Here is a 112,656-nt window from a genome sequence, read left to right as displayed (position 1 = left end):
CGCGCGGGGGCAGGTCGGCGAGCCACAGCCGCTGCAGCATGTGCCAGTCCTCGGGGTGGGCGGCGATGCCCTCGGCGAAGGCGTCGGCGAGGTCCTGGGTCATCACGGCGGCCCGCTCCTTGCGCGTGCCGCTCTCCGGCACCCTGATCGCGGGGTGCACCCGGCAGCGCAGCACGGGGGTGTCGTCGAACCACAGGCTGACCGGCAGCAGGAGCGCGCCCGTCTGCTGGGCGAGCAGGGCCGGCCCGGCGGGCATCCGGGTCCGCTCGCCGAAGAACGTCACCTCGACACCGGACGCGGACAGGTCGCGGTCGGCGACGAGGGCGACGACGCCGCCCGCCCGCAGCCGCCGGGCGAGGACGCCGAAGGGCGTGCCGCCGTCGTGCGGCAGCACCTCCATGCCGAGGGACTCGCGGTAGGCGACGAACCGGTCGTAGAGGGACTCGGGCTTCAGCCGCTCGGCGACGGTCGTCAGCCGCATCCCGAGGTGGGTGGTGGCGTAGGCGCCGGCGAGGTCCCAGTTGCCCAGGTGCGGCAGGGCGAGCACGACGCCCTGGCCGCGCTCCTGGGGCTCCGTCAGCCGGTGCACGTCCTCGATCGTCACCCCGGCGGCGATGCGCTCCCGGCTCCACGCCGGCAGCCGGAAGGACTCCATCCAGTAGCGCAGGTAGGAGCGCATACCGGCCCGGGACAGCTCGGCCAGCCGCTCCGGGGAGGCGTCCGGCACCACGCGCGCCAGGTTCGCCTCCAGCTGCCGCACGCCCTGCCCGCGCCGCTTCCAGGCGGTGTCCGCGACGCGGCGCCCGAGCCGGACGGCGACGCCCTCCGGAAGTCGTTTGACGGCCGTCCAGCCGAGTCCGTAGAGCCCGTCGGCGAGTCGTTCCCTCATGCGGGGTTCCCCCTCCCCCGGTCGGTGCCGTTCGCCGGGGCCGCGGCGTCGGCGGCGTCGGCCTCCGCGGCCTCGCGGCGCACGGTCACCACGCGCTGCACCAGCGTGACGAGGCTGCCCACGGCGACGATCCACAGGGCGGCGGGCAGCAGGACGTCGATGTGCGGCACCCCGAACCCGGCCAGCCCCGCGAGGCCGGTGAGGACGAGGGTGATGACGAGGCGTTCGGCCCGCTCGACGAGACCGTTGACGTTCACCGGAAGGCCGATGCTCTCGCCGCGTGCCTTGGTGTAGGAGACGACCTGGCCGCTGGCGAGGCAGAAGATCGCCAGCGCGCACAGCAGGACGCTGTCCCCCTTCCCGGCGAACCACAGCGCCAGGCCGCCGAAGACGGCGGCGTCGGCCACCCGGTCGAGGGTGGAGTCCAGGAAGGCCCCCCAGCGGCTGCTGCGGCCGAGCTGCCGGGCCATGTTGCCGTCGACGAGGTCGGAGAAGACGAACAACGTGATGGTGACGACGCCCCAGAAGAACTCCCCGAGCGGGAAGAAGACCAGCGCACCGGCCACGACGCCGCCCGTGCCGACGAGGGTGACGGTGTCCGGACTCACCCCCCAGCGCAGCAGGAGCGCGGCGAACGGGGTGAGGACACGCGTGAAGAACGCACGCGCGTACTTGTTCAGCATGGTCGTCCCGGAGGTCGATGCGGTCCGGCGGCCTCTCCTGCCACCGGCCGCCCCATCGTAGCCAGCGCCCGGGCCCCGGCCGCGCACGGATCACCCCTCGGTACCCGGCGGTAGGCCGACGGGCGGGCCGGTGCCGTATGGACGGGCCCGGGCGCCGGTGCGAAGCTCGAAACGGCACGCTGCCGACCTTCGAGCGCAAGAGGCGGGACGTCATGGGCGACAAGGCGCACACACCCCCGGGGTCCGCCGGCAGGGCGACGGCTCCCGAGCACCCCGGTGCCCTGCGCAACGTGGTGCTCGTCGGGCCGAGCGGAGCCGGGAAGACGACCCTGGTCGAGGCGCTGGCCCTGGCCACGGGTGCCGTGCAGCGCGCCGGCCGGGTGGAGGACGGCGCCGCCCTGTCCGACCACGACGCGATCGAGCAGCGCCGGCACCGCTCGGTGCAGCTCTCCCTGGTGCCCCTGGAGTGGGACGGCGTCCGGATCAACCTGCTCGACACGCCCGGATACGCCGACTTCGTCGGGGAGCTGCGGGCCGGGCTGCGGGCGGCGGACGCGGCGCTCTTCGTGGTGTCGGCCGCCGACGGGGTGGACGTCCCCACGCGGGCGATCTGGGCGGAGTGCGCGGCGGTGGGGATGCCCCGGGCCATCGTCGTCACCCATCTGGACGCGTCCCGGTCCGACTTCGGTGACATGACGCGGCAGTGCCGGGAGGCGTTCGGCGGCGACGACCCCGACGCCGTCCTGCCGCTGTACCTGCCGGTGCACGGCACGCCCGGGGCGGACGGGCACGCCCCGGTGACCGGGCTGATCGGGCTGCTGTCGCAACGGGTGTACGCGTACGGTGACGGTCGGCGCGACGAGCGGGGGCCGACGGACGCGGAGCGCCCCCGGATCGAGGAGGCACGCGGCCAGCTGATCGAGGGCATCATCGCCGAGAGCGAGGACGAGACCCTCATGGACCGCTACCTCGGCGGCGAGGAGGTGGACCTCGGGACGCTCGTGCGCGATCTGGAGAAGGCCGTGGCGCGCGGCGTCTTCCACCCGGTCCTGGCCGCCGCTCCCGCACCGCCCGGCGCCCGGCACGGGCTCGGCACACTGGAACTGCTGGAGCTGGTCACCGGGGGCTTCCCCACCCCCGCCGAGCACCCACCGCCGGAGGTGACCGGCCCGGACGGGGCCGCGCGCCCGCCGCTGTCCTGCGACCCGGACGGTCCGCTGGCCGCCGAGGTCGTGAAGACCTCCTCCGACCCGTACGTCGGGAAGATCTCCCTGGTGCGCGTCTTCTCCGGCACGCTGCGGCCGGACACGACGGTGCACGTCTCCGGGCACGGCCTCGCCGACCGGGGCCACGAGGACCACGACGTCGAGGAACGGGTGGGCGCCCTGACGTCCCCCTTCGGCAAGCAGCAGCGGCCGCTGAGCCACGCCGTCGCCGGGGACCTGGCCTGCGTGGCGAAGCTGTCCCGGGCCGAGACCGGGGACACGCTCTCCGGCCGCCGGGACCCGCTCCTCATGCGGCCGTGGGAGCTGCCCGACCCGCTGCTGCCCGTCGCCGTCCGGGCCCACGGCAGGGCGGACGAGGACAAGCTGTCCCAGGGGCTCGCCCGGCTCGTCGCGGAGGACCCGACGATGCGGCTGGAGCACAACGCCGCCACGCGCCAGGTGGTGCTGTGGTGCCTGGGCGAGGCGCACCGGGACGTGGCGCTGGAGCGGCTGCGCACCCGCTACGGGGTGCGGGTGGACACCGAGCCGCACCGCGTCGCGCTGCGGGAGACCTTCGCGGCGCCGGCGACGGGGCGCGGGCGGCACGTCAAGCAGTCGGGCGGGCACGGACAGTTCGCGATCTGCGAGCTCCGCGTCGAGCCGCTGCCGGCCGGCTCGGGCCTGGAGTTCGCCGACGAGGTGGTGGGGGGCGCGGTGCCGCGCCAGTTCGTCCCGTCGGTGGAGAAGGGCGTCCGGAGCCAGGCGGCGCGCGGGGTGGTGACCGGGAACCCGCTGGTGGACGTGCGGGTCACGTTGCTGGACGGCAAGGCGCACTCGGTCGACTCCTCCGACGCCGCGTTCCAGACGGCCGGGGCCCTCGCGCTGCGGGAGGCCGCCGCGGCGGCCTCCGTCCTCCTGCTGGAGCCCTTCGCGGAGCTGACGATCGAGGTGCCGGACGACCATGTGGGCGCCGTGCTGAGCGACCTGGCGGGACGGCGCGGCCGGGTCCTCGGCACCGAGCAGAGCGCCGGCACCATGACGCGCGTCCGGGCGGAGGTGCCCGAACTGGAGCTCAGCCGCTACGCCGTCGACCTGCGGTCCCTCTCGCACGGCGGCGGGCGGTTCACCCGCGCCCATGTCCGCCACGAGCCGATGCCGCCGCCGGTGGCGACCCGGTTCCGGGAAGGCGCGGCGAACGCGGCCTGATCACCGATACGCTGACACTCCGACAGATGTTTCGCGGCCCGCCTCGGTGGGGATCGGGCCCAGTGGCCCGACGCGCGGACAGGAGTGGGGGCAGGTGTGGCAGGCTTCGACGACCGCAAGCTGGGCGTGGAGGTGGACTTCAGCCTGGGGGCGCAGGTCCCGCTGAGCGGTGACACCGGTCAGACGGCGGCCACCTACGCGCTCGCCTCGGCGGCCTACCGCGACGGCCCGGTGAAGCCGCTCGTCGAGGCCAACGAGGCGACCAGCGTGAAGGCGCCCAAGCTCTCGCTGTTCGAGCCGAACCTGGGTGAGGCGTTCTCGCGCGCGGTGCGGGTGCGGATGCTCGGCGGCGGTCGCAAGCCGCTCGTGCAGTCCTTCGGGACGGACGCGCGCGTCGTCGTCGACCACTGCCTGGCCGCGACCCGCATCCGCAGGGCCCGCGACGCGAAGCTGACGCTCGTGATGGCCCTGTTCGGGCTGCTGTTCCTGCCGGGCGTCCTGCTGTGGCTGGCCGGGTTCCAGCTCCGCCGGACCATGGCGGGCGCGCAGAACCGGCGCGCCGGGGCCCTCGGCGTGGTGGCGCTGCTGGCGCTGGCCGCCCTCGTGCTGGTGGTGGCCGTGGCGCTGCCGGTCGGCGGCATCCTGGGGCTGTACCTGCTGGCCATGCTCGTCGCCCCGGTGGTCGGCTGGCTGTGGGCGAAACGGATCTGCGAGAACTACGCGAAGGACCTGCGCGGCTTCTGGTCGTCGCTCCTGGGCGGCGGGGTCGGGGCCCGTATCCCCGAAGCGGTCCCGCAGGACCCGAACGACAAGGAGGCGGAGAAGCTGCGGCAGGCGCTGACGAAGGTCGCGGCCGAGCAGAGCAGCAACGTCGTCTTCTACGCCGGGCCCAAGGGCATACTCGGCATGGGCACGCGCTGGGGCAGCTGGCAGCTGGCCGAGGACCTCCGGCCCGCCGAGGGCGTGGACGACATCAACCCGTTCCGCAGCTGGGACGTCGTGCGGGCCATCGAGGACCGGCTGCGGATGCTGGAGCGGACGCCGCTGCACACCGGCGGCTTCCCCAAGCCGTCGATACGGCACTGGGTCGTCGCCCCCGTCGGCGAGGGCGCGAAGGAGGTGGCCCGGCCGGACGGCCAGGAGGTGGAGTCCTTCCAGGTGAAGGACTTCGAGATCCAGCGGATCTGCAACGAGCAGCAGTTCGGCAGCGGGAACCGCCACTACCTGGGCGTGCAGTTCGTGCTGTGGGACGGCCAGCTCGTCCTGACGATGATGATCAGCGTGACCGTGCTCCACCACACGCTGCGGATCGAGGTCACCGGCCACGCGCTCGGCCCGGTGCACCCGCTGTTCACCACGAAGCCGTCGCCGAAGGAGAAGGAGGTGGCCAAGCACGTCAGGTTCTGGGAGACGAAGACGGTGCCGCTGCCCCTGGTGGAGACGGCGGAGGTGGTGCGGCTGACCGCCCGGGCACCGCTGACCTGGTTCCCGCCCGTGCTCGACTTCCTGGGCGGCAAGCTGGCCCTGCCCGAGCCGTTCGGACTGCGGCACACCTGGGCCAACCAGCCCTGGCGGCACCGCTTCATGGCGGACGACGCCCTGCGCGCCGCCACACCCGTCCTGCGGGTGGTGCACGCGGCGGCGATCAAGGTCCTGGAGGACAACGGCGTGGACACCGAGAAGTTCGGCAGCCGCTCCACGTTCCTGAGCGGCGCGGTCCAGGCACACACGCCGACGAACGCCGACGAGTACGGCCTCTGAGCCCCGGGCGGCGGCCCGGGTGCCGGGCCGCCGGGGGCGGGGGCGTCAAGAGGTCGGCCACGCCTCGGCGATCATGTTCCGCGTGTCGGCGAGCAGTTGCGGCAGCACCCTCGTGTGCCCCACGACGGGCATGAAGTTCGTGTCGCCGCCCCAGCGCGGGACGACGTGCTGGTGCAGGTGGGCGGCGATCCCCGCCCCGGCCACGGCGCCCTGGTTCAGGCCGATGTTGAACCCCTGGGCCCCGGACGCCACACGCAGCGCGGTCATCGCCCGCTTGGTGAACTCCGCGAGCTCCAGGGTCTCGGCGGCCGTCAGGTCCGTGTAGTCCGCGACGTGCCGGTAGGGGACGGACATGCAGTGGCCGCCGGTGTACGGGTAGAGGTTGAGCACCGCGTAGACGTGCTCGCCACGGGCGAGGACGAGTCCGTCCTCGTCGCTCTTCTCCGGAATGTGGCAGAACGGGCAGCCGTCGGCGGGTCCCGGCCCGGACGGCTTGTTCTCGCCCTGGATGTACGCCATGCGGTGCGGCGTCCACAGACGCTGGAACGCGTCCGGCGCCCCGACCCCGATCTGCTGTTCCGGCTCGCTGCTCATGCGGGCCAGCATATGGCGTGCTCCCCCGGCGGCGTGTGGTCGGGGGAGCGCCGAGGAGCCGGGCCTCCGCACCGCGCGGGTGCGGGGCCCGGGCGCGGGCGTGCGGCGGGTCAGACCTGCGCGCGTTCGGCGACGGCGAGGGCGATCTCCGCGAGGGCCTCGTCCTGCGGGATGCCGTTCTTCTGCGAGCCGTCCCGGTAGCGGAAGCTCACGGCACCGTTCGCGACGTCCTCGTCACCGGCGATGACCATGAAGGGGATCTTGGCCTTCTGGGCGTTGCGGATCTTCTTCTGCATCCGGTCCGAGGAGGAGTCGACCTCCATCCGCAGCCCGCGCTTCTTCGCCTGGGCGGCGAACTCCTCCAGGTAGGGCACGTGGCCGTCGCCGATCGGGATGCCGACGGCCTGCACGGGGGCGAGCCAGGCGGGGAACGCCCCGGCGTAGTGCTCCAGCAGCACCGCGAAGAACCGTTCGATGGAACCGAACAGCGCGCGGTGGATCATCACCGGCCGCTGCCGGGAGCCGTCCGCCGCCGTGTACTCCAGCTCGAAGCGCTTGGGCTGCTGGAAGTCCACCTGGATCGTGGACATCTGCCAGCTGCGGCCGAGGGCGTCCCGGGCCTGGACGGAGATCTTCGGCCCGTAGTACGCGGCGCCGCCCGGGTCCATGACGAGGGCGAGGCCCTGCTTGTCGGCCGCCGCGCGCAGGGCGGCGGTGGCCTCCTCCCACTCCTCGGGCTCGCCGATGAACTTCTCGGAGTCGTCGCGGGTGGACAGCTCCAGCTCGAAGTCGCCGAGGCCGTAGTCGCGGAGCAGGTCCAGGACGAAGGTGAGGAGGCCGTCCAGCTCGCCCGGCATCTGCTCGGTGGTGCAGTAGATGTGCGAGTCGTCCTGGGTGAAGCCGCGCGCCCGGGTCAGGCCGTGCACGACGCCGGACTTCTCGTAGCGGTACACGGTGCCGAACTCGAACAGCCGGAGCGGCAGCTCCCGGTAGGACCGCCCGCGCGCCTTGAAGATCAGGTTGTGCATGGGGCAGTTCATCGCCTTGAGGCGGTAGTTCTGCCCCTCGAACTCCACGGGCGGGAACATCGACTCGGCGTAGTTGGGCAGGTGCCCGGAGGTCTCGAAGAGGCCCTCCTTGCTGATGTGCGGCGTGTTGACGAACTCGTAGTCCGACTCCTCGTGCCGCTTGCGCGAGTAGTCCTCCATGACGCGGCGCACGATGCCGCCCTTGGGGTGGAAGACCGCGAGCCCGGAGCCCAGCTCCTCCGGCACCGAGAAGAGGTCCAGCTCGGCGCCGAGCTTGCGGTGGTCGCGCTTCTCGGCCTCCGCGAGGAACTCCAGGTACGCCTTCAGCTCGTCCTTGGACGGCCAGGCGGTGCCGTAGATGCGCTGGAGCTGCTTGTTCTTCTCACTCCCCCGCCAGTACGCGGCGGCCGAGCGCATGAGCTTGAAGGCCGGGACGAGGCGGGTGGTGGGCAGGTGCGGGCCCCGGCAGAGGTCCTTCCAGCACAGCTCGCCCGTCTTGGCGTCCAGGTTGTCGTAGATGGTGAGCTCACCGGCGCCGACCTCGGCGGAGGCCCCCTCGGCGGCCTCGGCGGCCGCGCCCTTGAGCCCGATCAGCTCAAGTTTGTAGGGCTCCCCGGCCAGCTCCGCACGGGCGTCCTCGTCGGTGGTGACGCGCCGGGAGAAGCGCTGACCGCGCTTGATGATCTCCTGCATCTTCTTCTCGACGCGCTTGAGGTCCTCGGGCTGGAAGGGGTGCTCGACGTCGAAGTCGTAGTAGAAGCCGTCCTTGATGGGCGGGCCGATGCCGAGCTTGGCCTCCGGGAAGAGCTCCTGAACGGCCTGCGCCATGACGTGCGCGGTGGAGTGCCGCAGGATGTCCAGGCCGTCGGGGCTGGAGAGCTCCACGGGCTCGACGACGTCGCCGTCCGCCGGCACGTGGGCGAGGTCCTTCAGCTGTCCGCCGACGCGCACGGCGACGACGGAGCGCTGCCCCTCGAAGAGTGCGGCGGCCGTCGTGCCCGTGGTCACCACGCGCTCTTCCCGCTCGGAATCGCGTTGGACGGTCACGCGGACATCGGACACCGGATCTCTCCTTTGGCTCTGCGGGGCCTGCCCGGGCGGACGCCGGGGGCAGGCCCGAATCGTACCGAGCCGCCGGGTGGGGACGCGAAGTGGTTCCGGGGCCGGCGGGGGCCCGGACGCACGAAAGCCGGTCCGTCTCGGACGGACCGGCTTGCCGGAGTGGGCGATACTGGGCTCGAACCAGTGACCTCTTCGGTGTGAACGAAGCGCTCTTCCGCTGAGCTAATCGCCCCCGGTGCTCTGCGGCACGGAGAGAACCATACAGGCGCCGCGAGACTTCCACCAAACCGTACGGCGCCGTACGGGCCGACACCACGGGCCCGGAAGCGTGGTGCTCCCGGGCCCGGGCAGGCGGTGGGCGATACTGGGTTCGAACCAGTGACCTCTTCGGTGTGAACGAAGCGCTCTTCCGCTGAGCTAATCGCCCGCGCTGCGGCGCCAACATTACCCCATGTCAGTGGCCCGGATGACCATGGACGACCACGGGCCGGGACCGGTCTGGCGAACCCCCGGGACCGCCCCCTCCACTCACTGGGATGGACGAATGGCGCGAACCACCAATCCGCTGTACGAATGACATGAAGCGGCACAAAACGGTCAGAGGGGTTTACAACCGGCCGGTAGGTGGCATGTCGATTGCGCCGACGTGCGAACCCCCGAGCGCACACTGAGCGAAAGGCCCTGGCGCTTATGAACACCACGGTCAGCTGCGAGCTGCACCTGCGCCTCGTTGTATCGAGCGAGTCCTCCCTGCCTGTTCCCGCGGGCCTGCGGTATGACACGGCCGACCCCTACGCCGTGCATGCGACCTTCCACACCGGCGCCGAGGAGACCGTCGAGTGGGTTTTCGCCCGCGATCTCCTCGCCGAGGGCCTGCACCGGCCCACCGGTACGGGAGACGTCCGTGTCTGGCCCTCCCGAAGCCACGGGCAGGGCGTCGTCTGCATCGCCCTCAGTTCCCCGGAGGGCGAAGCCCTGCTGGAAGCGCCCGCGCGGGCGCTGGAGTCGTTCCTGAAGCGGACCGACGCCGCCGTCCCTCCCGGCACCGAACACCGTCACTTCGACCTCGACACGGAGCTCTCCCAGATCCTCGCGGAGAGCTGAGGCCCCCGACTCCGTGCCGTCCGACTCGGGGCGACGGCGCGGACCGCTCCACCGCGCGGAACACCGATGCCGCCGCCGCAGCTGCCTGTGGCGGCGGCATCGGCGTGTCCACGACCAGCTAGAGTCTCCGGTCAATGACGCTCAGGAACCGTCGCGAGGCGGTCCGGCGATGACGGACGATGGGTACAGACGTGTACACCGGCCTGGGGAGCGACCGACCGTGCTGATCAACCACGACACCCGGCACGCGCTCGACGTGGTCGTCGACCTGCTCAACACCGCGCCGGACTCCGGCTCGCCCGACACGCTGCGTGACGTGGAGGAACTGCGTGCCTACGTGCGGCGCAACCATTTCAGCGGCGTGGAGGCGCTGACCGGCGAGGACGTGGCGGCGGTGCGCCGCGTACGGGACCAGCTCGGCCGGATCTTCGCCGCCGACGACGTGCGGACCGCCTCCGAACTGGTCAACGCACTGGTCGCCGAGGCGGGCACCACCCCGCAGCTCACCGACCACGACGGCCACGACTGGCACGTGCACTACTTCGCGCCGGGCGCCTCCGTCGCCGACCACCTCGCGGCGGACGGCGGGATGGCGCTGGGCTTCCTGCTCGTCGCCGGTGAGCGCGAGCGGCTGCGCCGGTGCGCCGCCCCCGACTGCGGACGCGCCTTCATCGACCTCTCGCGCAACCGCTCCCGGCGCTACTGCGACAGCCGCACCTGCGGCAACCGGCTCCACGTGGCCGCCTACCGGGCCCGGCAGCGGGAGGCCGCCGGAAGCTGAGCCGGGCCGGTCCCACCGGGCCGGGGCGGGCGTCAGAGGACGAAGAGGTCGTGCACGGCGGTGATCAGCAGCAGGGCTCCGATCACGGCCAGGAAGAGCATGAGCGGCGGTTGGGAGAGGGCGAACAGGCAGCCGCGCGGCTCGGGGTCCGGGGGCGGGGCGGCCGGCTCGGAAGGGTTCGGCGGGGCAGGCGGTGCGGAGTGGGGCGGGAAGTACGGCATCTCGCCGCGATGATCGCCCAGGGTCGCCCCCGCGGGGCCTCAACACGCCCGAGAGGACCGACAGTTCGTCAGATCCCGTGTTTCTTGAGGATCTCCTCGATGTCCGAGAAGTCGTCGCCGCCTCCCTGCGACGGGGTCCGCCCGCCCGGCTTGCGGCCCTCGACCGGAGCCGCCGCACGGCCGGACCCGGCGGCCGGGGCCCCACCGGCGGCCTCGGGGGCCCGGCCCCGGCGCGCGGAACGGCCGCCGGCGACGTGGGCCACCACGTACAGCACCACCGACACGGCCAGGACACCGAAGCCGATCCACACACCCGGATCCAGGACGAGGTCCGCCGCCCACGAGCCGATGGACCGGGCGACGTCCCCGAACATGCCGAGCAGCCCGGACAGGGCCAGCCCGATCGGCAGGAGGGAGATCGCCGCGATCCGGGTGGCGGCGACGAAGCGGCGGCGCCAGGCGGTCAGGAACGACACGGCCAGCCCGGCTGCGGAGAGTGCGGCGCACACGGTGACGGTCAGCATGTCTCCATCCTGCACCCGACCCCGCCCTCCGCGGGACCTCGGGCCCGGCCCGGCTGACAGACTGTCCGCATGACAGACACCCCGGCCGCCGTCGCCGTCCTCGACGCCTGGATCGATCTCCAGTGCCCCGACTGCCACACCGCCCTCGGCGACGTCGACCGGCTGCGGGAGCGCTACGGGCAGCGGCTGGACATCCGGTTCCGGCACTTCCCCCTCGCGAAGAACCGGCACGCGTACGCGGCGGCGCAGGCGGCCGAGGAGGCCTACGCGCAGGGGCGCGGGGAGGAGTACGTCCGGGCGCTGCTGGCCCGGACGGCCGAGCTGCGCGGGCGCGGGGAGCCGGTGCTGCTGGAGGTGGCCAAGGAGACCGGCGTCGACGCCGAGGAGATCGACACGGCGCTCATCGACGGCCGCCACCTGCTCACGGTCGACGCCGACCAGGCCGAGGGCAAGGCACTGGGCGTGACCGGCACGCCCACCTACGTCATCGACGGGCGGCGGCTCGACGGCGGCCGAAGCCAGGAGGGCCTGCGCGAGCGGATCGAGGAGACCGCCGACCGGCTGCTGGGGCGCGGCTGAGGCACGGCTGCCGCGGCCAGGCAGCCGGGCGGGCTAGAGGAGCTGCTTCGCGTAGTGGTGGTGCGTCGCGCGGTAGCCGAGTGAGGTGTAGAGGCCGAGGGCGGTGGTGTTGGCCGTGAAGACGTTCAGGGTCAGCACGGGGACGCCCGCGGCCAGGCACTCCCGTTCCGCGACGCGCAGCAGCGTACGGCCGTGGCCCTTCCCCCGGTGCCCCGGCTCCACCCGGACCGTGTACAGGTAGGCGCCCGCGCCGGTGGGTCCGTCCGGGGCGAGCCACAGCGTGCCCACGTCGACCCCGTCGTGCGCGAGGACGCGCAGGACGGAGCCCGGCGTGCGCGGGCCGTCGGGCAGGTACGCCGCGTGGTCGTGGTCGGCCTTGGCGGCCGCCTCGGCCGCGTCGAGTCCCTCCCGGGCCCAGGTGCGGGCGTAGCGGGCCTTCTCCGCGCTCTGCCAGGCCGCGAAATCCTCCTCCGACATGCGGCGGTCGACGCTGCCCGGGGGCAGGGCCGGCGGGGGGGCGGTCAGCTCCTTGGCCAGATGCCGGTTGCTCTCGTGGTACCCGAGCGACGCGGCGAGCCGCCGTGCGGGCTCGGCGTCGGCGGGCAGCTCGGTGCGGACGCGGCGGCAGCCCTGGCCGCGCAGGATCTCCTCGGCGGCCAGGACGGCGACGGTGGCCCGGCCCCGGCGCCGCTCGGCGGGGTCGACGGTGAGCTCGCGGACGAAGCCGGTGGCGAGCGGCGGCGGGGCGGTGGCGAGCCGGACGCCGCCGACCGGGCGGCCGTTCACGCAGACGGCATAGGTGCGGGATCGGCCGCCGTCGGCCGCCTGCGTCTCGGCCCCGGTCGGGCGCAGCGTGGTGGTCATCGCAGATTTCTACCCGGTGCCGGGCCCGGGCGCACCCTCAGGGGTCGAGGTCGGCGCCGGAGCGCTCGTCGAAGGCCCGCATGGCCTTGGTGGTGACGGGGCCGGGCGCCTCCGGGAGCTCACGGCCGTCGACGCGGCGGACGGCCTGCACGTCCCGCAGCGACGAGGTCAGGAAGACCTCCTGCGCGCGCTCCAGGACGTCCATGGGGAGTTCGGCCTCCCGGGCCCCGCTCCACTCGATGACCAGCTCGCGGGTGATGCCGGCCAGGCAGCCCGAGGCCAGGGGCGGCGTGTACAGCTCGCCGTCGAGCACGACGAACACGTTGGAACCGGTGCCCTCGCACAGCGCGCCCTTGCCGTTGGCGAACAGCGCCTCGGAGGCGGCGGCCCGGTGCGCGTGGGCGAGCGCGACGACGTTCTCGGCGTAGGAGGTCGTCTTCAGGCCGGTGAGGGCGCCGCGCTCGTTGCGCGTCCAGGGCACGGTGACGACGGCCGTGGTGTCGGGCCTGCGGCGGGCCTCGCCGAGGGCCACGACGAGGGTGGGCCCGGCATCGCCCCGGTCGGAGCCGAGCGGGGAGACGCCGCCGGTGTAGGTGATGCGCAGCCGCCCGAGCGGCACGGAGGAGGCGTCGAGGACGGCGGCGCAGGCGCGGCGCACCTCGTCCGGGTCCGGTTCCGGCAGGCCCAGCCCCCGGGCGGACCGGGCCAGGCGGTGCAGGTGCCGGGTGAGGGCGAAGGGGCGTCCGTGGACGGTCTTGACGGTCTCGAAGACGCCGTCGCCCACGGTGAGCCCGTGGTCGAAGACCGACACCCGCGCGCTGTCCGCGTCCTGCAGCCTGCCGTCCAGCCAGATCAGCGTCACGGCCTACCTCCCGTTGCGATGTGCTCGTGTGCCCCCGACGCTACCGCCAGGAGGCGCTCGGCCTTGAGTTCCGTCTCCGCCCACTCGCCCTGCGGGTCGGAACCCCAGGTGATGCCGGCGCCGGTGCCGAAGCGCAGGACGGCGCCCCCGGGGGCGGTGCGGTCGATCCAGAAGGTGCGGATGCCCACGGCCAGCTCGCCCGTGCCACGGTCGGCGTCGACCCAGCCGACCCCTCCGCAGTACGGGCCGCGTGGCACCGGCTCCAGGGAGCGGATGATCCGCAGGGCGCTGGACTTGGGGGCGCCGGTGACGGAACCGGGCGGGAAGGTGTGGGCGAGGAGCTCCGGCCAGCCGGCGCCGCCGGCCAGCTCCCCCCGCACGGTGGAGACCAGATGCACGAGCCCGGGATGCTGTTCGACGGCGCACAGGGCGGGAACGGTGACGCTGCCGGAGGCGCACACCCGGCCCAGGTCGTTGCGGACGAGGTCGACGATCATGACGTTCTCGGCGTGGTCCTTCTCCAGCAGTCCGTCCTCGGTGCGGGCCGTCCCCTTGATGGGCCCGGACAGGACCGTCCGCCCGGTGCGGCGCAGGTACAGCTCGGGTGAGGCCGTCGCCACCTCGACGCCGTGGGCGGGGAGCCGGACGGTCCCGGCGTGCGGCGCCGGGTTGCCGAGGGCGAGCCGGCCGCCGAGCGCGTCGATGTCGGCGGCGTCCGGGTCGGGCAGCGGCGCGCCGAGGACGCGGCAGAGGTTCGCCTGGTAGACGTCCCCGGCGGCGATGTGCTCCCGGATGCGGGCGACGGCGCCGGTGTAGGCGACGCGGTCCAGGGACGACGTCCAGCTCCCCCGGCGCGGACCCCGCCAGGGGGCCGGCGGCACGGCGGCGGGCGCGCGCCGCACGTCGCCGAAGCGGGCGCACAGCAGGCGTCCCTCGAAGTCGGCGACGACGGCCCACCAGCCGCTGGACTCCAGCGCCTGCGGGTCGTCGGTGACATCCCGCAGGTCGGAGGCCACGAGGGCGCCGAAGCGGGCGAGGGGTACGGATTCGAGCACGCCTTCGAGTCTAGGGCGGGCACGCTGGGTGAACGGAATTTGAGCTGGCCCGGGAATCCGCTAGAGTTCAACACGTCGCCGGGCCGCCACAACGGCCCCGGAGGCACCTGCGGACGTGGCTCAGTTGGTAGAGCATCACCTTGCCAAGGTGAGGGTCGCGAGTTCGAATCTCGTCGTCCGCTCGGACAGTGGGGGCTGCACTCATCGGCCCCCGCGCTCCTGGTGGAGTGGCCGAGAGGCGAGGCAACGGCCTGCAAAGCCGTCTACACGGGTTCAAATCCCGTCTCCACCTCCATGGACGATTAGCTCAGCGGGAGAGCGCTTCCCTGACACGGAAGAGGTCACTGGTTCAATCCCAGTATCGTCCACTGGTCCGGCAACGGACCGCCCGCGCGATTAGCTCAGCGGGAGAGCGCTTCCCTGACACGGAAGAGGTCACTGGTTCAATCCCAGTATCGCGCACCGGTCCGGCAACGGACCGCCCGGACGATTAGCTCAGCGGGAGAGCGCTTCCCTGACACGGAAGAGGTCACTGGTTCAATCCCAGTATCGTCCACCGCCCGAACGCCCCCGGCCCTCTCGTGGTCCGGGGGCGTTCGTCGTCAGCCGCATGGTGCCGCAGGTGCGCCCGCGCGTTTCCTACCGCGCCCGCGCGGTGAAACGGCCGTCGACGTCGCGGGGCCCGGGCGGTCGATGACCGCCCGGGCCCGCGTGCCGTCCGCCGCACCCCCGTCCCCACGGGGTCGGTCAGGAAATCCCCAACCCGGGCCGCTCTCCCGGGTCCGGAGCGCCTGTTCAGCGCCCCAGCATTCCTGCCACGGACGACGCCTGGGTGATCACGGCCTCCACGCCGCCGAAGAGCACGGCGAGGCACAGGGCGAGGGGGATGACCATGGCCGCGGCCACCAGAGGATGCCGCGTCCCCGAGGGCCGGGTCCGCACACCGGCCGCACCGGCCGCGCGCCGGAGGTAGGCCTCCGGCCGTCGTCCCGGTGCCCGGAGGACCGCGCGTCCCGCCGTGCTCGCCATACTCAGCTCCCGTCGTGATCGAGGGCGGCGGGTGGGTGACCTCGGGGGACGAGTGCAGCACCCGCCGCTTGCCTCCAAACTAGGCGCCACGGCGGGCCGGGGCGTCATGCCGGCGTACCGAACGGAGGGCATCCCGCAGGAGGAGCCCACGGACCGCGTCCTACTCCCCAGGGTGGAGACGCGCCCCGCCCGTACCGGGGGTGTCCCCCAGGGGTCCGGTGCCGTCCGTCCGTCCCGGTGGTGACCTCGGTCACCCCGGCCGTCCGGCGCCGAAGAGGGGCGACGACCCCGCGCACGGCGGCCGTTCACCGTCACGGAGTCGGCCGACGCTCGGGACGTTGACTGGTGCCACGTCAGATGCCCTCCTCGCGCGTGAAGTTGACCGGATCCCGGTGCGGCGGCGCCGTCAGCTCCCCCGCCACGCAACCGAATTGCCACCTCGGCGGCGCCGGCAACGTGTCCACGCCGAGTGCGCGGCCTTGCGGCGTGCGGAGGCGCCAGTCCGTAAGCTGTGGACCGTCAACGGATCGGCATGTGGGGCCTCCCCACCGGAGGTAGGGGAAGGGACATGGCGATGATGCGGCTCCGACGTGAGGACCCGCGAGTCGTCGGCTCGTACAAGCTCCACCGGCGGCTGGGCGCGGGCGGCATGGGCGTCGTCTACCTCGGTTCGGACCGGCGCGGCCAGCGGGTCGCGCTGAAGGTGATCCGGCCGGACCTCGCCGAGGACCAGGAGTTCCGCTCCCGCTTCGCCCGGGAGGTCTCGGCGGCGCGTCGCATCCGCGGGGGCTGCACGGCCCGCCTCGTCGCCGCCGATCTGGAGGCGGACCGCCCGTGGTTCGCCACCCAGTACGTACCCGGGCCGTCGCTTCACGACAAGGTGAACGAGGGCGGGCCGCTGCCCCCGGCGCAAGTCGCCGCGATCGGGGCCGCGCTGGCGGAGGGCCTGGTCGCGGTGCACGAGGCCGGCGTCGTCCACCGGGACCTCAAGCCGTCCAACATCCTCCTCTCGCCCAAGGGTCCGCGCATCATCGACTTCGGCATCGCCTGGTCCACGGGCGCGAGCACCCTCACCCACGTGGGCACCGCCGTGGGCTCCCCCGGCTTCCTCGCCCCGGAGCAGGTGCGCGGGGCGGGCGTGACCCCGGCGACCGACGTCTTCTCCCTCGGCGCGACGCTGGCCTACGCCGCCACCGGCGACTCCCCCTTCGGGCACGGCAGTTCCGAGGTGATGCTCTACCGCGTCGTGCACGAGGAGGCGCAGCTCCAGACGGTGCCGCCGGCGCTGGCCCCGATCGTGTACGCCTGTCTGGCCAAGACCGCCCCGGAACGGCCGACGACGGCCCAGCTCTCGCTCCGGCTCAAGGAGATCGCCGCCCGCGAGGCCCGGGGGCTGCCGGAGGGCATGACACCGGTTCCGCGCCCGGCGGTCCGGCGGGCCGCGGACCCCGTGCCCGCGCGTGGCGACCGGGGCGTCGGGCCCACGCCCCGCCCCACGCCGCGCCCCACGCCCCGACCGACCCCGCGCGGCGGTGGCCCGGCGGAGGACGGCGGCCGGGCGGGGGAACGCCGCACTCCTCCGCCGCGCGCCGTGCCCGGGGCCGGACACGGACACGGGCACGGGCACGACGGGGCACCGCGGGCCGGTGCGGAGGGTGGCCGGCCGGGTCCGCCGGGGCCCCGTCGGAGGACGCCCCCGGGCGACGGCCCGGGCCGTCGGCCCGCGTCGGAGCGGCGCACGGCCGGCGACCGTCCCGCGCGGCGGCCCCGCCGCGCCCAGCGTCGCCCGCCGCGCCCGCCCGCGCGCGGCGGTGGCCCGGACCGCAGACTCATGCGGCAGCGCCTGGTCGTCTTCGTGACGGTCACGCTGCTCGTGGCGCTCGGTATCGCGGTGGTGCAGGGCTGCCAGGGGCGGGGCGGGCACGCGCCGAGCTCGGCCCCCGAGCCCGTCCCGACGGCCGTCGCGCCCTCGGGGGCGGCGGCGCCGGGGTGATCAGCGGGACGAGCGGGTGGCGTAGAACGCGACGGCCGAGGCCGCGGCGACGTTGAGGGAGTCCACCCCGGCGTCCATGGGGATGCGCACGTGCGCGTCGGTGGCGGCGAGCGCCTCCGGTGTCAGTCCCTCGCCCTCGGTCCCCAGGACCAGGGCGAGCCTCGGATGGCGCCGGGCGGCCAGCTCGTCCAGGGTGACCGACCGCTCGCTGAGGCAGAGGGCGGCGGTGACGAAGCCCGCGCGGCGCAGCAGGGCCAGGTCGTCCGGCCAGGTCGTCAGGCGCGTCCAGGGCACGTGGAAGACGGCGCCCATGGAGACCTTCACGGCACGGCGGTACAGCGGGTCGGCGCAGCGCGGACTGAGGAGGACGGCCCCCACGCCGAGGGCCGCCGCGTTACGGAAGGCCGCCCCCAGGTTGGCGTGGTCGACGATGTCCTCGAAGACGGCGACCCGGTCGGTGCCGCCGAGCAGGGCGTCCGCGGGCGGCAGGGCGTTGCGTTCCATCGAGGCCAGCGCGCCCCGGTGCACGTGGTAGCCGGTCACCCGCTCGGCGACCTCGGGGCTGACCAGGTACACCGGCGCGGTGGCGGTCTCGATGACGTCGCCCATCGGCCCGGCCCACTTGGCGGACAGCAGCATCGAACGCATGGGGTGCCCGGCGGCCAGGGCGCGCCGGACGACCTTCTCGCCCTCGGCGATGAACAGCCCTTCGGCCGGCTCGCGGCGCCGCCGCAGCGCGACGTCGGTGAGGGAGGTGTAGTCGTGCAGCCGGGGGTCGTCCGGGTCCTCGACGGTGACCGGTTCAGCCACGTGCGCCGCCCCCGGCGCCCGGCGTCCCCGGGCCCGGTGCCGGGTCCGGTGTGTCCGGACCGACGGCGACGACGTCCCCGATGACGATGACGGCGGGCGGGCGGACCTCCTCGGCGCGCACCCGCTCGCCGACGGTGGCCAGGGTGGCGTCCACCCGGCGCTGCGTGGCCATGGTGCCCTCCTGGACGACGGCCACCGGGGTGTCCGCGTCCCGGCCGTGGGAGATCAGCGCCTCGGCGATCGCGCCGATCCGCTCGACGGCCATGAGCAGGACGAGCGTGCCGCGCAGGGCGGCGAGCGCGCGCCAGTCCACGAGCGAGCGGGCGTCGTCCGGAGCGACGTGGCCGCTGACGACGGTGAACTCGTGCGCCACCCCCCGGTGCGTCACGGGGATGCCGACGGCGCCCGGCACGCTGATGGAGCTGGAGATGCCCGGGACGACGGTGACGGGCACACCGGCCCGCGTCAGCTCCTGCATCTCCTCCATCCCCCGGCCGAAGACGAACGGATCGCCGCCCTTGAGCCGGACGACGGACTTGCCCGCCTTGGCGTACGCCACCAGGGCCTGGTTGATGGCCTCCTGCGCCATGAACCGGCCGTAGGGGATCTTGGCGGCGTCGACGACCTCGACGTGCGGGGGCAGTTCGTCCAGCAGGTCGCGCGGCCCGAGCCGGTCGGCGACGACGACGTCGGCCTCGGCGAGCAGCCGCCGTCCCCGCACGGTGATGAGGTCCGGGTCGCCCGGGCCGCCGCCGACCAGGGCCACCCCGGCCGTCCGGGTCCGGTACTGGGGGGCGGCGAGCGTACCGTCGCGCAGTCCCTCGACCACGGCGTCGCGCACGGCCGCCGAGCGGCGCGGGTCGCTGCCGGTCAGCACGGCCACGGTGACGCCCTCGCTGCGGCCGGTCGCGGGCGTCCACGCGGTCGCGGCGTCGGCGTCGTCGCTGCGCACCGCCCACACCCGGTGGGCCTCCGCCTCGGCGGAGGCGGCGGTGTTGGCGGCCGGGTCGCTGGTGGCGATGAGCGCGTACCACGCCTCCGCCAGGTCGCCCGGACGGTAGGTGCGCCGCTCCCAGGTCAGCTCACCCGCCTCCGCCATGGCCTCCACGGAGGGCGTCGCGGAGGGCGAGACCAGCAGGACGTCCGCCCCCGAGGCGACGAGGGCGGGCAGCCGCCGCTGGGCGACGCCACCCCCGCCGAGGACGACCACGCGGCGGCCGGTCAGCCGCAGTCCGACGGGATAGGCGGGCGTGTCGGGCATGGCGGTGCGGCTCCTCGGGCGGTGGTGCTGAGCCGCTGCGGCGGTGAAGCGGCGTCGTCGGTCGGTCACGACGGTGCGGTCGGCGTATCTGCAGCATCGTAGACGGCGGGTGTTACGGGAGTGTGGCATCGGCCCTGGTCGGCCGGTCAGCCCTTCTCGGTCACACCCGCCGCGTCGAACGTCGCCACCTCGTGCATCGCGCGCGCGGCGGACTGCACGACCGGCAGCGCGAGGAGGGCGCCGGTGCCCTCGCCGAGCCGGAGGTCCAGGTCCACCAGCGGGCGCAGGCCCAGCTTGGTGAGGGCGACCACGTGACCGGGCTCCGCACCGCGGTGGCCCGCGACGCAGGCGGCCAGCGCCTCCGGTGCGATGGCGCGGGCCACCAGGGCGGCGGCCCCGGCGCTGACGCCGTCGAGGATCACCGGGGTGCGCAGGCTCGCACCGCCGAGGATGAGGCCGACGAGTGCGGCGTGCTCCAGCCCGCCGAGCGCGGCGAGGACGCCGATCGGGTCACCCGGGTCGGGCCGGTGCAGCTCCAGGGCGCGGCGGACGACGTCGATCTTGTGGCTGTGCATCTCGTCGTTGATGCCGGTGCCCCGGCCCGTCACCTCGGCCGGGTCCGTACCGGTGAAGGCCGAGATCAGGGCGGCGGAGACGGTGGTGTTGGCGATGCCCATCTCACCGGTGAGCAGTGCCCGGTTGCCCGCCGTGACGAGGTCGCGGGCGGTCTCGATACCGACCTCGATCGCCCGCACGGCCTCGGCGCGCTCCATGGCGGGGCCGACGCTGATGTCGGCCGTGCCCGGGCGCACCTTGCGCGGCAGCAGCCCCGGGGTGGCGGGCAGCTCGGCGGCCACGCCGACGTCCACCACGCACACCTCGGCCCCCACCTGGTTCGCGAAGGCGTTGCAGACGGCGCCGCCGCCGAGGAAGTTGGCCACCATCTGGGCGGTGACCTCCTGCGGCCAGGCGGTGACCCCCTGGGCGTGCACCCCGTGGTCACCGGCGAAGACGGCCACGGCGGCGGGCTCCGGGACCGGCGGCGGGCACTTGCGCGCCAGGCCGCTGAGCTGCGCGGAGATGATCTCCAACATGCCGAGCGCGCCGGACGGCTTGGTCATGCGCTTCTGCCGTTCCCACGCCTCGCCGAGGGCCTTGGCGTCCAGCGGACGGATGCCCGCGAGCGTCTCGGCCAGCAGGTCGCTGGGCGCGCCGCCGGGCAGCACCCGGCGTCCGTAGGCCTCCTCGTGCACCACCCAGGACAGCGGGCGCCGCTTGGACCAGCCCGCCTGGGCGAGTTCGGGCTCGTCGGGGAAGGCGTCGACGTACCCGATGCACAGGTAGGCCACGACCTCCAGGTGCTCCGGCAGGCCGAGCGCCGTCACCATCTCGCGCTCGTCGAAGAAGCTCACCCAGCCGACGCCGAGCCCTTCGGCCCGTGCGGCGAGCCACAGGTTCTCCACCGCCAGCGCTGAGGAGTAGGGCGCCATCTGCGGCTGGGTGTGGCGGCCGAGGGTGTGCCGCCCGCCGCGCGTCGGATCGGCGGTGACGACGATGTTGACGGGCGTGTCGAGGATGGCCTCGATCTTCAGTTCCTTGAACTGCTTGGCCCGGGCGCGGGGCAGCGACTTGGCGTACGCCTCACGCTGCCGCACGGCCAGCTCGTGCATCGCCCGGCGGGTCTCCTCCGAGCGGATGATGACGAAGTCCCACGGCTGGGAGTGGCCGACGCTCGGCGCGGTGTGGGCCGCCTCCAACACGCGCAGCAGCACCTCGTGCGGGATCGGGTCGGAGCGGAAGCCGTTGCGGATGTCGCGGCGCTCGCGCATGACCTTGTGCAGGGCCTCGCGTTCGGCGTCCGGGTAGCCGGGGGCCGGCGGGGTCCGGGGCGGCTCGGGCTGCGGCGGCGCGGCGGCGGGGGCGGCCTCGGGGGCGGCCTCGGCCCCGGTGTCCGGGAGCACGGCCGCCTCGGCGTCGGGGACGGGCGCGGCCGCCTCGGCCCCGTCCGCCGGGACGTCGCCGGGCGCGGGGGGCACGGCGTCGGGGGCCTCGGGGGCTTCCGGAGCCTCGTGGGCGGTCTCCGCCACGATCGGTTCCGGCTGCGCGGCGGGCTCGGGCTGCGGGGCGGTGGGACCGCCGGGGGTGTCGGCGGGCGCCGCCTCGGTCCCGGGCGTGGGCACGCCTTCCGGCGCAACGACGGCTTCGGGCGCGGCGGGCTGCTCCTGCGGCACGTCGGCGAGGGGGGCCTCCACCGCCTCCTGGACCTCGGCCGTCGCGTCCGGGTGGCCCGGTCCCTGCGGGTGCTCGGCCGGGGCGGGCTCGACGGCGGCCGGCTCGGCGGCCGGCTCCTCCGCAGACACGGCCTGCTCCTGCGGCTGTTCCACGATCGGGGCGGGCTCAGGGCCGGCGGCTTCCGTAAGAACCTCCGGGGCCTCGACCGACGCGACGGGCTGTGCCACGGGCTCGGGCTCGGCGGACGGCTCCGGGGCCGGCGCTTCGGCCTGCGGCTCGGGCTGCGCCACCTGCTCGGGCGGCTGCGGACCGTGCTCGGCCTGCGGACCGACGTACGCCTCGCCGCCGGGGTGTGCCTCGGCGGCCGGGTCGAGGCCCGGCGGGGGGGCCTGCGGGTAGGGGCCCACCGCTTCCGCGTCCGGCTGCGGCTGCGGCTGACCGCCGGGTGCCTGGTCCGCCGGGACGGACCACGCCCCCGGCTGCACGGGCGTGGCGACGTGCTGCTGCTCGAAGCCGGGCGCCGGCTGCTCCACCGCCGGGGCGTACCCGCCCTCGGCGGGGGCCCCGGCGACCTGGCCCGCGTCGGGGTGTCCCGGGGCGTCGTACTCGGGCGCGGGCGGTGCGGCGTACTCGGCGGCCGGGGCCGGGCCGGGGGCCGCGGCCGAGGGGGTGGGGCCGCGGTCGGCCAGCGACCGGACGGCACCGGACTGCTCGGGCACCGGCGGGCCGAGGTGCAGCGGACGGCGTGGGACACCGCCGACGGGGCCGCCGGTGTGGCCGGGGCCCTGGGCGTACTCGGGCGGCGGGGCGTACTCCGGCCCGTGGGCGTACTCGGGGGCCGGGGCGTACTCCTGGTAGCCCGTGCCGCCGCCCGCCGTGTCGTGCGGGCCGGGGAGGTGCGCGGCGGACGGGACGGGCTGGGCGGGGGTGGAGTGCACGGACTCGTTCCACGCGCCCACCGCGCCGGGCATGAGCAGCTGGTCGTCCTCGTCGCCCACCGCGCCGCCGGCGGCCGGGTCCGCGAAGGTGTACGTGCCGGAGGCGGGCGTGTGGGCCTGCTCCGGCTGTGCGCCTGCGTTCTCCGGCAGTCCCTCGGCCGGGACCTGGCCGGTGTCAGTCATGCGTACCCCTCGCCATCGGTAGTGCTCCTTCGAGTCCCCGTGGGACTCCCCCGCTGGGAGAACGAGCATGCGCCGCGCGCGGCACGTCTCCCGCCGTCGTCACCCGTACATTGCCGAACAAAGCGTCAACTCAGGGTGACGGCACAACAGGCGGTCAGCCTACCGGTCGTGCCCGGGCCGACCGGCCGGGGGTGGGCGACTGACCCCGGTTGGTCACGGTTGTCCGCGACAGATCACATCCGGGTGCCGGCGAGCAGGAAGACGACGGTGCGGTCCCGCTCCGACCAGCGGGTCGTGTCCAGTTCGAGGGTCTGGAGCAGCACGCACTCGACGGCGTAACCGGCCTCGGCCAGGACCCGGCCGAGTGCCTCGGCCTCGTCGCGGTTGCCGGCGTGGGTGACGAGGCGCTCGGGCCGCCGGTCGGCGCAGGCGGTGACCGTCCGCAGGCCCCCGCCCCCGACGCGGACGACGTCGGGCTCGGGCAGGTCTTCGAGTACCTGCGGGGCACCGCCGTGCACGACCTGGAGCTGGACGCCCCGGTCGCGGGCGGCGGCGGTGGCGAGCGCGCAGGCCTCGGCGTTGCGGTCGACGGCGATGACGGCGGCGCCGAATCCGGCGGCCTCCACCGCGAGGGTGCCGCCGCCCGCCCCGATGTCCCACACCAGGTCTCCGGCGCGCGGCCCGAGGCGGGCCAGCTGGGCGGCCCGGAGCTGGGCGGACTCGCCGGTGGTGAGGCGGGCGGCCGGGGCGCCGGGGACCGGACGCGGCAGCGCCCAGCCGCGGTGCTCGCGCGGATAGCCCGGCTCCCGGCCGGCGATCCACCCGCTGCCCTGTCCGGTGCCGGTGCTCGCTCCCGCGCCGTGTCCGCCGACGACGATGACGACGCTGGGGTCGCGCCAGACGTGGTCGGCGACCTTGTCGGAGGTCAGCACCGTCATGCGCTCGCGGGAGGTGCCCAGTTCCTCGCAGATGACGAACGTGCGGTGCACGTCGCCGAGGAGCAGGGCCAGTTCGGCCGGCCCCGCGCCGGGCGAGGTGAGGACGGCCACCTTGGGGTGGGCGCGGCACACGTTGACGGCGCGGCGCAGGGTCCGGCTGCCCGCGACGACGACCTGGGCGTCGTCCCACGGCATGCCGGCGCGGGCGAAGGCCGCGGCCACGGCGGAGACGGCGGGGACGACCTCGACCTCCAGCCCGTGCTCGGGGGCGCGCAGGGCGCGGACGACGCCGAAGAAGCCGGGGTCGCCGTCGGCGAGCACGACGGCGGTGCCCCGGTGCCGGGCGACGCGGCGGGCGGCGAGCGTGATGCTGCCGAGCCGGACGCGCTCGGCGGCGGCCGGGACGTCGGGCAGGTCGAGGTGGTGGGCGGCACCCGCCACGAGGGTGGCGGCGCCGAGCGCGGCGCGGGCCGGGGCGCCCAGCGGAGAGCCGTCCCAGCCGATCACGGTGACACGGTCGGCCATCGGCTTCGGGTCTCCTGCGGGGGTGAGGGGCGATGGGCGGGCGCGATGAGATTACCCGAGGCTCCCGCGTGGCTCGGCGGGGGTGCGCTCGACGACGGCGGGCGGCTCCTCGCCCGTCTCGTCGACGTCCTCGGGGAGGAGGCTCCAGACGATGAGGTCGGTGCGGGCGTCGGTCCACTCACCCGTCGCCTCCGGGTCTCCGGCACCGCGGTCGTCGGTGCGCACCCGCGTCGTCCCGGCGTTGCGCAGGACGCCCTCGCTGATGCAGCCGATCTTCTGGGCCACCTGCTGGGCGGCGGTGTTGCCTGCGGCGGTGCGCAGTTCCAGGCGCGCGAAACCCTGGTGGCCGAAGAGCCAGCCGGAGACCGCCAGCAGCGTCTCCGCGGCGTACCCCTCGCCACGGGCCCACTGGGCGACGACGTAGCGCACCTCGGTGGCCGCGGTGCGCCAGTCGGTGTTGCGCAACTCCAGGCTGCCCACGAGCCGTCCGGTGAGGAACTCGCTGACGGCGAGGACGATGCCGCTCCCGCAGGAACGCTTCAGCGGGGCACGCCGGGTGACCCAGTCCCGGGCGTGGCTCTCGGTGAAGGGGTGCGGGACGTCCGTCCACGCGGTGACGAGGTCGTCGTTCATCATGTCGGTGAGCGCGGGGATGTCCGCTTCCTCGAACGGTCGCAGCACGAGCCGGTCCGTACTGATGGAGATGTCCGGGAAACTGGAAGTCATGCGCCTCTCCGTGCCGACGGGGTCATCTGCACAGCATGCAGCATGGCCGCGGACGTGCGCCGGGCCGGTCCCTCGACGGGTGAGAGACCGGCCCGGTGGGCGGTTCCGGGCGGCGGGCCGCGCCGCTCAGTCCCGCGCGGAGCCGAAGGCGGGCACCACGGAGCCCGCGTACTCGTCCTCGATGAACGCCCGCACCTCCTCGGAGTTGAGGAGCCCCGCGAGCGTGCGCACCTGCGGGTCGTCCTCGTTGCCCTCCTTCACCGCGAGGAAGTTGGCGTACGGGTTGCCCTCGGCGGTCTCCAGCGCGAGGGCGTCCTCGGCCGGTGCCAGCCCGGCCTCGATGGCGTAGTTGCCGTTGATGACGGCGGCGTCCACCTCGCCGAGGGCGCGGGGCAGCGTGGCGGCCTCCAGTTCCTTGAACCGCAGGCCCCCGGCGTCGGCGATGTCGGCGACGGTGGCGTCCTGGCCCGCGCCGTCGGCCAGTTCGATCAGCCCGTGCGCCGCGAGCAGGTGCAGGGCCCGGCCGCCGTTGGTGGTGTCGTTGGGCAGTGCGATCGTCGCCCCGGCCCCGAGGGCGTCGAGGGCGTCGGCGTCCTTCGAGTACAGGCCGAGCGGCTCCAGGTGGACGTCGGCGACGGGGGTGATGTGCGTGTCGTTCTTGGCGTTGAAGTCGTCGAGGTAGGGCCGGTGCTGGAAGTAGTTGGCGTCGACGTCGCCACTCTCCGTCGCGGTGTTGGGCAGGACGTAGTCGTTGACCACCCGGACCTCGAGGTCCAGGCCCGCGTCCTTCGCCAGGTGGTCCCGGACGTACTCCAGGATCTCGGCGTGCGGGGTCGCGGAGGCGGCGACGGTGAGCGTCGCGCCGTCACCCGAGGCGTCGTTGCCGGGGTCCGAGGCGGTGCCGCAGGCGGTGAGGCCGAGGGTGAGCGCGGCGGTGGCCGCGACGGCGGTGACGATGGTGGTGGTACGCACGAGGAGTGCTCCCTTTCGGATGGCGCCTGCCCGACGAAGAGTTCGGGCCTGTGGCGGTTCTCTGCGGTGGTTCTGCGGTGGCTCTGCGGGGGGCGGGTGGGGGCGTGGGCTCAGCCGGCGCGTTCGCGGCGGCCGAGGAACCGCACGGCGGCGTCGCCGAGCAGTTGGACGAGGGTGACCAGGGCGATGAGCACGGCGACGGTGACGAGCATCAGCGTCGTCTCGAAACGCTGGTAGCCGTAGGTGTGGGCGAGATCGCCCAGGCCGCCGGCGCCGACGACGCCGGCCATCGCCGAGTAGCCGATCAGCACGATGACGGTGGTGGTCAGCCCGGCCACGAGCGAGGGCAGCGCCTGCGGCAGGAGGACCTTGAGGACGACGGTGCCGGTGCCGCCGCCCATGGCCTGCGCGGCCTCGACCAGGCCCCGGTCGACCTCGCGGACGGCCGTCTCCACGAGCCGGGCGAAGAACGGGACGGCGCCGACCGCCAGCGGCACGATGGCCGCCGTCGGCCCGATGAAGGTGCCGACGACCGCGCTGGTGAACGGGATCAGGGCGACGAGCAGGATGACGAACGGCAGCGAGCGCCCCACGTTGACGACGGCCCCGACGACCCGGTTCACCGCGAGGTTGCGCAGCATGCCGCCGCGGTCGGTCAGGACGAGCAGGACCCCGAGCGGGACGCCGCCGAGCGCGGCGATCAGCGTGGACCAGCCGACCATGTAGAGGGTGTCGACGCACGCCTGGGTCAGCAGGGGCTGCATCTGGGTCCAGGTCATCGGGAGGCCTCCTTGGTCAGCGCGGCGGCCGCGTGGGGATCGTCCGGTGCGGCCCCGGCGTCCGTGACGACCTCGACCGCGAGGCCCTGTTCGCGCAGGAAGCCGATGGGCACGACGTTGTCGCCGAAGGGGCCGGGCAGTTCGATCCGCATGCGGCCGATCTGTGCTCCTCCGACGGTGTCCATCGCGGCGCCCAGGATGGAGACGTCGACGTGATAGGTGCGGGCGAGCTGGGAGATCAGTGGCCGCCCGGTGGCCGCGCCGTGGAAGGTGACGTCCACGACGGTGCGGTCGCCGGCCTCGGGCAGCGGACCGCCCACGGGGAACAGCGCGGCGGCCAGGGCCGAGCCGGGGGTGGCGAGCAGCTCGCGGACGGTGCCGGACTCCACGATCCGCCCGTCCCGCATGAGGGAGGCCGAGTCGCACACGGTCTTGACGACGTCCATCTCGTGGGTGATGAGCAGGACGGTCAGGCCCAGTTGCCGGTTCAGATCGCGCAGGAGGGCGAGGACGGAGGCGGTGGTCTCGGGGTCGAGCGCGGAGGTGGCCTCGTCGGACAGCAGCACCTTGGGGTCCCCGGCCAGCGCACGGGCGATGCCCACGCGCTGCTTCTGACCACCGGAGAGCTGGGCGGGATGGGCCCGCGCGTGCCCGGCGAGCCCGACCAGGTCGAGGAGGTCGAGCGCCTTGCGGCGGCGCTCGGCGCGCCCGAGGCCGAGGATCTCCAGGGGGAGCTCGACGTTGCCCCGGACCGTGCGCGAGGAGAGCAGGTTGAAGTGCTGGAAGACCATGCCGATGCGGCTGCGGGCCTGCCGCAGGGCTGCGGAGGGGCGGGCACCCCGTCCGGCGAGGGCGGTGAGGTCGCGGCCGTCGACCGTCACCGTGCCGGAGGTAGGCGTCTCCAGCAGGTTGACGCAGCGGATCAGGGAGGACTTCCCGGCCCCGCTCTGGCCGATGACGCCGTGTACCTCGCCCTCCTTGACGTGCAGGTTCACCCCGTCCAGGGCGGTGACCTCACGGTCGGGCGTGCGGTAGACCTTCGTCAGGTCCGTGGTGGTGATCACTGGGATTCCGTGACTGTCGGGCACGCCGGACCCGTGCGGGGCGGGCGTGCGGGGGTGTGTCGGTGGCTGAAGGCGGCGCGCGCGGAGGCGCGCCGGGCTGCGTGCGGACCGGGTGCCCGGCGGGTCGGGCGGGCTGGTCAGACGGCGGTGCGCACGGGCTCGCTTCGGGGCGCGAGGCTGCTTCGGCAGGGGCCCTCAGCGGTCACACATTCGACGCATGCAGCAGCCACCGGGCAGGGAGATCGCCTCGGTGACGTGAAGGTGGCTGCGCGTCGTGCTCATGGGGCAAGTCAAACAGACAGCCGCCCGATCGTCCCACCAGCAGAGACAACCGTCCGGATAATGGACGTCTCCGTGCGCGGTCGTGACCGGTGCGGGACGTGCGGAGCACTGTGTCCGCACCGGCTCTGACCTGCGGCGCAGCCGGTTCCGCAGGGCGGCACCGGCAGGGCGGGCCGGGTCTCGGGCGCGGCGCGTCCTGTGGTCAAGACCACGTCGGCCATCGAACGCTGCCGGCCGTCGTGACCGTCGGGGCGCGGCGGACCACCCGGAATCGGCCGAAGCGGGGCAGCGCAGTAAAGTCGCTGCCATGTTCACCCCGCTGACGGTCGCGGTCGCCGTGGCCGCGCTCGCGCTGGCCGCCTGGTGCGGCTTGGCGGCCTACCGGAACGAGCCCACCAAGGACTGGCACTTCGCCGGCATGGCGGTCGTCACGCTGCTCGCGCTGGCGCAGCTGGTCGTCGGCGTCGTCCGGCTCGCGGGCGGTGCCGAGGCGGACGACGGCACGGTGGTCTTCGTCTCCTACCTCGTCGGCTGCGCCTGTGCGATCCCGGCCGTCGCGTTCCTCTCCCTGTCGGAACGGACCCGCTGGGGTTCGGCGACGGTGGCCGCGGGGGCCGTGGTCCTGGCCGTCCTGCAGGTGCGGCTCTACGACATCTGGGGAGGCGGAGGTGCCTGAGGTGACACGCGCCCGGCGTTCGGGAGGGCCCGGAGTCGACCCGGCCACCGAGGGCGGGCGGATCGGCTCCGGCCCCGGACGGCTGCTCGTCACGCTCTACGCGGTGTTCGCCGTGGGCGCCACCTCGCGCTCGGCCTACCAGATCGCGACCCGCTTCGACGAGGCCCCGCTGCCCTACGCGCTCTCGGCCGTGGCCGCCGTCGTGTACTGCGCCATCACCGTCGCCCTGGTGCGCGGCGGGGAGACGGCGCGCAGGACGGCACTGGCCGGGTGCGTGGCGGAGCTGGCCGGGGTGCTCGTGGTCGGGACGTGGTCCGTGTTCGACCCGGAGGCGTTCCCCGACACCACCGTGTGGTCGGCCTACGGCATGGGGTACCTGTTCATCCCCCTGGTGCTGCCCGTCGTCGGGCTGTGGTGGCTGCGGCGGTCCCCGGCGTCCTGAGCGGAGCGGGGACGGCCGCGGCCGGCGTCAGGCGCTGGTGGTGTACGCCTCGGCCACGGCGGCCTTCTCCAGGGTGATGAGGCTCAGCCGGGACGAGACCCGCTCGGTGCCCGAGGCGACGTAGCCGCAGCGCCGGTACAGCCGCAGGTTGCCCTCGCTGCGGTGGCCGGTGAAGAGGCGGAACCGACGGGCGCCCTGCTCCCCCGCGAGGCGGTCCTCGAGGGCGGCCAGCAGCCGGCCGCCGAGGCCGTGGCGCTGCAGCCGGGGGTGGACGACGAGCTTGTTGATGTGCGCGGTGCCCTCCGCGTCGACGGTGCCGCGCACCGAACCGACGACCTCCCCGCCGAGCCGGGCCACCAGGACGACCCCGCCGGCCAACTCGTCGCGCAGCGCCTCCAGCGTCTGGGTCAGCGGCTCGATACTCCAGTCCCGGTAGAGCTCCGCCTCGCTCTGGTAGCACAGGTACTGGAGCTTGAGGATCTGCTCGGTGTCCTGGCCGGTCGCCGCAGAGATGGTCACGCTCATGCCCATGTGCGCACGCCTCTTTCTGGTGTCTCGAGCCCGCCGCGCCGGGGAGTGAGGGTCGCGCGGACGGGCGGGGCTGCCCTGGTGACGCCGGTTGTCTCTCGCACCCTTCCCCCCTGACCGGGTTCTCCAACCTCCGTCAGGAGCATTCTGCGCAGACATCCCAGGCAGCGGGAACGCCGCAGTACGCAAGTCGCCTGTGAGATTCCCGACCCGCCTGCGATTCACCGGAACGGCCCGGCGTTCCGGTGCGGTCCGCGCCCGCACCGGAACGGGCCGGTCAGCCGCGCGCGCGACGGAAGTCGGCGGCCGCCAGCAGCGCGGTGTCGGGGTGGTCGGTGAAGAGGCCGTCGATCCCGGTCCCGAAGTAGGTGCGCAGGGCCCCGAACGCGTCGCCGTAGGCGCCCGGGTCGGTGCCGCGACGGAAGTCGGCGGGGAGGAAGGCGTTCTCGTTGCGCATGGTGTAGGGGTGCAGCACCAGCCCGCGCGCGTGGGCGTCCCGCACCAGGGTCGTCGGATCGCCGAGGCTCCCGTCCTGGCGCCGGGGCAGGATCAGGTCCAGCGTCGGTCCGATGCCCCGGGCGAACGAGGCGATCCAGTCGAGCCCCTCGGCCGTCACCAGGTCGGCCACGGTGCGCGGGTCGTCCGCCTCCACGAAGTCCCAGGGGCGGGAGCCGGCCGAGGACAGCAGGACGACACCGGGGGTGTCGACGAGCCGGGCCATGCGCCGGATGCTGCTGGGCTCGAAGGACTGGACGAACACCGGCGCGCCCCGGCGGTGCAGCCGGTGCGCCCGCAGCAGCCGGGCCAGCCGCTCCTCCAGGCCGAGCCCGAGCCCGCGGAAGTAGCTCGGGTGCTTGGTCTCGACGTGCAGCCAGACGGTGCGCCGCCGCCGACGGCCCTCCGCCTCGGCCCAGTCGAGCACCTCGGCGAACGTGGGCACCTCCCAACGGCCGTCGTAGAGGGTGTTGTCGGGCCGCTGCTGGGGGATGCGCTCGGTCGCGCGCAGCGTCTTCAGCTCCCGGAGGGTGAAGTCCTCGGTGAACCAGCCCGTGAACTCCCGGCCGTCCACGGTCTTCGTGGTCCGGCGGTCGGCGAACTCCGGGCGGTCGGCGACGTCGGTGGTGCCGCCGATCTCGTTCTCGTGCCGGCACACGAGGTGACCGTCCCGGGTCGGCACGAGGTCCTGCTCGATCACGTCCGCACCCATGTCGAGCGCCAGTTGGTAGGCGCCGAGCGTGTGCTCCGGCCGGTAGCCGCTGGCTCCCCGGTGGGCGATGACGGCGGGCACCGGCAGCCGGTCCGGCCCGCGCCCCCGGGATCCCTCCGGCCGGGCGGTGGCCGCCACGGCCGGAGCCGCGGCGCCGAGCGCGGCGGCGCCGGCCGCCCCCAGTACCGTCGCACCCAGGACCGCCCTGCGCCCGGGCTGCTGCACGTCTTCCATGGAACCTCCTCGGTGGCGCGGGGAGCACGCACGGCGAACCCCGCCCCCGTTCCCGGCAGATGACGCGCCGAAGCGTAGACGCGGGGTGGTGTCCGGTGGGAGACGGCGTGCGGAACACGGCGGAAACACCGGGACGCCACCGTCGACGGGTGCGGTGGCGCGGGTTACCCGGTGGTTCGTGAGTGTCCGGCGCCCGTTATCGTCGTGAACGCGCCCGGCGGCGCAGACAGATCCCACCACCGGAGGCTGAACCCGTGATGCGCCGTTTCGTCCTGATCCGGGCGGTACTCGGACCGTTCCTGCGCCTGTTCTTCCGCCCTCGGATCGAGGGCGCCGACCGCATCCCGGGCACGGGTCCGGTGATCCTCGCGGGCAACCACCTGACGTTCATCGACTCGATGATCCTGCCACTGGTCACCGAGCGGCAGGTGTTCTTCATCGGCAAGGACGAGTACGTCACCGGCACGAGCCTCAAGGGTCGGCTGATGGCGTGGTTCTTCACCGGCTGCGGCATGATCCCCGTCGACCGGGACGGCGGCCGGGGCGGCGTGGCGGCGCTGATGACGGGCCGCCGGGTGCTGGAGCAGGGCAACGTCTTCGGCATCTACCCCGAGGGCACCCGCTCCCCCGACGGCCGCCTCTACCGGGGCCGGACGGGCATCGCCCGGCTGGCGCTGATGACGGGCGCCCCGGTCGTGCCGTTCGCGATGATCGGCACCGACCGGGTGCAGCCGGGCGGCCGCGGCCTGCCCCGCGTCGGCCCCGGGCTGCGGATCACCGTGCGGTTCGGCGAGCCGCTGGACTTCTCCCGCTACGAGGGCATGGACCGCGACCGCTACGTGCTGCGCGCGGTGACGGACGAGGTCATGAGCGAGGTCATGCGCCTGTCCGGCCAGGAGTACGTCGACATCTACGCGACGAAGGCCAAGGCGGCCTGAACCGCCGCGTCACCCGGGCTCGGGGACCTCGCCCAGGCGCTGGCCGCGCAGCAGCCACCAGGCGGCGGCCGCCGCCGTGAGCAGCACCAGCGAACCGGCGCCGGCGGCGGTTCGCAGCCCCTCGGTGAAGCTCTCCTGCGCCGCCGACAGCAGCCGGCCGCCCACGGGCTCGGGCAGGGTGCCCGCCGTCTCCACCGCCGCGCCCAGCGACTCCCGTGCCCCGGCGGCGTCCTGGTCCGGGACACCGGCGGGGACGGCGAGGTCCCGGTAGACGCCCGTCACCACGGAGCCGAGCAGCGCGATGCCGAGCGCGGCCCCCAGCTCGTACGCCGTCTCCGAGACGGCCGAGGCCGCCCCGGCCTCCTCCTCGGGCACGCTGGAGAGGATGACGTCGGCCGTCACCGTGAACGCCAGGCCGGCCCCGATGCCGACGACCAGCAGGACCGGCCCGAGCAGCCAGTACTCCGTGGTGGCGTCCAGCCACACGCAGGCGCCCAGCGCCAGGCCGACGGCGGCGAGTCCGCCGCTGACCGCACCGCGCACGGAGGTGCCCCTGGCGACCCGCCCGGCGAGCAGTCCGGCGGCCACCGCGCCCAGGGCGGCGGGCAGTTCGGCGAGCCCCGCCTGGAGCGGCGAGCGGCCCTGCACCATCTGGAGGAACTGGGAGAGGAAGAAGATCAGCCCGGACAGGCCCAGGATCGTCAGCAGGTCGGCGAGGACCGCGCCGGAGAACCCGCGCCTGCGGAAGAGGCGCATGTCCAGCAGCGGGGACGGCAGCCGGAGCTGACGGCGGACGAAGGCGGCCAGCGCGAGGGCGCCGACCGCCCCGGCCAGGGCGGCGTACCGGTCGGGGCCGTGCGCGGCGGCCTCCTTGATCGCGTAGACGACGCCGACCAGCCCCACCATCGACAGACCCACGCTCGGCAGGTCCCACGGCCCGGGGTCGGGGTTCTTGGACTCGGGCAGCACCTTCGCGCCCACCACGACGAGCACGGCCATCACCGGGAGGTTGATGAGGAAGACCGAGCCCCACCAGAAGTGCTCCAGCAGGAAGCCGCCGACGACGGGCCCGACGGCCGCGCCGGCCGAGGCCATCGCGCCCCAGATGCCGACCGCGAGGCTGCGTTCGCGCGGGTCGTGGAAGAGGTTGCGGATCAGCGCCAGCGTGGCGGGCATGAGCGTGGCCCCGGCGACGCCGAGGAGAGCGCGCCAGAGGATCATCGCCTCCGGGCTGTGCGCGTAGGCGTTGAGCACGGAGACGGCGCCGAACGCCGCCGCACCGGCGAGCAGCAGCCTCTTGCGGCCGACGCGGTCGCCGAGGCCGCCCATGGAGACGAGCAGCCCGGCGATGACGAACGAGTAGACGTCGCCGATCCACAGCAGCTGGGTGCCGGAGGGCCGCAGGTCCTCGCTGAGGAAGGGCGTCGCCAGCCCCAGCACGGTGGCGTCGATGCCGACGAGGAGCACGGCGAGGGCGAGGACGGCGAGGGCGAGCCAGCGCCCCGGGCCGGCTTCGCGCCCGCCCGCGGGCCGGGCGGTGGCGGTGGTCCGCGTGGTCATCGGGCCCCCCGTTCCAGCGCGCCGCCGAGCAGGAGCTCGGCGACCACGCGGGAGGCGTCCTTCGGCGCCAGCCGCCCGTCCTGGACGCTCCAGCCGGAGGCGGCGACGAGGGCGAACAGCGCGTCGACGAGCCAGGCGGTGGAGAGGTCGCCGCGCAGGACGCCCTCCTCCCTGCCGCGCCGCAGGAGCGCGCCCACCCGGGCGTCGACGCGCGCCCACCCGGCGTCCATCAGGTCGCTCTCGTAGAGCTGGTTCTCGCCGTAGAGGAAGGCCAGGAATCCGGCGACGGGCGTGGCCTCGTCGATGAGCCGGCGCAGCGCGTCGGCCGGATCGCCCTCGTCGATGCGGGCGGCGTCCAGCCTCTCCTCGATCTGCCGGATCCCGAGGTCGCCGAGGGCCACGATGAGCGCCTCGCGTCCGGCGAAGTGCCGGTGCAGCGTGGCACGGCTGATGCCGGCGGAGCGGGCGATCTCGTCCATGGACGCCGTGGCGCGGCGGGAGAGCAGCTCGGCGGCGGCCTTCAGGATCTGTTCACGGGGGACGGACATGAGACAACGGTAGCGCAGATGAGACATTCATGTCTCACCCGGGGCACTGACGTCTCACTCCGTGGCAGCGGGGACGGCCGGTCCGGTGTCCGTGGCGGTCAGCTCCAGGGCAGCTCGGCACGGCGGCGCCAGTACGCCTCCGGCTCCTCGATGAGCTCGGCGAGCGCCTCGGTGTGCTCCTCGCCGAGCTCGACGGTGACGGCGTGCAGATTGGTGAACAGCTGCTCGGCGGTGGCGGCGCCGGAGAGGGCGACGAACGCCCACGGGCGGCCCAGCACGGCCGCCAGCGCGACGGCGTCGCAGCCCGCGCCCAGCTCCTCGGCGATCCGGCGCAACGGCTGCGGCGCCTGCTCCCCGGCGAGCCGGCCGTTGGCCACCGCCTCCTTCACGATCACCGTGAGCCCGGCGTCGTGGGCCTCGACGAGCGCCGGGCCGGCGGAGGGCTCCAGCAGGTTGTAGGTGGCCTGCACCGAGCGGAACAGCGGCTCCCCCGCGACCCGCACCTCCAGCGCCGCCCGGATGGCGCGGGCCTGCTCCGGGCCGCTGGTGGAGAAGCCGACCGACACGCCCTCCTCCGCGAGCCCCGCCAGGTGCTCGTGCAGGGCCGTGTCGGTGAGGGCCGGGCTGTCGGGCGTCAGGGAGTGGATCTGGTAGAGGTCGAGGTGGTCGCCGAGCAGGGCGCGGGTCTCCGCGCGCTGCGTCTCGTACATCGCCAGGCTGTGCTCCTTGACCTCGTGCACGTCCGCCCGGGTGCGCCAGTTGGCGGTGTAGGCGTAGCCCCACTTGCTGCCGACGACCAGGTCGTCGGCCTCGGGGTGGGCCTCCAGCCAGGAGCCGAGGAACTCCTCGGCGCGGCCGTAGGACCGCGCCGTGTCGATGTAGCGCACCCCCTGCGCGTACGCGGCGTCCAGCAGCTCGTGCGTGCGCTCCCGCAGGGCCTCGACGGTGCGCTCGGCCGGGAGGTCGGCCTCCCGGCCGAGGTTGAGGTAACCGGGACGGCCCACGGCCGCCAGTCCCAGTCCGATGTGGGCGGTGGGTGTGGTCGCGGTGGCCAGACGGGCGAACGGCATCGCGGGCTCCCTGCACGGTCCGGGCGGCGGTCCTGGAAACGACCACCGTACCCAGACCGGCGGGTGCTCACCCCTTGGCGCTCGCCCACTCCCGCTGCTTCACCAGATCGGCCTTCACCTCGGCGAGCTGCGCCGCGACGGCCTCCGGGGCGGTGCCGCCCCGGCCGCTGCGGGAGGCGAGCGCGCCCGGCACGTTCAGGACGCCGCGGACCTCGGGCGTCAGGTGCGGGGAGATGGCGGCGAACTGCTCGTCGGTCAGCTCCTCCAGCTCGATCCCGGTGCGCTCGCACTCCTTGACGCACGCCCCCGCCACCTCGTGGGCGACGCGGAAGGGCACGCCCTGCCTCACCAGCCACTCGGCGATGTCGGTCGCCAGCGAGAAGCCGGCCGGGGCCAGCTCCGCCATCCGCTCCCGGTTGACGGTCAGGGTGGCCATCATGCCGGTGAAGGCGGGCAGCAGGACCTCCAGCTGGTCGCAGGAGTCGAAGACGGGCTCCTTGTCCTCCTGGAGGTCGCGGTTGTAGGCGAGCGGCAGGGCCTTCAGCGTGGCCAGCAGGCCCGTCAGGTTGCCGATGAGCCGGCCCGACTTGCCCCGCGCGAGCTCCGCGATGTCGGGGTTCTTCTTCTGCGGCATGATCGACGAACCGGTCGAGAAGGCGTCGTGCAGGGTCACGAAGGAGAACTCCTTCGTGTTCCAGATGATGATCTCCTCGGCGATCCGGGAGAGGTCGACCCCGATCATCGCGGTGATGAAGGCGAACTCGGCGACGAAGTCGCGGGAGGCCGTGCCGTCGATGGAGTTGGCGGCCGAGCCGTGCTCGAAACCGAGGTCGGCCGCGACGGCCTCCGGGTCGAGCCCGAGGGAGGAACCGGCCAGAGCGCCGGAGCCGTAGGGCGAGACGGCGGTGCGGGCGTCCCACTGGCGCAGCCGCTCGGCGTTCCGGCCGAGCGCCTGGACGTGGGCGAGCACGTGGTGGGCGAAGAGCACCGGCTGCGCGTGCTGGAGGTGGGTGCGCCCGGGCATCGCGACGTCCGGGTGCGCCTCGGCGAGTCCGGTCAGCGCCTCCTGCAGGTCGGTGATCAGCCCGCCGATGATCCGGGCGTGGTCGCGCAGGTACATGCGGAAGAGCGTGGCGACCTGGTCGTTGCGGGAGCGCCCGGCGCGCAGCTTGCCGCCGAGGTCGGGGCCGAGCCGCTCCAGCAGGCCGCGTTCCAGCGCGGTGTGCACGTCCTCGTCGGCGATCGTCCCGGTGAACGAGCCGTCGGCGACGTCCGCCTCCAGCCGGTCCAGGCCGGCCAGCATGCGTTCCAGCTCCTCGGCCGTGAGCAGTCCGGCGGTGTGGAGCACCCGGGCGTGGGCCCGGGAGCCGGCGATGTCGTAGGGCGCGAGCCGCCAGTCGAAGTGCACGGAGGCGCTGAGCCTGGCCAGCGCCTCGGAGGGGCCGTCCGCGAAGCGTCCGCCCCACAGCCGCACGTCGCCGCCCTCGGCCTGCTCGATTCCGTTGGTCATCGCTTGGGTGCTCCTACTCGTGCGTGCTCGTGAAAGCCGCCGCCCCGCCCGTCGGAGGGCGGGGCGGCGGAGGTCGCCTGTGGTGGTACGGGCGCAGGTTACTGCGCGAGGTCCCGCTTCGCGGCGATCTTGCTCGACATGCCGAAGAGCTCGATGAAGCCCTTGGACAGCGACTGGTCGAAGGTGTCGCCGGAGTCGTAGGTGGCGAGGTTGAAGTCGTACAGCGACGCCTCGGAGCGCCGTCCGGTGACGACGGCCCGGCCGCCGTGCAGCGTCATCCGGATGTCACCGCTGACGTGGGCGTTGGCCTCGTCGATGAAGCCGTCCAGCGCCCGCTTGAGCGGGGAGAACCACAGGCCGTCGTAGACCAGCTCGCCCCACCGCTGCTCGACCTGCCGCTTGTAGCGCGCCAGCTCCCGCTCGACGGTGACGTTCTCCAGCTCCTGGTGGGCGGTGATCAGCGCGATGGCGCCGGGCGCCTCGTAGACCTCACGGGACTTGATGCCCACCAGCCGGTCCTCGACCATGTCGATCCGGCCGATCCCCTGCGCACCGGCCCGCTCGTTGAGCTGCTGGACGGCCTGGAGGACGGTGACGGGCTTGCCGTCCAGGGCGACGGGGACGCCCTCCTTGAAGGTGATGACCACCTCGTCGGCCTCCCGGGCGGCGGCCGGGTTCTCCGTGTACTCGTAGACGTCCTCGATCGGGGCGTTCCAGATGTCCTCCAGGAAGCCGGTCTCCACGGCCCGGCCGAAGACGTTCTGGTCGATCGAGTACGGGGACTTCTTGGTCGTCGCGATCGGGAGGTTCTTCTCCTCGCAGAAGGCGATCGCCTTGTCCCGGGTCATCGCGTAGTCCCGGACGGGGGCGATGCAGGTGAGGTCGGGAGCGAGGGAGGAGATGCCGGCCTCGAACCGCACCTGGTCGTTGCCCTTGCCGGTGCACCCGTGGGCGACGGTGGTGGCGCCGTGCTTCTTCGCGGCGGCCACCAGGTGCTTGACGATGACGGGCCGGGAGAGGGCGGAGACGAGGGGGTACCGGTCCATGTAGAGGGCGTTGGCCTTCACCGCCGGCAGGCAGTACTCGTCGGCGAACTCGTCCTTGGCGTCCGCGACCTCGGCCTCGACCGCCCCGCAGGCGAGCGCGCGCTTGCGGATGACGTCCAGGTCCTCCCCGCCCTGGCCGACGTCCACGGCGACGGCGATGACCTCGGCCCCGGTCTCCTCCGCGATCCATCCGATACAGACGGAGGTGTCCAGGCCGCCGGAGTAGGCGAGTACGACGCGCTCGGTCACGGGGTTCTCCTAACGATCCATACGGCGACTGGCATAAGTATGCATCCCTCCGCATGGTTCGTCAACGCGGTCGTGGTTTGGCGCGCTCGGACCCGGGGTAAAGCGGGGTTCCTTGCCGCCTTTTTCGGTGGTGCCGGCCGATTCGGACGCTGTTGAATGTGCTCCATGGGTCAACGCCACGAACGGATCGAGGGCAGGCTGCGGGCGTTCATCGAGGAGCAGCCCGTCTTCTTCACCGCCACCGCACCACTCGCCGCCGACGGCACGGTCAACCTCTCCCCCAAGGGCCTGCGCGGTTCGCTCGCCGTCCTGGACGCCCACACCGTCGCCTACCTCGACTACGCGGGCAGCAACGCCGAGACCATCGCCCATCTGCGCGAGAACGGCCGGATCACGCTGATGTGGTGCGCGTTCACCGGCCCGCCGAACATCGTCCGCGTCCACGGGCGCGGCGAGCCCGTCTTCCGGGACGACCCCCGCTTCCCCGGGCTGCTCGCCCACTTCCCGCACGCCGACGGCGCCCGGCACGGCCTGCGCGCCGTGATCGTCGTCGCCGCCGAGCACATCCGCGACACCTGCGGGTACGCCGTGCCGTTCATGACGTACGACGAGGACCGGTCCCTGCACCGCTCCCGGTTCGAGCGGGAGACGGACGAGACGCTGGACGCCTACTTCCGCAAGAAACCGGACGTCCCCACGAGCGTGGACGGGCTGCCGGGCCTCCCCCTGCCCCTGCCGCCGCTGCCGCCCGGGCCGCCGGACCCGGCCGCGCCGTAGCGCCCCCCGCCCGAGCGACGCCCCGGCTCAGGGCCGCTCAGGCACCGTCGCCACGGCGGTGATCTCCACCAACTGCCCGGGGTAGCCGAGGCGCGCGATGCCGAGCAGCGTGGAGGCGTGCGGCCCGGTGGACAGGCCCGAGGCCCGCACCTCGTCCCAGACGGCGTACAGGTCCTCGTCCCGCTCGGCCACGACGTAGACCTCCGTGGCGACGACGTGCTCCAGGGCGCTGCCCGCCTCCCGCAGCGCCGCGTCCAGGTTGGCCAGCACCCGCCGCGTCTGGACGGGACGGTCCCCGGGGCCGACGAGCTCGCCCTCGGCGTCCAGCGGCACGCCGCCCGCGGTGAACACCAGCCGCTCCCCCGCCTCGACGACGGCCGCGTGGGCGTAGCCGGGCGGGGGGAACAGGGAGGGGACGACGTGGCGGCGCGGCATGGGGCTACTCCCGGGACGTGGTGGGCGCGAACGCCCCCGATCCTCCTCCACGGCCCAGCCGCCGGGCACCCGGTTTTCCACCGCCCGCGTCTCCGCCCGCGGCGTGCCCCACCGCACGGGTCACTACAGCTGGTCGACCGGGTGCACCGCCCAGTAGTGCGGCTCGACGGGGACCGGTCGCACCACGAGCCGACCGGTCACCTCGGCGCTGTCGACCAGCCTCCCCCACGAGTCCGACCGGTCGCCGGGGGTGTGCTCGATGTCGGCCCACACCACGCTGCCGGGCCCCGCCGAGCCGTAGGAGACGGTCCACTCGGCGTACCGGTCGGCGCAGTGGTCGCCGACCACGACCTTGCGGTAGTCCGTCACCCGCAGGCAGGCGGGCGGGTTCGACCCGGGCAGGGAGACCTCCATGGTTCCGTCGGGGCGCTGCCGTACGCGCCAGTTCGCCGAGGTGGACGCGGTGTCCGCACAGGCGCCCACCGACACCGTGCCGACGTGTCCGCCGGACTTCGGCCAGACCAGGCACGCGCCGTCCCGCAGGGCCGCGAACCGGTAGACCCCGTCGACGAGCGGGGCGGCGTGGGCGGGTGGCGCGAGGACGGCCGTGGCCGCGACCGCGGCGGCCGTGACGGCGATGACACGTGAACGCATGGGCAGGACTCCTCGAACAGCCGTGGTCGGGCCGATCGCGCGGCACCGACGTGGTCGACGCACCGTCCGCCGGAGACGGAGGCAGCACCGATCCTGGGGCACCGGCCCGCCCGGGAGGCGTCCTACGGCGGTCACTGCCACCCGCCTGGCTGAGCCGCATCACCCGATGGCGCGCGGCACGCCCCTACCGGTGGCGCTGGGCCAGGGTCAGGAGGTGGTCCGCGAGGGCCTGGCCGCCGTCCGGCGCGCGGCTGATGAGCAGCAGCGTGTCGTCACCGGCGATGGTGCCGATGATCTCGTGCACGCCCGCCTGGTCGATGGCCGAGGCGAGGAACTGCGCGGCGCCGGGCGGCGTGCGCAGGACGACGAGGTTGGCCGAGGCCTCGGCGGAGATCATCAGCTCCCCGGCCAGCCGCGCCATGCGGCCCTCGGTCGCCGACTCGCCGAGCGGGGCGCGGGGCGTGCGGTCGCCGCCCTCGCCGGGCACGGCGTAGATCAGCTCGCCGCCGGTGTTGCGGATCTTCACCGCCCCCAGCTCGTCCAGGTCGCGCGAGAGCGTGGCCTGGGTGACGGACAGGCCGTCGTCGGCGAGCAGCTTGGCGAGCTGGCTCTGCGAGCGGACGGCCTGCCGCCCGAGGATGTCCACGATCCGGCGATGCCGGGCCGTGCGCGTCTGCGGCACGGCCGGTCCGCTGAGGGGCTCCTCGGTCATCGTCACTCTCCGGCTCATCGGGCTGATCGTGCGGGGTCCGCGGCATCCAGGACGGCGGGGAGCGCCCGCACGAGGGCGTCCGCCTCGGCTTCCGAGATGATCAGCGGCGGCGCCAGCCGGACGACGTCCGGGGCGACCGCGTTCACCAGGAATCCCGCGTCCTGAGCCGCCTGCTGCGCCCGGGCGGCCACGGGCTCGGTGAGCACGATACCCAGCAGCAGCCCGGCACCGCGGACCCGGTCGATCAAAGGGTGTCCCAAAGCCCAGATTCCGTCACGGAGTTGGGAGCCCACCCGCTGGACGTGAGCGAGCAGCCCGTCGGCCGCGATCGTCTCCAGCACCGCCAGCCCGGCCGCGCAGGCGACGGGGTTGCCACCGAACGTGGAGCCGTGCTGACCGGGCGTCAGCAGCCCGGCCGCGTCGCCGAAGGCCAGGGTGGCGCCGAGGGGCAGGCCCGCGCCCAGGCCCTTGGCCAACGTGATGACGTCCGGCTCGACGCCCTGGGCCTGGCAGGCGAACCAGTGTCCGGTCCGGCCGATACCGGTCTGGATCTCGTCGACGACCAGCAGCGTGCCGGTCGCCCGGGTGATCTCCCGCGCGGCGGCGAGGTAGCCCTCGGGCGGAACGACGACGCCGTTCTCGCCCTGGACCGGCTCGACGACGAACAGCGCCGTCTCCTCGGTGACGGCCGCCCGCAGCGCCTCCACGTCGCCGTAGGGGACGTGGGTGACGTCGCCGGGCAGCGGCCGGAAGGGGTCCTGCTTCTGCGGCTGGCCGGTGAGGGCGAGCGCGCCCATGGTGCGGCCGTGGAAGCCGCCCTCGGTGGCGACCATGTGCGTGCGCCCGGTGCGCCGTCCGATCTTGACGGCCGCCTCGACCGCCTCGGCGCCGGAGTTGGCGAAGTAGACGGCGCCGGGCCGGCCCGCCAGCTCCAGGAGCCGCTCGGCGAGGGCGACCGTCGGCTCGGCGATGAAGAGGTTGGAGACGTGCCCGAGCGTGGCGACCTGGTCGGAGACGGCGCGGACGACGGCGGGGTGGCCGGTACCGAGGGACGTGACGGCGATGCCGCCGACGAAGTCCAGGTACTCCTTGCCGTCGGCGTCCCAGAGCCGGGCCCCCTCCCCGTGCGTCAGGGGAATGCGGGGCGTGCCGTAGTTGTCCATGAGGGCGCCCTGCCAGCGCCGGGTGAGGGCGGCGTTCCCCGTGCCGGGCCCGCTGCCGGGACCGCTCCCGGTGACGCTGCCGCCGGCCGCGCCGATCGCACCGGTGATCATGCCTTCTCCCCCTCGTCGGGCACCACCATGGTGCCGATTCCCTCGTCCGTGAAGATCTCCAGCAGGATGGCGTGCTGGACCCGTCCGTCGATGACCCGGGCCGTCCGCACGCCCTGCCGCACGGCGTGCAGACAGCCCTCCATCTTGGGCACCATGCCACTGGCCAGGTCGGGCAGCAGCTTCTCCAGCTCGCTGACGGTGAGTCTGCTGATGACGTCGTCGCTGCGGGGCCAGTCCGCGTACAGCCCCTCGACGTCGGTGAGGACCATCAGCGTCTCCGCGCCGAGCGCGGCGGCCAGGGCGGCGGCGGCCGTGTCGGCGTTGACGTTGTAGACGTGCTCGTCGTCCGCGCTGCGGGCGATGGAGGAGATGACCGGGATGCGGCCGTCGTCCAGCAGGGCCCGGACGGCGCCCGGTTCGACGGCCGACACGTCGCCCACGCGGCCGATGTCCACCCGCTCGCCGTCGACGTCCGCCCAGCGCTTGGTGGCGGTCATGAGGTGGGCGTCCTCGCCGGTCATGCCGACGGCCAGCGGCCCGTGCTGGTTGAGCAGGCCGACCAGCTCACGCTGGACCTGCCCGGCCAGCACCATGCGGACGACGTCCATGGTCTCGGGCGTCGTCACCCGCAGCCCGGCCTTGAACTCGGAGGTGAGGCCGAGCCGGTCGAGCTGGGCGCTGATCTGGGGGCCGCCGCCGTGGACGACGACGGGGCGCAGCCCGGCGTGGCGCAGGAAGACGACGTCCTGCGCGAAGGCGGCCTTCAGCTCCTCGTCGACCATGGCGTTGCCGCCGAACTTGATGACGACCGTCCTGCCGTGGTGCCGGGTGAGCCAGGGCAGCGCCTCGATGAGCGTGCGGGCCTTCGGCAGGGCGGTGTGCTGACGCGTGCTCATGACCCTCATGTCGAGTAGGCGCTGTTCTCGTGGACGTAGTCGGCGGTCAGGTCGTTGGTCCACACGACGGCGGAGTGCGGGCCGGCGGCCAGGTCGGCGGTGATGCGGACCTCGCGGTACCGCATGTCGACCAGCTCGCGGTCCTCGCCGACGGAACCGTTCTTGCAGACCCAGACGCCGTTGATGGCGACGTTGAGCTCGTCGGGCTCGAAGGTGGCGGACGTCGTGCCGATGGCGGACAGCACCCGGCCCCAGTTCGGGTCCTCACCGTGGAGGGCGCACTTGAGGAGGTTGTTGCGCGCGATCGACCGGGCGACGTCGACGGCCTCGTCCTCGTCGGCGGCGTTCACCACCTCGATGCGGATGTCCTTGGAGGCGCCCTCGGCGTCGCGGACGAGCTGCTGGGCCAGGTCGTCGCAGACGGCCCGGACGGCCTCGGCGAACTGCGGCGCCTCGGGGACGACGCCGGAGGCGCCGGAGGCCAGCAGGAGGACCGTGTCGTTGGTGGACATGCAGCCGTCGGAGTCCACCCGGTCGAACGTGGTGCGGGTGGCGGCCCGGAGCGCGGCGTCGAGGTCGGCGGCCGGAACGTCGGCGTCGGTGGTGAGGACGACGAGCATCGTGGCCAGGCCCGGCGCGAGCATCCCCGCGCCCTTGGCCATGCCCCCGACCGTCCAGCCGGGGCCCTCCGCGACGGCCGTCTTGTGCACGGTGTCGGTCGTCTTGATGGCGATGGCGGCCTTCTCGCCGCCGTGCGGGGAGAGCTCCTCCGCCGCCGTGGCGATCCCCGGCAGCAGCCTGTCCATCGGCAGCCGCAGGCCGATGAGCCCGGTGGAGGCGACGGCGACCTCGGCCGCGTTCACCCCCAGGACCTCGGCGGCCTTCTCGGCGGTGGCGTGGGTGTCCTGGAAGCCGAGCGGGCCGGTGCAGGCGTTGGCGCCGCCGGAGTTGAGGACGACGGCGGAGACCTGCCCGCCGCTGAGCACCTGCTGCGACCACAGCACCGGGGCGGCCTTCACCCGGTTGCCGGTGAAGACGCCCGCCGCCGCCAGACGCGGGCCGGTGTTGACGACGAGCGCCACGTCCGGGGCGCCGCTGTCCTTGAGCCCGGCGGCGACACCCGCCGCCGCGAACCCCTTGGCCGCCGTCACGCTCATGGTGCGACTCCGTTCGTGGTGAGTCCCTGCTCCTCGGGCCGTCCGAGGGCGATGTTCATGCTCTGCACCGCGCCGCCGGCGGTGCCCTTGGTGAGGTTGTCGAGGGCGGAGACGACGACGACGCGCCCGGCGGCCTCGTCCAGCGCGACCTGGAGCAGCACCGTGTTCGCCCCGTACACGTGCGCGGTGGACGGCCAGCGACCCTCCGGCAGCAGCCGGACGAACGGCTCGTCGGCGAGCGCCTTCGCGTACGCCTCGCGCAGCCGCTGCGCGGTGACGCCGGGCCGGGCCTTCGCCGAGCAGGTCGCGAGGATGCCGCGCGGCATCGGCGCGAGCGTGGGGGTGAAGGAGACCGTGACCGGCTCGCCCGCCACGGCGGAGAGGTTCTGCGTCATCTCCGGGGTGTGCCGGTGGACGCCGCCGACGCCGTAGGGACTCATCGCGCCCATGACCTCGCTGCCGAGCAGGTGCGGCTTGAGCGCCTTGCCCGCCCCCGAGGTGCCGGTCGCCGCGACGACGACGGCCTCCGGCTCGGTGAGCCCGGCCGCGTAGGCGGGGAAGAGCGCGAGGCTGACGGCCGTCGGGTAGCAGCCGGGGACGGCGATCCGGCGGGCGCCGCGCAGCCCGTCCCGGGCGCCGGGCAGTTCCGGCAGTCCGTAGGGCCACGTCCCGGCGTGCGGGGTGCCGTAGAAGCGCTGCCAGGCGTCCGCGTCGGTGAGCCGGAAGTCGGCCCCGCAGTCGACGATCAGCGGGTCGTCGGCCGCGGTGCCGAGCTGCCGCGCCACGGCCGCCGACTCGCCGTGCGGCAGGGCGAGGAACACGACGTCGTGCCCGGCCAGCACCTCGGCCGTGGTGGCCTCCAGCCTGCGGTCGGCCAGCGGAGCGAGCTGCGGCTGCAGCTCGCCGAGCTCACGGCCGGCGTTCGCGTTGCCGGTCAGGGCTCCGATGCGCACGTCGGGGTGCTGGAGCAGGAGGCGCAGGAGTTCCCCTCCCGCGTACCCGCTCGCCCCCGCCACTGCCACGCTGATCGCCATCGTTCCTCCTCCTCGATGGCATGACTATACGAAGCAGCACAGTTTTATGCAATCGCGATCCGAAGCCCCATCGGCGTCCGGCGCCTTTGCCGGGGCGTACACGGGCGCGGGCACGCGCGGGAGCGCGGGCGGGGGGGCCGCTCACGGGCGAGCGTACGGCCCGGGAACGGACGGCCGCGGACCCGCCCGCCCCTCCCGGTCAGTCGGTGGGCTCGGCGGAGCCGCCGTCGTCGTGGTCGTAGTCCTCCGCCTCCCGGCGGTCCTTCTCGTGCTTCAGCCGCTCCGCCTCGGGCAGGTCGGGGGCCTCGTGGGTGGGCGGGAGGTCGGGCGTCTTGGGCTGTTGCCGGTCCTGTTCGGTCATGTCCTGCGCGTACCCACCGGGCGGGGATCAGTCATCCCGGCGCGGTGGTTGCGGTTGACGTCGCGGCAGGGCGTAGCGTCGCCGCCGCCGACGGATCGGAGGTCTCGGCGAGGGAACGGCCCATCGGAGAAGAGGCCCGCGCGGCGGGAACGACCAGCCGCACCCTGCGGCACTACGACGCGATCGGCCTGCTGCCGCCCAGCCGGACCGGACCCGGCGGCCAGCACCCCTACGACGAGGCGGCCCTGGTGCGGCTGCAGCGCGTCCGCCTCCTGCGCGACCTCGGCCTCGGCCCGACGGAGACCGCGAAGGCCCTGGACGGGGAGCGCGACGCGGACACGGCGGCGTTCGTGCGCGACGCCGTGCGCGCCTACGCCGAGCGCGTCCGGTAGCGGAGTACGAGGTCGGCCCCGGCGTCGGCCCACTGCGGGTGCCTGAACGTGAAGCCCGCCCCCTGAAGCCGGCCGGGGACGACGCGTCGGCTCTTGAGCAGCAGCTCGGTGTCGGTGCGCAGGGCCAGCGCGCCCAGTCCGGCCATCCAGCGCGTCGCCGGGAGCCCCAGCGGCACCCCCCACGCGGCCCGCAGCGCCCGCATGAACGCGCGCTGCGGGAGCGGCTCGGGGGCGGCGAGGTTGACCGGGCCGTCGAGGTCGTCCCGGGCGATCAGGAAGTCGACGGCGCGGACGAAGTCGTGGTCGTGCATCCACGACACGTACTGGGCGCCGCCGGCGACCGGGCCGCCGAGACCGAGCCGGGCGAGCCAGGACAGGACGTCGAAGACGCCTCCTCGGTCGGGGCTCATCACCATGGCGGAGCGCAGGGCGACCTTGCGGGTGTGCGGGGTGTCGGCCTGCTCCTGGGCACGCTCCCACTCCTGCGCGATGCGGACGCTGAACGCCCAGTAGCCGGGGACGTCCGGCTCGCTGCCGCCGACCCGGCCGGTCGCCTCGTCGTGCGGGGCGTCGAAGGTGTGGGCGTAGAGCGTGGCGGTGCTCATCTGGAGCCAGACGCGCGGCGGCCGGGCGGCGGCGGCGATCGCCTGCCCGACGGCCTCGGTGGAGCGCACCCGCGAGTCCAGCATGGCGCGCAGGTTGGCGTCGGTGTAGCGGCAGCTGACGCTGCGCCCGGCCAGGTTGACGACCACGTCGCTGCCGTCGATCACCTCCGCCCACGGGCCGAGCCGTTCGCCGTCCCAGTGAACCTCGCCCGCCCGCACCGGTTGCCGGGTGAGCGTGACGACGTCATGCCCCGCCGCCGTGAAGGCGCGGTTCAGCACGGTGCCGACCTGGCCGGTCCCGCCCGGTATCACTATCCTCATCGCGCTCCCTCGTCGGTTCCGCCCCGACCCTAGCGCAGGGAATTGAACACGTTCAAAACCGCTCGGCGTGGGATGCCGGGCGGCGGGTCGCCAGGCGCCTCAGGTCACGGACAGGGACCACTGCCCCGCCTGGCCGGTCAGGGTGACGGCGGCGAGCGGCCGGACGTCGAGGTGCCAGTACGCCGCCGGGGCGGCCGTCAGCGCGTGGCACAGCGCGGCGCGGACGACGGCGGGCTCGGCGACCGCGACGATCGACCCCTCGCCGTCGAGCGGCCGGGTGTCCAGCCAGGAGCCGACACGGGCGATGAAGGCCGCGAGGGACTCGCCGCCGTGCGGCGCGGCGAAGGGGTCGGACAGCCAGGCGGCCACCGCGCGGGGCTCGCGGGCGGTGACCTCCCGCAGGGTGAGTCCGTACCAGCGGCCCATGTCGCAGTCGCGCAGCGCCGGCTGGGCGAGCGGCGCGAGGCCGAGGGCCCGGCCCGTCTCGCGGCAGCCCGTCGAGGGCGAGCAGTACCGCAGCTCGGCGGCGGCCAGCGGGGCCAGGGCGGGCACCCTGCGCCGGACCTCGCGCCACCCGGCGTCGTCCAGCGGGCGGTCGTCGTCGAACCGGGCGTCGAGCAGGGGTGCGCTCCGGGCGGCGGCGAGCAGCGTCAGTCGGGCGCGCATTGCGCGATGGTAGAGCGCCCGGCGCGTTTGTTCGATCCCTTCGGCAGCCTGTTTCCGGAGAACCTCAGGGGCGGCCGCGCGCCATGTACTGGTCCGGCTCGGGCATCGGCCGGAATCCCGCCTTGGCGTAGAGCCCGTGCGCGTCGGCGGTGGCCAGCAGGACGCGGCGCAGACCGGACGGCTCCAGCTCCGCGCAGACCGCCTCGACGAGCGCGGTACCGATCCCGGCGCCCCGGGCGGAGGGGGCCACGTAGACGTCGCAGAGCCAGGCGAAGGTCGCGTGGTCGGTGACGACCCGGGCGTAGGCGACCTGTGCGCCGTCGGAGCGGGCGTAGACGCCGAAGTTGAGCGAGCCGGCGACGGCGCGCTCCTGCTTCTCCCGGCTGCGGCCCAGCGCCCAGTACGCGTCCGTGGAGAGCCAGTGGTGGACGCGGTCCAGGTCGAGGCGGCCGGCGTCGGTGGAGAGGTCGTAGCCGTCGATCATGCGGGCAGGCTGGCAGCCCGCACGCGGGGCGGCAAGCGATTATCCGGCGGGCGGCGGGCAGGCGGCGGCCAGCCGCCGGACGCCTTCGACCAGTTCGGCCGTCCCGGCCGCCGTGGCGAGCGACAGCCGCAGATGGGCCGCGGGGGGCTCGGCGGCGAAGTAGGCACGGCCGGGCGCGACGGCGACGCCAGCCCGCTGGGCGGCGGCCGTCACGGCGGCCTCGTCGGTGCCGGGCGGCAGGCGCAGCCACAGGTGGAAGCCGCCGCGTGGGACCTGAGCGGGGGCGAGGTGGGGCAGTTCGCTGCCGAGCGCCGCGAGCAGGGCGGTACGGCGGGCCCGCAGTTCGGCGGCGACGGCCCGCAGGTGCCGGGGCCACGCGGGCGCGCCGACGAGTTCGAGCGCGGCCTCCTGAAGGGGGCGCGGCACGAAGAAGCTGTCGACGACCTGGACGGCCCGCAGGCGCTCCAGCACCGGCCCCCGGGCGGCGATGGCCCCCACCCGCAGGTTCGGGGAGGTCACCTTCGTCAGTGAGCACAGGTGGACGACGACGCCGTCGGGGTCCTCGGCCGCGAGGGTGGGCGGCAGCGGCCCCGCGTCCTCGTGGGCGAGCCGGCGGGCGTAGTCGTCCTCGACGATGAAGGCCCCGGCCTCGCGGGCGGCGGCCAGGACGGCGGCGCGGCGGTCGTCGGCGAGGACGGCGCCGGTGGGGTTCTGGAACAGCGGCTGGCAGACGAAGAGCCGGGCGCCGGTGGCCCGGAAGGCGTCGGCCAGCAGGTCCGCCCGCACCCCGTCGGCGTCGGCGGGCACGGGGACGGGCCGCAGCCCGGAGGCGCGGGCGACGGCGAGGAGTCCGGGGTAGGTCGGCGACTCGACGAGGACGGGGGCGCCGGGCGGGGCCAGGGCGCGCAGCGCCGTGGTGATGGCACTCTGCCCGCCCGCCGTGACGAGCACCTCACCGGGCGTCCGGGGGCCGCCCGGGCCGGCGATGTCGCGGGCGAACCAGGAGCGGAGCTCGGCCACGCCCTCCAGCGGCGGGAGTTGCCAGGCGTCGGGGCGGCGTCCGGCGCGGGCGAGCGCGGCCGACAGGGCCCGTTCGGGCTGGAGGGCGGGGGGCAGGTAGCCGCTGTGCAGGCCGATGACGCCCGGCCCGGGGGGCCGGAGGGTGGCCAGCAGCCCGGTCGCGTCGACCGTGCGGGGCACCTGGTCGGCGGCGGGCTCGGCGCTGAGGGAGACCTCCTGCCAGGACGTGTCGCCGCGCTGCCCGGCGGCGTCGACGGGGGCGGCCCGGTAGGCACCGGCTCCGGGGCGGGTGACGACCAGCCCTTCCGCCGCGAGCTGCGCGAGGGCCCGGCTGACGGTGACGGGGCTGACCCTGAAGCGGTCCATGAGAGCCCGGCTGGAGGGCAGCCGCTCACCGACCGGGTAGCGGATCACCTCATCGCGCAGGCTTCTGGCGAGCTCGGCGACACTGCTACTCTGGTTCATGACGATAAAGGATAGCGCTACCGCACCGCAGGCGATAGCGGTCCCCACCTCCGACCTCCCGGCACCGGCGGCCGCCGAGGTCGCGGATCTGACACCGACCCCGGGTACCGGCTGGGGGCGGGTGCAGGCCGCCCTCGGCGTCGTCGCGTTCTCCCTGACCTTCCCCGGCACCGCCTGGGCCCTGGAGGGCCTCGGCCCCTGGTCGGTGACGACCACCCGCATCACCCTGGCCGGCCTCCTGGCCCTGGCCTGCCTGCTGGCGCTGCGCGCCCCGCTGCCGGCCCGGCGACACCGCGCCGGGCTCGTCGTGGTGGCGGCCGGCGTCGTCGTCGGCTTCCCCCTGCTGACGACGCTGGCCCTCCAGGTGTCGAGCACCTCCCACGCGGCCGTCGTGGTCGGGCTGCTGCCGCTCACCACGGCGGCCTACAGCGCCTGGCGCCACCACACCCGCCACGCGTGGCCGTTCTGGGCGGCGGCCCTGACGGGAGCGGCCGTCGTGGTGGCCTTCGCGATCCAGCACGGCGGCGGGGGGCTCGGCGCGGCCGACGGGCTCCTCTTCGCCGCGCTGGTCATCTGCGCGGCCGGGTACGCCGAGGGAGGGCGGCTCAGCCGGGAGCTGCCGGGCTGGCAGGTGATCGGCTGGGCGCTGGTCCTGTGCCTGCCCCTGGCCGTCCCCGGCGCACTGCTGGTCCTGGCGGCCGAGCCCGTGGACGTCACCGGTCGCACGGTGGCGGGGCTGGCCTGGCTGGTGGTCGGCTCGCAGTGCCTGGGGATGGTGGTCTGGTACCGGGGGATGGCCGCGATCGGCGTGGGCCGGGCCAGTCAGCTCCAGCTCGCGCAGCCCCTGCTCACCCTGGTGTGGGCGGTGCTCCTGCTGGGGGAGGCGCCGGGCCCGCTCGCCCCGGCGGCCGCCGTCGCCGTGCTGGCCTGCATCGTCGTCACCCAGCGCACCGCCCTGCGGGGCTCGGGTGGCGGGCGGCGGCGGGCGTCCGGTGGCGGGCGGCGGGAGCCGTCCTAAACTGGCACGGAACGACACACATCGGGCAGTCAGGAGAGTCGGTCATGCACGCTGAGAAGGGCGACAAGCTGCTGGTCCACGGTCGCGTGGTGGGTCAGCACGACCGCACGGCCGAGATCGTCGAGGTCCTCGGGCCGCAGGGGGAGCCGCCCTACCGGGTGCGCTTCGACGACGGGCACGAGACCGTCATGTCCCCGGGCCCCGACTCCGTCGTGCGGCACCCCCGGGAGACCGGGCGCTGAGCCGCCGCCCGCGTCGTCACCGGTAGTGGTCGCCGACGACGCGGCTCATGGCCCCGAGGGGGTCCGCCGCGACGTGCTTCGCCGAGTAGAAGACGTGCCCCTTGACGCGCGGGTGGTCGCGGCAGAACGTGAGGTGGCGGGAGAGTTCCTCCGGGTCGTGCCACGCCTCGGGTTGGCCGGCCGTGCCCACCTTGTACAGGGCCTCGCCGATGTAGAGCTCCACCCCGGTGCCCCGGCACACCTCGTCCCACCAGGGGACGAGCGTCGCGTAGTCGGCCGCCGGGAAGCCCAGGTTCCAGTAGACCTGGGGCACGATGTAGTCGATCAGCCGGTTCCTCACCCAGCCGCGCGTGTCGGCGTGGAGGTCGTCGTAGGTCTGCACGCCGGCCCGCGTGTCGGACCCCTCCGGGTCGGTCTCCCGATTGCGCCAGACCGCGAACGGGCTCACCCCGAACCGCACGCCGGGCCGGGACCGGCGCAGCCGCTCACCGGCCTCCCGGACGAGCAGGTCGACGTTGGCACGGCGCCAGGCCGCGCGACTGCCGAACCCCCCGCCGTGCGCGCGGTAGGCGGCGTCGTCGTCGAAGGACTCACCGGCGACCGGGTACGGGTAGAAGTAGTCGTCCCAGTGCAGCCCGTCGACGTCGTACCGCTCGACGGCGTCGAACATGGCGTCCTGCACGAAGCGGCGGACGTCCGGCAGCCCGGGGTTGTAGTACAGCTTGCCGCCGTAGGGCACGACCCAGTCCGGACGCCGCCGCGCCGGGTGCTCCTCGGACAGCCGGGTGGGATCGTCGTGGTTGGCGACGCGGTAGGGGTTGCACCAGGCGTGCAGGGCCAGCCCGCGCGCGTGCGCCTCCCGGACGGCGAAGCCCAGCGGGTCCCAGCCCGGCGAGCGCCCCTGGACGCCGGTCAGCCACGCCGACCACGGCTCGTACCGCGAGGGCCACAGCGCGTCGGCGGTCGGCCGGACCTGGAGCATGACGGTGTTCAGCCGCCGCTGGACGGCCGTGTCGAGCAGCGCGGTGAGCTGACGCCGCTGGGTGGCCGCGTCCAGCCCGGTGGCACGGGGCCAGTCGATGTTCTCCACGGTGGCGATCCACATGCCCCGCATCGGGAAGCGCCGGCCCCCGCCACCCCCGGCCGGAGGCGGCCAGGAGCTTCGGGGGTGCGCCTCCTCCTGACGGGCGGCGGCCCCGGAGGAGCCCAGGGTGCCGGACAGCCCCGCCACCGCCACCGCCGCGAACGCCCGCCGCGTGAAGTGCCCCATCACGTCTCCTTGCCACTGGGTCGTCACTTTGGGTGATCACGCCCAGGATGCACCCCGGGGGCCGCCCGTCCGGGGAGGAACACTCAGATCCGGCGCGGGACCGGCGAACCGGACACCCGCCCCTCACTCCGACGGCGGACGGGGGTAACGTCGGTCGGCGAGGCGACGCGGCCACCACCCTCGCGGCTGTGCGTCGCGACCGGGACGAAGCGAAAGGCACGATGTGACCGACATCGAACGCGTCGGAGTGGTGGGCTGCGGCCAGATGGGCGCCGGCATCGCCGAGGTGTGTGCGCGGGCCGGGCTGGCCGTGATGGTCGCCGAGACGACCGGCGAGGCCCTGGAACTGGGCCGCACCAGGCTGGTGAACTCCCTGGACCGGGCCGCCGCGCGCGGGAAGATCACCGAGGCCGAGCGGGACGCGACGCTGGAGCGGCTGACGTTCACGACCGACCTGGGCGAGTTCGCCGACCGCGACCTCGTCATCGAGGCCGTCGTCGAGAACGAGCAGGTGAAGACCGAGATCTTCCAGGTGCTCGACCAGGTCGTGACCCGGCCGGACGCGATCCTCGCGTCGAACACCTCCTCGATCCCCCTGGTGAAGCTGGCGGTCGCGACCTCCCGCCCCGACCAGGTCATCGGCATCCACTTCTTCAACCCCGCGCCCGTGCAGCAGCTGGTGGAGCTCATCCCCGCGCTGACGACCTCCGAGGAGACCGTCGCCCGCACCGAGGAGGCGGTGACGAAGGTGCTGGGCAAGCACGCGATCCGCGCCCAGGACCGCTCGGGCTTCGTCGTCAACGCCCTGCTGATCCCCTACCTCCTCTCGGCGATCCGCATGTTCGAGAACGGCACGGCCAGCCGCGAGGACATCGACAACGGCATGGAGATGGGCTGCGCCCACCCCATGGGCCCGCTGAAACTGGCGGACCTCATCGGCCTGGACACGGTCGCCTCGGTGGCGTACTCCATGTACGAGGAGTTCAAGGAGCCGCTCTACGCCGCTCCCCCGCTGCTCCAGCGCATGGTCGACGCGGGGCGCCTCGGCCGCAAGACCGGCGCGGGCTTCTACCCGTACGCGGGCTGACGCACGCCGCGTCCCCAGCACGAAGGGGCCCGGCCGGACACGTGGGAACGTGTCCGGCCGGGCCCCTTCGCCGTCTCCGGCGGCGTGACCGGTGACCGGTGACCGCTGCGTGCCTAGGCGCGCAGCTCGGCGCCGGTGGCGGTGACGGCGGCGGCCACGGCGGCGTCCCGTGCGGCCGACGCCTCCTCGGCCGTGAGCGTGCGGTCGGGGGCCCGGAACCGCAGCGCGTAGGCGAGGGACTTGCGGCCCGCGCCGAGCTGCTCACCGGTGAAGACGTCGAACAGCCGCAGCGACTCCAGCAGGTCACCCGCCCCCGAGCGCAGCGCGGCCTCCACGTCCACGGCGGGGACGGCCTCGGGAACCACCAGGGCGACGTCCTGCGTGGCCACCGGGTAGGTGGACACCCGGGGCGCCGGCACGGCACCGACCGAGGCGCGCCGCAGGACGTCCAGGTCCAGCTCCATCGCCGCCGTCCGCGCCGGGACCTGGAACGCCTTGGTGACCCGGGGGTGCAGCTCCCCCGCATGGCCGAGCAGCGTGCGTTCCCCCGCGACCTCGACGTACAGCGCCGCGCAGCGCCCCGGGTGCCACGGCTCGTGCCGGTCGGCGACGACCTCGGGCTGAACGCCCGCCTCCCGGGCCACGACCCGGGCCGCCTCCACGGCGTCCGCCCAGGTCGCCGGACGTCCGGCGCCCCACCAGCCGTGCTGCTCGCGGGCACCGGCGAGGACGACCGCCGCCCGCAGCGGCTGCGCGGGGAGCGCGGCGTCCTGCGCGGCGATATCGTCGGCGCTCGGCCGGGCGTCCACCGGCAGCCGCACGGCCGTCGGCTCGTCGCCGCTCGGGCGGAAGACCAGGCCGGTCTCGAAGAGGGCGATGCCGCCCTGCGCACCCTGGCTCCCGCGCCCGTCGTTGCGCCGCAGCGCGCCGAGCAGCCCGGGCAGCAGCGTGGTGCGCAGCGCGGGCTCCTCGTCGGAGAGGGGGTTGAGGAGGGCCACCGTGCGGCGGCGGGCGTCGTCGGCGGGCAGGCCGAGCCGGTCGAAGGCCGCGTCGCCGAGGAACGGGTAGTTCAGCGCCTCGACGTACCCGGCCCCGGCGAGCGCCCGGCCGACCCGGCGGTGCAGGCGCTGGGCCTCGGTCAGACCGCGTCCGGCGGGCGGGCGGGGCAGGGTGGAGGGCAGGTTCTCGTAGCCCTCCAGCCGGATGACCTCCTCGGCCAGGTCGTTCGGGTCGGTGAGGTCGGGACGCCAGCTCGGCACGGTGACCGTCAGTTCGTCCGTGCCGGTCACGTCGCAGCCGACCTGCTGGAGGCGGCGCACGACGCTCTCGCGCCCGTAGGCGACGCCCGCGACGCGGTCCGGGAGGTCGGCGGCGATGGTGACGGTGCGTGGCGCGGTGGCGCTGCGCACCTCCGTGACGCCGGCCTCGGCGGTGCCCCCGGCGAGGAGCACCAGCAGGTCCGCCGCACGCTGGGCGGCGGCCGGCGCGGCCTCCGGGTCCACACCGCGCTCGAACCGGCGGGACGCCTCCGAGCTGAGCTTGTGCCGCCGCGCGGTGCGGGCCACCGTCACGGGGTCGAAGTGCGCGGCCTCGATGACGACGTCGCGGGTTCCCTCGGCCTGCCCGGAGACCGGGTCGACGAGGGCGTCGTGCGCGTCGGAGATCTCCGTGTGGGCACCGCCCATGACCCCGGCGAGCCCGATCGGGCCGGAGTCGTCGGTGATCACCAGGTCCTGCGGGTCGAGGGCGCGCGTCACCCCGTCCAGCGTGACGATCTTCTCGCCCGGCTCGGCGCGGCGCACGCCGATCGGGCCCTCGACGCGGCCGCGGTCGTAGGCGTGCAGCGGCTGGCCGAGTTCGAGCATCACGTAGTTGGTGACGTCCACGGCGAGGGAAATGGAGCGCATCCCGGCCTTCTGGAGCCGTCGCTGGAGCCAGATCGGGGACCGGGCCTCGGGGCGTACGCCCGTCACGGCGCGGGCGATGAAGCGGTCGCAGCCGTGGGTGTCGACGACGTTGACGGCGGGCCCGTACGCGCCCGGTGCCGTGACGTCCAGCAGCGCCGGGTCGCGCAGCGGCAGCCCGTAGGCGGTCGCCGTCTCGCGGGCGATGCCGCGCAGCGAGAGGCAGTAGCCGCGGTCGGGCGTGACGGCGATGTCCAGCACCTCGTCGCGCAGCTCCAGCAGCTCGACGGCGTCGGTGCCGGGCTCGTACTCGGGCGGCAGGACGATGATGCCGTCGTGGTCGTCACCCATGCCGAGCTCGGCGGCGGAGCAGATCATGCCCTCGGAGAGCTTGCCGTAGGTGCGGCGGGCGGAGATGGCGAAGTTGCCGGGCAGCACGGCGCCCGGCAGGACGACGACCACCTTGTCGCCCACGGCGAAGTTGGTGGCACCGCAGACGATGTTCTGCGGCTCGCCACTCCCGTTGGCGTCGCCCACGTCCACCTGGCAGTAGCGGATGGGCTTCTTGAACTCCGTCAGCTCCTCGACGGCCAGCACCTTGCCGACCACGAGGGGACCGGTCAGACCGGCGCCGAGCTGGTCGACGGTCTCGACCTCCAGGCCGGCCGCGATGAGCTTCGTGGCGACCTCACGGCCGGTCACACCGGCCGGCAGGTCGACGTACTCCCGCAGCCAGGAAAGCGGGGCGCGCATCAGATCTCCATCCCGAACGGCCGGGTGAAACGCACGTCACCCTCGACCATGTCTCGCATGTCCTCGACGTTGTGGCGGAACATCAGCATCCGCTCGATCCCGAACCCGAAGGCGAAGCCGCTGTAGCGGTCCGGGTCGATGCCGCAGGCCGTCAGGACCCGCGGGTTGACCATGCCGCAGCCGCCCAGCTCGATCCAGCCCTCCGAGGAGCAGGTGCGGCACGGCCGCTCGGGGTCGCCCACCGACGCGCCGCGGCAGACGTAGCAGACCATGTCCATCTCGGCGGACGGTTCGGTGAAGGGGAAGTAGCTCGGGCGCAGCCGGGTGCGCATCCCGGCCCCGAACAGCGCCTGGACCATGTGGTCCAGGGTGCCCTTCAAATCCGCCATCGTCAGGCCCTCGTCCACCGCGATCAGCTCGACCTGGTGGAAGACGGGGGTGTGCGTGGCGTCCAGCTCGTCGGTGCGGTAGACGCGGCCCGGGCAGATCGCGTAGACGGGCAGTTCCCTGCCGAGCAGCGCGCGGGCCTGCACCGGGGAGGTGTGGGTGCGCAGGACGAGCCCGGAGCCCTCGGCCCCCTCGGCGTCCTTCCGGCCGCCGTCGGCCACGAAGAAGGTGTCGGCGGTGGTGCGGGCCGGGTGGTCCGGGCCGATGTTGAGGGCGTCGAAGTTGAACCACTCCGTCTCGACCTCGGGCCCTTCGGCGACCTCGTAGCCCATGGCCACGAAGACGTCCTCGATGCGCTCCATCAGCGTCGTCAGCGGATGACGGGCCCCGGCGGGCAGCCGGTCGTACGGCAGCGTGACGTCCACCGCCTCCTCGACCAGGACCCGCTCGTCGCGCTCCGCCTCCAGGACCTTCTGGCGCGCCCCCAGGGCCTTGTTCACCGCGCCCCGGGCCGCGCCGACGCGCTTGCCCGCGTCCGCCTTGGCGTGCGGGGGCAGGGCGCCGATCTCGCGGTTGGCCAGGGCCAGCGGGGAGCGGTCACCGGCGTGGGCGGCCTTCACCTCGCGCAGCGCGTCCAGGTCCGCCGCCTCGGCGATGGCGGTGAGCGCCTCCCGCTGCGCTCGCTCGATGGCTTCCGGTTTCAGTGCCTCGACCTCGACCGGGTCGTACGACTTGTTGGGTGCCGACATGATTTCCCGTACTTTCCCGTACTTCCGATTGGCTGACGCCTTGCGCTGTGAGCCGCTCCGACACCGCTGTGGCGCGGTCGGTGCCGGAGCACGAGTCTACGGGGCAGGGCGTCCGGACATGGACGCGGAGCAGCCCGCGGGTGACGCCGGGCGGACCGTGGTGGATCTTCGTGGACCTCGAAGGTGCCTGTGGTCCAGTTGATCACGTGAGGACGGCCGGCACCCCCACGGGCAGGGTGAACCGGAACTGCGCGCCGCCCGCGGCGGAGCGGCCGACGGTGATCGTGCCGCCGTGCGCCTCGACGATGCCCTTGACGATGTAGAGGCCGAGCCCCGTCCCGCCGCGCCTGCTGCCCCGCCAGAACCGGGTGAACACACGGCTCATGGACTCCTCCGGGATGCCGGGGCCCTCGTCGCTCACGGTGACGGTGATGCCCTCCGGTACCGCCCGGCCGGGCGGCGCGGGGGCTATCTCGATGGTGACGGTTCCGGCGCCGTGGCGCACGGCGTTTTCCAGCAGGTTGCCCAGCACCTGGTCCAGCTTGTCCGGGTCGGCCCACAGCGCGGGCAGCGGCCCGGTGACGTGGCGCGCGAAGCGCTCCGCCGGCTCACCGGCCGCCAGGTGCCCCTCGACGTGGCGGCACACGGCGGCGACGACGTCCACCGGTCGGCGCCGCAGCTCCAGACGGCCGGAGTCGATGCGCGAGATGTCCAGCAGTTCGGCGATGAGCCGGGTGATGCGGGCCGCGTCCGCGTCGACGGTCTCCAGCATGAGGCGCTTCTGGTCCTCGGTGAAGCGCTCCCACTTGGCCAGGAGGGTCGCGGTGAAGCCCTTCACGGACGTGAGCGGGGAGCGCAGCTCGTGGGCGACGGTGGCGATGAGCTCGGCGTGCCGCCGCTCGGTGCGGCGCCGGGCCTCGGTGCCGCGCAGGGAGACCACGAGCCGCCGCACGGGCCCGGTCGGGCGCGTCCGCACGTACCGGGCCGTCACGAGCACCTCGCGGCCTCCCGGCAGCAGGAGGTTCCGCTCCGGCTGGCCGCGCCGGATGGCCGGGCCGCCGTAGGGGTCGGTCGCCTGCCACCAGCGGCGGCCCTCCAGGTCCTGCAGCGGCAGCACCCGGTCGATGGGGTGGCCGAGCGCCTCCTCGGGGCGGCGGTCGGCGATGCGCGCGGCGGCGGTGTTGAAGCACACCACCAGCCCGCGTTCGTCGGCGACGACCAGACCGTCGGGCAGGTCGTCCGGCTCCAGCCCGAGCCCGGCCGTGTCCGGCATGTGGTGGTCCCCTTCCCCCCGTGCGCCTCGACCCCGCACCTTACTCACGCCGGTCACCCGCCACAGCCATACGGCGCAGGTGCCCACCTTCGGGGGGCCCATCGGTGCTTTCCGGCCCGGGAATCGGCCGGAACCCGGCCTACCGGCGCGGGCGGACCCGGCGCGGGCGGACCCGGCTCAGGCCAGCGACAGGAACAGCTTCTCCAGCCGGGCGCGCATGCGGTCCCGGTCCACGTCCATCTGCCCGCCCTCGGCCATGCAGTGCTGCAGGCCCGTCGCGATGATCGCGAACCCGGCCCGGTCCAGGGCCCGCGAGACCGCCGCGAGCTGCGTGATGACGTCCTCGCAGTCCCGGCCCTCCTCGATCATCCTGATGATTCCCGCGATCTGCCCCTGCGCCCGCCGCAACCGGTTGAGCACGCTCTTCAGCTCGTCGGCCGCCATGTCCAGTTCCACGCATCCTCCTTCAGAGGACTCCTTCAGAGGTACCCCTCGGGGTATTGTAGTCCGTTCACTGCTCCCCCGGGTCAGCCGCTCCCCCGGCTCAGCTGCGGCGCTGGGCCCGGGCGGAGGCGTAGAGGCAGACGGCGGCGGCGGTGGCGAGGTTGAGGGACTCCGCGCGGCCGTGCAGGGGGACGCGCACGACCGCGTCGGCCAGCGCCCGGGTCTCCGGCGGGAGGCCCCACGCCTCGTTGCCGAAGATCCACGCCGTGGGGCCGCCCATCGCGCCCCGGTCCAGTTCGTCGTCGAGGTCGGAGGCGCCCGCTCCGTCGGCGGCCAGGACGCGCACGCCGTGCTCCCGCAGACCGCTCACCGCCGCCGCGACCGGCACGCCCACGGAGACCGGGAGATGGAAGAGCGAGCCGGCGGAGGCGCGTACCGACTTGGGGTTGTAGAGGTCGACGGAAGCGTCGGTGAGGACGACGGCGTCCGCCCCGGCGGCGTCCGCGCAGCGCAGCACCGTGCCGGCGTTGCCCGGGTCCCGGACGTGGGCGAGGACGGCGACGAGGCGGGGGCGCGCGGCGAGGACGGCGTCGAAGGGCGTGTCCAGGAACCGGCAGACCCCGATCAGACCCTGCGGTGTGACGGTCTGCGAGATGTCCGCCATCGTCGCGTCGGAGGCGAGGGAGACCCGGACCCCGGCCTCCCGTGCGGCGCCGACGATCTCTGCGTGGCGTACGCACGCCTCCTCGGTGGCGAAGAGTTCGCTCAGGGTGTCGCGGTGGGCGACGGCCTCGCGCACCGCCTGCGGGCCCTCGGCGAGGAAACGGCGTTCCCGGGCCCGGGTGGCGCGGCGGGCCAGTCGCCGGGCGGAGACGACCCGGGGGTTGCGCGGGGAGATCAGCTCGGCAGTGGCCATGGTGCGGCGGTTCCCGCCTTTCGTCGGTACGGGATCATCAGCCGGCCCGCCGGTCCGCCCGGTCGCACCGGCGGGCCGGACACGCGCCGGACCCGCAGGCCCGGGGGCCTGCGGGTCCGGTGCGAAGGGATCAGCCGGGGACTCAGGCGGCCTTCGGCGCGTTGACGTCGCTGGGGAGCGCCTTCTTGGCGACCTCGATGAGCGCGGCGAACGCGTTCGGGTCGTTGACGGCCAACTCGGCGAGGATCTTGCGGTCCACCTCGACCTCAGCGGCCTTCAGGCCCTGGATGAAGCGGTTGTAGGTCATGCCGTTGGCGCGGGCGGCGGCGTTGATCCGCTGGATCCACAGCTGACGGAAGTCGCCCTTGCGCTTCTTGCGGTCGTTGTAGTTGTAGACGAACGAGTGGGTGACCTGCTCCTTCGCCTTGCGGTACAGGCGCGAGCGCTGACCGCGGTAGCCGCTGGCCTGCTCCAGGATCGCCCGGCGCTTCTTGTGGGCGTTGACTGCCCGCTTGACGCGTGCCACGTGTTAACTCCTTGTAGCGGGGCCGCGCTGCGTGCGCGCGGCCCGGACTTCGATGAGGTCCCGGTCGTCGAGCGAGGCCCTGCCCCGGAGGGCGGGCCGTCGGCTCACTTGCCGAGAAGCTTCTTGATCTTCTTGGCGTCGGCCGGAGCCATCTCGGTCTTGCCCGCGAGACGGCGCGTCAGCGTCGACGGCTTGTGCTCGAGAAGGTGGCGGCGACCGGCGCGCTGACGCATCACCTTGCCGGAGCCGGTGATCTTGAAGCGCTTGCTCGCACCGCTGTGCGTCTTGTTCTTCGGCATGTCGCCGTTCTCTCCTCATCGGTGGCGTTCCCGTCGGCTGCGCCCGGAAGGGGCGGGCAGGCGGGAACGTCAGCTGTTTCTGGTGGGACGTACCGGGGCCCGGCGGCCCCGGCGAGGCTCACGCCTCGGCCGGCTCCTCGGCGGACTCGGCGGGAGCGGCACCTCGCTGTGCTTCCTTGCGGGCTGCCTGCGCCTGCCGGGCTTCGGCCATGGCTTCCGTCTTCTTCTTGTGCGGACCAAGCACCATGATCATGTTGCGGCCGTCCTGCTTGGGGTTCGACTCGATGAACCCCAGGTCCTGGACGTCCTCCGCGAGGCGCTGCAGCAACCGGAAGCCCAGCTCCGGACGCGACTGCTCACGACCGCGGAACATGATCGTGATCTTGACCTTGTCACCCTGCTTGAGGAACCGGACGACGTGACCCTTCTTGGTGTCGTAGTCGTGCGGATCGATCTTCGGCCGGAGCTTCATCTCCTTGATGACCGTGTGCGCCTGGTTCTTGCGCGCCTCACGGGCCTTCATGGCCGACTCGTACTTGAACTTCCCGTAGTCCATGAGCTTGCACACGGGCGGCCGTGCGTTCGCGGCCACCTCGACCAGGTCGAGGTCGTACTCCTGTGCGAGCTCCAGGGCCTTGGCAAGCGGCACGATGCCGACCTGCTCGCCACTGGGACCGACGAGTCGCACCTCGGGGACGCGAATCCGGTCGTTGATGCGGGGCTCGGCGCTGATGGGGCCTCCTAGGTAGCACCACGCAACTGCCTGGCGGACAGCCGCGTCACGTTTCTGTGTGGTGAGACCGACCCGTCGTGGGCGCGACGTGAGAAACGCCCCGGACGGGACACAAGACGGGGCTCCGCGCAGACCGGGAGCACCGCCGCGTTCACCGCGGGGCGCGACCTGACCTTTGACCTGCCGACCGCGAGGCCGGTACAGGTGGGAGATCGGAGCCTCCACTTGCGGGCCGGGCAACCGCGCTGGCGCGCAGACGTCCGACCGGTCGTCGTCAATGTTACACGAGCTCCGGGGCCACCGCCCCCGGGCCACGAGCCGCCCGCCAGGGACCGCCGGGAGACCGCGACGGGGACCCCGAAGGTCCCGCGACGGGCCCGGTCGGGGCGGGCGCCGGGGTCGGCCTAGGCTGGTCCGCGACCCTCCGGCTGCGAGAAAGCGAAGAACGACGATGAGCGACGCCGTCCCCTCCCCCGGCCCGGACGAGACCGTGGCCGCCGAGACCGCAGGCGGACCCGGCGCCGGGCAGGCGCCCGACTTCGACGCCGCGACGCGCGACATCGCCGACGTCCCGGCCGTCGAGGTGATCACCACCGTCGCGGTGCACCTGATGAGTGCGGCGGCCGTGAACCTCGGTCTGGCCGAGGAGGGCGAGCAGCACAAGGACCTGGACGAGGCCCGGAAGCTGATCCAGGCGCTGGCCGGACTGGTGACGGCGAGCGCCACCGAGATCGGCTCCTACCACGCGGCGCCGCTGCGGGACGGTCTGAAGTCCCTCCAGCTGGCCTTCCGCGAGGCGTCCGTCGTGCCGGACGAGCCCGGTCAGGGGCCCGGCGAGAAGTTCACCGGCCCGGTGTACGGCTGAACAGCGGCGTCCCCGGCAGCTCCGTCCCCGGTGGCAGGAGGGCCAGCTCCAGGCCCCGGACGAGGTGCTCGCGCAGCACCGCGTCGGCCGCCAGGGCGCCGGCGACGCGGGAGGCCGTCTCCCGCGCCTGCGCACCGGGGGCCAGCTCCAGCGCCAGGGTGCCGTCGGCCCGGCCGCCGGGGGCCAGGTGCGCGCCGGCCACGCCGGGATCGGCCGCGACGACCGCCCGCACCGCGTGCGTCACGGCGGGGTCGGCGAGCGGACCGGCGTCGTCGGCCCGTCCGGCGGCCACGGCCCGCAGCGCGGCCCCGGTGAGTTGGTAGGTCACCGGCCCGGCGAGGTCGAGGACCAGGGTGTCGGCCCGCTCGTGCGCGGCCGCCTGAAGGGCCCGCCCCAGGCCGACGGCGACCGGACGGGCGTCCTCCCGCCAGCGTGCGAGCGACCGCGTGGAGGTGAACACCGGAAGCGCCTTGCGGCCGCCGGGGGCCGTGAGCGTGGGGACCGCCATGTCGCTGGTCTTGTCGCGGCGCAGCCCGTCGGGGCCCGTCTCCACCTCGCCGAGCAGGGCGACCACCGGGACGAGCAGCCGCGCCCGGGCCAGGGCGGCGAGGACGCGCGGCTCGGCGCCCCGGTCCTCGGACCAGGCGGTCAGTGCCTCGGCGAGCGCAGGGTCGGCCGAGCCGTCGTCGTCCGCGAAGCCGGGATCGGGGATGTTCTTGAGCGCCACCCGACGAGGGTAGCCCCCGCGCGTCACGGCCTGCGGCGCGGGCGTCCGCCCGTGTGGAGGCCCACGGCCGCACCGACCAGGACGACGCCGGCCACGCAGGCGGCGACGGCGGGCCAGCCGGGCGCGCCGCCGGACCCGGGCGCCGGGCCGGGGCCGAAGTACTCGGCCGCGTGTTCCCGGGCCCGGGGGTTGCGGGGGCCGAGCTCCAGCGTCGCCGCGACCTCGACGGCGGCGGCCGCGTCGACCACGCCGGTGCCGAGCGCGTCGCTGCGCCCGCCCGCCGGGGTGGCCCCGGCGGTGTCGGCGAGGAGCCGTTTGATCTGCGCCGGGCTCAGCTCCGGATGGGCGGAGCGGACGAGGGCGACCGTGCCGGAGACGACGGCGGCGGCGGCGCTGGTGCCCCAGCCCCGGTAGTAGCGCCGGTCGGGGTCCGCTATCACCACGTCCTTGCCCGGCGCGGCCACGGTGGCGTACCAACGGCTGGTGGAGAAGGGAGCCCGCTCCCCGTAGCGGTCCACGGCGGTGACGGCGATCACGCCGGGATAGGCCGCCGGGTAGGAGACCGGGTCGCCGTCCTCGCCGCCGTTGCCCGCCGAGGCCACCACGACGGCGCCCCGGCGCAGCGCGTACCGGACGGCGGCGTCCTCCTCCGGGTCCGGGTGGGCGGAGGCGCTGTCGTCGCCGAGGGAGAGGTTGATGACGTCGGCGCCCTGGTCGACGGCCCAGCGGATGCCCTCGGCGAGCGCGCCGCCGCCCTCGGCGTCCCGGGCCTCCTCGCGCGCCGGATCGGTCTCCTCCAGGAGCACCCGCACGGGCAGGATCGTGGCCTCCGGGGCCACGCCGAGGACACCGTCCGCACGGTCCGGCCCGTGGCCGCGTCCGGCGATGATGCCCGCCATCGCGGTGCCGTGCCGGGCCCACGCCTCGTCGCCGGGCTCGGCCCCGAGGCCCACCATGTCCCTGCCCTCGACGACCGCCCCCGCCAGATCCGGATGACCGGCGTCGACCCCGGTGTCCAGGACGGCGACGGTGACGCCCGCGCCCCTGGTCGTCTCCCACGCCTGGCGGGCGCCGATCGCGTCCAGCGGCCACTGGCGTTCACGGATGGTGTCCGCGTGCGCCGCCGGGGCCGTCAGGAGCGAGCACACCACGAGGAGGGGGAGGGTGAGGGCGAGGAGCAGGAGAGGGCCGCCGGGCAGGGCGCGGCCGGTGCCGCGCGCGCGGTTCACCGGTCCTCCCGCACCGCGTCGGCCGCGGCGTCGCTCAGGGTGTCCTCGACGAGGTCCGCGATGCCCCGGGACGCGTGACCGAGCCCGGCCTGGGCGGCGGCGCTCGTCTCCCCGTCCCGGACCGCGCGCCCGGCGGGCTGCGGATCGCTGACGGTACGGCCGTCGGCGAAGCCGGAGACGGTGTAGACGACCACCGGGAGCGAGGTGCCGACGCGGACGGTCCAGCTGGCCCGCTGGGCGTCGCCGAAACCGGCGGTGTCCGTGCCGCGTTCCGCGTAGGGGCGGGGCATGAGGTCCGTGCGGCTCTCCAGGTGCTCGCCGTCCCGGTCGGTGAACCGCTCCCGCAGCTCCCGCATGGCCGGGGGGTCGGCCTTGGTGAAGACGACGCCGACGGTGGTGAGGGTGGAGGACGTCTCGTCGACATAGGTGGCGCGCAGGAGGCGCAGACAGCCGACGGGCGCGAGCGCCTTGGCCAGCAGTTCGTCGAAGGCCTGCGCGCAGCCGGAGTCGGGGGCGACGGCGGCGCGTATCCACCGGCGGTCGGCGCCGCCCGGACCGGCGTTCTCCCCGGTCAGCTCGGGCGGGAAGAGGGTGTCGACGGGCACCTCGCGCCACAGGTCGCGGGAGGCCCGGAACGTCTCCTCGGTGCTCGGCACGCCGCTCGGACCGCCCCGCAGCCACGCGCCCGCGATCCCGCCGCCGAGGAGTCCCACTCCCAGGACGAGGCACAGGGCGGCGGCCACGGTGCGGGACCGCCTGCGGCGCGCGGGTTCCGGGGGCCCGGGCGGCGCGGGGGCCGTGGGGGCCGTGGGGGGCGGCGCCTCCGGCCCGTCCAGCGGCCACGGTGCCGGGGCGGCCGTGGGGGGCGCGGGCGCGTCGGGCCCGGGGGCGCGCCCCGGAAGGGCGGGCAGCCGCTCCGGTGGCGGCGGGCCGGGCTGGACCGGGAGGGCGGCACGCCGCGCGCGCGGGGCCGGGGAGGCGGGGGGCGTGTCCGGGCGCGGGGAGCCGGCGGGCCGCTGGGGCGGGGGCGGGGATGCGCTCGCCGGATCCGCCTCAGTGCTCACCGGCACCCCCTCGCGCGTCGCGTGCCGTCCCGGTGAGCGGGTCGGCCGTTCGGCCCGCGGCGGCCGGCCGCGGACCCGTCGGTCATGGTGTGTGCGTCACTCTACGGTGCGTGCCCGTGGGTGCGGCAACCCGCTCCCACCGGCACCGGCGGCTTCCGGCCGGGCGGTTCGCGCACCGGTCAGCCGGAGACGGCCTTCTCGACCTCCTCGAAGGTCGCGGCGTCCACGAGTCCGGTGTCCTCCAGGACCTCCAGGTGGTCCAGGACCGTCTGGTTGGCCTGCCGCGCGTGACGGCGGATGAGGTCGTTCTGCGTGGCGCCCCGGACCTTGCCGATGGTGGCGAAGATCTTGCCGTGGGAGGCGCGCAGGACGTTGGCGAACAGCTTGTCGAACTCGGCCCCCTCCGCGTTGCGCAACTGCTCGACCCACTGCCGCTGTTCGGCGGTGGCCTCGTTGGGGATCTCGACGCCGAGGAGCTTGGCGTCCTCCCGCACGAGCTGGTCCAGCTGGGCGTGGCCGTCCATCAGGTGCAGGCCCGCCCGTTTGACGGCCTCGCTGGAGGCGTTGGTCTGGGCGAGCCGGCCGGCCGGGATCTCCCACAGCCCCGCCTGCCGGACGGCGACGAGGAACTCCCGGTCGACCTCGGTGACCGTGCCGATGTCGCCGCCCTCGGGCACCGCGCCGTCCTCGCCGCCCGCGTCCTGGTGGGTACCGCCGTCCGCGTGCGGTCCGCCACCGGCCGGGACGGGCACCGGCTCGGCGCCGGAGGCGCCGGTGACGTCGGCCTGGCTGCTGCCGCCCTGCAGCGCGACCAGGATCGCGGCGACGGCGATCAGGATGACTGCGGCGATGGTGACCAGCCCGAGCCGGGTCGGTACGGGCCCGGTCACCGCACGTCGGTTGGGTCGCATCGTTCCTCCTACGGTCGCACGGCCCCCCGGATACGGACCGCAGCCTGCCGCTCGGCGCGGGCGTGCCGGAGAAGTTGCGCACAAACGCACGACGACCGCCCCGCGCCGGGACCGATGGGGTACGGTCCCGTGCGGCGGGGGCGGCCGACGGCGCCGGTGCGGAGTGGTGCGGTCCGACGCGGACTACAGCGGGGTGACGTAGGCCCCCGCGATACCGCCGTCGACGAGGAACTCGGCCGCGTTCACGAACGAGGCGTCGTCGCTGGCGAGGAACGCCACGGCCGCGGCGATCTCCTCCGGCTCGGCGAAGCGGCCGAGCGGGATGTGCACCAGGCGGCGCCGGGCCCGTTCCGGGTCCTTGGCGAACAGCTCGGTCAGCAGCGGCGTGTTGACGGGGCCGGGGCACAGCGCGTTGACGCGGACGCCGTCGCGGGCGAACTGCACGCCCAGCTCCCGGGACATCGCGAGCACCCCGCCCTTGGAGGCGGTGTAGCTGATCTGCGAGGTGGCGGCGCCCATCTTGGCGACGAAGGAGGCGGTGTTGATGATCGAGCCGCGCCCCTGGCGCCGCATGTACGGGATGACGTGCTTGCAGCACAGGTAGACGGAGGTGAGGTTGACGTCCTGTACGCGGCGCCAGGCGTCGAGGTCGGTGGTGAGGATGGAGTCGTCGTCCGGTGGGGAGATGCCGGCGTTGTTGAAGGCGACGTCGACGGACCCGTAGGTGTCGTGCGTCCTCGCGAACAGCGCCTCGACCTGCGCCGGATCGGTCACGTCGGCGGCCACGAACAGGCCGCCGGTCTCCTCGGCGGCGGCCTCGCCCCGCTCGGCGTCGACGTCGGCGCAGACCACGTGGGCGCCCTCGGAGGCCAGCCGCCGCGCGGTCGCCAGCCCGATGCCGCTGCCGGCCCCGGTGACGACGGCCGTCCGGCCGACCAGCCTCCGGCACACCGCTCCGCCGTGCCGCGCGTCCGCTTCGGTTCCGGTCACTGCTGCTCCTCGGTGCTGATGAAGACGTTCTTCGTCTCGGTGAACGCGGACAGTGCGCCGGGCCCCAGCTCTCGGCCGAGTCCGGACTGCTTGAAGCCGCCGAAGGGCGTCCAGTACCGCACGGCGGCGTGCGAGTTGACGGAGAGGTTGCCCGCGCCGACGGCCCGGGCCGTACGCAGGGCGCGTGCGCCGTCGCGCGTCCACACCGACCCGGCCAGCCCGTAGGGGGTGGCGTTCGCCTGCCGGACGGCGTCGGCCTCGTCGGTGAAGGGGAGCACGACGGCGACGGGTCCGAAGATCTCCTCCACGGCGACGCGGTCCCCGGGGCGGCCTTCCAGGACGGTGGCCGGGTACCAGTAGCCCTTGCCCTGCGGCGCGGTGCCACGGATGGCGGCCGGGGCGTCCTCGGTGACGAAGGAGCGGACGCGGTCGCGCTGGGCGGCGGAGACGAGCGGCCCCATGGCGGTGCCCGGATCGCTGGGGTCGCCGCAGGTGAAGGCGTGCACGGCGGGTTCCAGCAGAGCCAGGAAGCGGTCGTAGACCTCCCGCTGGACCAGGATGCGGCTGCGCGCGCAGCAGTCCTGGCCGGTGTTGTCGAGGAACGACGCGGGCGCGGCGGCCGCGGCCCGTTCCAGGTCGGCGTCGGCGAAGACGATGTTCGGGCTCTTGCCGCCCAGCTCCAGGGTGACCCGCTTGACGTGCGCGGCGCAGCGGCTCATCACCTCCTTGCCGACGGCCGTCGATCCGGTGAAGGCGACCTTCGCGACGCCGGGGTGGTCGACGAGGGCACGCCCGGTGACGGCGCCCGCGCCGGGCAGCACCTGGAAGAGGCCCTGGGGCAGCCCCGCCGCCAGGGCGAGCTCGGCCAGCCGCAGCGCGGTGAGCGGGGTCGTCTCGGCCGGCTTGAGCAGGACGGCGTTCCCCGCGGCGAGAGCGGGGGCGGTGCTCCACGCGGCGACGGGCATGGGGAAGTTCCAGGGAGCGATGACGGCGACGGTCCCCAGCGGCTCGCAGAAGGTGAGGTTCACTCCTCCGGGCACGGGGATCTGCCGCCCCGTCAGGCGTTCCACCCCGCCGGCCGCGTACTCCAGCAGGTCGCGCACGTTGCCCGCCTCCCAGCGGGCGTTGCCGATCGGGTGGCCCGCCTCGGCGACCTCCAGCCGGGCCAGCTCCTCCCGGTGCGCGTCGACGGCGTCGGCGAACCGCCGCAGCCGGCGGGCCCGGTCGCCCGGCGGGAGGGCCGCCCAGCGGGGCTGGGCGGTGGCCGCCCGGCGGACGGCGGCGTCCACCTCGGCGGGCGGAGTGCCCGGCACGGTGGCGATCAGCTCCTCGGTGGCCGGATCGGTCACCCGGAGCTCGTGGACGTCGGGTGTTCCTGGCGTCTCGGTGCTCTCGGCGGGCTCGGTGCTCACGGGGGGCTCGTTGCTCACGGGGGCACACCTCACATGCGCTCGAAGGAGCGGTAGCGCTCCCAGTCGGTGACGGCGGTGTCGTAGGCGTCCTGCTCGACCCTGGCCATGGTGGCGTAGTGGTCGACGACGTCGTCGCCGAACGCGGCCCGGGCCGGCGCGCTCCCGCGCCACAGCGCGGCGGCCTCCCGCAGGGTGGCGGGCACCTGCGGTGCGTCGCCCGCGTAGGCGTTGCCGGTGCAGGGGTCGGGCAGCGGGAGTTCCTCATCGACGCCGTGCAGTCCGGCGGCGATCATCCCGGCGAGGGCGAGGTAGGGGTTGACGTCGCCGCCGGGCAGCCGGTTCTCCAGCCGGTGCCCGGGGCCGTGGCCGAGGACGCGCAGGGCACAGGTGCGGTTGTCGGGCCCCCAGGCGGCCGCGGTGGGGGCGAAGGAGCCGGGCCGGAAGCGTTTGTAGGAGTTGATGCCGGGCGCGTACAGGAGGGTGAACTCCCGCAGGAGGGCCAGCTGCCCGGCCAGGAAGTGCCGCATGAGCGCGGACATGCCGTGCGGGCCGTCGGGGTCGGCCAGCAGCGGCGTGCCGGCGGCGTCGCGCAGGGAGAGGTGGACGTGGCAGGAGTTGCCCTCGCGCTCGTCGTACTTGGCCATGAAGGTGAGCGCGTAGCCCTCCTGCGCGGCGATCTCCTTGGCCCCGGTCTTGTAGAGCACGTGCTGGTCGCAGGTGGTGAGCGCGTCGGCGTAGCGGAACACGATCTCGTGCTGGCCGAGGTTGCACTCGCCCTTGGCCGACTCCACCGCGAGGCCGGCGGCGCCCATCTCGTTGCGGATGCGCCGCAGCAGCGGCTCGATGCGTCCGGTGCCGAGGACGGAGTAGTCGACGTTGTACTGGTTGACGGGGGTGAGCCCGCGGTAGGCGCGGTTCCACGCCTCCTCGTAGGTGTCCCGGAAGACGATGAACTCCAACTCGGTGCCCGCGTAGGCGGTCCAGCCGCGCTCCGCCAACCGGTCGAGCTGGCGGCGCAGGATCTGCCGGGGCGAGGCGGTGACGGGCGAGCCGTCGTGCCAGGCGACGTCGGCGGTGAGCTGGGCGGTGCCGGGGTGCCAGGGCGTGCGACGCAGGGTGGCGGTGTCGCCGTGCAGGGCGAAGTCGCCGTAGCCGCGCTCCCAGGACGCCATGGCGTACCCGTCGACGGTGTTCATGTCGGCGTCCACGGCCAGGAGGTAGTTGCAGCCCTCGGTGCCGTGGTGCAGGACCTCGTCGAGGAAGTACCGGGCGGCGAACCGCTTGCCCTGGAGCCGTCCCTGCATGTCGGTGAACGCCAGGACCACGGTGTCGATCTCACCGGTGTCCACGAGTCCGCGGAGCTCTCCGACGGAGAGCGGGGGTGTGCGGTCTGCCACGGGCGGGCCTCCTGTCCGAGCCTTCGGAAGCCATAAGGTAGTGCCGTAGACCTTTGGAGGGGAAGGGGACGGCCATGGCGGACCACCCGGAGGGCCCGGAGCCCCGGGCGACGGGCGGCGGGGACGGCCGCGGGGACGGGGGCCCGGGCCCGCAGGACCGGCTGGCGCCCGTGCTGCGCCCGGTGCGGGCGGGCAACGGCTTCGAGGAGGCGCTGGAGCAGATACTCCAGGTGCTGCGCCTCGGGCTGGTGCCGGCGGGCGGACGACTGCCCGCCGAACGGGAGCTGGCCGAGCGGCTCGGCGTCAGCCGCGTCACCCTGCGGGACGTGCTGAAGGTCCTCGCCGAGCAGGGGCTGGTGGAGAGCCGGCGCGGCCGGTACGGGGGCACGTTCGTGCGACACCGCGCGCCCGGGCGGCTCCTCGGGCGCGGTGCCGCGTCACAGGAGCTGCGCCGCCGCGTCGCCGAGGTCGACCTGGAGGACGTCCTGCGCTTCCGCGAGGTGCTGGAGACGGGCGCCGCCGAGCTGTGCGCCTCCCGCCCCCTCGCCCGGGACGAGGCCCGGCGGCTGCGGACGGCGCTCGCGGCGACCGGGGACGCGCCGCTGGAGGACTACCGCCGCCAGGACACACTCTTCCACCTCACCCTCACCGAGCTGGCCGGCTCCCCCAGCCTGGCGGCCCAGTACGCCGCGGTGCGGGCCACCGTCAACGACCTGCTGGACTGCATACCCCTGCTCGTGCGCAACCTGGAGCACGCCCAGCACCAGCACGCCGCAGCCGTCGAGGCGATCCTCGACGCGGACGCCGAGGGGGCCCGGGCCGTGCTGCGCGAGCACTGCGCGGGCACCGCCGCGCTGCTGCGCGGGTTCCTCACCTGACGGTCGCGGCACCTCGGGCGTCGATCGCGTCGACGTGTCCGGGGCCTTGCGCTCGACCGCCCGCAGCACAAAGGTATGGCTTCACACCAATGCGCCGCGCCGGCGCACGGCACCGACGACAGGCGGGAGCAGAGCATGGTCGAGGAACTCCGGGTGCATGATCGTCCCTGGGAGACCGCACGACCGGTGGAGGTGACGGGGTGGCCCCCGCGTTGATCGGCGTCAGCACCTATCTGGTGGACTCGGCGCGCTGGAGTTTCTGGGACCTGCCGGCCGCCGTCCTGCCCGCCGGGTACCACCGGATGGTGCAGCGCGCGGGCGGCCTGGCCCTGCTGCTGCCGCCCGACCCCGGGCCGCAGGCGGCCCGGCAGGTCGTGGCCGGGCTGGACGGGCTGCTCATCGCCGGGGGCGCGGACGTCGACCCGGCCCGCTACGGCGCCACGCGCGACCCGCGCACGGGTGAGCCCTCGCCCGAGCGGGACACCTGGGAGCTGGCCCTGATCCGCGCGGCGCTGGACTCCGGCGTGCCGCTGCTGGGCGTCTGCCGGGGCATGCAGCTGCTCAACGTCGCACTCGGCGGCACGCTGGACCAGCACGTCACCGGCCACCAGGGCGCCCCCGGCACGTTCCTGAGCCACCGGGTGTCCCCCGTCCCCGGCACCCTGCTCGGCTCCGTGCTGGGCGGCCCGGTGGACGTCCCCTCCTGCCACCACCAGGCCGTCGACCGGCTCGGAGCGGGGCTGCTCGTCGGCGGCCGGGCCGACGACGGCGTCGTGGAGGCCGTGGAGGCGGCCGCCGGGGAGGCCTTCGTCCTGGGCGTGCAGTGGCACCCGGAGGCCGGCCGGTGCGGACGGGTCGTCCGCGCCCTGGTCGACGCGGCGGAGCGCCGCCGGGCTCAGCCGGGGCCCAGCGCCTCACGCAGCGCCGCGCCCAGCACGGTGGGCGCCTCCGTCAGCGACGGGCCGTACCAGGTGAGGTGACGCCCGCTCACGAGCGCGGCGGGCTGGGGGAAGCACTCCGGGCCGTCGTCCGGGGTGAACCGGTAGGGCTCGTCGGGGAGCACGACGACGTCGGCGTCCGCGGCGGCCAGTTCGGCCAGCGGGACGCGCGGGTAGCGTTCGGCGTGCCCGGCGTGCACGGTGACCACGCCCAGCCGGGCGAGGACGTCCCCGGCGAACGTGTCGCGGCCCAGCACCATCCACGGCCTGCGCCAGATCGGCACGACCGCGCGGGCGGGCCCGCGCGGGGCCGCCGCCTCCGCCTCCCGCCACACGGCCCGCGCGTCGTCCAGCCAGCGCGGGCGCGGCAGCCCGCAGCCGTGCACCAGGGCGCGCTCGAGCTCGGCGAACCCCTGCTCCAGCGTGCGGACCTCCGTGACGAGCACCCGCAGGCCCGCGCGACGCAGGGCGTCGAGGTCGGCCGGACGGTTCTCCTCCTCGTTGGCCAGGACGAGGTCGGGGGCGAGCGCGGCGATCCGCGCCGTGTCGGGGTTCTTGGTGCCGCCGATGCGCGCCACCTCCAGCCCCTGCGGGTGGGTGCACCAGTCCGTGGCCCCGACCAGCAGACCGGGTGCCGTCACGGCCACGGCCTCGGTCAGTGACGGCACCAGCGAGACCACCCGGCCGACGTCCCCGCGCGCTGAACCCATGCGGAAAGGTTAGGCCCGCCACCGGCCTCGCGGCAGCCCCCGGTGTCAGCGGGCTACGGCATCATCGGGGGGTGACCACACGACGCCTGATGCTCCTCGACACCGCTTCCCTGTACTTCCGCGCCTACTTCGGGGTGCCGGAGTCCGTCACCGCGCCGGACGGCACGCCCGTCAACGCGGTGCGCGGCCTGCTCGACTTCATCGCCCGGCTGGTGCAGGACCACCGCCCGCAGGAACTGGTGGCCTGTATGGACGAGGACTGGCGGCCCGCCTGGCGGGTGGAGCTGATCCCGTCCTACAAGGCGCACCGGGTCGCGGCGGAGCACCCGGCGGGCCCGGACGAGGAGGTGGTGCCGGACACCCTCGCGCCGCAGGTGCCGGTCATCGAGGAGGTGCTGGACGCTCTGGGCATCGCCCGCGCCGGGGCCGCCGGGTACGAGGCCGACGACGTGATCGGCACCCTGACGGGCCGGGCCGAGGGGCCCGTCGACATCGTCACCGGCGACCGGGACCTCTTCCAGCTCATCGACGACGCGCGCGGCGTCCGGGTGCTGTACCCGGTCAAGGGCATGGGCACGCTCGCCGCGTTCGACGAGGCGGCGCTGCGGGAGAAGTACGGCGTCGACGGGCCGGGGTACGCGCTGCTGGCCCTGCTGCGGGGCGACCCGAGCGACGGGCTGCCGGGCGTGCCCGGCATCGGCGAGAAGACGGCGGCCCGGCTGATCGCCGCCCACGGCGACCTGCCGGGCATCCTGGCCGCCGCCGAGGACCCGACGTCCGGCGTGACGCCCGCGCTGCGGCGCCGGCTGGCCGAGGCGCGCCCCTACCTGGCCGTCGCGCCCACCGTCGTACGCGTCGCCGCCGACGTCCCGCTGCCGCCGCTCGACGCCACGCTCCCGGCCGGGCCGCGTGACCCGGAGCGGCTCGCGGAGCTCACCGAGCGGTGGGGGCTGGGCAGCTCGCTGCACCGCGTCCTCGCCGCCCTGCCCCGCTGAGCACCCGCCCGCCCGGCGCCTCCCGCGGTCCGCGGCGGGGCGGTCCGCGGCGGGGCCGTCAGCCGACGGACGAGTACGCCACGACGCCGCGCAGCATGGAGTCGACCGCCCTGCGGGCGTTGCGCCGGACGGTGCTGCCCTCGGGCGCGGCGGCGGCGAGCTGGCCCAGCACGTCGATGACCTGCTTGCACCAGCGCACGAAGTCCCCGGCGGGCATCTCGGCCTCGCGCAGGACGGCGTCCAGGCCGTCGCCCTCCGCCCAGCGGTACACGGGCCAGGCGAAGCCGAGGTCCGGCTCCCGCTGGCCCACGCCCTCCGTCTGGCTGACGCCGTGCCGCTCCTCCAGCGCGTCCAGCCGGCCCCAGATGCGGACCGTCTCGCCCAGCGCCGCCTTGGCCCCGCCGCCCGGCAGCGCGGGCGGCAACGCGTCGTCGGGCGAGCGCGCCTCGTAGACCAGTGCCGAGGCACAGGCGGCCAGTTCGGACGGCGACAGGCCTTCCCACACGTTCTCCCGCAGGCACTCGGCGGCCAGCAGGTCCAGTTCACCGTAGAGCCGGGCCAGCCGCCTGCCGTCCACCGTGACCGTGTCGCCGTCCAGGTACCGCAGGTCGGTGAGGAGGGCGTAGACGCGGTCGAAGGTCCTCGCGATGGTGTTGGTGCGGCCCTCGATGCGGCGTTCCAGCTGCCGGGTGTCCCGCCGGAGCCGGTAGTAGCGCTCGGCCCAGCGGGCGTGGTGCTCCCGGTCGTCGCAGCCGTGGCAGGGGTGCTGCCGGATCGCCGCCCGCAGCCGCAGGATCTCCTCGTCCTCGGTGGCGGCCGAGCGCTGCTTGCGGCGCCGGTGCGGCGGCGTCCCGTCGTGGCCGACGGCTCCGGCCCTGGTGCGCAGGGCCGACGCGAGGTCGCGACGCGACTGGGGGCTGCGCGCGTTGAAGGACCGGGGGATGCGCATGCGGTCCAGCGCCTCGACGGGGACGGGGAAGTCCATGCCCGCCAGCCGCTTGACCTGCCGCCCCACGGTGAGGACGAGCGGGCGGGGGCCGTCGTGCTGGTCGAACGGTCGGTGGCCGTGGCTGCGGCCGGCCGGCAGGCCCGGGTCCAGGACGAGCGCGAGGCCGGCGAACTTGCCGGTGGGGACGTGGATGATGTCGCCCGGGCGCAGCTTCTCCAGCGCCGCGGCGGCCTGGGCCCGCCGCTGGACGGCGCCCTGCTTGGCCAGTTCGGTCTCCCGGTCCTTCAGCTCCCGCCGCAGCCGCCCGTACTCGGCGAAGTCCCCGAGGTGGCACGTCATGGCGGCCTCGTAGCCCTCCAGGCCCTCCTCGTTCTTCTGCACCTGGCGCGAGATGCCGACCACCGACCGGTCCGCCTGGAACTGCGCGAAGGAGGTCTCCAACAGCTCGCGCGAGCGGTGTCGGCCGAACTGCTCGACGAGGTTCACGGCCATGTTGTACGAGGGCTTGAACGAGGAACGCAGCGGGTAGGTGCGCGTCCCGGCGAGGCCGGCGAGGCCCTCCGGGTCCATGCCGCGCTGCCACAGCACGACGGCGTGGCCCTCGACGTCGATGCCGCGCCGTCCGGCCCGGCCGGTCAGCTGGGTGTACTCCCCCGGGGTGATGTCGGCGTGCTGCTCGCCGTTCCACTTGACGAGCCTCTCCAGCACCACCGAGCGGGCGGGCATGTTGATGCCGAGGGCCAGCGTCTCGGTGGCGAACACCGCCTTCACCAGCCCCTTGACGAACAGTTCCTCCACGACCTCCTTGAAGGTCGGCAGCATGCCCGCGTGGTGGGCGGCGATGCCCCGCTGGAGCCCCTCCAGCCACTCGAAGTAGCCGAGGACGTGGAGGTCCTGGTCCGGGATGGACGCCGTGCGCTCCTCGACGATCTCCCGGACGGTGGTCTGGGCGGCCGCGTCGTTGAGCCGCAGCCCGGCGACGAGACACTGCTGCACGGCCGCCTCGCAGCCGGCGCGGCTGAAGATGAACGTGATCGCGGGCAGCAGCCCCGCCGCGTCGAGCCGGTCGATGACCTCGGGCCGGCTGGGGACCCAGATCCGGCGGCGGCGTTCCCGCTCCCGGTCGGCCTCCCGTTTCGGCCCCCGCCGGTCGCGCCCGTTCGGGCGGCTGTTCTCCATCCGCGCCATGCGGACGAGGTCGGGGTTGACGGTCCGCTTGCCGGACTTCTCCTCGAACAGGTCGTACATGCGGCGCCCGGCGAGCACGTGCTGCCACAGGGGCACGGGGCGGTGCTCGGAGACGATCACCTCGGTGTCGCCGCGCACGGTGTCGAGCCAGTCGCCGAACTCCTCCGCGTTCGAGACCGTCGCGGACAGCGAGACGAGGGTCACCGAGTCGGGGAGGTGGATGATGACCTCCTCCCACACCGCGCCGCGGAAGCGGTCGGAGAGGTAGTGGACCTCGTCCATGACGACGTACCCGAGCCCACGCAGCGTCTGCGAGCCCGCGTAGAGCATGTTCCGCAGCACCTCGGTGGTCATGACGACGACCGGTGCCTCGGCGTTGATGCTGTTGTCCCCGGTCAGCAGCCCGACCCGGTCGGCGCCGTAGCGGCGCGCGAGGTCGGAGAACTTCTGGTTGGAGAGTGCCTTGATCGGCGTCGTGTAGAAGCACTTGCGGCCCTGGGTGAGGGCCAGGTGAACCGCGAACTCGCCCACGATCGTCTTGCCGGATCCGGTGGGCGCGGCCACCAGGACCCCCTTGCCGGCCTCCAGTGCCCGGCAGGCGTCGAGCTGGAACGGGTCCAGCTCGAAGTCGTACATCTCTCGGAAGGGTGCGAGCGCCGTCGCCTCTTCGACCGCCCTCAGGCGGGCCGCGGCGTAGCGCTCAGCAGGGGACATGTCCTCGCTCATCGTGGCTACGAGCCTACCGGCCGAGTCTGACGACGCGCGATCATTTCATCGTCCCGCAGCCCCGGCCCCGCCTCCACGCGGGACCGGGCGTCCACTCACGTCACGTCGTCGTGCCCGCCCCGGCCGGAGCCCCGGTCGGCCTGCTCGGGGAACGAGCTGGGCGCGACGGTCTCCGGGGTGAGGTCCAGCTCGGAGGCCTCGTCGTCCGCCAGGGCGGCGTCGGGGTCGCGTGCGGCCTTGCGGCGGTCGTGGAAGAGGGAGAAGGCGACCGCGGCGAAGTAGAGCACCGTGATCGGCGCCGCGAGCGCGATCATCGACAGCGGGTCGGTCGGGGTGACCATGGCGGCGAAGACGGAGATGCCGAGCACCATGCCGCGCCACCAGCCGAGCATGCGCCGGCCGCTCAGCACACCGCCCAGGTTCAGCAGGACGAGGACGAGCGGCAGCTGGAAGGCGAGGCCGAAGGCGAGGACGAGCTTGACCGAGATGTCGATCATGTCGTCGACGGTGATGATGTTGGTCGTGCCGTCCATGCTGAAGCCGAGCAGGACGGGGATGGCGTGCGGCAGGATCCAGTGCGCGAGAAGGGCGCCGGTGAGGAAGAGCGGGGTGCCGAAGGCGACGACCGAGAGGGCGTACTTCTTCTCGTGCCGGTGCAGGCCGGGTGCGAGGAACGCCCACATCTGGTAGAGCCACACCGGGGCGGCGGCGACGAGGGCCGTGATGAGCGAGACCTTCACGTACGTGGTGAACGGCGAGGTCAGGCCGTTCTGCGAGAGGATCGGGCAGCGGCCGTCCAGAGCCTGGGCCTCGGCCTCGTTCTCACAGACCCGGATCGGCTCGGTGATGAACTCACCGATGTCCTTGGCGAAGAACATGGCGAGGACCATGAGCGGCACGATGGCCAGCAGCGCCTTGACCAGGCGGTTCCGCAGCTCCCGCAGGTGTTCGACGAGAGGCATCCGCCCCTCGGGGTCCTTGGGTGCGGCCTTCTTGCGGGCGGACTTGAGCAACCCACGTCCTCATCTCATGGGCCGGCCCGCCCGGGGCGTGCCTGCCGGTGCCAGTGCTGTCGTCACGACGCGCGCCCACGGGCGCGCGGGAAGAGCTCAGCCCTGCGTCGTGCGCCCGGGCTCCTCGACGGGACGCGAGCTGGTGACGTCGCCCGGGGCGGCCTGGATCGTCCGCGGCGCCGGCTCGGCGGGGGACTCCGGACCGTTGTCGTCGTGGCCCTTGTCCTTCTCCCCCTCCTTCTTCATCTGCGACGTCTCGCTCTTGAGGATGCGCATCGACTTGCCGAGGGCGCGAGCCGTGTCCGGGAGCCGCTTGGCGCCGAAGATCAGCACGATCAGTCCGATGATGATCACGAGCTGCCAGATGCCGATCTGACCCATGACTGCCTACCTTCTCGCCGAGGTCACCTGTGCCTTGCCGAGCGCGCCCGATTGGTCATCCGGTGCACCGCACGAGAAGCCATGGTAACGCTCGGGGGTGAACGTCCGGCAATGCCCGCGGAACCGGACGGTGGCCCGGCGCGGACCGGCCCCCGTTCTCACGCGTCCGCCCGGTGGTCAGCGCCGGCTCGCGGCCCCGGCCCGCGCCGCCCGACGGGCGAGGGGCCCGGCGGCCCGCTCCAGGTCCTCGCCGGCCCGCGCGATGCGCTCGGAGCCCTCCGCGACGGCCCGCGAGAGCCGACGCACCTCCAGGGCGACCCGGACGGACAGCACCCCCAGCACGGCGATGCCGCAGAAGGCGAGCACGAGGAAGAACATCGGCCAGAGCATGAGGGCGAGCGTAGTGCACGCCCCGGGCCGCGCCCGTCAGTCCCCGTAGGCCGCCAGCGCCGCGCGGGCCGCCTCGCGGGCACTCCCGGCGAGCTCGGGCGGCGCCGTGATCCGCCCGTCCGCACCGAGCCGCAGGGCGAGGCGGCGCAGCGAGGCCGGGTCGGGCGTGCGCAGGGTGATCCGCAGGCCGCCGTCGGGAAGCTCCTCGGCGCTGTCGTGCGGCCAGTACTCTGCGACCCACCGGCCGCGCGGCCCGACCTCGACCACGACCTCCGGGTCCTCGGCCGCGGGCTGCACCAGTGCCTGGGACAGGTCCCTCGGCGTCACAGGCGGCGGGTCGGCGGGCTCGTCCAGCAACCGGATCTCCGCGACGCGGTCCAGCCGGAACGTGCGCCGCGCCTCGGAGAGCCGGCACCAGGCCTCCAGGTAGGTGCGGCCCACGACGAAGAGGCGGATCGGGTCGACCTCCCGCTCGGTCAGCTCGTCCCGGGCGGGTGAGTAGTAGCGCAACCACAGCCGACGGCGCTCGGCCAGCGCCCGGTCGACGTCGGCGAACACCCCGCCCTCCGATTCGAAGGTCACCGTCAGCCGGGAGCTGGCCCGGGCGTTCTCCCCCGCGGCCTCCTCCAGCTTCGCGGTGGCCCGCAGCAGCGCCTGCCGGTCCCCCTCGCGCAGGCCCGGCAGGGTGGCCACGGCGCGGGCGGCGACCAGCAGGGCGGTGGCCTCGTCGGCCGCCAGCCGCAGCGGCTTGCCGGTGGACTCGACGGCGTCCGCGTTGTGCCACCAGATGTGCTCGCCGTCGGTGTCGATGTCCAGCAGGTCGCCGCCGCGGAAGCTGGTGCCGCACAGGGGCAGGACCTGGAGGTCGGAGATCAGCTCGTCGTGGCTGATGCCGAAGGCGCGGGCGACGTCCTCCACCCGGGCGCCGGGGCGCTCGCGCAGGTAGGTCACCAGCGAGAGCATCCGCCGCGTCTGGTCGATGGCGTTGGCAGCCATGCGTTCGTTCCCCTCAGCCCTTGGCGACGGCGCGCAGCCGGTCGACGACGTCCGCACGCAGGTCGGCGGGTTCCAGGACGAGGACGTCGGGGCCGAACTCGGCCAGCCAGGCGCCCAGTCCGTGGCCGTAGGGCACCTCCAGCTCCTCCCAGCCGTCCCCGGTGTCCCGCGCCTGCGTGGCGCGGGCGCGCAGCGGGTAACCGCAGCCCTTCCGCAGCCGGATGCGCGCGCTGGCGGTCGCGCTCTCCCCCGCCCACCGCTCGACGGCCTCCCGGACCCGCACCTGGTCGGGCACCTCCGCGGTGTAGGCCCCGGCCCGGGAGCGGACGGGACCGGTGATCCGCGAGAGGCGGAAAACGCGCTCGGCGCGCCGGTCGCGGTCCCAGCCGGCCAGGTACCAGTGGCCGCGCCAGCACTCCAGGATCCAGGGCTCGACCTGCCGCCGGGCCGGGTGGGCCTCGGTGGACTTGCGGTAGTGGAAGACGACGGGCCGACGGTCGCGGCAGGCGAGCATCAGGGGCTCGAAGGCGGCGTCCTGGGCCGGGATGCGCGGCTGAAGCGCACCGGAGGCGCCCTGGTCGTCGTCGGTGAGGGGCATCCCGGCGGCCCGCAGCTTCTGGAGCGCGCCGCTGGCGGCCCCGGCGAGCCGGGCCTGCTGCCACACGCGGGCGGCGAGCCCGAGCGCGGCGGCCTCGGCCGGGTCGAGGGTGATGGGCGGGAGCTGGTTGAGGTCGCGCCGGGCCTGGTAGGCGGCCTCTCCCTCGACGTTCTCCGCCGTGTCGATGATGAGGCCGAGCTCGCGCAGGTCGTCCTTGTCCCGTTCGAACATGCGGTTGAACGCGTCGTCGCCCGCGGCTTCGAGGTAGGCCTCGATGGAGGACCGCAGCTCGCGCTTGGTCAGTGGCCGGCGCGTCCCCAGCAGGCACAGCGCCAGGTTCATCAGCCGCTCGGCCTTGGCAATGGCCATCGACGCCCTTTCTCTACCCCGCTCCCGACCGATGACCGTACCGCTCCGCGTCTGCGGAGGCCAAACGGGCGACGGCCGGCCCGTGCCCCGCTCTGAAGGCGGGAACGGACCGGCCGTCACCGGTGGTTCGGCGTCGTGCCGGGCGGCCGGGCCGCGCCGGCGCGTCAGGCCGCGACGAGGTCGCAGACGAAGATCAGCGTCTCGTTGGGCGCGATCCGCCCGCCGCCCGCGCCGTGCTCGCCGTAGGCGAGGTGCGGCGGGATGGTCAGCCGGCGGCGGCCGCCGACCTTCATGCCCTGGACGCCCTGGTCCCAGCCCGGGATGACCTGGCCGGCGCCGAGCTGGAACTCCAGCGGCTTGCCGCGGTTCCAGGAGGCGTCGAACTCCTCGCCGGTGCTGAAGGAGACGCCCACGTAGTGCACGGAGACCTTGGCCCCCGACGCGGCGACCGGGCCGTCGCCCTCCCAGATGTCGACGATCTCCAGGTCGGCCGGCGGCGCGCCCTCGGGGAAGTCGACCTCCGGCTTGTCGATGTTCACGAAACTGCTCCTTCAGATGTTGACGGGTGACCGGTCCGTGGCGGCGGTGCCGTCACACGACGGCGAGGATGTCCACGCTGAAGACGAGCGTGGCACCGCCCGGGATGTCGCCCTGGCCCTCATCACCGTAACCCAGGTCCGGCGGTACGACGATCAAGACCCTGCTGCCCGCCTTCTTGCCCGTCAGCCCCTGCGACCAGCCCGGCACGACCTGCTGGAGGCTGAACTGGGCGAGCTGTCCGCGTCCGTAGGTGGCGTCGAACTCCTCGCCGTTGTCCCACAGCACGCCCTTGTACTGGACGAGGACCGCGTCGGACTCCTTCACCTCGGCGCCGTCGCCCTCCAGGACGTAGTTGGCGACGAGCTCCTTCGGGGGTTCGGTGTCCTTCGGCAGTTCGATGGCGGGGGCCTCGCCGTCGGTGTTCGTCCCCACCCTGGGCAGGTCGGTGTTGTCCTGTGCGACCTCGGTGCCCTGGGCGGAGCTCTTCCCGTTGTACGTTCCGACGATGTCGACGACGAAGACGAGGGTGTCGTCCCCCTCGATGCCGCCCTGCGGGTTGCCGCTCTCGCCGTAGCCGTACTTCGGCGGGATGGCCATCTCGACGCGGTCACCGGCCTTCTTGCCGACCAGCACCTGGTCCCAGGCCGGGATCAGCTGGCCGACGCCGATCTGGAAGACGGCGGGCTTGCCGCCGTCGTAGGAGTTGTCGAAGACCTTCGCGGTGTCCCAGATCTGGCCCAGGTAGTCGGCCTGCAGGTAGTCGCCCTTCGCGACCTCGGCCCCGGTGCCCGCCACGAGGACCTGGACCGCGATGTCGGAGGACGGCTCGCCCGGCCCCTTGGCGATGGTGGGCTTCTCCCCGAACTCCTGACCCGCCGTGAGCTCGGGGAGCGGCCCGTCGACGATCTTCCCGGTGGGCGCCGCCTCCGGACTTTCGGCGTCCGGGCTGGGGGTGACGGAGTCCGAGCCGCCGTCGCCGTCGTCGCCGCAGGCGGCGAGAGCGAACAGGCCGGCAGGGAGGGCCAGGAGTACGGATCGTCGGCGCACGTCAGTCCTCGTTCGGTTGGGGGGTGATTGACCGTGCGCGCCACTCTACGGGCAGAGCCGGGCCGCGCACGTGGGGTGTGCACGGCCCGGCTCCGTCCCGGCTCCTTCGGTCACATACCGGCGATCAGCTTCTCCACCCGCTCGTCCACCGCGCGGAAGGGGTCCTTGCACAGGACGGTGCGCTGGGCCTGGTCGTTCAGCTTCAGGTGGACCCAGTCCACCGTGAAGTCGCGGCGCTGTTCCTGGGCGCGGCGGATGAAGTCGCCCCGCAGCCGGGCCCGGGTGGTCTGCGGCGGCACCGACTTGCCCTCGAAGATCTTGAGGTCGTTGCACACCCGCTTGGCCTGGCCCTTGCGCTCCAGCAGGTAGTAGAGGCCACGACGGCGGTGGATGTCGTGGTAGGCGAGGTCTATCTGGGCGACCCGGGGGTGGGACATGGTGAGGTTGTGCTTGGCCCGGTACCGCTCCAGGAGCCGGTACTTCATCACCCAGTCGATCTCGGTGTCGACGCGGTCCAGTTCCTGGGTGCGGACGGCCTCCAGCGTCCGTCCCCACAGCTCCAGCACCTGCTCGACGACGCCGGTCCGGATGCCCCGCCGGTCGCAGAAGTCGGCCGCCTTCTCGTAGTACTCCTGCTGGACCTCCAGCGCGGAGGCCTCCCGGCCGCTGGCCAGGCGCACCTTGCGCTGGCCGGTGATGTCGTGGCTGACCTCGCGGATGGCCCGGATCGGGTTCTCCAGGGTGAGGTCGCGCATCACGGTGCCCGCCTCGATCATGCGCAGCACCAGGTCGGTGGCGCCGACCTTGAGCAGCATGGTCGTCTCGGACATGTTGGAGTCGCCGACGATGACGTGCAGCCGGCGGTAGCGCTCGGCGTCGGCGTGCGGTTCGTCGCGGGTGTTGATGATGGGCCGGGAGCGCGTCGTCGCGGAGCTGACGCCCTCCCAGATGTGCTCGGCGCGCTGGCTGACGCAGTACACGGCGCCACGGGGCGTCTGCAGCACCTTCCCCGCGCCGCAGACGAGCTGGCGCGTGACGAGGAAGGGGATGAGGACGTCCGCGAGGCGCGAGAACTCGCCGTGCCGGGCCACCAGGTAGTTCTCGTGGCAGCCGTAGGAGTTCCCGGCGGAGTCGGTGTTGTTCTTGAACAGGTAGACGTCGCCGGCGATGCCCTCCTCGTGCAGCCGGCGCTCGGCGTCGACGAGCAGCCCCTCGAGGATGCGCTCGCCGGCCTTGTCGTGGGTGACGAGCTCCACCACGTTGTCGCACTCGGGAGTCGCGTACTCCGGATGCGAGCCGACATCGAGGTAGAGCCGTGCACCGTTGCGGAGGAAGACGTTGCTGCTGCGGCCCCATGACACGACACGGCGGAAGAGGTACCGCGCCACCTCGTCAGGGGACAGCCGCCGCTGGCCCCGAAACGTACATGTGACGCCGTACTCGTTCTCCAGCCCGAAGATTCGGCGGTCCATGAGTGAACATTACGCCTGATGCCCGGTTCTGAAACCGGGTTCGACCGTGCCGTTCCGATCATTTTCCACGCCCGTGACCGGCGGTGACGAGGACCCGGGCGCGTCCGGCGGGCCGTCCAGCACGCGCCGGGTCAGCAGCAGGACCGCGAGCGCCGCGGCGCCGCCCGCGCCGGGCACGAGGAAGCCGCCCCCCGGCCCGCCGTGCTCGATGGCCGGGCCCACGACGGCGGTGCCCAGGGCGGCGCCGACCCCGAAGACCGTCACCAGCCAGGAGAAGGCCTCGGTGACGGTGCCGCTCGGGGCGTGCCGGTCCACGACGACGAAGGCGCAGGTGAGGGCGGGGGCCAGGAAGAGCCCGGCGACGCAGGCCAGCACCGTCATCGTGACCGGGCCGGGGACCAGGGCCAGGGGCAGGTAGCCGAGGGCCAGGAGGCCGATCATGGCGCGCAGCCGGCCCTCGGGGGCGCCGGGCCAGGGCCGTGCGCCGTAGGCGAGACCGCCCAGCAGCGCGCCGAAGCCGATGCCCGACATGATCAGCGCGTAGACGAGGTCCCCGCCGTTGCCGTCGTCGGAGTAGGCCACGGCCGCGACGGTGATGGAGCCGAGGGAGACGCCCACGCACAGGAACGAGCCGAGCAGCGCGAGGAGCCCGGGCGACCGCAGGGCGCCGAGCCAGTGCGCCTCACGCGGCGCGCTGCGCCAGGCGCGCGCGGGGGCGGACACCACGACGGACAGGGCGCCGAGCACCCCGATGACGTTGATGACGAGCAGCGCGCCGGCCTCCGACCACAGGGCGACGGCGGCCGTGACCACCAGTGGGCCGACCGTGAACATGACCTCCTGGGCCACCGAGTCCACGGCGTAGGCGGTGTGCACCCGTTCCCGGCTGCGCAGGACGCTCGGCCACAGCGCCCGCAGTCCGCCCTCCAGGGGTGGGGTGAAGACTCCGGCGACGAGCACGGCGGCGGCGGCCAGCGGCAGCGGGTCGATGCCCGTCACGGCGAACGCGGCCATGCCGAGCCCGGAGACGACGGCGGCGGGCAGCATGACGCGGGGCTGGCCGTACAGGTCGACGGCGCGGCCGAGGAGTGGCTGCCCGACGGCCGTGGCCAGCCCGTAGACGGTGGCCAGCACACCGGCGAGGGTGTAGCCGGCGCCCTCCGAACGGGCGAACAGCACGATGGCGATGTGCGCGGTGGCGTTGGGGAGCCGTCCGACGAGGGTCCCGGTGAGCAGCCGCACGGCGTGCTGGGTCCGCAGCAGCTCGGCGTAGCCGGTCGCCATGGGGCGACTCCTTCTCGCTGATCAGTTTTACGTATAACCTGCGGGGTCATACGTACCATGTCCGCTGACCACGAGTCCATCCGACGGCCCGCCCGGAGCCGTGCCCCAGGACGGAGACCCGCGCCGTGACCTCTGCCGGCCCCCGGCCCACCAGCCGCGACGTCGCCCGCACGGCCGGGGTGTCCCAGGCGACCGTCTCCCTGGTGCTGCGCGACAAGTGGCACGGCAGGGTCTCCCCCGCCACGGTGGAGAGCGTGCGCGCCGCCGCCCGGGAGCTGGGCTACCGGCCCAACCAGGCCGCGCGCAGTCTGCGCCTCGGCCGCACCCGCACCGCGCTGCTCGTCGTCCCCGCCCTCACCAACGAGTTCTTCGCCCGCGTCTACACCGGTGCCGCGCGGGTGGCGGCCGAGCACGACCTGGGCGTGGTCCTCTACCCCTCCCCCGAGGGCGTCGGCCCGGCCCGCGACCCCTTCGAGTCCGCCCGCGCCACGCTGGACGGCGTCATCGCCTCCTCCATGGCCGCACACGCCCTCAGCGCCCTGCGCGAGGGCGGGCTGCCGCTCGTCATGCTCGACAGCAGCCCCGACGACCCCGCCGCCGCGGCGACCGTCAACCCCGACCTGGCCGACGGCATGCGGCAGACCGTGGCGCACCTCCTGGGCCTCGGCCACCGGCGCATCGCCCACCTCACGGCGGGCATCGACAGCTGGACGTTCGCCGGGCGGGCGCGGGCGCTGGACGAGGCACTCGCCGGGACGCCGCACGACGGGCCGGAAGGAGGGCCGCGCCCCACGCTCGTCCGGACGGCGGCGGCCGAGCTGAGCGTCACCGGGGGTCTGCACGCCGCCGCGCGGCTGCTGCGCGGGCGTCCCCGCCCGACGGCGCTCGTCTGCGACGACGACCTGCTCGCCGCCGGGGCCTGCAAGGCCGCCCGCCGCCTGGGCCTGCGCGTCCCCGAGGACGTCTCGGTCACCGGCTTCGACGACCTCGCGCTGGCGACCGCCGTGGAGCCCGAGCTGACCACCGTGCGGCTGCCCGGGGAGGAGATCGGCGCCGCCGGCATGCACGCCCTGCTGGCCGTCCTGGACGGCCGCGAGGCTCCGACGCCACTCCTCCCCGTCCGCCTCGTCCCCCGAGGCTCCTCAGGGCCCTGTGCGGCGTCGTGACGGTGGGATGACCGTGTCACCACGGTGCCCCGGCCGCCGCGCGGGCGGGCCGGGGCACCGTGGGGTGACGCGGGGCTGTGGGCAGCCGCCCGTCAGGGCGCCTCGTCGGTGTCGGACGTCCCCGAGGCGTCCGACCGGTCCGGCGAGGGCGTCGCCGGGCCCGGCTCACCCTCGGCGTCGTCGTCCTCCGCGGCGTCGGAGGAGGCGGCGGGGTCCTCCAGCAGGCGCGTCAGCTGGCTGCCCAGCACCCGCTTGAACTTGCGCTGCTGGGGGCGCGTGCGGTCGAGCACGGCCACCTCCAGCTGGTCGGCCGTCAGGGTGCGACCGCCGTTGCTGTCCCGGCCGAGGGCCTCGACGGCCAGCCGCAGGGCCTCGCCGAGCGTCATGTCGTCGCGCTGCCGCTCCCCGAGGTGGCTGCCGATCTGGTCGGAGTTGCCGCCGACCGCGACGGAGCCGTGCTCGTCGACGATCGAGCCGTCGTGCGGCAGCCGGTAGATCTGGTCGTCCTGCGGGGCCGGCCCGACCTCCGCGACGATCAGTTCGACCTCGTAGGGCTTCTCCCCCGCGCTGGAGAAGATCGTGCCCAGCGTCTGCGCGTAGACGTTCGCCAGGCCGCGCGCGGTGACGTCGTCGCGGTCGTAGGTGTAGCCCCGCAGGTCGGCGTAGCGGACACCGCCGATCCGCAGGTTCTCGAACTCGTTGTACTTGCCGACCGCCGCGAAGGCGATCCGGTCGTAGATCTCGCTGACCTTGTGCAGGGCCCGCGAGGGGTTCTCCGCGACGAACACGATGCCGTCGGCGTACTGGAGCACCACCACGCTGCGGCCGCGCGCGATGCCCTTGCGGGCGTACTCCGCACGGTCGGCCATGGCCTGCTGGGGCGAGACATAGAACGGCGTGGACACCGGCGTTCCCGTTCCTTCCTGGGCTTAGAGAACCGGGGCCTGCGGCCCGTCGGGGTACTGCAGACGGCCTTCGTGGACGGAGCGGGCGATCTCGGAGACCTCCGCCTCGGTGAGCCGCCGGTACCCCTCGTCGTTGATGACCGCGACGACCGGGTAGATCCGCCGCACCAGGTCCGGGCCGCCGGTCGCCGAGTCGTCGTCGGCGGCGTCGTACAGCGCCTGGACGACGACCGTCGCCGCCTGCTCCTGTGACAGCTCCGCGCGGTGCAGCTTCTTCAGCGAGCCCCGTGCGAACACCGATCCGGAGCCCACCGCCGCGAAGCCGGGCTCCTCCGAGCGCCCGCCGGTGACGTCGTAGGAGAAGATGCGCCCCCGGGAGCGGTCCGGGTCGTACCCCGCGAACAGCGGCACCACGGCCAGGCCCTGCATGGCCATGCCCAGGTTGCCGCGGATCATCGTGGACAGCCGGTTGGCCTTGCCCTCCAGCGAGAGCTGCGCGCCCTCGACCTTCTCGAAGTGCTCGAGCTCCAGCTGGAAGAGTTTGACCATCTCGACGGCCAGGCCCGCCGTGCCGGCGATGCCGACGGCCGAGTACTCGTCGGCGGGGAACACCTTCTCGATGTCGCGCTGCGCGATCATGTTCCCCATCGTGGCCCGGCGGTCACCGGCGAGGACCACGCCGCCGGGGTACGTCGCCGCGACGATCGTGGTCCCGTGCGGGGCCTCCACGGCTCCCTGCACCGACGGCAGCGGACGGCTCCCCGGCAGCTGCTCCGGCGCGTGCTCGGCCAGGAAGTCCATGAAGGAGGACGAGCCGGGCGTCAGGAAGGCAGCCGGCAGACGCCCGGTGCTACGAGTGTTGGCTTCCACGCGTTTCCTTCCAGGTAGGCGATCGCCCGACGCGGCGCGCCGGGATGCGTCTGTGAAAGTGCCGCGTGCCGCTTCGCCGTTGAGAGGCGGCACTGCTGGGACCTTACCCGGCGCGTGATCTTTGACCCACACTCCGGAAGCAGATCCGCGACGGGCGGACGGCGGAGACACCGGCACCCCGGCAGCCCTGCAGCCGACCCGCCCGGCCGTCGGCCGGGCGGCACGCCGACGGGGCAGCCCGCGCCGGTGGCTCCCGGCCGCGCGCCGCCGTCGGGACGGGGACCGGCCGGCACGTCCGGCGTGCCGACGGACCGCCCTACTCGCCGCCCTTCTGGACGAAGCTCCGCACGAAGTCCTCCGCGTTCTCCTCGAGGACGTCGTCGATCTCGTCCAGCACGGAGTCCACGTCGTCCGACAGCGCCTCCTGGCGCTCCTTGAGGTCCTCCGAGACCTGGGCGTCCTGCGCCTGCTCGTCGGTCTCCTCCGTCGTACGCGTGGCCTTCTGCTGTCCGCCGCCGGTGTCCTTGGTCGCCATGTACCTCACCCCGCTCCGCTTCGACGTTCAAGATCAGACCCTACAAGCAGGGACTGACTTCGGCTCCTCGATTGCTACAACGCACGGTGGCCACCCCGATCATTCCCGCGAATCCGGTGGTTTACCGGTTCGGAGGGATCACCGTCCGGACAAGGCCCGCACGAGGTCCTCCGCCGTGCGGCAGCGGTCGAGCAGTGATTTCACGTGCTCACGCGTGCCGCGCAGGGGCTCCAGCGTGGGCACCCGCTGGAGCGAGTCGCGCCCGGGGAGATCGAAGATCACCGAGTCCCAGGAAGCGGCCGCCACGTCGTCGGCGTACTGCTCCAGACAGCGTCCGCGGAAGTAGGCGCGCGTGTCGTCCGGGGGCGTGCGCTCGGCGCGCTCGACGGCGTCCTCGTCGAGGATGCGGGCCATCTTCCCCCGTGCGGCCAGCCGGTTGTACAGCCCCTTGTCCGGCCGCACGTCCGCGTACTGGAGGTCGACCAGGTGCAGCCGGGCCGCGTCCCAGTCCAGGCCGTCACGGCGGCGGTAGCCCTCCAGGATCTCCCGCTTGGCCACCCAGTCCAGCTCCCCGGCCAGGCTCATGGGGTCGCGCTCCAGCCGGGTGAGGGTGTCCTCCCAGCGGCTGAGGACGTCGGTCGTCTGCTCGTCGGCGTCCGCGCCCCAGCGCTCCTCGACGTACTTGCGGGCCAGCTCGTAGTACTCCATCTGGAGCTGCACGGCGGTCAGCGTCCGGCCGCTGCGGAGCGTGACCAACTGCCGCAGGTCCGGGTCGTGGCTGACCTGGTGCAGGGTGCGCACGGGCTGGTCGACGGCGAGGTCGACGGCGATGAAGCCGTCCTCGATCATGGAGAGCACCAGCGAGGTGGTACCGAGCTTCAGGTACGTGGAGACCTCGGAGAGGTTCGCGTCCCCGATGATGACGTGCAGCCTGCGGTACTTCTCGGCGTCCGCGTGCGGCTCGTCGCGGGTGTTGATGATCGGCCGCTTGAGCGTCGTCTCCAACCCCACCTCGACCTCGAAGTAGTCCGCCCGCTGGCTGATCTGGAAGCCGTGCTCCCCGCCGTCCTGGCCGATGCCGACCCGGCCCGCGCCGGTGATCACCTGCCGGGAGACGAAGAACGGCGTCAGGTGGCGCACGATGTCCGAGAACGGCGTCTCGCGCGTCATCAGGTAGTTCTCGTGCGTGCCGTAGGAGGCGCCCTTGTTGTCGGTGTTGTTCTTGTACAGGTGGATGGGCTGCGCCCCGGGCACCTCGGCGGCCCGCTGGGCCGCCTCGGCCATGATGCGCTCCCCCGCCTTGTCCCACAGCACGGCGTCCCGGGGGTTGGTGACCTCCGGAGCGCTGTACTCGGGGTGCGCGTGGTCCACGTAGAGCCGCGCGCCGTTGGTGAGGATGACGTTCGCGAGGCCGATGTCCTCGTCGGTGAGCTGGCTGGCGTCGGCCGCCTCGCGGGCGAGGTCGAAACCGCGCGCGTCACGCAGCGGGTTCTCCTCCTCGAAGTCCCATCGGGCGCGGCGCGCCCGGTGCATCGCCGCCGCGTAGGCGTTGACGACCTGGGACGAGGTGAGCATGGCATTGGCGTTGGGATGCCCGGGCACGGAGATGCCGTACTCGGTCTCGATCCCCATCACGCGCCGTACGGTCATGCGGCCCTCCTTGCCCGACGCCGGCCGCGGCCCGGCCGGCGCTCACGTCCCGCCCGCGCGGCCGTCCCGTGACGGCCCCCGTGCGGCACGCGGCGGCGTCGTACGCCGGTACGCCCGAGCCTAACCGCGGGACGCGCCTCGTGGAGGCCGGTGCGGGAACGGTGTCAGTCGGAAAAGGTCCGGCTGCGGCAACCCGCAGGGGGATGCCGCAGCCGGACGGTGTCGTCACTACAGGTACTGACCGGTGTTCGCCACCGTGTCGATGGAGCGCCCGGTGTCCGCGCCCTGCTTCCCGGTGACCAGCGTGCGGATGAAGACGATCCGCTCGCCCTTCTTGCCGGAGATGCGGGCCCAGTCGTCCGGGTTGGTGGTGTTCGGCAGGTCCTCGTTCTCCTTGAACTCGTCCACACAGGCGGCGAGCAGGTGGGAGACGCGCAGACCCTTCTGGTCGTGGTCGAGGAAGGCCTTGATGGCCATCTTCTTCGCCCGGTCCACGATGTTCTGGATCATGGCACCGGAGTTGAAGTCCTTGAAGTACAGCACTTCCTTGTCACCGTTGGCGTAGGTGACCTCCAGGAAGCGGTTCTCCTCGGACTCCGCGTACATCTGCTCCACGACCGACTGGATCATCCCGGCGACCGCCGCCTTGGCGTCGCCCGCGTGCTCGGCGAGGTCGTCGGTGTGGATCGGCAGGGTGGACGTGAGGTACTTGGAGAAGATGTCCTTGGCGGCCTCGGCGTCGGGACGCTCGATCTTGATCTTCACGTCGAGACGGCCGGGGCGCAGGATGGCCGGGTCGATCATGTCCTCGCGGTTGGAGGCACCGATCACGATGACGTTCTCCAGCCCCTCCACACCGTCGATCTCGGAGAGCAGCTGCGGGACGATGGTGTTCTCCACGTCCGAGCTGACACCCGAGCCGCGGGTGCGGAAGAGGGAGTCCATCTCGTCGAAGAAGACGATGACCGGCGTGCCCTCGCTGGCCTTCTCCCGGGCCCGCTGGAAGACGAGCCGGATGTGCCGCTCGGTCTCGCCGACGTACTTGTTGAGCAGCTCGGGGCCCTTGATGTTGAGGAAGAAGCTCTTCCCGGCGGGCTTGCCGGTGACCTCGGCGACCTTCTTCGCCAGGGAGTTGGCGACGGCCTTCGCGATGAGCGTCTTGCCGCAGCCGGGCGGGCCGTAGAGCAGCACGCCCTTGGGCGGACGCAGCTCGTGCTCCTTGAACAGGTCCGGATGGAGGTAGGGAAGCTCGACGGCGTCCCGGATCAGCTCGATCTGGCCGCCCAGGCCACCGATCTTGGTGTAGTCGATGTCCGGAACCTCTTCGAGGACCAGCTCCTCGACCTCGCTCTTGGGCACGACCTCGTAGACGTACCCGGAGCGGGGCTCCAGCAGGAGGGCGTCACCGGCGCGCAGCGTCGTCTGCAGCAGCGGCTCGGCGAGCCGCACCACCCGCTCCTCGTCGGTGTGCCCGACCACCAGGGCACGCTCGCGGTCCTCCAGGACCTCCTTGAGGGTGACGATGTCCCCCGCGCGCTCGAACTCCATGGCGTCGACCACGTTGAGCGCTTCGTTGAGCATCACCTCCTGCCCCCGGCGGAGGTCCCCGAGCTCGATGCCGGGGCTGACGTTGACCCGGAGCTTGCGCCCCCCGGTGAAGATGTCGGCCGTACCGTCCTCGTTGGCCTGAAGGAACACGCCGAAGCCGGCGGGTGGCTGCGCGAGCCGGTCGACCTCCTCCTTCAGGGCGACGATCTGGTCACGGGCTTCCCGGAGCGTGCCGGCGAGCCGCTCGTTCTGCGCGGAGACACCGGCGAGGTTGGTCTGCAGCTCGACGATCCGCTCCTCGAGAATCCGAGTGTGCCGCGGAGAGTCGGCGAGCTTGCGGCGCAGGACGGCGATCTCCTGCTCGAGATATGCGACCTGGCCGTCGGGGTCTTCGGAACCCCGACCGGGCCGGGGGCCGCGGTTGATGTCGTCGTCGTGGGCTGCCACGGTCCTCACCTCCTCTTGGGGGAGCTGGACGCTTCCTGACCCTACCTGGGCCCGTGGTGGTTGAAACCCCTAGATCACAAAGACTGTCGGGGTGTGTCCGATCTTCACCCTTGCGCGCTCCCTCACGCCAAGGGGATACCCACCCGTCAAACATCGCCTGGTCACCGGCGGTGACGGGATCCCGGGCGCGGGATCGACGCACCCGCCCGGACCTGCGATGACGCGCCACCTCCCAGCGCCTCCAACTCCCCCCGCGAGCCGTGCCGATCAGGCCCCGGGGATCGGTCCACGGCCGCGGTGGCGGTGCCGTTCCCACCCATGACGGCTCGCTCGCGCAGCGCCGGGAGGGGCCGGAACCGGCCGCCGGTGACGGACGGGGACCGGCCACGGCGGGCGAGGGGCGGGCCCCGACCCCGGGGCCCGGGGGCGGCCGCGCGCGGGTATCGTCGGAGGCGTCAACACCCGTCCACGCGGGCACCCGTCAGATCACGCCACGCAGGAAACGGCAGGGGACATGACCGTGCAGAACGAGACAGCGACCGGCGAGCAGACCGCACTGGAGGTCTGGATCGACCAGGACCTGTGCACCGGTGACGGCATCTGCGCGCAGTACGCGCCCGAGGTCTTCGAGCTGGACATCGACGGACTGGCCTACGTCAAGGGTGAGGACGACGAGCTGCGCACCGAGGCCGGGGCGACGGTCCCGGTCCCGCTCCCGCTCCTGCGGGACGTGGCGGAGTCCGCGAAGGACTGTCCGGGCGAGTGCATCCACGTCCGCCGGGCCACGGACGGCGTCGAGGTCTACGGACCGGAGGCGGACTGACCCGCCGGGCCCGGACGCGTCGGGCCGCCCGCCGCGCCGTGCCCGCTCACACCGGGGTGCCCGCCGCCTGGACGACGTCCCGGGTGAAGGCGCCGTCCTGCCACCGCCACCGCACGTCGAGCTCACGGTCGGGGCAGCAGCGGGGCACGTCGGGGGTGGAGTAGCCGCGCAGCGTGGCCACTATCGTGCCGCCGCGCACCGTCAGCCCGTCGACGCTGTGCTGGTCCGCCGGCTCCACCAGCGTCATGGCGACGCGGGGCCCGCCGCCGGGGTCGGCGGAGTGCGCGACGACGAACATGCCGCTGGGCGGTGTCCCCGCGCCGGTGGCGCACCGCACGACGGCGACCGTCTCGGCCTGCCCGTCGGCGTCGAAGTCGGCCTCGGCGCGGTCGGTGACCTTCAGCTCCCACGGGCCGCAGTCGACGGGGTACCGCGCCTGCGTCGGGTCGGGGCCGCCCAGAGGGCCGGGGGCGGGGTCGGCGGCGTCCGCCGGCCGGACGAAGGCGGCGGCGGCCAGAAGCGCCGCGAGGGCCGCGCCGGTGACCAGCCAGTGCGGGGAGCGGGAGCGGGTGTGCGGGAGGTCCGAGCCTGCCGTGGGCTGCACGCGGGGTGACTCCTGTGAAAAGAGTGGCGCTGACGGGGTGCCAGCATGGTGCCACACGTCACAGGCGCGCGGAACGCCGAGGGGGCCTGTGTGCGCCGGGGTTCCCTCAGGCGCCGGAGACCCCAAGCGCCCGGGAGACCTGGGTCTCCCGGGCGCTCCGGGTCGTTCACGTCGGACGTCGGGCCGCCGCCGGGGGCGGGACCCGACCTCAGGGGCGGCCGCCGCTCCCCGACGCGGCACCGTGACCGGTGTAGTCCTCCCCGTAGGCGCCCTTGGCGGGCCGACGGCGGCGCAGCGGCGGCTCCACCCCGTCGGCGAGGCGCCGGGCGGTGAGCAGGAAGCCGGTGTGGCCGATCATGCGGTGGTCGGGACGCACCGCGAGGCCCTCGATGTGCCAGTTGCGGACCATGGTCTCCCAGGCGGCGGGCTCGTTGAACGTCCCGTGCTCGCGGATCGCCTCGACCGTGCGGGCGAGCTGGGTCGTGGTGGCCACGTAGGCGCAGAGCAGCCCGCCGGGCACGAGGGCCTTGGAGACGGCGTCCAGGCACTCCCAGGGGGCGAGCATGTCCAGGATGACGCGGTCCACGTCGGTGTCGTCCAGGTGGTCCTGGAGGTCTCCGACGGTGAGGCGCCAGGCCGGGTGCGCGGAGCCGAAGTACCGCTCGACGTTCTGCCGGGCGATGTCGGCGAAGTCGGCGCGCCGCTCGTAGGAGTGGAGCATGCCCTGGTCGCCGATGGCCCGCAGCAGGAAGGTGCTGAGCGAACCGGAGCCGACGCCCGCCTCGACGACGCGCGCGCCGGGGAAGATGTCGGCCATGGAGAGGATCTGGCCGGCGTCCTTGGGGTAGACGACGGCCGCTCCGCGCGGCATGGACAGGACGTAGTCGGGGAGCAGGGGGCGCAGCGCCAGGTAGGCGACGTTTCCAGTGGTTCGGACGACACTGCCTTCGGGAGCACCGATCAGCTCGTCATGGGGAAAGGCACCCTTGTGGGTGTGGAAGCTCTTTCCCTCTTCGAGCGTGATGGTGTAGTGGCGTCCCTTGGGGTCGGTGAGCTGGACCTGGTCCCCGACCTGGAAGGGCCCGCGACGGCGGGCGGCACCGGTCGGTTCGGACATGGGTGCCACCCTAGTCGAGCGGAGGCGGCGGTCCGAATCGAGGGCCGGGGAGCCGGCGGGCGGCCGTCGTCCGTCAGCCGTGCGCGTGCTGCTTGCCCATCGCGGCGACGAACGCCCGCTCGACGTCGGCGGTGGACAGGACGCCGTACACCTCGCCGGTCTCCTCGACCACGAGGTACTCCGTGGCGGGGGCCGCGCGCAGGTGGTCGAGCAGCTCCTCCCCGGCGAGCTCGGCGGAGATGCGCAGGTCGTCGGTGAGGTCCTGGGCGAGCGTGCCGGCGGCGACCCAGGGGCGACGGTGGTCCGGTACGGAGACGATCCCCGTCTCGCGGACGACGCCGGTCGGGGTGCCCTGGCCGTCCACGACCACCAGGGCGCGGGCGCCCGACTCGTTCGCCCGGCGCAGCCCCTCCGACAGCGGCGTCTCGGCGCTGACGGGCACGGCACGGCGGGTGAGGGCGCGGGCGCTGAGCTCCGGGAGCCGGGCGCGCAGCCGTGCCATGCGGAGGCTGTTCCCGGCGCCCGTCCAGATGATCGCGGCGAGGATGGCCGCGAGGAGGGCGTCGGTGACGGACCCGAGGCCGCCGACCTCCTGCTCCCCCAGCCCGCCGGCATGGGTGGCCAGGGGCAGGCCGATGAGGACGGCGACGGCCAGGGCGCGGCCGGTCCAGGCGGCGGCGACGGTGCCGGTCATCGGGTCCCCGCTGAGCTTCCAGATGACGGCACGCAGCATCCGCCCGCCGTCCAGCGGCAGCCCGGGCAGGAGGTTGAAGGCGGCCACGATGAGGTTGGACAGCATGAGGCCGACGAGCAGGACGCCGGGGATCGTGCGCGCCTCGACGCCGAGCAGGGCCACGTAGAACACCCCGGCGAGCACGAGCGAGAGCAGCGGGCCCACGAAGGCCAGCACGAACTCCCGGCCCGGTGTCTCGGACTCCTTCTCGATCTCCGAGACGCCCCCGAAAAACTGGAGCTGGATGCGGCGCACGGGGAGCCGGAAGCGAAGCGCCGCGACGGTGTGGGCCAGTTCGTGCACGAGGACCGAGGCGTAGAAGGCGACCGCGAAGAACAGCGCGATGACGTAGCGCGCGGTGCCGAGGTCGGGCAGGACGCGGTCGAGCTGTCCGCCGAACACCCAGGTGATGAGCGCGGCGACGAGGAACCAGCTCGGCGCCACGTACACGGGCACGCCGAAGGGGCGGCCCATCAAAATGCCGCCGCCGCGCTCCCGGGGACGTTTGCCGGGCGGCCGGCCGCCCTGGTCGCCGCCCCGCGGCGGCCGCGGCTCCTGCCGCGGCGCCTTGCCGCCCCCGTTGCCACCCGTGTCTGCCACTGGCTCCCCTCTGCTGCGGTCCGCGCACCGTGCGCCGGTCCCGCGATGGTGCGGGGCGGTGGGGTGCTGGGGTCGATGGTATGTGCCCGGATGTCGGAGCGGGGCCGTAGGGTCTGCGCCATGGGAACCGCCAGCCGTCGTCCAGCCGTGCCGCCGCACTCGTTGTCCCCCTCCCGGGCGTCCGACTTCATGCGGTGCCCCTTGCTGTACCGCTTCCGGGTGATCGACAAACTGCCGGAGAAGCCGAGCGCCGCCGCGGTGCGGGGCACGGTCGTGCACGCGGTGCTGGAGCGGCTCTTCGACGCACCCGCCGCCGCTCGCACCGCGCCCCGGGCGCGGGGGCTGGTGGCGGGCGAGTGGGAGCGGCTGCTGGAGCGGCGTCCCGAGCTCTCGGCGCTCTTCGCGCCGGAGGGTGCGGCGGCGGACGCGCCGCGGGACGGGGCCGACGCCGACGGGAGGGCGGCGGGCACCGTGGACACCGAGGCGTTGGCGCGGTGGCTGGCGGAGGCCGAGTCCTTGGTGGAGCGGTGGTTCACCCTGGAGGACCCCACCCGGCTGGAGCCGGCCGAGCGGGAGATGTTCGTGGAGGTCCGGCTCGACTCCGGGCTGTGGCTGCGGGGCATCATCGACCGGGTGGACGTGGCGCCCACCGGGGAGGTGCGGATCGTCGACTACAAGACGGGGAAGGCACCGCGCCCGGAGTTCGAGGCCGAGGCCCTGTTCCAGATGAAGTTCTACGCCCTGGTGGTGTGGCGGCTGAAGGGGGTCGTGCCGCGGCGGCTCCAGCTCGTCTACCTCGGCAGCGGTGACGTGCTCACCTACGACCCCGACGAGGCGGACCTGGCGGGTCTGGAGCGCAAGCTGCTGGCGCTGTGGGAGGCCATCGAGCAGGCCACCGAGTCCGGGGACTGGCGCCCGCGCCGTAGCGGGCTGTGCGGGTGGTGCGACCACCGGGCGCACTGTCCGGAGTTCGGGGGCACTCCCCCGCCGTACCCGCTGGTGCTGCCGCTGCCGGAGCCCCGTGCGGCGTCCCCGGCCGACGCGCGCACGGCCGCGCCGGGGGCGGGCGGTGCGGACGCGCCGCAGGCGCCGGGGGGCGCGGCCCCGGAGTGATCCGCGCGACGCGCCCTGGGGGACAATGGGCGGCGACCGTCGTCCGTGGCCTGTGGAGGAGTTCCTGTGGCTGTCCGCGTTCTGCTCGTCGATGACCAGCCGCTGCTGCGCACCGGCTTCCGGATGATCCTGGAGGCGGAGCAGGACATCGCCGTCGTCGGGGAGGCCGGTGACGGTCAGCAGGCGCTGGAGCAGGTCCGGGCCCTGCAGCCGGACGTGGTGCTGATGGACATCCGGATGCCGCGCATGGACGGGGTCGAGGCGACGCGGCAGATCACCGGGCCCGCGAAGGACGGTCCGGCGAAGGTGCTCGTGCTGACCACGTTCGACCTGGACGAGTACGTCGTGGAGGCCCTGCGCGCGGGCGCCAGCGGCTTCCTCCTCAAGGACGCCCCGGCCCAGGAGCTGGTGCAGGCGATCCGGGTGGTGGCGGCCGGTGAGGCGATGCTCGCGCCGAGCATCACGCGCCGTCTGCTCGACAAGTACGCCGGTCAGTTGCCCACCGGCGAGGAGCCGGTCCCGGACGCGCTGGGCAGCCTGACCGAGCGTGAGGTCGAGGTGCTCAAGCTGGTGGCCAAGGGCCTGTCCAACGCGGAGATCGCCGCCGACCTGTTCGTCAGCGAGACGACGGTCAAGACGCACGTGGGCCACGTGCTGACGAAGCTGCGGCTGCGCGACCGGGTGCAGGCGGCCGTCTACGCCTACGAGAGCGGCCTGGTACGTCCCGGCACGCAGTGAACGGCGCACGGGACGGCGTTGGGCCCAGGGTGCGCACACTGGGCCCAACGCCGTTCCGGCTCAGCTCTCCGGCGTCTTGCTGATCTCCCAGAAGCGGAAGACGGTGGAGGAGTCCAGCGTCCACTCCAGTCCGGAGATGCGGTCCTGGGCGACGGCGTACTGCTTGCCCTGCCAGATGGGCAGGAGGGGCAGCTCCTCGGCGACGAGGTCCTGGAGGGCTCCGAAGTCGCCCACGGTCGCCGCGCGGGAGGACTCGGCGGCGGCGCGCGGGAGGATCTCCCCGGTGATCTCCCCGGAGTCGTAGTTGTTGCCGAGGACGTTGTCCTCGCCGAAGAACGGTGCCGTGAAGTTGTCGGCGTCCGGGTAGTCGGGCACCCAGCCCTTCACGTAGACGCCGTACTTCCCGTCGGCGATGTCCTTCTCGTACTGCTCCAGCTCGACGCTGCGCACCTCCGCCTCGAACAGGCCGCTGGCGTTGAGCTGTTCGGCGATGGCGGCCAGCTCCTCGTCGGTCTGCGCGCCGTAGCGGACGGGCGTGGACCACAGGGTGAGCTCGACCGGCTCGGTGATGCCCTCGGCCGCCAGTGCCTCCTCGGCCTTGGCCGGCTGGGGGCGCTGGCCGTAGCGGTCGAAGAAGGCCGTGTTGTGGCCGGTGATGCCCGCCGGGACGATCGAGTAGAGCGGTTCCGCGGTGCGCGCGTACACGTCGCGGATGAGCGTGGACCGGTCGACGAGGTAGGCGATGGCCTGCCGGACGCCGAGCTTCCCGGTGACGGGGTGGTCGTGGTTGAAGACGAGGTGGTGGACCTCGGTGCTGGTGCCCTGCACGACCTGGATGTCGGTCTGCGCGCTGGTGGCGCTCGCCTCCAGCTCGGCGAGGTCCTCGGTGGCGAGGTGGCGGTAGGCGATGTCGACGCGCCGCTCCTCGACGGCCGCCTTGAGCGTGCCCGGGTCGTCGTAGAACTTCATGGTCAGGCCGGAGTTCTGTACCTCGGCCGGGCCCTTGTAGCCGGAGTTGGGCGCGAACACCGCTTCCTTGGGACCGAAGCTCTCCATCGTGTACACGCCGGAACCGACCGCCTCGCCGTCCGTGCGGAGCTCGTCGGCGGGGTACTCGCGGTGGTCCACGATCGAACCGGCGCCCGAGGCGATCTTCTGGGGGAACGTCGCGTCGGAGGTGTTGAGGTGGAAGACGACGGTCAGGTCGTCCGGTGTCTCGATCCGGTCGATGCTCTGCAGCATGACGGCCGGTCCGTCGGCGTCGTCGATCCTCAGGGTGCGGTCGAAGGAGTGCTTGACGTCCTTGGACGTGAGGTCGTTGCCGTTGCTGAAGGTCAGGCCGTCCTGGAGGGTGCAGGAGAAGACCCTGCTCTCGCTGTCCTGGAACTCGCACTTCTCGGCGGCCTCGGGCTGGGGCTGGGTCCCGCCCTTGGGGAAGCTGAGGAGTGACTGGAAGACGTTGTTGAAGACCAACCAGGAACCCGGGTCGTACCCGGAGGCCGGGTCCGTGGCGAGCACGTCGTCGGTCATTCCCATGACGATCTGCTGCCCCTGTCCGGCGGAGTCCCCCTCTCCCACCCCGCAGCCACTCAGCAGGGCCGCCGTCAGCGCCGCACTGGCCGGTAGCGCCACCCAGGTGGCCCGATTCCTCACACGCACGTTCTCACCTTGTCTTCGCATGCGGGGGCCGGCTCTGGTCCGGAGCCGGTCCCGGCTCGTCCGGCCCCCGGTGATTCTGAGGTGTCGGGGGCCGAACGCAGACATTAGTAGTTGGCGCTCGGGGCGCCTGACCAGAGAAGCACAGGGAGAGGCCGGCGGGCGATGCCCCCGGAGAGTGCATCCGATATGCGGACGACGGAGCACAGGTGACGAACGGTCACGAAAGCGGACATCCGAACGGGTGATCGGCGGTGATCCGACGGCGGACCGACACCGGAGGCGGAAGCGCGGGGTCCGCATCCGGTGACGAACGTCACGCCGGAAGGGAAGGGGTCGTGCGCACGTTTTCGGCCAAGGTCACGGGCACGGCCCGGTCACCCCGGAGGCTCGTCCCGCTGCGCACGGTCGCGGTCGGCGACGCGCCGGTCGCATGCGGTCGGTCCGGGTCACCGACGGTGCGCGGAAGCGATCAGGGAGCGCAGGAACGGCAGGTCGACGTCCTCCAGGGAACCGACGATCGTCCGGCCGGCGGCCGGCGGGATCTCGGAGAGGGACGGGACGACCACCACCGGGCACCCGGCCGTCTCGGCGGACGTCACCCCGGTGACGGTGTCCTCCACGACGACGCAGCGGTGCGGCTCGGCGCCGAGGCGCCGGGCGGCCGTGAGGTAGGGCTCGGGGTGCGGCTTGGTGCGCTCGACCTCGTCCCCCGCGATCGTCACCGCGAAGTTCTCCCGGCCCAGGGAGCGCAGCACGCTGTCCATGATCCGCCGGTGCGTGGCGGAGACCAGGGCGGCGGGGACACCGTGCGCGGCCAGCTCGGTGAGCAGTCTGCGCGCTCCCGGCGTCAGGGGCACCTCGCCGTCGATCTTCTTCGCGAACGTGGCGTTGAGCCGCCGGGACACCTCGGGCACGCCGATGCGCGCGCCGGTGACCTTGATCAGGTAGGCGGCGCTGCGCGTCATCGGACCGCCGATGACGACCGCGCGGTGCTCCTCGGCCAGGGTGTGCCCCAGCTCGGCGAAGACCTCGACCTCCGCCTCCCACCACAGGTCCTCGGTCTCGACGAGGGTGCCGTCCATGTCGAGGAGCACGGCCTGCAGGGCCGAGCCCTCGGCCGGACGGGTGGCGACGGCGGGGATCGAGCTGGTCATCCGCGAACCTCCGTGGGACACGAAGGCCGGTCGTCCGCCCCCGTGGCGGGGACGGACAACCGGCCGGTACCGGATCGATCAGTGTACGACGATCTCCGGACGATCTCTCAGCGCGCGTTGAAGTACTTCGCCTCGGGGTGGTGGATGACGATCGCGTCGGTGGACTGCTCGGGGTGGAGCTGGAACTCCTCCGACAGCTTCACCCCGATGCGCTCCGGCTGGAGCAGGTCGGCGATCTTGGCGCGGTCCTCCAGGTCGGGGCAGGCGCCGTAGCCGAGCGAGAAGCGGGCGCCCCGGTACTTGAGGGCGAACATGTCCTCCACGTCCTGCGGGTCCTCCCCGGCGAAGCCCAGTTCGGCGCGGACCCGGGCGTGCCAGTACTCCGCGAGCGCCTCGGCGAGCTGGACGGACAGCCCGTGCAGCTCCAGGTAGTCGCGGTAGGAGTCGGCGGCGAAGAGGTCGGCGGTGGCCTCACCGATGCGCGAGCCGACCGTGACGACCTGCAGGCCGACGACGTCGGTCTCCCCGGTCTCCTTCGGCCGGAAGAAGTCCGCCAGGCACAGCCGCCGTCCCCGGCGCTGGCGCGGGAAGGTGAAACGGGTGCGCTCGGCGCCGTCCTCGCCGAGGATCACCAGGTCGTTGCCCTCGGAGTGGCACGGGAAGTAGCCGTAGACGACGGCCGCCTCCAGGAGGTTGTCCGTCTGCAGGCGGTCCAGCCAGCCGCGCAGGCGGGGCCGTCCCTCGCTCTCCACCAGCTCCTCGTAGGTCGGACCCTCCCCGGTGCGGGCCTGCTTGAGCCCCCACTGCCCCTTGAACAGCGCCCCCTCGTCCAGCCAGGAGGCGTACTCGGCGAGCTGGATGCCCTTGACGATCCGGGTGCCGGCGAAGGGCGCGGCGGGGACCGGGTTGTCGGTGGCGACGTCCGAACGGGTGGTGTCGTCCAGGGCGGCCGGCTCGGGCAGGCCGCCCTCGCGCTTGGCGACGCGGCGCTGCTTGAGCTCCGGCAGCGTCGCGCCGGGCACGCCGCGCTTGACGGCGATGAGGGCGTCCATCAGACGCAGGCCCTCGAAGGCGTCGCGGGCGTAGCGGACCTCGCCCTCGTAGACCTCGTGCAGGTCCTGCTCGACGTAGGCGCGGGTGAGGGCCGCACCGCCGAGGATGACCGGGTAGTCGGCGGCGAGCCTGCGCTGGTTGAGCTCCTCCAGGTTCTCCTTCATGATCACGGTGGACTTCACCAGCAGTCCGGACATACCGATGACGTCCGCCTTGTGCTCGGCGGCGGCGTCCAGGATCGCGGAGACCGGCTGCTTGATGCCGAGGTTCACGACGTTGTAGCCGTTGTTGGACAGGATGATGTCCACCAGGTTCTTGCCGATGTCGTGCACGTCGCCGCGGACCGTGGCCAGGACGATGGTGCCCTTCCCGGCCTCGTCGGTCTTCTCCATGTGCGGTTCGAGGTGGGCGACGGCCGTCTTCATCACCTCGGCGGACTGGAGGACGAACGGCAGCTGCATCTGACCGCTGCCGAACAGCTCACCGACGACCTTCATGCCGGCGAGCAGCGTCTCGTTGACGATCTCCAGCGCCGGACGCTCGGCGAGGGCGGCGTCCAGGTCCGCCTCCAGACCGTTGCGCTCGCCGTCGATGACGCGCCGCTGCAGCCGCTCGTCCAGCGGGAGCGCCGCCAGCTCCTCCGCCTTGCCCGCCTTGAGCGACTTCGTGGTGGCGCCCTCGAACAGCTGCATCAGCTTCTGCAGCGGGTCGTAGCCCTCGGCGCGCCGGTCGTGGATCAGGTCCAGCGCGGTGGTGACCTGCTCCTCGTCGAAGCGGGCGATCGGCAGGATCTTGGAGGCGTGCACGATCGCCGAGTCCAGACCGGCCTTCACGCACTCGTCGAGGAAGACGGAGTTGAGCAGGATGCGCGCCGCCGGGTTGAGGCCGAAGGAGATGTTGGACAGCCCGAGGGTGGTCTGCACCTGGGGGTGGCGCCGCTTCAGCTCCCGGATGGCCTCGATGGTGTTGATCCCGTCCTTGCGGGACTCCTCCTGGCCGGTGCAGATCGTGAAGGTGAGGGTGTCGATGAGGATGTCGGACTCGTGCACGCCCCAGGTGCCGGTGAGGTCGGCGATGATCCGCTCGGCGACGGCGACCTTGTGCTCGGCGGTGCGCGCCTGGCCCTCCTCGTCGATCGTCAGCGCGATCAGTGCCGCGCCGTGCTCCTGGGCGAGGGCGGCGACCTTGGCGAACCGGCTCTCGGGTCCGTCGCCGTCCTCGTAGTTCACCGAGTTGATGACGGCCCGGCCGCCGAGCTTCTCCAGCCCCGCCCGCAGGACGTCCACCTCGGTGGAGTCCAGCACGATCGGGAGCGTCGAGGAGGTGGCGAAGCGTCCGGCCAGCTCGGCCATGTCCGCGACGCCGTCCCGGCCGACGTAGTCCACGCACAGGTCGAGCATGTGCGCGCCCTCACGGATCTGCTCGCGGGCCATCTCCACGCAGTCGTCCCAGCGGCCGTCCAGCATGGCCTCGCGGAACTTCTTCGACCCGTTGGCGTTGGTGCGCTCGCCGATGGCCAGGTACGCCGTGTCCTGCCGGAACGGCACCGTCTGGTACAGCGAGGCGGCACCGGGCTCGGGGTGCGGGGAGCGCTCGGCCGGGGCCCGTCCCCGCACGCGCTCCACGACCTGCCGCAGGTGCTCGGGCGTCGTACCGCAGCAGCCGCCCACCAGGGAGAGGCCGAACTCGGAGACGAAGCCCTCCTGGGCGTCGGCGAGCTCCTCGGCGGTGAGGGGGTAGTGGGCGCCGTCCTTGCCCAGGACGGGCAGCCCCGCGTTGGGCATGCAGGCCAGCGGGACGCGGGAGTGGCGGGCCAGGTAGCGCAGGTGCTCGCTCATCTCGGCCGGGCCCGTGGCGCAGTTCATGCCGATCATGTCGATGCCCAGCGGCTCCAGCGCGGTCAGCGCCGCGCCGATCTCCGAGCCGAGCAGCATGGTGCCGGTGGTCTCGACGGTCACCGAGCAGATCACCGGCAGGTTCATGCCGGTGGACGCGAGCGCGCGGCGGGCCCCGACGACGGCGGCCTTGGTCTGGAGGAGGTCCTGCGTGGTCTCCACCAGCAGGGCGTCCGCCCCGCCGGCGATCATGCCCTCGGCGTTGACCTGGTAGGCGTCGCGCAGCACGGCGTACGGCGCGTGACCGAGCGTCGGCAGCTTGGTGCCCGGGCCCATCGAACCCAGCACCCAGCGCACCCGGCCGTCCCGCCCGGTGAACTCGTCCGCGACCTCGCGGGCCAGCCGGGCGCCGGACTCGGAGAGCTCGAAGTTCCGTTCGGTGATCTCGTACTCGGCGAGCGCCGCGTGGTTGGCGCCGAAGGTGTTCGTCTCCACGCAGTCCACGCCGACGGCGAAGTACTCCTCGTGCACCGAGCGCACGATGTCGGGGCGGGTGATGTTGAGGACCTCGTTGCAGCCCTCGAGCTGCTGGAAGTCCTCCATCGTCGGGTCCTGGGCCTGGAGCATCGTGCCCATCGCGCCGTCGGCGACGACGACGCGGGAGGCGAGCGCCTCCCGCAGGGCGGCCACCCGCTCGGCGTGGGTGAGGTCTGCGGCGGCGGGCCCGGTCCGTGATGCGGACGCTGCGGACGACGAGGACATGCTGGAGCTCCCTGGGGTGCGACGGCTGTCGGCTTTGCGTCCACACTGGCGGACGCACGTCGTCAGGGTATCGGTGAGGGCCCGGGACACCAGGCCCGTTCCGGTGCGTGGACGGTCGTAGAATTTCCCCGGCTATCCGGCCATCGACATGATCCGCTACCGTTCGACATTGTCGACCAGCGGATGCCGTCCCCCGGCGAGGCGAAGAGAGGGAGTCCGATGGCCCGGAGCATCCAGTCCCTGGAGCGGGCTGCGGCCGTACTGCGGCTGCTGGCCGGTGGCGAGCGCCGCCTCGGCCTGTCCGACATCGCGTCCACCCTCGGCCTGGCCAAGGGCACGGCCCACGGGCTGCTGCGCACCCTCCAGCAGGAGGGTTTCGTGGAGCAGGACGCCGCCTCGGGCCGCTACCAGCTCGGAGCGGAGCTGCTGCGCCTGGGCAACAGCTACCTGGACGTGCACGAACTGCGGGCCCGGGCGCTGGTGTGGTCCGACGACCTGGCCCGGTCCAGTGGCGAGGCCGTCTACCTGGGCGTGCTGCACCACGGCGGGGTCCTCGTCGTCCACCACGTCTTCCGGCCGGACGACAGCCGTCAGGTGCTGGAGATCGGCGTCATGCAGCCGCTGCACTGCACGGCGGTGGGCAAGGTCCTGGCCGCGTACGACCCGGTGGCGCACGCCGAGATGATGGACGCCGAGCGGGAGTCCTTCACCGAGCGGACGCTGACCTCCGAGGCGGCGCTGGAGGAGTGCCTGGAGCTCGTGCGGGCGCGGGGCTGGGCGTCCGACGTGGAGGAGACGTGGGAGGGCGTGGCCTCGCTGGCCGCGCCCATCCTCGATCGGCGGCGGCTGACCGTGGGGGCGGTGGGCGTCACCGGCGCGGTCGAGCGGCTGTACCGCGACGGCGAGCTGCGGCCCGAGCTGGTCGCCTCGGTACGCGACTGCGCGCGCGCCGTCTCCCGCGACCTGGGGGCCGCCCGCTTCTAGAGGGCGCACCCGCCCACCTCCCGCCGAACCGCCGCCCGGCACCGGGCGGCCCCGTCCGGCGTGCACCGCACCCTTCCGGCGTCCCGCACACGCCTGCCGCCCGCGGGCCGGGCCACGTTTCGAACACGACCCGAGCCAGGGGCGCCGTACCTCTTGACGACGTCTGATGCGAGGATAAAACTGCCGTTCGGCGGTCGACATTGTCGAACACCGGACGGGACCGGTTCCGCCTTCCCTGTGAACAAAAGGAGTCGCGGGTGTCCAACTCCGACATTTTCCTCGGCGAAGTCATCGGAACCGCCGTGCTCATCCTGCTGGGCGGCGGTGTCGTCGCCGGCGTCGTACTCAAGCGCAGCAAGGCGTTCAACGCCGGCTGGGTGGCGATCACGTTCGGCTGGGGCTTCGCGGTCCTGACCGGCGCCTACATCTCCTCGGGCCTGTCCGGGGCCCACCTCAACCCGGCCGTCACGGTCGGCCTCGCGATCAAGGAGGACGCCTGGAGCCAGGTGCCCGTGTACTTCGCCGGGCAGCTGCTCGGCGCCATGATCGGCGCGTTCCTGGTCTACGTGGCGTACTACGGCCACTTCATCGCCCACCTCACCGACCGCGAGGTCGTCGGCGGGCCCGGCACGCAGGCCACGAAGGCCGCGACCTCGACCGACACGCCCGGGCCCGTGCTCGGTGTCTTCTCCACCGGCCCGGAGATCCGCAACGCGGCACAGAACGTCGCGACCGAGGTCATCGGCACGTTCGTCCTCGTCCTCGCGATCCTCACGCTCGGCGTCAACGAGGGCCTGACGCTGTCGGGCACCGGCATCCTCATGGTCGCGCTCGTCGTGGTCGGCATCGGCCTCTCCCTCGGTGGCCCGACCGGGTACGCCATCAACCCGGCGCGTGACCTCGGTCCGCGAATCGTGCACGCGTTGCTGCCCCTGCCGAACAAGGGCGGGTCAGACTGGAGCTACGCCTGGATACCGGTGGTGGGTCCGCTGATCGGCGGCGCCCTCGCCGGCGGGCTCTACCAGCTCGCGTTCGCCTGACCGACCTCCTCTCCCCTCGATCTCCTGGAGCACCGAGATGACTGACAACGCCACCCACCCCGGGTACATCGCCGCCATCGACCAGGGCACCACCTCCAGCCGCTGCATCGTCTTCGACACCGACGGCCGCATCGTCGGCGTCGAGCAGAAGGAGCACGAGCAGATCTTCCCCAAGCCGGGCTGGGTCGAACACGACGCCGCCGAAATCTGGACGAACGTCCAGGAGGTCGTCGACGGCGCCGTCCGCAAGGCCGGGGTCAGCCGCGACGAGGTCAAGGCCATCGGCATCACCAACCAGCGCGAGACGACCCTGCTGTGGGACAAGGCGACCGGTGAGCCGGTCCACAACGCGCTGGTCTGGCAGGACACCCGTACCGACGCGCTGTGCCGGGAGCTGGGCCGCAACGTCGGCCAGGACCGCTTCCGCCGCGACACCGGACTGCCGCTGACCTCCTACTTCGCCGGCCCGAAGATCCGCTGGCTCCTCGACAACGTCGAAGGCCTGCGGGAGCGCGCCGAGCGCGGCGAGATCCTGTTCGGCACGATGGACTCGTGGGTCATCTGGAACCTCACCGGTGGCACGAACGGCGGCGTGCACGTCACCGACGTCACGAACGCGTCCCGCACCATGCTCATGAACCTCCACACCATGGCGTGGGACGAGAAGATCTGCGCCTCCATGGACGTGCCCATGCAGGTGCTGCCGGAGATCCGCTCCTCCGCCGAGGTGTACGGGCACTGCGCGGGCGGTGCCCTCGAAGGTATCCCAGTGGCCTCGGCGCTCGGCGACCAGCAGGCGGCGCTGTTCGGCCAGACCTGCTTCGAGCCCGGCGACGGCAAGTCGACCTACGGCACCGGCACCTTCCTGCTCATGAACACCGGGCACAAGCCGGTCAACTCCTACAACGGTCTGTTGACGACCGTCGGCTACCGCATCGGCGACGACAAGCCCGTCTTCGCGCTGGAGGGCGCCATCGCCGTCACCGGCGCCCTCGTACAGTGGATGCGCGACCAGATGGGCCTCATCAGCACCGCGGCCGAGATCGAGACGCTGGCCAGCTCCGTCGAGGACAACGGCGGCGCCTACTTCGTCCCGGCCTTCTCCGGCCTGTTCGCCCCCTACTGGCGCTCCGACGCGCGCGGCGTCATCGCGGGACTGACGCGCTACGTCACCAAGGCGCACCTGGCCCGGGCCGTCCTGGAGGCGACCGCCTGGCAGACGCGGGAGATCGTCGACTCCATGGCCAAGGACTCCGGCGTGGAGCTGACGACCCTCAAGGTCGACGGCGGCATGACCTCCAACAACCTGCTGATGCAGAACATCTCCGACGTCCTCGACGCGCCCGTGGTGCGTCCGATGGTCGCCGAGACCACCTGCCTGGGTGCCGCCTACGCCGCCGGTCTGGCCGTCGGCTTCTGGCCGGACACCGACGCGCTGCGCGCCAACTGGCGGCGCGCGGCCGAATGGACCCCCCGTATGGAAGCGGACGTACGCGACCGCGAGTACAAGAACTGGCTCAAGGCCGTCGAGCGGACCATGGGCTGGATCGAAGAGGAGAACTGAGCGACATGAACACCATCCCGCAGAGCGTTCCCACCCTCGGGACGCACCCGGCTGCCGGTGCCAACCCGGGCCGCGCCGAGACCAGAGACGTGCTCGCCCGGGCGACGTACGACCTGCTGGTGGTCGGCGGGGGCATCCTCGGCACCTCGGTCGCCTGGCACGCCGCGCAGTCGGGGCTGCGGGTGGCGATGGTGGACGCCGGCGACTTCGCCGGGGCCACGTCCTCCGCTTCCTCCAAGCTGGTCCACGGCGGTCTGCGCTATCTGCAGACCGGCTCGGTCAAGCTGGTCGCGGAGAACCACCACGAGCGGCGGGTCCTGGCCAAGGACGTCGCCCCCCACCTGGTGAACCCGCTGACGTTCTACCTGCCCGTGTACAAGGGCGGGCCGCACGGCGCGGCGAAGCTGGGCGCGGGCGTCTTCGCCTACTCGGCGCTCTCGGCGTTCGGTGACGGCGTGGGCCGGGTCATCTCCCCGGCCCGCGCCGCCGCCGACAACCCGGGGCTGCGCACGGAGAACCTCAAGGCCGTCGCCGTCTACGGCGACCACCAGATGAACGACTCGCGCGTCGCGGTCATGACGGTGCGGGCCGCGGTGGCCGCCGGAGCGGTGGTCCTCAACCACGCCGAGGTGACCGGGCTGCGCTTCACCCGGGGCCGGGTCACCGGCGCGGAGCTCAAGGACCGCCTGGACGGCACGGAGTTCGGCGTGGACGCGCGGCTGGTGCTCAATGCCACCGGCCCCTGGGTCGACCACCTGCGCCGCATGGAGCACTCCGGCGCGGCGCCCAGCATCCGGCTGTCCAAGGGCGCGCACCTGGTGCTCAAGCGCAAGGCGCCCTGGCGGGCGGCCATGGCGACGCCCATCGACAAGTACCGCATCACCTTCGCCCTCCCGTGGGAGGACCAGCTGCTCCTCGGCACCACGGACGAGCCGTTCGAGGGCGACCCGGGCGACGTGGCGGCCACCGAGGCCGACGTCGAGCAGATCCTGTCCGAGGCGGCCGTCTCCGTCCAGGACGAGCACCTCTCCCGGGACCTGATCAGCTACGCGTTCGCCGGGCTGCGGGTGCTGCCGGGCGGGCCCGGCGGCGTCGAGGCGGCCAAGCGGGAGACCGTCGTCACCGAGGGGCGGGGCGGCATGCTGTCCGTGGCCGGCGGCAAGTGGACGACGTACCGGCACATCGGCCGCACCGTGATGAACCGGCTGGCGCGGCTTCCCGGCGGGGCGCTGGCCGAGGACATGGAGCCCGTCTCGCAGCTGCCGCGCCGGGTGCCGCTGCCGGGCGTCGCCAACCCGAACGCCGTCGCGCACCGGCTGCTGGTGGACCGGGACCCCGGGACGCGGATCGATCCGCTGACCGCCCGTCACCTGGCCACGCACTACGGCTCGCTGTCCTTCGACATCGCCCGGCTGGTGAGCGAGGACCCGGCGCTGGGCGAGCGCATCCACCCGGACGGGCCGGAGATCTGGGCCCAGGTCGTCTACGCCCGGGACCACGAGTGGGCCGTGACCGCAGAGGACGTCCTGCGCCGCCGCACGACGCTCACCGTGCGCGGTCTGGACACCCCCGAGGTGCGGGCCCGCGTGGAGGAGCTGCTGGGCCGTCGCGAGGGCTGACGGGCGTCCCACCCGGGCCCCGGACCCGTATGGCAGAGTGCGACGCGACCATCTGCCGTACGGGTTCGGGGGGCCGCATGCGTACTGACGAGTCGGTGAGCGGTGCGGACGGGGACAGCCCACCCGGGCCGGGGCCGCGTTCCCGGTCGCGATGGCGCCCGCGATGGCGCCCGGGGTGGCGCCCGCGACGGCGTGCGGTGATCTGGACGTCGGCCGTGCTGGCGCTGGTGCTCGTGGGGCTGCCCGGCTCCGCCGCGCTGGCCCTGCGGCTGGCGTACGCGGGGGACCTGCGTCCGGACGCCCACACCCGGGGCCGGGACGCGATCTGGCTCGGCCACGCCTGGGTGGACGGCCGGAAGGACGACGGCGACCTGGCGGCGTTCGCCCGACGCATCGAGGGCACCGGCATCCGCGACCTGTACGTGCACACCGGCCCGCTGGAGCACGACGGCACGCTGTCCCCCGCCAAGCACCCACGGGCGCGCTGGCTGGTGGACGCCGTGCACCGGGAACCGCCGGACGTGCGGGTGCACTCCTTCCTGGGCAACGTGCTGGTGTACGGCCGGGAGGACGGCGAGGCCGTACGGCTCGCCAACGCCGACTCCCGGCGGGGCATCGTGGACAGCGCCCGCACCGTCATGGAGCTGGGTTTCGACGGCGTCCACCTCGACATGGAGCCGGTCCGCTCGGGTGACGGCGACTTCCTGCGGCTGCTGGACGAGGTCCGGGCGCCGGTGCGCGAGCACGACGGCGTCCTCTCGGTGGCCGCCCACCAGATCGACCCGCTGCCCCAGGTGCACCGGGTCGCACTGGCGGTCACGAACCACGGCAAGTACTGGGCACAGGCGTATTTCGGCCAAGTCGCCGACCGGGTGGACCAGATCGCGATGATGTCGTACGACGCGTGGATGCCCGCGGAATCGCTCTACGGAGGGTTCCTCGCCCACCAGACGCGGCTGGCCCTGGAGGTGACGCCGCGGGACACCGACCTGCTCATGGGGCTGCCGTTCTACTCCGAGCCCGACCTCACCCACCGGGCCGAGACCGTGGCGGCGGTGCGGGGCATCCGGCTGGGGCTGGGCCGCCAGGACGCGGACCGGGAGCGCTTCGGCGTCGCCCTCTACATCGACTTCGCGGCGACCGAGGAGGACTGGGCGGCCTATCGGCGCGGTTGGGTCGCCCCCGCCTCCGGCTAGCCGCACCGTCGGCGGCGGCGAGCGGGGCGCGACGCCGTAGGCTTGATCCCCGCACACGGACGACGAACGGCAGCCGGGGCGGCGGACGCCACCGGCACGAAGGAGGCGCTGGGTGATCGAGCTGGAGGGTGTTCCCGAGCTGGTCGACCCGGTCATGGTGGCCGCGTTCGAAGGCTGGAACGACGCCGGCGACGCCGCCTCCAGCGCGGTAGGGCACCTGCACCGCGAGTGGAAGGGCGAGGTCTTCGCCGCGCTGGACGCGGAGGACTACTACGACTTCCAGGTCAACAGACCGCACGTGTGGCTGGACGGCGGTGTGCGAAAGATCACGTGGCCCACGACACGGCTGTCGGTCGTGCGCACCTCGGGTGACCGACCGCGCGACCTGGTGCTCGTGCGGGGCATCGAGCCGAGCATGCGCTGGCGCTCGTTCTGCAACGAGCTGCTCGGGTTCGCGCACGAGCTGGGCGTCGAGATGGTCGTGGTGCTGGGCGCGCTCCTCGGCGACACACCGCACACCCGGCCGGTGCCGGTCACGGGCGTCACCTCGGACCCGGACCTGGCCCGCACGATGAACCTGGAGGAGTCCCGCTACGAGGGGCCCACCGGCATCGTCGGCATCCTCCAGGAGGCCTGCACCCACGCCGGGGTGCCGGCGGTGAGCCTGTGGGCGGCCGTGCCGCACTACGTCTCGCAGCCGCCGAACCCCAAGGCCACCCTCGCGCTGCTCAACCGCCTGGAGGACCTGCTGGACCTGCGGGTCCCCCTCGGCGAGCTGGCGGAGGACGCCCGGGCGTGGCAGGTGGGGGTGGACCAACTGGCCGCCGAGGACAGCGAGGTCGCGGAGTACGTGCAGTCGCTGGAGGAGGCCCGGGACACCGCCGAACTGCCCGAGGCGTCCGGCGAGGCGATCGCCCGCGAGTTCGAACGGTACCTGCGCCGACGGGACGGGCAGCCGGGCCCTGCGGGCGGGACGGCGGGCGAGGCGGGGCTCGGCCCGGAGCCGGGGGCCGTCAGCCCCTACTTCAGGGACACCGGCGGCCGTCCGCGACCGCGTGGACGCGGGCCGGGCGAGCCGGACCGGCCGGGCGGCGCCGACCGGGAACAGGAACGGCCGTCGTCCTCCCCCGGCGCGGAAGGGCCGGAGGAGGACGACGAGGGCGGCACCGAGAACAACGACGGCTGAACCGCGCGCCGCCGGGGACGGCGGCGCGCGTGCCGGCGCCGTGCCTTACAGCGCCACGCCGAGGAGGGCGTCCACGGCCCGGGAGACCAGGCCGGGGGCGCCCTCGTCCGTGCCGCCCCGCGCGTGCTGCCGCTCCGCCCAGCGGTCGACGGCGGCCAGGGCGGCGGGGGCGTCCAGGTCGTCGGCGAGCGCCTCGCGCATCTCCTCCACCACGGCTTCGGCCGACGGCCCGTCGGGCCGCGAGACGGCGGCCCGCCAGCGGCCGAGCCGCGCCACGGCGGCGTCGAGCACGGCGTCCGTGTACTCCCAGTCGGCCCGGTAGTGGTGGGCCAGCAGGGCGAGCCGGACGGCCGCCGGGTCGGTGCCGTTCCTCCGCAGCGTGGAGACGAAGACGAGGTTGCCCTTCGACTTCGACATCTTCTCGCCGTCCAGCCCGACCATCCCGGCGTGCACGTACGTCCTCGCGAAGGGGTGCTCACCGGTCAGCGCCTGGGCGTGCGAGGCGCCCATCTCGTGGTGCGGGAAGGCGAGGTCGGAGCCGCCCCCCTGCACGTCGAAGCCCATGCCGAGGTGGTCCAGGGCGATGGCGACGCACTCGATGTGCCAGCCCGGCCGTCCGGGGCCGAGCGACCTGCCGTCCCAGTGCGGCTCGCCGTCGCGGGCCGCGACCCAGAGCATCGGGTCGAGGGCGTTCTTCTTGCCGGGGCGCTCCGGGTCGCCGCCGCGTTCGGCCGACAGCGCGCGCATCGTGGCGGCGTCCAGCCCGGCGACCTCGCCGAAGTGCGGATCGGCCGCCACGGAGAAGTAGACGTCGCCGTCCAGCTCATAGGCCGCGCCCGCGCCGCGCAGCTTCTCGATCATGGGAACGATGGACGGTATCGACTCGACCGCGCCGATGTAGTGCTGCGGGGGCAGCATGCGCAGCGCCGTCATGTCCTCGCGGAAGAGCGCCGTCTCGCGCTCCGCGATCTCGGTCCAGTCCTGGCCGGTGGCGACGGCCCGCTCCAGGAGCGGATCGTCGATGTCGGTGACGTTCTGTACGTAGTGGACCTGCCGCTTGGTGTCGAGCCACACGCGCTGCACGAGGTCGAACGCGTTGTACGTCGCCGCGTGTCCCAGGTGGGTGGCGTCGTACGGCGTGATGCCGCAGACGTAGATTCGGGCGACGGGACCGGGGGTGAGGGTCACCCGACCGCCGGTCGCGGTGTCGTGGATCCTGAGGTCGCGACCGCTGCCGGGCAGGGCAGGGACCTCGGATGCGGGCCAGGCATGCATGGTCAAGAGCCTAACCGGACGCGTGTTCAGCCATCGCGGGGGACATGCCTCTGGCCTGTTCTGCTCCCTTGCGCGGGGCGCGGGTGACGCGCTAGGCACACCCGTCCGGTCTCAGATCGGCGGCCAGGGGAACGCGGGCCACTCGCCGGTGGGCACCGGGTGCCGGCCCGAGGCCAGCAGCTCCTCGGTGCGCCGCCGCAGCGCGGCCAGCTCCGTGGCGTCGATCAGGGCGGACAGCCGCCGGGTGAGCGGCGCGCCGTCCGCCAGGGCGTGCGTCAGGCGGCGCAGCGGCCCGACGGCGTCCTCGGGCAGGGGCTCGCCCGCCCATCCCCACAGCAGGGTGCGCAGCTTGTTGTCGGTGTGGAAGGTCACGCCGTGGTCGATCGCGTGGAGCCCGCC

At 73.7% G+C, this 112,656-nt stretch carries 105 protein-coding genes and 7 tRNA genes (2 of these 112 running past the window's edge); 33 read left to right on the top strand and 79 right to left on the bottom strand.

Translation table 11 applies throughout. The annotated features are described in order from the left end of the window. Both V6D49_RS24575 and pgsA read right to left on the bottom strand, forming a co-directional pair. A protein-coding gene (locus V6D49_RS24575; RefSeq protein WP_340563039.1) for a phosphatidylinositol mannoside acyltransferase crosses the window boundary here: on the bottom strand, positions 1–889 show its 5' portion. The gene continues 47 nt to the left of window position 1, outside the view; 889 of the gene's 936 nt are visible here — the first part of the coding sequence; the start codon lies at positions 887–889; its stop codon lies beyond the left edge, outside the window. Next, positions 886–1,572: a phosphatidylinositol phosphate synthase gene (gene pgsA, locus V6D49_RS24570; RefSeq protein WP_340563038.1), complete on the bottom strand. Its 687-nt coding sequence runs from the start codon at positions 1,570–1,572 to the stop codon at positions 886–888. The genes V6D49_RS24575 and pgsA overlap by 4 nt, the downstream gene beginning before the upstream one ends. A 212-nt stretch (positions 1,573–1,784) precedes the next feature. Here pgsA and V6D49_RS24565 point away from each other — a divergent pair, with 212 nt between their 5' ends. After that, entirely contained in the window at positions 1,785–3,983 is a 2,199-nt protein-coding gene (locus tag V6D49_RS24565; protein WP_340563037.1) for an elongation factor G-like protein EF-G2, read from the top strand. A gap of 96 nt (positions 3,984–4,079) precedes the next feature. Continuing rightward, positions 4,080–5,744 carry a hypothetical protein gene (locus tag V6D49_RS24560; protein WP_340563035.1) on the top strand — a complete coding sequence of 555 codons (1,665 nt, stop codon included), beginning with the start codon at positions 4,080–4,082 and terminating at the stop codon, positions 5,742–5,744. 45 nt (positions 5,745–5,789) lie between these two features. Here V6D49_RS24560 and V6D49_RS24555 read toward each other — a convergent pair whose 3' ends face one another. From V6D49_RS24555 to V6D49_RS24540, 4 genes are all read right to left on the bottom strand, one after another. Then, entirely contained in the window at positions 5,790–6,350 is a 561-nt protein-coding gene (locus tag V6D49_RS24555) for an HIT family protein (RefSeq protein WP_340563032.1), read from the bottom strand. A gap of 98 nt (positions 6,351–6,448) precedes the next feature. Continuing rightward, positions 6,449–8,428, bottom strand: a complete 1,980-nt coding sequence (thrS, locus tag V6D49_RS24550) for a threonine--tRNA ligase (protein ID WP_340563030.1) — start codon at positions 8,426–8,428, stop codon at positions 6,449–6,451. A 160-nt stretch (positions 8,429–8,588) separates the two neighbouring features. Beyond that, positions 8,589–8,660: transfer RNA gene (locus V6D49_RS24545), tRNA-Val, on the bottom strand. 123 nt (positions 8,661–8,783) lie between these two features. Continuing rightward, positions 8,784–8,855 (bottom strand) — tRNA-Val (locus V6D49_RS24540). 263 nt (positions 8,856–9,118) lie between these two features. On the opposite strand from V6D49_RS24540, the gene V6D49_RS24535 reads away from it, so the two are divergent. Together V6D49_RS24535 and V6D49_RS24530 are read left to right on the top strand one after the other, a co-directional pair. Then, the gene (locus tag V6D49_RS24535) at positions 9,119–9,532 is read left to right on the top strand and encodes an SsgA family sporulation/cell division regulator (RefSeq protein ID WP_191208944.1); all 414 of its coding nucleotides are present in this window, start codon (positions 9,119–9,121) and stop codon (positions 9,530–9,532) included. A 220-nt stretch (positions 9,533–9,752) separates the two neighbouring features. Beyond that, positions 9,753–10,313 carry a CGNR zinc finger domain-containing protein gene (locus V6D49_RS24530; RefSeq protein WP_340563029.1) on the top strand — a complete coding sequence of 187 codons (561 nt, stop codon included), beginning with the start codon at positions 9,753–9,755 and terminating at the stop codon, positions 10,311–10,313. Between the two features lie 32 nt (positions 10,314–10,345). Here the strand turns inward: V6D49_RS24530 and V6D49_RS24525 are convergent, their stop codons facing one another. Beyond that, on the bottom strand, positions 10,346–10,534 hold the full coding sequence (locus V6D49_RS24525) for a hypothetical protein (protein WP_340563026.1): 189 nt from the start codon (positions 10,532–10,534) through the stop codon (positions 10,346–10,348). Positions 10,535–10,602: 68 nt separating this feature from the next. Next, complete coding sequence (locus V6D49_RS24520; RefSeq protein ID WP_340563023.1) at positions 10,603–11,058, bottom strand: hypothetical protein; 456 nt, start codon at positions 11,056–11,058, stop codon at positions 10,603–10,605. A 69-nt stretch (positions 11,059–11,127) separates the two neighbouring features. Here V6D49_RS24520 and V6D49_RS24515 point away from each other — a divergent pair, with 69 nt between their 5' ends. Continuing rightward, positions 11,128–11,637 carry a DsbA family protein gene (locus V6D49_RS24515; RefSeq protein WP_340563020.1) on the top strand — a complete coding sequence of 170 codons (510 nt, stop codon included), beginning with the start codon at positions 11,128–11,130 and terminating at the stop codon, positions 11,635–11,637. Positions 11,638–11,670: 33 nt separating this feature from the next. Here the strand turns inward: V6D49_RS24515 and V6D49_RS24510 are convergent, their stop codons facing one another. Genes V6D49_RS24510 through V6D49_RS24500 form a run of 3 tightly spaced genes read right to left on the bottom strand, consistent with a single transcriptional unit; the run spans position 11,671 to position 14,418 of the window. After that, positions 11,671–12,501, bottom strand: coding sequence for a GNAT family N-acetyltransferase (locus V6D49_RS24510; RefSeq protein ID WP_340563017.1), 831 nt, complete (start codon positions 12,499–12,501; stop codon positions 11,671–11,673). 37 nt (positions 12,502–12,538) lie between these two features. After that, positions 12,539–13,357, bottom strand: coding sequence for an aminotransferase class IV (locus V6D49_RS24505; RefSeq protein ID WP_340564283.1), 819 nt, complete (start codon positions 13,355–13,357; stop codon positions 12,539–12,541). A 2-nt stretch (positions 13,358–13,359) separates the two neighbouring features. Further along, positions 13,360–14,418 (bottom strand): chorismate-binding protein, encoded by a 1,059-nt coding sequence (locus V6D49_RS24500; protein WP_340563015.1) that lies wholly within the window; start codon positions 14,416–14,418, stop codon positions 13,360–13,362. A 109-nt stretch (positions 14,419–14,527) separates the two neighbouring features. Here V6D49_RS24500 and V6D49_RS24495 point away from each other — a divergent pair. The 5 genes from V6D49_RS24495 to V6D49_RS24475 all read left to right on the top strand — a co-directional run bounded on the left by V6D49_RS24495 (position 14,528) and on the right by V6D49_RS24475 (position 14,974). Continuing rightward, positions 14,528–14,600: transfer RNA gene (locus tag V6D49_RS24495), tRNA-Gly, on the top strand. A 39-nt stretch (positions 14,601–14,639) separates the two neighbouring features. Beyond that, a tRNA-Cys gene (locus V6D49_RS24490) sits at positions 14,640–14,713 on the top strand. Position 14,714: 1 nt separating this feature from the next. Next, positions 14,715–14,786, top strand: a tRNA-Val gene (locus V6D49_RS24485). Between the two features lie 22 nt (positions 14,787–14,808). Then, positions 14,809–14,880: transfer RNA gene (locus V6D49_RS24480), tRNA-Val, on the top strand. 22 nt (positions 14,881–14,902) lie between these two features. Then, a tRNA-Val gene (locus tag V6D49_RS24475) sits at positions 14,903–14,974 on the top strand. Between the two features lie 239 nt (positions 14,975–15,213). On the opposite strand, the gene V6D49_RS24470 is transcribed toward V6D49_RS24475, so the two are convergent. Beyond that, the gene (locus tag V6D49_RS24470; protein ID WP_340563013.1) at positions 15,214–15,447 is read right to left on the bottom strand and encodes a hypothetical protein; all 234 of its coding nucleotides are present in this window, start codon (positions 15,445–15,447) and stop codon (positions 15,214–15,216) included. 568 nt (positions 15,448–16,015) lie between these two features. Here V6D49_RS24470 and V6D49_RS24465 point away from each other — a divergent pair. Continuing rightward, a complete protein-coding gene (locus V6D49_RS24465) occupies positions 16,016–17,440 on the top strand; it encodes a serine/threonine-protein kinase (protein WP_340563012.1) in 1,425 nt (474 codons plus the stop codon). Here the strand turns inward: V6D49_RS24465 and V6D49_RS24460 are convergent, their stop codons facing one another. The 8 genes from V6D49_RS24460 to V6D49_RS24425 form a co-directional block, all read right to left on the bottom strand. Continuing rightward, positions 17,441–18,250 (bottom strand): TrmH family RNA methyltransferase, encoded by an 810-nt coding sequence (locus V6D49_RS24460; RefSeq protein ID WP_340563010.1) that lies wholly within the window; start codon positions 18,248–18,250, stop codon positions 17,441–17,443. Continuing rightward, positions 18,243–19,511, bottom strand: a complete 1,269-nt coding sequence (cobA, locus tag V6D49_RS24455) for a uroporphyrinogen-III C-methyltransferase (protein WP_340563007.1) — start codon at positions 19,509–19,511, stop codon at positions 18,243–18,245. Before cobA ends, V6D49_RS24460 begins: the two co-directional genes overlap by 8 nt. 146 nt (positions 19,512–19,657) lie before the next feature. Then, complete coding sequence (gene cobT / locus V6D49_RS24450) at positions 19,658–22,864, bottom strand: nicotinate-nucleotide--dimethylbenzimidazole phosphoribosyltransferase (protein ID WP_340563005.1); 3,207 nt, start codon at positions 22,862–22,864, stop codon at positions 19,658–19,660. A gap of 233 nt (positions 22,865–23,097) precedes the next feature. Beyond that, positions 23,098–24,327 carry a precorrin-6y C5,15-methyltransferase (decarboxylating) subunit CbiE gene (cbiE, locus tag V6D49_RS24445; RefSeq protein WP_340563003.1) on the bottom strand — a complete coding sequence of 410 codons (1,230 nt, stop codon included), beginning with the start codon at positions 24,325–24,327 and terminating at the stop codon, positions 23,098–23,100. Between the two features lie 51 nt (positions 24,328–24,378). Beyond that, positions 24,379–25,053, bottom strand: coding sequence for a GNAT family N-acetyltransferase (locus V6D49_RS24440; RefSeq protein WP_340563000.1), 675 nt, complete (start codon positions 25,051–25,053; stop codon positions 24,379–24,381). A gap of 126 nt (positions 25,054–25,179) precedes the next feature. After that, on the bottom strand, positions 25,180–26,025 hold the full coding sequence (locus V6D49_RS24435; protein ID WP_340562998.1) for a MetQ/NlpA family ABC transporter substrate-binding protein: 846 nt from the start codon (positions 26,023–26,025) through the stop codon (positions 25,180–25,182). 110 nt (positions 26,026–26,135) lie between these two features. After that, a complete protein-coding gene (locus V6D49_RS24430) occupies positions 26,136–26,804 on the bottom strand; it encodes a methionine ABC transporter permease (protein WP_340562996.1) in 669 nt (222 codons plus the stop codon). Beyond that, positions 26,801–27,868, bottom strand: coding sequence for a methionine ABC transporter ATP-binding protein (locus V6D49_RS24425; protein WP_340562993.1), 1,068 nt, complete (start codon positions 27,866–27,868; stop codon positions 26,801–26,803). Before V6D49_RS24425 ends, V6D49_RS24430 begins: the two co-directional genes overlap by 4 nt. Before the next feature lie 589 nt (positions 27,869–28,457). Here V6D49_RS24425 and V6D49_RS24420 point away from each other — a divergent pair. Both V6D49_RS24420 and V6D49_RS24415 read left to right on the top strand, forming a co-directional pair. Beyond that, complete coding sequence (locus V6D49_RS24420) at positions 28,458–28,826, top strand: hypothetical protein (RefSeq protein WP_340562991.1); 369 nt, start codon at positions 28,458–28,460, stop codon at positions 28,824–28,826. Between the two features lies 1 nt (position 28,827). Further along, positions 28,828–29,268, top strand: a complete 441-nt coding sequence (locus tag V6D49_RS24415) for a hypothetical protein (protein ID WP_340564280.1) — start codon at positions 28,828–28,830, stop codon at positions 29,266–29,268. Positions 29,269–29,295: 27 nt separating this feature from the next. Here V6D49_RS24415 and V6D49_RS24410 read toward each other — a convergent pair whose 3' ends face one another. Both V6D49_RS24410 and V6D49_RS24400 read right to left on the bottom strand, forming a co-directional pair. Continuing rightward, complete coding sequence (locus V6D49_RS24410) at positions 29,296–29,799, bottom strand: GNAT family N-acetyltransferase (RefSeq protein WP_340562989.1); 504 nt, start codon at positions 29,797–29,799, stop codon at positions 29,296–29,298. A gap of 274 nt (positions 29,800–30,073) precedes the next feature. After that, complete coding sequence (locus tag V6D49_RS24400; protein WP_340562986.1) at positions 30,074–31,237, bottom strand: glycerophosphodiester phosphodiesterase; 1,164 nt, start codon at positions 31,235–31,237, stop codon at positions 30,074–30,076. 257 nt (positions 31,238–31,494) lie between these two features. On the opposite strand from V6D49_RS24400, the gene V6D49_RS24395 reads away from it, so the two are divergent. Next, positions 31,495–32,175 carry a lysophospholipid acyltransferase family protein gene (locus tag V6D49_RS24395; RefSeq protein ID WP_340564277.1) on the top strand — a complete coding sequence of 227 codons (681 nt, stop codon included), beginning with the start codon at positions 31,495–31,497 and terminating at the stop codon, positions 32,173–32,175. A gap of 9 nt (positions 32,176–32,184) precedes the next feature. Here the strand turns inward: V6D49_RS24395 and V6D49_RS24390 are convergent, their stop codons facing one another. The 5 genes from V6D49_RS24390 to V6D49_RS24370 form a co-directional block, all read right to left on the bottom strand. Continuing rightward, a complete protein-coding gene (locus V6D49_RS24390) occupies positions 32,185–33,735 on the bottom strand; it encodes an MFS transporter (RefSeq protein WP_340562984.1) in 1,551 nt (516 codons plus the stop codon). Then, a complete protein-coding gene (locus V6D49_RS24385) occupies positions 33,732–34,283 on the bottom strand; it encodes a TetR/AcrR family transcriptional regulator (protein ID WP_340562982.1) in 552 nt (183 codons plus the stop codon). The genes V6D49_RS24390 and V6D49_RS24385 overlap by 4 nt, the downstream gene beginning before the upstream one ends. 98 nt (positions 34,284–34,381) lie before the next feature. Beyond that, entirely contained in the window at positions 34,382–35,353 is a 972-nt protein-coding gene (locus V6D49_RS24380; RefSeq protein WP_340562980.1) for an aldo/keto reductase, read from the bottom strand. Between the two features lie 67 nt (positions 35,354–35,420). Next, a complete protein-coding gene (gene argH / locus V6D49_RS24375) occupies positions 35,421–36,863 on the bottom strand; it encodes an argininosuccinate lyase (RefSeq protein WP_340562979.1) in 1,443 nt (480 codons plus the stop codon). Between the two features lie 98 nt (positions 36,864–36,961). Next, entirely contained in the window at positions 36,962–38,158 is a 1,197-nt protein-coding gene (locus tag V6D49_RS24370) for an argininosuccinate synthase (protein WP_340562976.1), read from the bottom strand. Between the two features lie 165 nt (positions 38,159–38,323). Here V6D49_RS24370 and V6D49_RS24365 point away from each other — a divergent pair, with 165 nt between their 5' ends. Then, complete coding sequence (locus V6D49_RS24365; RefSeq protein ID WP_340562974.1) at positions 38,324–38,935, top strand: pyridoxamine 5'-phosphate oxidase family protein; 612 nt, start codon at positions 38,324–38,326, stop codon at positions 38,933–38,935. Positions 38,936–38,962: 27 nt separating this feature from the next. Here the strand turns inward: V6D49_RS24365 and V6D49_RS24360 are convergent, their stop codons facing one another. The 8 genes from V6D49_RS24360 to V6D49_RS24325 all read right to left on the bottom strand — a co-directional run bounded on the left by V6D49_RS24360 (position 38,963) and on the right by V6D49_RS24325 (position 45,458). Further along, positions 38,963–39,370 carry a RidA family protein gene (locus V6D49_RS24360; RefSeq protein WP_340562972.1) on the bottom strand — a complete coding sequence of 136 codons (408 nt, stop codon included), beginning with the start codon at positions 39,368–39,370 and terminating at the stop codon, positions 38,963–38,965. Between the two features lie 123 nt (positions 39,371–39,493). Further along, the gene (locus tag V6D49_RS24355; RefSeq protein WP_340562969.1) at positions 39,494–40,024 is read right to left on the bottom strand and encodes a hypothetical protein; all 531 of its coding nucleotides are present in this window, start codon (positions 40,022–40,024) and stop codon (positions 39,494–39,496) included. 184 nt (positions 40,025–40,208) lie between these two features. Then, positions 40,209–40,736, bottom strand: a complete 528-nt coding sequence (locus tag V6D49_RS24350; protein ID WP_191209138.1) for an arginine repressor — start codon at positions 40,734–40,736, stop codon at positions 40,209–40,211. Between the two features lie 14 nt (positions 40,737–40,750). Then, positions 40,751–42,010 carry an acetylornithine transaminase gene (locus V6D49_RS24345; RefSeq protein WP_340562968.1) on the bottom strand — a complete coding sequence of 420 codons (1,260 nt, stop codon included), beginning with the start codon at positions 42,008–42,010 and terminating at the stop codon, positions 40,751–40,753. Further along, a complete protein-coding gene (gene argB, locus V6D49_RS24340) occupies positions 42,007–42,906 on the bottom strand; it encodes an acetylglutamate kinase (RefSeq protein ID WP_340562966.1) in 900 nt (299 codons plus the stop codon). The genes V6D49_RS24345 and argB overlap by 4 nt, the downstream gene beginning before the upstream one ends. 5 nt (positions 42,907–42,911) lie before the next feature. Then, positions 42,912–44,063, bottom strand: a complete 1,152-nt coding sequence (gene argJ / locus V6D49_RS24335) for a bifunctional glutamate N-acetyltransferase/amino-acid acetyltransferase ArgJ (RefSeq protein ID WP_340562964.1) — start codon at positions 44,061–44,063, stop codon at positions 42,912–42,914. Then, complete coding sequence (argC, locus tag V6D49_RS24330; protein WP_340562962.1) at positions 44,060–45,097, bottom strand: N-acetyl-gamma-glutamyl-phosphate reductase; 1,038 nt, start codon at positions 45,095–45,097, stop codon at positions 44,060–44,062. Before argC ends, argJ begins: the two co-directional genes overlap by 4 nt. 199 nt (positions 45,098–45,296) lie before the next feature. Further along, positions 45,297–45,458, bottom strand: a complete 162-nt coding sequence (locus tag V6D49_RS24325; RefSeq protein WP_340562960.1) for a hypothetical protein — start codon at positions 45,456–45,458, stop codon at positions 45,297–45,299. A 44-nt stretch (positions 45,459–45,502) separates the two neighbouring features. On the opposite strand from V6D49_RS24325, the gene V6D49_RS26270 reads away from it, so the two are divergent. After that, on the top strand, positions 45,503–45,850 hold the full coding sequence (locus V6D49_RS26270; protein ID WP_445330596.1) for a MerR family transcriptional regulator: 348 nt from the start codon (positions 45,503–45,505) through the stop codon (positions 45,848–45,850). Here the strand turns inward: V6D49_RS26270 and V6D49_RS24315 are convergent. From V6D49_RS24315 to V6D49_RS24300, 4 genes are all read right to left on the bottom strand, one after another. Then, positions 45,829–46,776, bottom strand: a complete 948-nt coding sequence (locus tag V6D49_RS24315) for a TIGR01777 family oxidoreductase (RefSeq protein WP_340562958.1) — start codon at positions 46,774–46,776, stop codon at positions 45,829–45,831. The genes V6D49_RS26270 and V6D49_RS24315 overlap by 22 nt on opposite strands. Before the next feature lie 99 nt (positions 46,777–46,875). Then, a complete protein-coding gene (locus V6D49_RS24310) occupies positions 46,876–47,442 on the bottom strand; it encodes a histidine phosphatase family protein (protein WP_340562955.1) in 567 nt (188 codons plus the stop codon). A gap of 64 nt (positions 47,443–47,506) precedes the next feature. Then, positions 47,507–47,926: a GNAT family N-acetyltransferase gene (locus tag V6D49_RS24305; RefSeq protein WP_340562952.1), complete on the bottom strand. Its 420-nt coding sequence runs from the start codon at positions 47,924–47,926 to the stop codon at positions 47,507–47,509. A gap of 39 nt (positions 47,927–47,965) precedes the next feature. Then, positions 47,966–49,411 carry an aminotransferase-like domain-containing protein gene (locus V6D49_RS24300; protein ID WP_340562949.1) on the bottom strand — a complete coding sequence of 482 codons (1,446 nt, stop codon included), beginning with the start codon at positions 49,409–49,411 and terminating at the stop codon, positions 47,966–47,968. Here V6D49_RS24300 and V6D49_RS24295 point away from each other — a divergent pair. Together V6D49_RS24295 and V6D49_RS24290 are read left to right on the top strand one after the other, a co-directional pair. Next, positions 49,410–50,429 carry a DMT family transporter gene (locus V6D49_RS24295; RefSeq protein WP_340562947.1) on the top strand — a complete coding sequence of 340 codons (1,020 nt, stop codon included), beginning with the start codon at positions 49,410–49,412 and terminating at the stop codon, positions 50,427–50,429. The two genes, V6D49_RS24300 and V6D49_RS24295, sit on opposite strands and share 2 nt — an antisense overlap. A gap of 44 nt (positions 50,430–50,473) precedes the next feature. Continuing rightward, the gene (locus tag V6D49_RS24290; protein ID WP_340562945.1) at positions 50,474–50,671 is read left to right on the top strand and encodes a DUF1918 domain-containing protein; all 198 of its coding nucleotides are present in this window, start codon (positions 50,474–50,476) and stop codon (positions 50,669–50,671) included. A gap of 16 nt (positions 50,672–50,687) precedes the next feature. Here the strand turns inward: V6D49_RS24290 and V6D49_RS24285 are convergent, their stop codons facing one another. Beyond that, positions 50,688–51,941, bottom strand: coding sequence for a glycoside hydrolase family 10 protein (locus V6D49_RS24285; RefSeq protein WP_340562942.1), 1,254 nt, complete (start codon positions 51,939–51,941; stop codon positions 50,688–50,690). 223 nt (positions 51,942–52,164) lie between these two features. Between V6D49_RS24285 and V6D49_RS24280 the strand changes: the two genes are divergently transcribed. After that, a complete protein-coding gene (locus V6D49_RS24280; RefSeq protein WP_191208902.1) occupies positions 52,165–53,028 on the top strand; it encodes a 3-hydroxybutyryl-CoA dehydrogenase in 864 nt (287 codons plus the stop codon). A gap of 113 nt (positions 53,029–53,141) precedes the next feature. Here V6D49_RS24280 and pheT read toward each other — a convergent pair whose 3' ends face one another. The 8 genes from pheT to infC all read right to left on the bottom strand — a co-directional run bounded on the left by pheT (position 53,142) and on the right by infC (position 61,012). Beyond that, on the bottom strand, positions 53,142–55,685 hold the full coding sequence (gene pheT / locus V6D49_RS24275; RefSeq protein WP_340562940.1) for a phenylalanine--tRNA ligase subunit beta: 2,544 nt from the start codon (positions 55,683–55,685) through the stop codon (positions 53,142–53,144). Further along, the gene (pheS, locus tag V6D49_RS24270) at positions 55,685–56,821 is read right to left on the bottom strand and encodes a phenylalanine--tRNA ligase subunit alpha (protein WP_340562938.1); all 1,137 of its coding nucleotides are present in this window, start codon (positions 56,819–56,821) and stop codon (positions 55,685–55,687) included. Before pheS ends, pheT begins: the two co-directional genes overlap by 1 nt. Positions 56,822–57,023: 202 nt before the next feature. After that, the gene (locus V6D49_RS24265) at positions 57,024–58,094 is read right to left on the bottom strand and encodes a sensor histidine kinase (RefSeq protein ID WP_340562936.1); all 1,071 of its coding nucleotides are present in this window, start codon (positions 58,092–58,094) and stop codon (positions 57,024–57,026) included. 177 nt (positions 58,095–58,271) lie between these two features. Beyond that, the gene (locus tag V6D49_RS24260) at positions 58,272–58,550 is read right to left on the bottom strand and encodes a metal-sensitive transcriptional regulator (protein WP_340562934.1); all 279 of its coding nucleotides are present in this window, start codon (positions 58,548–58,550) and stop codon (positions 58,272–58,274) included. Positions 58,551–58,638: 88 nt separating this feature from the next. Further along, positions 58,639–59,454 (bottom strand): TrmH family RNA methyltransferase, encoded by an 816-nt coding sequence (locus V6D49_RS24255; protein ID WP_340562933.1) that lies wholly within the window; start codon positions 59,452–59,454, stop codon positions 58,639–58,641. A 142-nt stretch (positions 59,455–59,596) separates the two neighbouring features. Continuing rightward, positions 59,597–59,980, bottom strand: a complete 384-nt coding sequence (gene rplT, locus V6D49_RS24250) for a 50S ribosomal protein L20 (protein ID WP_191208896.1) — start codon at positions 59,978–59,980, stop codon at positions 59,597–59,599. A 104-nt stretch (positions 59,981–60,084) separates the two neighbouring features. Further along, positions 60,085–60,279, bottom strand: coding sequence for a 50S ribosomal protein L35 (gene rpmI, locus V6D49_RS24245; RefSeq protein ID WP_093850868.1), 195 nt, complete (start codon positions 60,277–60,279; stop codon positions 60,085–60,087). Between the two features lie 118 nt (positions 60,280–60,397). Further along, on the bottom strand, positions 60,398–61,012 hold the full coding sequence (gene infC / locus V6D49_RS24240; protein ID WP_340564273.1) for a translation initiation factor IF-3: 615 nt from the start codon (positions 61,010–61,012) through the stop codon (positions 60,398–60,400). Between the two features lie 451 nt (positions 61,013–61,463). Between infC and V6D49_RS24235 the strand changes: the two genes are divergently transcribed. Further along, positions 61,464–61,877, top strand: a complete 414-nt coding sequence (locus tag V6D49_RS24235) for a DUF1844 domain-containing protein (RefSeq protein WP_340562931.1) — start codon at positions 61,464–61,466, stop codon at positions 61,875–61,877. Here V6D49_RS24235 and V6D49_RS24230 read toward each other — a convergent pair. The 7 genes from V6D49_RS24230 to V6D49_RS24200 form a co-directional block, all read right to left on the bottom strand. Next, positions 61,855–62,604, bottom strand: coding sequence for an SseB family protein (locus V6D49_RS24230; protein ID WP_340562929.1), 750 nt, complete (start codon positions 62,602–62,604; stop codon positions 61,855–61,857). The two genes, V6D49_RS24235 and V6D49_RS24230, sit on opposite strands and share 23 nt — an antisense overlap. A 23-nt stretch (positions 62,605–62,627) precedes the next feature. Further along, complete coding sequence (gene mycP, locus V6D49_RS24225) at positions 62,628–63,803, bottom strand: type VII secretion-associated serine protease mycosin (protein ID WP_445330663.1); 1,176 nt, start codon at positions 63,801–63,803, stop codon at positions 62,628–62,630. Positions 63,804–63,829: 26 nt separating this feature from the next. After that, positions 63,830–64,897: a hypothetical protein gene (locus V6D49_RS24220; protein ID WP_340562927.1), complete on the bottom strand. Its 1,068-nt coding sequence runs from the start codon at positions 64,895–64,897 to the stop codon at positions 63,830–63,832. A gap of 179 nt (positions 64,898–65,076) precedes the next feature. Then, entirely contained in the window at positions 65,077–65,808 is a 732-nt protein-coding gene (locus V6D49_RS24215; RefSeq protein ID WP_340562926.1) for a DUF4142 domain-containing protein, read from the bottom strand. A 183-nt stretch (positions 65,809–65,991) separates the two neighbouring features. Further along, positions 65,992–66,798, bottom strand: a complete 807-nt coding sequence (locus V6D49_RS24210) for a 3-oxoacyl-ACP reductase (RefSeq protein ID WP_340562925.1) — start codon at positions 66,796–66,798, stop codon at positions 65,992–65,994. After that, a complete protein-coding gene (locus V6D49_RS24205; RefSeq protein ID WP_445330662.1) occupies positions 66,795–68,147 on the bottom strand; it encodes an aldehyde dehydrogenase family protein in 1,353 nt (450 codons plus the stop codon). The genes V6D49_RS24210 and V6D49_RS24205 overlap by 4 nt, the downstream gene beginning before the upstream one ends. Positions 68,148–68,239: 92 nt before the next feature. Continuing rightward, complete coding sequence (locus V6D49_RS24200) at positions 68,240–69,607, bottom strand: glutamine synthetase family protein (RefSeq protein ID WP_340562924.1); 1,368 nt, start codon at positions 69,605–69,607, stop codon at positions 68,240–68,242. A 74-nt stretch (positions 69,608–69,681) separates the two neighbouring features. Between V6D49_RS24200 and V6D49_RS24195 the strand changes: the two genes are divergently transcribed. Further along, positions 69,682–70,485, top strand: coding sequence for a FadR/GntR family transcriptional regulator (locus V6D49_RS24195; protein WP_340562922.1), 804 nt, complete (start codon positions 69,682–69,684; stop codon positions 70,483–70,485). Positions 70,486–70,685: 200 nt separating this feature from the next. Further along, entirely contained in the window at positions 70,686–71,465 is a 780-nt protein-coding gene (locus V6D49_RS24190) for a gamma-glutamyl-gamma-aminobutyrate hydrolase family protein (RefSeq protein ID WP_340562920.1), read from the top strand. Here the strand turns inward: V6D49_RS24190 and V6D49_RS24185 are convergent. Continuing rightward, the gene (locus V6D49_RS24185) at positions 71,381–72,133 is read right to left on the bottom strand and encodes a helical backbone metal receptor (RefSeq protein ID WP_340562919.1); all 753 of its coding nucleotides are present in this window, start codon (positions 72,131–72,133) and stop codon (positions 71,381–71,383) included. The genes V6D49_RS24190 and V6D49_RS24185 overlap by 85 nt on opposite strands. A gap of 89 nt (positions 72,134–72,222) precedes the next feature. Between V6D49_RS24185 and V6D49_RS24180 the strand changes: the two genes are divergently transcribed. Next, entirely contained in the window at positions 72,223–73,128 is a 906-nt protein-coding gene (locus tag V6D49_RS24180; RefSeq protein WP_340564266.1) for a 5'-3' exonuclease, read from the top strand. 58 nt (positions 73,129–73,186) lie between these two features. Here V6D49_RS24180 and V6D49_RS24175 read toward each other — a convergent pair whose 3' ends face one another. From V6D49_RS24175 to V6D49_RS24130, 10 genes are all read right to left on the bottom strand, one after another. Beyond that, positions 73,187–75,991, bottom strand: coding sequence for a DEAD/DEAH box helicase (locus V6D49_RS24175; protein WP_340562916.1), 2,805 nt, complete (start codon positions 75,989–75,991; stop codon positions 73,187–73,189). A gap of 95 nt (positions 75,992–76,086) precedes the next feature. Further along, a complete protein-coding gene (gene tatC / locus V6D49_RS24170; protein ID WP_340562914.1) occupies positions 76,087–77,004 on the bottom strand; it encodes a twin-arginine translocase subunit TatC in 918 nt (305 codons plus the stop codon). A 96-nt stretch (positions 77,005–77,100) separates the two neighbouring features. Beyond that, entirely contained in the window at positions 77,101–77,385 is a 285-nt protein-coding gene (tatA, locus tag V6D49_RS24165) for a Sec-independent protein translocase subunit TatA (protein ID WP_340562911.1), read from the bottom strand. 177 nt (positions 77,386–77,562) lie between these two features. After that, on the bottom strand, positions 77,563–77,775 hold the full coding sequence (locus V6D49_RS24160) for a hypothetical protein (RefSeq protein WP_340562909.1): 213 nt from the start codon (positions 77,773–77,775) through the stop codon (positions 77,563–77,565). 36 nt (positions 77,776–77,811) lie between these two features. Continuing rightward, positions 77,812–78,771, bottom strand: coding sequence for a helix-turn-helix transcriptional regulator (locus tag V6D49_RS24155; protein WP_340562906.1), 960 nt, complete (start codon positions 78,769–78,771; stop codon positions 77,812–77,814). Between the two features lie 13 nt (positions 78,772–78,784). Next, the gene (locus tag V6D49_RS24150) at positions 78,785–79,738 is read right to left on the bottom strand and encodes a helix-turn-helix transcriptional regulator (RefSeq protein WP_340562904.1); all 954 of its coding nucleotides are present in this window, start codon (positions 79,736–79,738) and stop codon (positions 78,785–78,787) included. Between the two features lie 164 nt (positions 79,739–79,902). Next, on the bottom strand, positions 79,903–80,277 hold the full coding sequence (locus V6D49_RS24145) for an FKBP-type peptidyl-prolyl cis-trans isomerase (RefSeq protein ID WP_340562901.1): 375 nt from the start codon (positions 80,275–80,277) through the stop codon (positions 79,903–79,905). A 52-nt stretch (positions 80,278–80,329) separates the two neighbouring features. Next, a complete protein-coding gene (locus V6D49_RS24140; RefSeq protein WP_340562899.1) occupies positions 80,330–81,325 on the bottom strand; it encodes an FKBP-type peptidyl-prolyl cis-trans isomerase in 996 nt (331 codons plus the stop codon). Between the two features lie 110 nt (positions 81,326–81,435). Then, entirely contained in the window at positions 81,436–82,797 is a 1,362-nt protein-coding gene (gene pafA / locus V6D49_RS24135; protein ID WP_340562898.1) for a Pup--protein ligase, read from the bottom strand. Between the two features lie 9 nt (positions 82,798–82,806). After that, the gene (locus V6D49_RS24130; protein ID WP_340562895.1) at positions 82,807–84,081 is read right to left on the bottom strand and encodes an MFS transporter; all 1,275 of its coding nucleotides are present in this window, start codon (positions 84,079–84,081) and stop codon (positions 82,807–82,809) included. Positions 84,082–84,206: 125 nt separating this feature from the next. On the opposite strand from V6D49_RS24130, the gene V6D49_RS24125 reads away from it, so the two are divergent. Continuing rightward, positions 84,207–85,247, top strand: coding sequence for a LacI family DNA-binding transcriptional regulator (locus V6D49_RS24125; RefSeq protein WP_340562892.1), 1,041 nt, complete (start codon positions 84,207–84,209; stop codon positions 85,245–85,247). 92 nt (positions 85,248–85,339) lie between these two features. Here the strand turns inward: V6D49_RS24125 and prcA are convergent, their stop codons facing one another. The 5 genes from prcA to arc form a co-directional block, all read right to left on the bottom strand. After that, positions 85,340–86,152: a proteasome subunit alpha gene (prcA, locus tag V6D49_RS24120; protein WP_340562890.1), complete on the bottom strand. Its 813-nt coding sequence runs from the start codon at positions 86,150–86,152 to the stop codon at positions 85,340–85,342. Between the two features lie 24 nt (positions 86,153–86,176). Then, entirely contained in the window at positions 86,177–87,022 is an 846-nt protein-coding gene (gene prcB, locus V6D49_RS24115; protein WP_445330595.1) for a proteasome subunit beta, read from the bottom strand. A gap of 316 nt (positions 87,023–87,338) precedes the next feature. After that, on the bottom strand, positions 87,339–87,557 hold the full coding sequence (locus tag V6D49_RS24105; protein ID WP_191208871.1) for a ubiquitin-like protein Pup: 219 nt from the start codon (positions 87,555–87,557) through the stop codon (positions 87,339–87,341). A gap of 138 nt (positions 87,558–87,695) precedes the next feature. Continuing rightward, a complete protein-coding gene (gene dop / locus V6D49_RS24100) occupies positions 87,696–89,207 on the bottom strand; it encodes a depupylase/deamidase Dop (RefSeq protein WP_340562888.1) in 1,512 nt (503 codons plus the stop codon). A gap of 228 nt (positions 89,208–89,435) precedes the next feature. Further along, complete coding sequence (arc, locus tag V6D49_RS24095; RefSeq protein ID WP_340562886.1) at positions 89,436–91,202, bottom strand: proteasome ATPase; 1,767 nt, start codon at positions 91,200–91,202, stop codon at positions 89,436–89,438. A 514-nt stretch (positions 91,203–91,716) separates the two neighbouring features. Here arc and V6D49_RS24090 point away from each other — a divergent pair. Continuing rightward, a complete protein-coding gene (locus V6D49_RS24090) occupies positions 91,717–92,025 on the top strand; it encodes a ferredoxin (RefSeq protein ID WP_191208868.1) in 309 nt (102 codons plus the stop codon). Positions 92,026–92,071: 46 nt separating this feature from the next. On the opposite strand, the gene V6D49_RS24085 is transcribed toward V6D49_RS24090, so the two are convergent. The 3 genes from V6D49_RS24085 to V6D49_RS24075 all read right to left on the bottom strand — a co-directional run bounded on the left by V6D49_RS24085 (position 92,072) and on the right by V6D49_RS24075 (position 95,079). Further along, on the bottom strand, positions 92,072–92,629 hold the full coding sequence (locus tag V6D49_RS24085) for a hypothetical protein (RefSeq protein WP_340562883.1): 558 nt from the start codon (positions 92,627–92,629) through the stop codon (positions 92,072–92,074). Between the two features lie 208 nt (positions 92,630–92,837). Further along, on the bottom strand, positions 92,838–93,746 hold the full coding sequence (locus tag V6D49_RS24080) for a tRNA (adenine-N1)-methyltransferase (protein WP_340562880.1): 909 nt from the start codon (positions 93,744–93,746) through the stop codon (positions 92,838–92,840). Between the two features lie 73 nt (positions 93,747–93,819). After that, positions 93,820–95,079: a site-2 protease family protein gene (locus tag V6D49_RS24075; RefSeq protein ID WP_340562878.1), complete on the bottom strand. Its 1,260-nt coding sequence runs from the start codon at positions 95,077–95,079 to the stop codon at positions 93,820–93,822. A 90-nt stretch (positions 95,080–95,169) separates the two neighbouring features. On the opposite strand from V6D49_RS24075, the gene V6D49_RS24070 reads away from it, so the two are divergent. Beyond that, on the top strand, positions 95,170–96,192 hold the full coding sequence (locus tag V6D49_RS24070; RefSeq protein ID WP_445330594.1) for a RecB family exonuclease: 1,023 nt from the start codon (positions 95,170–95,172) through the stop codon (positions 96,190–96,192). A 66-nt stretch (positions 96,193–96,258) separates the two neighbouring features. Beyond that, entirely contained in the window at positions 96,259–96,930 is a 672-nt protein-coding gene (locus V6D49_RS24065) for a response regulator transcription factor (protein WP_340562874.1), read from the top strand. Between the two features lie 60 nt (positions 96,931–96,990). Here V6D49_RS24065 and V6D49_RS24060 read toward each other — a convergent pair whose 3' ends face one another. The 3 genes from V6D49_RS24060 to metH form a co-directional block, all read right to left on the bottom strand. Further along, complete coding sequence (locus V6D49_RS24060) at positions 96,991–98,583, bottom strand: ABC transporter substrate-binding protein (protein ID WP_445330661.1); 1,593 nt, start codon at positions 98,581–98,583, stop codon at positions 96,991–96,993. A 452-nt stretch (positions 98,584–99,035) separates the two neighbouring features. Further along, complete coding sequence (locus V6D49_RS24055; protein WP_340562869.1) at positions 99,036–99,743, bottom strand: HAD family hydrolase; 708 nt, start codon at positions 99,741–99,743, stop codon at positions 99,036–99,038. 107 nt (positions 99,744–99,850) lie between these two features. Then, positions 99,851–103,393 (bottom strand): methionine synthase, encoded by a 3,543-nt coding sequence (gene metH / locus V6D49_RS24050; protein ID WP_340562867.1) that lies wholly within the window; start codon positions 103,391–103,393, stop codon positions 99,851–99,853. A gap of 219 nt (positions 103,394–103,612) precedes the next feature. On the opposite strand from metH, the gene V6D49_RS24045 reads away from it, so the two are divergent. The 6 genes from V6D49_RS24045 (at position 103,613) to V6D49_RS24020 (ending at position 110,982) form a co-directional block, all read left to right on the top strand. Beyond that, the gene (locus V6D49_RS24045; protein ID WP_340562864.1) at positions 103,613–104,377 is read left to right on the top strand and encodes an IclR family transcriptional regulator; all 765 of its coding nucleotides are present in this window, start codon (positions 103,613–103,615) and stop codon (positions 104,375–104,377) included. A gap of 257 nt (positions 104,378–104,634) precedes the next feature. Continuing rightward, positions 104,635–105,417 (top strand): MIP/aquaporin family protein, encoded by a 783-nt coding sequence (locus V6D49_RS24040; RefSeq protein ID WP_340562862.1) that lies wholly within the window; start codon positions 104,635–104,637, stop codon positions 105,415–105,417. A 37-nt stretch (positions 105,418–105,454) separates the two neighbouring features. Beyond that, the gene (glpK, locus tag V6D49_RS24035; protein WP_340562860.1) at positions 105,455–106,981 is read left to right on the top strand and encodes a glycerol kinase GlpK; all 1,527 of its coding nucleotides are present in this window, start codon (positions 105,455–105,457) and stop codon (positions 106,979–106,981) included. Positions 106,982–106,986: 5 nt separating this feature from the next. Further along, positions 106,987–108,600, top strand: coding sequence for a glycerol-3-phosphate dehydrogenase/oxidase (locus tag V6D49_RS24030; protein WP_340562858.1), 1,614 nt, complete (start codon positions 106,987–106,989; stop codon positions 108,598–108,600). A gap of 197 nt (positions 108,601–108,797) precedes the next feature. Beyond that, positions 108,798–109,796, top strand: a complete 999-nt coding sequence (locus tag V6D49_RS24025; protein WP_445330593.1) for a hypothetical protein — start codon at positions 108,798–108,800, stop codon at positions 109,794–109,796. 112 nt (positions 109,797–109,908) lie between these two features. Next, positions 109,909–110,982, top strand: coding sequence for a PAC2 family protein (locus V6D49_RS24020; protein ID WP_340562853.1), 1,074 nt, complete (start codon positions 109,909–109,911; stop codon positions 110,980–110,982). Positions 110,983–111,027: 45 nt separating this feature from the next. On the opposite strand, the gene mshC is transcribed toward V6D49_RS24020, so the two are convergent. Both mshC and V6D49_RS24010 read right to left on the bottom strand, forming a co-directional pair. After that, positions 111,028–112,257, bottom strand: a complete 1,230-nt coding sequence (mshC, locus tag V6D49_RS24015; protein WP_340562852.1) for a cysteine--1-D-myo-inosityl 2-amino-2-deoxy-alpha-D-glucopyranoside ligase — start codon at positions 112,255–112,257, stop codon at positions 111,028–111,030. Between the two features lie 111 nt (positions 112,258–112,368). Then, a protein-coding gene (locus tag V6D49_RS24010; protein WP_445330592.1) for an SCO1664 family protein crosses the window boundary here: on the bottom strand, positions 112,369–112,656 show its 3' end. It continues 651 nt past the right edge of the window; the window shows 288 of its 939 coding nt (coding positions 652–939); its start codon lies off the right edge, out of view; its stop codon occupies positions 112,369–112,371.

Origin of the sequence: Streptomyces sp. GSL17-111, from assembly GCF_037911585.1 — a bacterium.
GTDB lineage: Bacteria > Actinomycetota > Actinomycetes > Streptomycetales > Streptomycetaceae > Streptomyces.
Note: the sequence above shows the minus strand (reverse complement) of the source record. Positions and strands in the feature narration are given on the sequence as shown.

Bases quoted from the DNA above. Each gene is read 5' to 3' on its own strand.
- pgsA (WP_340563038.1), bottom strand. From the start codon at position 1,572: ATGCTGAACAAGTACGCGCGTGCGTTCTTCACGCGTGTCCTCACCCCG.
- V6D49_RS24565 (WP_340563037.1), top strand. From the start codon at position 1,785: ATGGGCGACAAGGCGCACACACCCCCGGGGTCCGCCGGCAGGGCGACG.
- V6D49_RS24555 (WP_340563032.1), bottom strand. From the start codon at position 6,350: ATGCTGGCCCGCATGAGCAGCGAGCCGGAACAGCAGATCGGGGTCGGG.
- V6D49_RS24535 (WP_191208944.1), top strand. From the start codon at position 9,119: ATGAACACCACGGTCAGCTGCGAGCTGCACCTGCGCCTCGTTGTATCG.
- V6D49_RS24525 (WP_340563026.1), bottom strand. From the start codon at position 10,534: ATGCCGTACTTCCCGCCCCACTCCGCACCGCCTGCCCCGCCGAACCCT.
- V6D49_RS24520 (WP_340563023.1), bottom strand. From the start codon at position 11,058: ATGCTGACCGTCACCGTGTGCGCCGCACTCTCCGCAGCCGGGCTGGCC.
- V6D49_RS24515 (WP_340563020.1), top strand. From the start codon at position 11,128: ATGACAGACACCCCGGCCGCCGTCGCCGTCCTCGACGCCTGGATCGAT.
- V6D49_RS24510 (WP_340563017.1), bottom strand. From the start codon at position 12,501: ATGACCACCACGCTGCGCCCGACCGGGGCCGAGACGCAGGCGGCCGAC.
- V6D49_RS24470 (WP_340563013.1), bottom strand. From the start codon at position 15,447: ATGGCGAGCACGGCGGGACGCGCGGTCCTCCGGGCACCGGGACGACGG.
- V6D49_RS24465 (WP_340563012.1), top strand. From the start codon at position 16,016: ATGGCGATGATGCGGCTCCGACGTGAGGACCCGCGAGTCGTCGGCTCG.
- cobA (WP_340563007.1), bottom strand. From the start codon at position 19,511: ATGCCCGACACGCCCGCCTATCCCGTCGGACTGCGGCTGACCGGCCGC.
- cobT (WP_340563005.1), bottom strand. From the start codon at position 22,864: ATGACTGACACCGGCCAGGTCCCGGCCGAGGGACTGCCGGAGAACGCA.
- cbiE (WP_340563003.1), bottom strand. From the start codon at position 24,327: ATGGCCGACCGTGTCACCGTGATCGGCTGGGACGGCTCTCCGCTGGGC.
- V6D49_RS24440 (WP_340563000.1), bottom strand. From the start codon at position 25,053: ATGACTTCCAGTTTCCCGGACATCTCCATCAGTACGGACCGGCTCGTG.
- V6D49_RS24430 (WP_340562996.1), bottom strand. From the start codon at position 26,804: ATGACCTGGACCCAGATGCAGCCCCTGCTGACCCAGGCGTGCGTCGAC.
- V6D49_RS24420 (WP_340562991.1), top strand. From the start codon at position 28,458: ATGTTCACCCCGCTGACGGTCGCGGTCGCCGTGGCCGCGCTCGCGCTG.
- V6D49_RS24410 (WP_340562989.1), bottom strand. From the start codon at position 29,799: ATGGGCATGAGCGTGACCATCTCTGCGGCGACCGGCCAGGACACCGAG.
- V6D49_RS24400 (WP_340562986.1), bottom strand. From the start codon at position 31,237: ATGGAAGACGTGCAGCAGCCCGGGCGCAGGGCGGTCCTGGGTGCGACG.
- V6D49_RS24395 (WP_340564277.1), top strand. From the start codon at position 31,495: ATGCGCCGTTTCGTCCTGATCCGGGCGGTACTCGGACCGTTCCTGCGC.
- V6D49_RS24390 (WP_340562984.1), bottom strand. From the start codon at position 33,735: ATGACCACGCGGACCACCGCCACCGCCCGGCCCGCGGGCGGGCGCGAA.
- V6D49_RS24385 (WP_340562982.1), bottom strand. From the start codon at position 34,283: ATGTCCGTCCCCCGTGAACAGATCCTGAAGGCCGCCGCCGAGCTGCTC.
- V6D49_RS24380 (WP_340562980.1), bottom strand. From the start codon at position 35,353: ATGCCGTTCGCCCGTCTGGCCACCGCGACCACACCCACCGCCCACATC.
- argH (WP_340562979.1), bottom strand. From the start codon at position 36,863: ATGACCAACGGAATCGAGCAGGCCGAGGGCGGCGACGTGCGGCTGTGG.
- V6D49_RS24365 (WP_340562974.1), top strand. From the start codon at position 38,324: ATGGGTCAACGCCACGAACGGATCGAGGGCAGGCTGCGGGCGTTCATC.
- V6D49_RS24360 (WP_340562972.1), bottom strand. From the start codon at position 39,370: ATGCCGCGCCGCCACGTCGTCCCCTCCCTGTTCCCCCCGCCCGGCTAC.
- V6D49_RS24355 (WP_340562969.1), bottom strand. From the start codon at position 40,024: ATGCGTTCACGTGTCATCGCCGTCACGGCCGCCGCGGTCGCGGCCACG.
- V6D49_RS24350 (WP_191209138.1), bottom strand. From the start codon at position 40,736: ATGACCGAGGAGCCCCTCAGCGGACCGGCCGTGCCGCAGACGCGCACG.
- V6D49_RS24345 (WP_340562968.1), bottom strand. From the start codon at position 42,010: ATGATCACCGGTGCGATCGGCGCGGCCGGCGGCAGCGTCACCGGGAGC.
- argB (WP_340562966.1), bottom strand. From the start codon at position 42,906: ATGAGCACGCGTCAGCACACCGCCCTGCCGAAGGCCCGCACGCTCATC.
- argJ (WP_340562964.1), bottom strand. From the start codon at position 44,063: ATGAGCGTGACGGCGGCCAAGGGGTTCGCGGCGGCGGGTGTCGCCGCC.
- argC (WP_340562962.1), bottom strand. From the start codon at position 45,097: ATGGCGATCAGCGTGGCAGTGGCGGGGGCGAGCGGGTACGCGGGAGGG.
- V6D49_RS24325 (WP_340562960.1), bottom strand. From the start codon at position 45,458: ATGACCGAACAGGACCGGCAACAGCCCAAGACGCCCGACCTCCCGCCC.
- V6D49_RS24315 (WP_340562958.1), bottom strand. From the start codon at position 46,776: ATGAGGATAGTGATACCGGGCGGGACCGGCCAGGTCGGCACCGTGCTG.
- V6D49_RS24310 (WP_340562955.1), bottom strand. From the start codon at position 47,442: ATGCGCGCCCGACTGACGCTGCTCGCCGCCGCCCGGAGCGCACCCCTG.
- V6D49_RS24305 (WP_340562952.1), bottom strand. From the start codon at position 47,926: ATGATCGACGGCTACGACCTCTCCACCGACGCCGGCCGCCTCGACCTG.
- V6D49_RS24295 (WP_340562947.1), top strand. From the start codon at position 49,410: ATGACGATAAAGGATAGCGCTACCGCACCGCAGGCGATAGCGGTCCCC.
- V6D49_RS24300 (WP_340562949.1), bottom strand. From the start codon at position 49,411: ATGAACCAGAGTAGCAGTGTCGCCGAGCTCGCCAGAAGCCTGCGCGAT.
- V6D49_RS24290 (WP_340562945.1), top strand. From the start codon at position 50,474: ATGCACGCTGAGAAGGGCGACAAGCTGCTGGTCCACGGTCGCGTGGTG.
- V6D49_RS24285 (WP_340562942.1), bottom strand. From the start codon at position 51,941: ATGGGGCACTTCACGCGGCGGGCGTTCGCGGCGGTGGCGGTGGCGGGG.
- pheT (WP_340562940.1), bottom strand. From the start codon at position 55,685: ATGCGCGCCCCGCTTTCCTGGCTGCGGGAGTACGTCGACCTGCCGGCC.
- pheS (WP_340562938.1), bottom strand. From the start codon at position 56,821: ATGTCGGCACCCAACAAGTCGTACGACCCGGTCGAGGTCGAGGCACTG.
- V6D49_RS24265 (WP_340562936.1), bottom strand. From the start codon at position 58,094: ATGCCGGACACGGCCGGGCTCGGGCTGGAGCCGGACGACCTGCCCGAC.
- V6D49_RS24255 (WP_340562933.1), bottom strand. From the start codon at position 59,454: ATGGCCACTGCCGAGCTGATCTCCCCGCGCAACCCCCGGGTCGTCTCC.
- rpmI (WP_093850868.1), bottom strand. From the start codon at position 60,279: ATGCCGAAGAACAAGACGCACAGCGGTGCGAGCAAGCGCTTCAAGATC.
- V6D49_RS24235 (WP_340562931.1), top strand. From the start codon at position 61,464: ATGAGCGACGCCGTCCCCTCCCCCGGCCCGGACGAGACCGTGGCCGCC.
- V6D49_RS24215 (WP_340562926.1), bottom strand. From the start codon at position 65,808: ATGCGACCCAACCGACGTGCGGTGACCGGGCCCGTACCGACCCGGCTC.
- V6D49_RS24195 (WP_340562922.1), top strand. From the start codon at position 69,682: ATGGCGGACCACCCGGAGGGCCCGGAGCCCCGGGCGACGGGCGGCGGG.
- V6D49_RS24185 (WP_340562919.1), bottom strand. From the start codon at position 72,133: ATGGGTTCAGCGCGCGGGGACGTCGGCCGGGTGGTCTCGCTGGTGCCG.
- V6D49_RS24180 (WP_340564266.1), top strand. From the start codon at position 72,223: ATGCTCCTCGACACCGCTTCCCTGTACTTCCGCGCCTACTTCGGGGTG.
- V6D49_RS24175 (WP_340562916.1), bottom strand. From the start codon at position 75,991: ATGAGCGAGGACATGTCCCCTGCTGAGCGCTACGCCGCGGCCCGCCTG.
- tatA (WP_340562911.1), bottom strand. From the start codon at position 77,385: ATGGGTCAGATCGGCATCTGGCAGCTCGTGATCATCATCGGACTGATC.
- V6D49_RS24160 (WP_340562909.1), bottom strand. From the start codon at position 77,775: ATGCTCTGGCCGATGTTCTTCCTCGTGCTCGCCTTCTGCGGCATCGCC.
- V6D49_RS24155 (WP_340562906.1), bottom strand. From the start codon at position 78,771: ATGGCTGCCAACGCCATCGACCAGACGCGGCGGATGCTCTCGCTGGTG.
- V6D49_RS24150 (WP_340562904.1), bottom strand. From the start codon at position 79,738: ATGGCCATTGCCAAGGCCGAGCGGCTGATGAACCTGGCGCTGTGCCTG.
- pafA (WP_340562898.1), bottom strand. From the start codon at position 82,797: ATGGACCGCCGAATCTTCGGGCTGGAGAACGAGTACGGCGTCACATGT.
- V6D49_RS24130 (WP_340562895.1), bottom strand. From the start codon at position 84,081: ATGGCGACCGGCTACGCCGAGCTGCTGCGGACCCAGCACGCCGTGCGG.
- V6D49_RS24105 (WP_191208871.1), bottom strand. From the start codon at position 87,557: ATGGCGACCAAGGACACCGGCGGCGGACAGCAGAAGGCCACGCGTACG.
- dop (WP_340562888.1), bottom strand. From the start codon at position 89,207: ATGACCGTACGGCGCGTGATGGGGATCGAGACCGAGTACGGCATCTCC.
- V6D49_RS24090 (WP_191208868.1), top strand. From the start codon at position 91,717: ATGACCGTGCAGAACGAGACAGCGACCGGCGAGCAGACCGCACTGGAG.
- V6D49_RS24080 (WP_340562880.1), bottom strand. From the start codon at position 93,746: ATGTCCGAACCGACCGGTGCCGCCCGCCGTCGCGGGCCCTTCCAGGTC.
- V6D49_RS24070 (WP_445330594.1), top strand. From the start codon at position 95,170: ATGTCGGAGCGGGGCCGTAGGGTCTGCGCCATGGGAACCGCCAGCCGT.
- V6D49_RS24055 (WP_340562869.1), bottom strand. From the start codon at position 99,743: ATGACCAGCTCGATCCCCGCCGTCGCCACCCGTCCGGCCGAGGGCTCG.
- metH (WP_340562867.1), bottom strand. From the start codon at position 103,393: ATGTCCTCGTCGTCCGCAGCGTCCGCATCACGGACCGGGCCCGCCGCC.
- V6D49_RS24045 (WP_340562864.1), top strand. From the start codon at position 103,613: ATGGCCCGGAGCATCCAGTCCCTGGAGCGGGCTGCGGCCGTACTGCGG.
- glpK (WP_340562860.1), top strand. From the start codon at position 105,455: ATGACTGACAACGCCACCCACCCCGGGTACATCGCCGCCATCGACCAG.
- V6D49_RS24030 (WP_340562858.1), top strand. From the start codon at position 106,987: ATGAACACCATCCCGCAGAGCGTTCCCACCCTCGGGACGCACCCGGCT.
- mshC (WP_340562852.1), bottom strand. From the start codon at position 112,257: ATGCATGCCTGGCCCGCATCCGAGGTCCCTGCCCTGCCCGGCAGCGGT.